Below are 96,510 nucleotides of genomic sequence, written 5' to 3' on the forward strand. Positions count from 1 at the left end.
TCGCCTTTGTTTAGACCCCATAGTACCTCAGCGACGACTTTTGCAAGAGGTCTAACGTAATGCAGTGCAAGCTACTGTGAACTGGCGTTTCAGTGTCACCGAGGCACGGGTCAAACTCAAGGACTTATATTTATATCCCTGTGTTAACCTGTCATAATCTTTGTGGCGCACTACTAAATTGAAGTCTCGCAAACGCCAGTTAAAGTCAAAGCCTCTGGTGGTGAAGCCATAAACAACAGGCTATCACCGCAGGAGGCAAAAATGAATGAATACCCTTAGACACTAAAAATATGCATGCCCTCTCCATTCCTACATGGATTATTCATATCTCCAGCGTCATCGAGTGGATAGCTGCAATTTGGTTAATTTGGACGTATGGCGAAATAAAAGGCGATCGCTCTTGGTGGGCTTTATCCTTCGCTATGTTACCCGCATTGATCAGCGCCATGTGTGCCTGCACCTGGCACTTTTTTGACAATCCAGAAGCCCTAGACTGGATTGTTACACTTCAGGCGGCTATGACTGTTGTTGGAAACGTCACCCTTTGTGCTGCTGCCTGGTGGATTTGGCATTCGGCGCAGTCTGATACTAGTACAACGACCAGAACAATCAAATCGAAGTCAACCACTGATGCTTCTTGACTAAGCCCTTTTGGGATGCAAGTGTATTTGTTGTTGGTTGTTGGTTACTTGTTATTTGTATTCTTTAACAAACAACAAAGAACAAGCTCAAAACGCGATCGCCTTACAAAAATCTTCTTTTAATAGCTTGTAGCCTATCTTGACATGCCTTCTAAAGAAACCTTATTTGCACTTTCCTTATTTCCTTACTTAGGATTTTTGTGGTTTCTTACCCGTTCTGGAAAGATGCCTCGCTTAGCACTAATTGGCTTCTACATGACTCTAGTGTTTGTTGCCGTCACTATCCCGGCAGGGATTTATGCACAGGTAGCTTATGGGGAGCAATTAGCAAATGTAGATTGGTTACATGGTAGTGCCGAGTTTTTCCTAACACTGTCAAATATATTGATCGTGCTGGGCTTTCGGGAAGCGATTATTCAACACAAACGTTCATCGTTCTAAATACTTGTCTTTCCGTGCGGTTTGAGCGCATGAGCCTCTTTTAAAGGTCGGATAAGCCTAAGCTCAGTCAAAATAGAGTATAGAGATAAACGCAAGAGCTGCCTACTATCCAATGAGCTACTGCCTTAATCCCAGCTGTCCATCACCCCAGAACCCCGCAAGCGCCAACTTTTGTCGGACGTGTGGAGCCAAGTTACTGCTCAAAGAGCGTTACAGAACGCTTAAACCCATTGGGCAGGGTGGCTTTGGCAAAACGTTCTTAGCTGTGGATGAGGATAAACCTTCCCAACCGCGCTGTGTCATCAAGCAGTTTTTCCCCCAAGCGCAGGGTACCAACACAGTTCAAAAAGCAGCAGAGTTATTCACTCAGGAAGCAGTACGCTTGGATGAGTTGGGCAAACATCCCCAAATCCCTGAACTACTGGCGTATTTTTCTCAAGATAGCCAACAGTATTTAGTGCAAGAGTTTATCGATGGCAAAGACTTAGCCCATGAACTGACAGAGAAGGGCGTTTTTAATGAAGCACAAGTGCGATCGCTACTTAATGATTTGCTACCCGTACTGCAATTTGTGCATCAACATCAAGTCATTCACCGGGACATCAAGCCAGAAAACATTATTCGCCGTCATCGCGATAGTCAACTGGTTCTCGTTGATTTTGGAGCCTCAAAAGTTGCTAGTGGCACCGCGCTAGCTAGAACGGGAACTGCGATCGGTTCCGCTGGATATTCAGCACCTGAACAAAACATCGGTAGGGCAGTTTTCGCCAGTGATATCTATGGATTGGGTGTTACCTGCATTCATTTGTTGACTGGGAGGCACCCCTTTGATTTGTTTGATGCCAATGAAGGCATTTGGGTGTGGCGAGATGCTTGTAGTCAGCCCGTGAGTGTTGCTCTTGGTCGTATTCTGGACAAGATGCTAGAAAGTGCAATCAATCGCCGGTACCAGTCAGCCGCTGAAGTTCTTCGAGATTTGAATTCTCAAACGCCTCCAACAGTAGTCAAGTCACAGACACCTACACTTCCTCCAACACCTCCGATAAAATCACAACCTCCTGTGCCGAAATCGACTCCGGCGATTGATGCTGAATTAGCGGAACTCAAGTCTCAGTTTCTTGGCACTCCTACGCCCAAAACCCCAAGCCAAAAACCGACATCTCAGGCAGCTTCTTCTCCCAGTCCCCCCAAATCAAAAACTCAAATTGATCTTGAGTTAGAGGAACTCAAGTCCCAGTTTCTTGGCTCTACTAACCCGAATAAACCTCCCACTCAGACATAAAATTAAAAAGACCCCTACAATCTCTATATTGCGCTGTGACCACTACTCCCTTACCTCGTAGTTCCCAACCTGATGCCGACGCTGTAAGCCAACAACCTGATGCCTTAGGTCGTTTTGGTAAATTTGGCGGCAAGTATGTGCCTGAAACACTAATGCCCGCTCTGAGTGAACTAGAGCAGTGTTTTTGGCAATACCGTGACGACCCAGAGTTTCAGCAGGAACTACAACAGTTACAGCGAGACTATGTAGGACGCCCCAGCCCTCTCTACTTTGCCGAACGCCTGACATCCCACTATGGCAAACCTGACGGTAGTGGAGCGCAGATTTATCTGAAACGGGAAGACTTAAACCATACCGGAGCGCACAAAATTAATAATGCTTTGGCTCAGGTGCTGCTAGCCAAGCGGATGGGCAAGCGACGGATTATTGCTGAAACAGGTGCGGGTCAGCATGGTGTGGCAACAGCAACTGTGTGTGCGCGGTTTGGGCTGGAATGCATTGTTTATATGGGCGTTCAGGATATGGAACGCCAAGCCCTAAATGTGTTTCGGATGCGACTAATGGGGGCAACGGTACAACCTGTCTGTGCTGGCACAGGAACCCTCAAGGATGCGACCTCAGAAGCAATTCGAGACTGGGTAACGAATGTGGAAACAACCCACTATATTCTGGGGTCAGTTGCCGGGCCTCATCCTTACCCGATGCTTGTGCGTGATTTCCAGGCAGTAATTGGAGAAGAAACACGCGAACAAGCTCTAGAAAAATGGGGTGGCTTGCCGGATATTCTTTTGGCTTGTGTAGGCGGTGGCTCGAATGCGATGGGACTGTTCCATGAGTTTGTTAAGGAACCCAATGTGCGGCTGATTGGAATTGAGGCAGCAGGGGAAGGAGTGAATACCGAGAAGCACGCGGCAACGCTGACCAAAGGTCGTCCTGGGGTTTTACACGGAGCAATGAGTTATTTGCTGCAAGACGCGGATGGTCAGGTGATAGAACCTCACTCCATTAGTGCTGGACTAGATTATCCAGGTGTTGGTCCTGAACATAGCTATCTAAAGGATATTGGTCGAGCAGAATATTACAGTGTGACTGACAAAGAGGCAGTTGATGCGTTAAGACGGTTATCAGAATTAGAGGGAATCATTCCCGCGTTGGAAACGGCTCATGCGATCGCTTATCTCGAAACCCTCTGCCCACAACTCAATGGCAGTCCAAGGATTGTCATTAACTGTTCAGGTCGTGGTGATAAGGATGTCCAAACCATTGCCAAGTTTTTTGATTTATAAAAAGGGAACTAGGGGCTGAGGTCTGGGGACTAGGAATTAGTAAGAGTGGGAAGTGAGGGTTAGAGAATCAGAAGCTTTAACTCCCACCTCCCAACGCATTCCTTCCTCGTCTCCAATCACTATTCCTTTCCAAGATGCAAAAACGTTTGGCAAAAATTATCCTCGGCGTGTTCACCCTTGCAGGTGGAGTGAGTGGCTGTGCTGCTGCCTATGAGGTTTTTGATAGTCCCAGTCAACCTTTGCCCACCTTGAGCAATCCACCAAATTCAACCGTGTCTCAAAGGTCAACGACGAATGAATTCGCGGCTTTGGAACAGTCTGTGCATCAACAAATCAATAAATATCGCCAGTCCCGCAACTTACCGCCTCTAGCATTGGATGCTCGAATCAGTGAGCAATCAAGACTTCATTCTCAGGCAATGGCAAGTGGTCAGGTACCGTTTAGCCACGATGGATTTGAGGCACGAGTTAAAGCAATTGGTCAGTCAATTCCTTATCGAAGTGCGGCGGAAAATGTTGCTTACAACCAGGGCTACTCTAACCCAGACCAACAAGCGGTTGAAGGCTGGATAAAAAGCCCTGGTCACCGCAAGAATATGGAAGGTCAGTTTGATGTAACGGGTATTGGCATTACCAAAAATGCCAAGGGTGAGTATTACTTCACGCAAGTTTTCATCAAACGCCGCTAAGCCGTTTTGGATGGGCAGGGCAACTCCAGCCCGCCCGATTTCATGAGTTTTGTTAAGCCACTTGGCAGAACTAATCTACTGAGGAATCGAGAATTGGAAGAATTTCAAGTTTGCGATCGCGATTTATCCGACAGTCTGCTTCAGGAGTATCTCACCGTAGATGCACTAGCGGTGGATACAGAAACCATGGGACTCATTTACCAACGCGATCGCTTATGCTTAGTACAGCTATGTGACCCCAAAAACCGAGTTACTGTTGTCCGCATTGCTAAAGATCAGACAGAGGCTCCTAACTTAAAACAGTTGCTGGAAACCCCCAGTATCCTTAAGCTGTTTCACTTTGCTCGCTTCGATCTTGCGATGCTGCGCCAGAATCTTGGTATCCAAACCACGCCCATCTTTTGCACGAAAATCGCCAGTAAGCTCGCCCGTACCTATAGTAGTCGCCATGGGCTTAAAGAGTTAGTACTAGAGCTAGAACAAGTAGAACTAGACAAAAGCGCTCAAAGTTCCGACTGGGGCAATGTCGCCAACCTCTCAGACGAGCAGTTACGCTATGCTGCCAACGATGTTCGCTACCTTGTGAGTGTGCGGCAGAAGCTAACCAATATGCTGCAACGAGAAGGTCGTTGGGAATTGGCTCAACAGTGCTTTGAGGCTTTACCCGTCATGGTAACTCTAGATTTGTTGCTTTACCGAGATATCTTTGAACACTGAGTTAAGTCTGTCTGTAGATTACCTACAATTAATTAGTACTGAATTAAAGAAGATACAGCCGACTGAGTATGGCTAAAACTGTTGCCGATGTCATGAGTCGTAACCCCATCTTGGTGGAACCTCAAACGCCTATCCGGGAGGCAATAAAAATTCTTGCCGAACAACGCATCAGTGGTTTGCCAGTGGTAGATGACACAGGCAAATTGGTCGGTGTAATTTCAGAAACAGACTTGCTCTGGCAGGAGACAGGAGTAGAGCCACCACTTTACATCATGTTTCTGGACAGCGTCATAACTCTAGAAAACCCTGCCCGTCATGACCAAGAACTCCACAAGGCACTGGGGCAAACGGTTGGGGAAGTGATGAGCGGTGACCCTGTTACTGTAGAACCTGACCAACCCTTGCCTAAAGCGGCTAAGCTGATGCGAGAAAAATCCATCCGACGTTTAGCCGTAACTGATGAGACAGGTAAGGTAATTGGTATCCTCACACCTGGAGATATTGTGCGGGCAATGGCAGCTGAATTTGAAGAGTAGCTCAGCCAAGGTTTAAGGTTCCTTGCACTAGGGCAGGAATTCCTGATTCAATTCATGAGGCAGCGTGTTGGAGACTCGGACTGCAACCAAGCAACAACCGCTGCTTTTTTAGGTGCAATAACTAGCAATTGATAATTAATATTTACCAATGAGCGTTACCCGTGAGTCTGTTCAACAACTGCTGAGTTCAGAGGATTTCGGCAAGCGTATTAGTGGAGTCAACCAGTTACGTCAACTGGAACCCTCTGTGGCGTTTGAGTTAATTCAGCCAGTTGTGACTGATAAAAATACTCGTGTTCGATATGCGGCGGTAAGCCAACTTGATACGTTAGGGGGTCAAGATTTACAAACGACGTTGACACTGTTGCGCGATCGCCTTCTCAATGATTCGGAACCTGATGTTCAGGCAGCAGCAGCAGATGCGATCGGGGCACTAAAGCTTACAGAAGCGTTTGAAGATTTGCAGTGGCTTTATCATCAGACTCCCGAATGGCTGGTTCAGTTCAGTATTATTGCAACCTTGGGAGAACTAGGCGATCCGCGTTCTTTTGAACTGTTAGAAGAAGCCTTAAACTCTGATACAGGGCTTGTACAAACAGCAGCTATCAGTTCCCTTGGAGACTTAGGTGATGCGCGTGCGGTACCTCTTTTGACTCCTTATGCCACAAATTCAGATTGGCAGGTTCGCTATCGGTTGGTACAAGCGCTCACTAAACTTGGAGGCGCTGAGGTGCGTTCAGCACTGGAAACCCTAGCCAATGATGAAAAAGAGGAAGTGGCGAAGGAAGCACAAGCCGCTTTGGAGTCAGTGTAACTTTGAACAAGAAGAATTCAGGAGTTCAGGAGTTCAGGAGTTCAGAATTATTCTGAACCCTACATAGGTGTCTAGTCAGTGAATGAGCTTTTAAATAGCAACAAAAATTATACTTTTAGGCAAGGGTAAGAGTGAAGGTCAGTGTTCTTTCACCTTGACCCTTTTCTTTTTATCCGTCCACAGCGAATGCAACTCGGTATCAGCATCAGCCTAACCATTGCAGCTAACCTTTTTTATGGATATGGTAAAAAAATACCCCCCCGATTCATCGAGAGGGTTCGTCAGTGTTCAAAGGCTTATATATAAAGACTACTGAGCAACTGTGAAGAATTTGTGAATGAACAACACTTTTTATCTAATTTCGTTAGGAATTTCGTTAATAGATCTGGCGTTAGGTCTCTTGCCTGCTCTTCTTAACCAATGACAAAAAGCAATAAGTTACAGACGTTAGCTTTTACGTTAGTGTTTACGTTAGTGTTTCCGTTAGCTTCGTGACCCTTTTTGAGAGCCACACTTAAGTAATTGAAATTTTTTACAGCTTTTAGCTCACCCATAACAGGAGAATGTTGATGCGAACCGTTAACGAATTGAAATCTGCTGCTTATGCCCTTGAACCCACCCATCCAGTAGAACGCCGAATGTTGAAGGAGGCACTGAATGGGAATTGGGCATCTGGATTGCATCGCCAAAAGCAAGAGGAACTTGTCCGAATTCACAAAGCCAAGCAGAAAATACTGGAAGCGATCGCACTTTTAGAAGGCACAGAAAGAGCAATTCACGATTCTCAGCATCAAAAAGTGGCTTTTTGGGAGAAAGTCGCTCCTGGAGAGTTGCGTCCGGCTGCGGCTTTGCTAATTTGCCAATATTTCGGCTTAACCAAGCTTTTTCAGAAAGAGGGTTTGTGGTACGCTTTTGCTCTCGAATCCCCAGTACCTCGACGTGTTGGGCAACACCTTTGGCTTGAACTGTGTAAAACAAAATCTACAGAGTGGATTAAGGCAAAACTCCAGGAAATAGAAAGCAAGGGTGTTGCACTACCCGAACAAGCAGATGACACTCTATACAATCGTCTGACTGCATAAGTGGCATCAGTTCCAGAGATACCTTTTACCAGCACTAAGACAACTTGCCTTCACCCCACCAGCAAGAGCGAGTGGGGGTTTATTTTTCTTTGTGTCCATAATTTTAGACTGCCATTTGTCTATTTCCTGGCAGTCTCTTCTGGGAATCATTCATGCTGGTATTTAGAACTCGCTTCACATCCAGCAAAAAAATTGTTGTTGTCACATTTTCCTGGGATAGAACAGCCGCATGAGAGACCATCTCAAGGAGAGCATTACCTTGTATTTGAGACATTGGCAGCCTTTGCATCATCGCTAGCGGTAACTCCACCAAATTCGGCGGTTCATCCACCAGAATTCCACAGAGCTCTCCCCCTGAACCACGGGTAATCACTAAAAAAGGATGGTTAGCGGGTAACTGAGATAAACTACCGACACTGATGTGCTGATGCAAATCCAAAACCCTAATCATATGGCGACCAAGCTGGACAACACCCATTGTTCTCAGCCCACCGCTAGCTACAGACGAATAATTAATTGCCTTGAGCACATCCTCAATGGGAAGGGCAAGGAGATAATCCATGACCTTAAAAACCACGAACTTAGCTACTTTTATCTCGTCGTGCATCGCCCTCTCCTAACTCTCATCTAGAAATAGAATTTTGATTACTGTTCTCAATTGCCTCAGTTAGCGTCGCCAACAGCATTTGTTCCAAATAAGGCTTCGTAATATAGGCTGTTGCCCCTAACTCCGTTGCAATCAAGCGGTGCTTCGACGCACTCCGGGACGTCAACATGACAACCGGAATGTTTGCCAAAACAGAGTCTTGCTGACGGTATTTAAGAAACTCAAATCCATTCATGCGAGGCATCTCAATATCGCAGATTATTAACTGAATCTCCCGGTGCTGTCGGAGTTGATCGATCGCTTCGTAACCATCCTTAGCCTGAAGCACTCGATAACCAGCCTTCTGTAAAGTCAAAGCCAGAGTTTGGCGTAGGGTGATAGAGTCATCCACAAGGAGAATCAGTTTGTCTCGTCTTGCCCTGACATCTGTATTGGGTGCTGCTGGTAATAGCCGTTGCTCTTGACTTGATGATGATATGGAGCGTGTTGAACTTGCGGCTAAAGCGCGTGAAGCCGTTGTGTAAGTTAGTGCGTCAGCCGTATACCTATCCTGTAAAGAATCGCTACTACTACCCGTCTGCTGCTCAGACACGTACTGCATCAATGCAGCCCCATCAAGCACCAATGTCAACCGTCCATCAGCTAAAACACTGCTCCCATAAACATAGTTGGGTGGCACAATCATCGCCCCCAAGGGACGAATCACTAATTCCTGCTCTCCAATCAACTGGTCTACTTCCAGACCCAAAAACCTATCCTGGTAACGGATAAGAATGATCGGCATCATCTGTCCTTCCGGGACATACGGCTGCTGAGGCTGGAAAACCAACGAGTTGGCAACCTCTGAGGAATAATTCAGGACTTTCGAGAGTTGGTATATGGGGATAAGTTGCTCAGAGGTTTGCGCTTCGCGCCTGCTTTGCAAACCTGGATTCGCTAACTCGCTACTAGCATCCTTGTTCCAGCGGAGGACTTTGCCACCTTCCCAACACCGAAGCTGGTGTGCTTGAGGAATCAGAATTTGCTCGATCGCATCCACAAAGAAGGAATAGCTTTGACCACCTGCCTGACACAAAAGCAACTTGGTGATCGTGAGGTTCAAAGGAATTTGGAGTGTGAACGTTGTCCCCCGATAAGGTTCAGAATAAACCATGATCGAACCTTGGAGACCTTGCAACTGCGCCCGCACCACATCTAGACCAACACCCCGTCCGGAGAGTTCACTCACTCCAGATACTGTAGAGAAGCCCGGTTCAAACAGTAAATTGATTAGCTGACCCTCATCCAAATCGATCGCTTGTTCTTCAGAGATGAGTTGACGTTCTACTGCCCGTTGCCGAATCCGTTCAAAATCTAACCCCTTACCATCATCCCGGACTTCAATCAGTAGATGTCTGCCAGATTGAGAAGCACTCAGTTCAATCTGACCAAAATCTGGTTTATTGTGTTGTTGCCGGACTTCAAGGGACTCAATTCCATGGTCAAAGGCATTGCGAACTAGGTGTAGCAAAGGGTCATACAGCTTTTCAGCCACCACTTTATCCACCAGGACTTCAGTTCCACTAAGTTCTAGGGTTACCTGCTTGTTGTGCCTAATTTCTAACGGCTGTAAAACACGGTGGAAGCGCCCGAAGATATCTCCCAGAGGTGACATCCTGGCTTGCATTAGGGCATCACGAGTACTCGTCAACAACCGACGTTGTTTTTCCAAGCTTTGACTGGATGCCGATGTGAATAACTCGATCGCGTCAGTCGCTTCTGTTAATGTAAAAGCGTCTTCCAGAATCGATTGAACAACAATTTGGGCTTCGTCATAACGATCAAGTTCCAGGGAATCGAAAGGCGCATGGGACTGCCAATCGCTACCTGTCTCAGCCCACCTTTGTTGCCCAATGAATTGCCGATCAGACCAATCCTGGAGCTGACCAAGCAGTTGCTGGTGTTTCTGGAGACGGACAAGAAGCGATCGCACTGCTGTTCGCAGTTGCTCGTTCTGGAGTGTCTGGCGGTTTTGGTTTGTTAGCAATTCCCCAATTGAAGAATTCAGGTGTTCTAAATGCTCAACATTCACCCGCACAGTGGGAGAGACAGAACCCTGCTCATTCTGGGAAACGGGGGTGGGAGTACTATCAATACGGAAGCGGGATGGGGATGGTGGAACCGTAACCTCTGGCTCCATAGGCTTCCAACTTGCTGAGTCAGCCGCCGACGCTGGCATTGAAGAAAAAACGTGATGAGGATTATGTGCTGAACTAGATCGGGTTTCCTCTCGGTCAGTCTCAGCAGGGGTTTGGGAATCCAGTACTGCTTCCCCTCCCCAGATCGTCTCTAAGAGCGAGTTGCCTAATTCCTCATGCTCTGATTCCTCATTTTCTGAGTTGTTCAACGACTCTACAGACGGTACTTCACCGACAATCGACTCAGATGTGTGTAAGTCACTCACGCTCGACTCTAAATTCGCCGCACTAGTCACCTCACTAAATTCAGATTCAATTAATGATTCTTGAGGATCGACAGTGACATCTTGAGGTGAGGAAGTGAAAGGGAGATGGGGAGAAATTGTCTCGCCCTTTTCCTCTATGGCATCAAAATTATTGTGGTTGACTACAACCTCTACTACTGGCTCAGCACTATTAATAACAGGTTCAGTTGCACTGGTAGTGAGACCAGCGAATTGCTGTAGAGCTAGAGACGGTTGACCGCCTTGAGTGCGATCGCCCCCTAGTACGGCAGCCTGTGCCGCTCGGAGGTCTGCCAAAGCAATCTCGGCAATCGTCACTGCCTGAGCGGGAGCGGTATCCAAGCCCTTGATTGCCAGTTGAGCAATTGCTCCAAACCCAGGTAAATTCAAAGATTCTGCTAATCCAGTGAAAACCTCTGCCTGAGTCCGAAGAGTCGTAGCAACTTCCTCCGGGTTGGCACGGGTTAGGGCATCGGCAAGTTCGTCTAATCGTTGGTTAACTCCCACTTCAAAGATAGACAGGGTCAAATCAAAGCCCAACTCTACCGAACTGGGGAGGTAAGCTTCCTGACCAAAACAGTCACCCAGCTTTTCTTGCAGTTGGGCAAAAATAGCAGCAGTTCGGTCAAGAATCTCAGCATCATTGACTTGCCCTCCCGTAAATTCAGCAGTTAGGGGTAAGCGAAGACACTCAAACCCCTCAAAGATTAACGCCTCAACTTCGGGGTCAATTGACAAGTCAGGATTGAAAAGGGCTTTGAAAATATCCTCCAAAGAGTGGGCAACCGTTTGAATCGTCTCCAACCCAACACTTGCTGCTGCCCCCTTAAGGGTATGGGTAGCCCGCATTAGAGTATTGACCTTGTTAATACTGTAGTCTTCTCGAAGACTCAGCAATTCTTGTTCTAAAACTTGCAGCAGTTCCGGCGCTTCTTGGAGAAAGTAGCGATAGCTTTGTTCACGAATAGTTGGATCTGTGGTCATAGGGAATTGGGAATTGGGAATGGGAGAATAGGGAATGGGGAACCGGAGATTAAGGGCATTTGGGTGGGAAGACCAGATTTTGAGGAGTTGGAAGTTTATAGATTGGCTGAGAAACTAGCAAATGAGATTTGGCATATCGTCAAGGAATGGGACAGGTTCGCCAAAGACACAATTGGCAAGCAAATTGTGCGCTCTGCTGATAGCGTCTGTGCCAATATTGCAGAGGGACGAGGTCGGTACAATTTCCAAGACAATCGACGTTTTATCAAGATTGCTAGAGGGTCTCTCTATGAAACGATTAGCTGGCTGAGGCTGGCTTATTCTCGACAGCTATTGACTAGTGAACAGGTAGACAAGCTCAAGCCAATTATTGATGAATTGCCACCCAAGCTAAACGCCTACCTGAAATCACGTAGCAACTAGTGCAAGAGGGCTCTTATGCAGGAGGCAGGAGACAGAAGGAAAGAAAACTTGCCAAGTAAGCTTTTTAACCTTTTTCAACTGCATAGTTATTTCCGCCATACTGCACTAGCTGTTCCCAATTCCCAATTCCCGATTCCCGATTCCCAAATCAATCAACCTTAAACTGATCGGCACTCGCTTGCAGGTTCTGCGCCATTGTCAAGAGTTCCTTGAATGAGGTAGAAATCTCGGTGGAATCCTCCGTGGTCTTGTTGGCGATCGCAGCTACTTCTGTCATCGTTTGTGTTACCGATTGGAACTGCTGAGTCTGTACCTGCGTTGCTTGGGTGATACCCGCAACGAGTTGACTGATTTGAGACGTGGCTTCAACGATCGCATTCAGATTCTGGCGGGTATCGTGTACCATCGATGTTCCTGCCGCAACCTGCTGGATGCTCTTTTCCATCACAGTGGAAACCTCAGCTGTGCCTTCCTGGATTTCCTGAACTAACTGCGAGATTTCAGTGGTGGCTTCTGCCGATTGACGCGCTAGAGAACGCACCTCATCTGCAACAACAACGAAACCGCGCCCATACTCACCTGCTCGTGTCGCTTCAATTGCCGCGTTTAGAGCTAGTAGTTGGGTTTGAGTTGTAAAGTTGCTAATCAAGTTCACCACTCTGGACACCTTCTGCGACGATTCGCTCAGGCGCTTGAGCCGCTTGCTGGTTTCCGCCACTGTTTCCCGGATGTCCATAATTCCATCTACAGTGCGGTTCATCGCTGCATCCCCTTCCCGAACAGTCTGGTTAGTCTGTTGGACAGCTACATCTACCTGTTGAGCATTCATTCCTACAGCTTTCGTAGAACTGACCATGGTCTGGATTTGCTCTAAGGCACGACCAAGTGCTTGGAATTGCTCTTGGGCTTGACCAGCAAGACCAGTAATCGACGATGCACTCTCTTGGGATGTCTGGGCGACTTGCCGAGACGCGGTTTGCACCTGTTTGACGATGCCGCGCAGACTTTGCAGAGTGTTGTTGTAGGCATCGGCAATCGTACCGACTTCATCTTCGGTTACGGGAGCGCGAACGGTGAGGTCTCCGTTGAGTGCTGGTCGTACTGCTGTCAGTAATTGGATAACCTCCTGCTGGATTTGTTCTTTAGCTGCTTTTTCCCGTTGGGCGGCTTCTGCCAATTGCTCTGACTGCTGCTGCACTTGCTTCAAGTAGTCCACTTGTCGCATCGCCACGCCGACTTGCACACCGATTTGTTTTAGGGCGCTGACTTCAATCTCTGCCCATGAGCGAACTTCAGTGTTTTGGTAAACACCAAGTAGACCCCAGAGCTTGTCGTCTTTGAAAATTGGCACGACTACATAAGCTTTGACCTCAAACTCCTCCAGCATTTCAATTTCAAAGGGAGAGTGGCCAGCCGCGTAAATGTTCTTCACGACCAAGCTTTCACCGTTGCGATAGGCGCCTCCCTGAGCTTCTTGCAGATTAACTTGGGGCCAGATGGCTCCTATTTCAGAGCCTTCCACAGCATTCCAGCCTTTGGTTACTGATTGGGCGACCAACTCACTACTCCAATCAGGATTGAAGCGATAGATTGCGGCGCAATCGCATTTCAGCAGCAGTCGGACAGCTTGGTTGGTGACACGGAAGATCGTGTCTGTATCCTGAGACTGAAGGATTTTGGGAATGATTTCGGCGACCGAATTGCTGACTTTAGCGGCTTTGGTCATCTGGGTGGATTGTGCCTGCAACTGCGCCAGGTAATCGGTCTGCTGTAAAACCGACCCCAGTTGACGACCAATGTCAGCCAGCAAGGTGACTTCACTTTCTAACCAATGCCGAGGTCCACTGTGTTGAAATGCACTCAGCAAGCCCCAGAGCTTTTCCCCTTGTTTGATGGCAACGATCAGGTACGATTTGACACCAAAGTACTCCAAGGTTTCCACATGGCAATCGCTCAAACCCACTGTGTAAACATCATCCGCAACATAGGGTTCGCTGTTGGCGAACCTTCCGCCCTTGTGTTCCTGTAGATACGTGTCTTCCCAAGCACTACCGACGAGTTTCGGCCATCCTCCAGATTCTGACTCATAGATAAAGTCTCCAAAATAGTCCGGGCGAAACTTGTATATGCACACTCGCTCCACTTCCAGGAGTTGTCGGACGTCTTCGACAGCAGCTTTACAAGCGTTCTCAATGTATGACGTATTGCTAATCTTGTCGATGATTGCGGGGACTTGTTGCTTGTACTTTACGACTTTATCCATTTCATAGACCAACTCCGCCTGCTGTAGAGCGACACCAAGTTGGTTACTAATCTGAGTCAGAAACCTCACTTCATCGTCTTGCCAATGGCGGGAGGCACTGTGCTGATAAGCGCCCAACACGCCCCAGAGTTTCTGCCCTTGAAAAATCGCAACGATCGCACAAGCTTTGATATCAACGCCCTCATAGATTGCTACATGGCAATCACTCAAACCAGAATCGTGACCAATATTATTGATAACAAATGGTTGGTTTTTGCCAAAGCATCCGCCTTGGTTCTCCTTCATATAGGTGTCTTCCCAAGTCATGCCAACCATTTGGGGTAAATCTCCAGCCTGAGACTCAAAGACAAAGTCGCCAGAGTAGTCTGGACGGAACTTGCAAACAGCGACTCGCTCCACACCAAGTAGTTTCCGAACTTCCTGCGTCGTTGTCTTGAAAATACTCTCAATATCGATCGTCTGGCGCATCTTGTCGCTCACACGACCAACTAGGCGAGTGACTGCTCGCTCCCACTCGGCGACTTTAGCAAGTTGAGCCGATTGCTGCCGTAGCTGCTCTTGGTATTCGGCTTGTTGGAGAGCCACCCCCAGTTGAGTGCCGATTTGAGTCATCACCTTGACTTCGCCGTCTTCCCAAGCACGAGGTCCAGAGTTTTGATAAGCCGCTAGCAGTCCCCAGAGCCTTTCTCCTTGGACAATCGGAACGATTACATAGGCTTTCGCCTGATATTGCTCCAGAATGTCAATGTAACAAGGTGAAAAGCCTGCTTGGTATATATCATCGACAACTCGGAAGTTTGCTCCCTTGGCATACATCCCGCCCTGAGTTTGTTGCAAATAGGTATCTGCCACTCTGGCTTTGCCACCGCCAAGAATTTTTGCACTACACTCGCTGATATTTTCTCGCAAGAGTGGGTTATCAATTTGTTCCTGCATCAAAGCAGTCCAGCGACTCCCGACTGACTCAGCAACAAACTCACCGCTCCAATCAGGCTCAAAGCGATAGACTCCCACACGCTCAGCTTGCAGCAATTCTCGAACTTCTTGAGTTACCGTTTTGAAAATCGTGTTGATGTCCAAGCTCTTGCGAATCTTCTCAATCACTTTGACAACGGTTCGCTCTCGTTCTGCGGTCTTGGCAACTTGCTCGGCTTGGGTTTGAACTTTTTCCAAGTACTCTGCCTGCTGGAGAGCCACCCCCAGTTGGCTGGCAATTTGGCTGAGGCTCTTGAGTTCACTGTCTTCCCAGTGGCGTGGTCCACTGTGTTCAAAGGCTGAGAGCAACCCCCACAGCTTCTGTCCTTGGAAGATGGCAACCACCAGGCAGGATTTAACGCCAAAGTCTTCCAAGGCTTCCACATGGCACTCGGTTAAGCCGCCATTGTAGACATCATCTACCACTAGAGGTTCGTTGTTGCGGAATCGACCGCCTTGGTGTTCGTGCAAATAGGGGTCTTCCCAAGCACTGCCCACTAATTTAGGCCAATCCCCAGACTCTGACTCCACTACGAAGTCACCGAAATAGTCTGGACGGAATTTGTAGATGGTCAAGCGCTCCACACCCAGGAGTTTGCGGACTTCTTGCGTCGTGGTCTTGAAAATGGTGTCAATATCCGAACTGTGGCGAATCCTGTCAATTACTTTGGCGACCGCTCGCTCCCGTTCAGCAGTTTTTGCCATTTGGGTGGATTGCTCCTGTAACTGCTGCAAGTACTCTGCTTGCTTTAGTGCCAAGCTAAACTGGGCGGCAATCTGCTTGGCAAAGTCAATCTCATCCTTCTGCCACTCGCGTGGGCTACTGCATTGATGAATGCACAACAATCCCCACAGTTCATTGCCGATCAACAGAGGCACAATCAAGTTAGCTCGAACTTGAAACTGAGAGAGAATCTCGATGTGGCAATCGCTCAACTGAGCATTGTAGATATCAGCAACCGCCTGAATTCTTCCTTGAGCGTAATGGGCGGCATACTGTTGACCAAAGCAGTGGTCGTGAACCTTGGCAGCTATAGCTGAACTGTAGCCTGAGTTTAGATCTTCCGATACAAATTCCCCATCATCAAAGCCGGACTCAGGGTAAAAGCGAAACACTCCCACTCGGTCAGCGCTGAGGAGTTGTCGGACTTCTCTGGCTGTTGTCTTGAAGAGCGTATCTAGATCTTCGGGCTGGCGGATTTTGTCGATCGCTTTGTTGATAACTTTGGCTTGCTCAGCCTGTTTTTGCATTTGGTCAGAAAATTCGACTGACTGTAGAGCGAGAGTCAGTTCGGTGACAATTTGGTGGAGCAAGGTTATTTCAGTTTCCCGCCATGCTCTAGAAGCAGAGCATTGCATTAAGCTGAGCAAACCCCATACTTGTCCTTCTAAGAAAATCGGCAACGTCAAACTGCCTTTGACCTGGAATTTTTGCAGCAGTTGAAGTTGGTAGGGACTCAGAGGCTTGGGTAAGGTTCGATCCAGAATGACGACTTGCTGTTGCTGGTAGTCTAGTCGTTCGGCTACACCAAAAGCGATCGCACTGAGGGACTCTCCTAAACTGGGTGTATAGCCAGCCACCATCGACTCCGCCAGCACCACACCTTGGTTCTCAGTTTGGAACTCGTAAATCAATGTTCGGTCTACTTGTAAATGCTGACGAACCTCAGTTAATGTCGTTTTAAACAAGGTGTCAAGATTCTTCGCAGAGCGCATTTGACTGTTAAGGGCTAATAACCACTGCCGTTCGCGCTTGCGGTGTTCCTCAGTTGCGATCGCTGGTTTGTCACCATTAACCCCGGTTGGCAAACCTTGTACCCACTTCTCCAACTGAAGAACTTTCTCCTGAATTTCCGGTTTGGCAAGTCCCGCCTGTTTGAGGTCGGCTTTGAGGGCATTAACTACGGCCAGAGCTTGCTGTGGCTCAAAATTGCCATTCGATCCGTTAACCACCTCATTACCTTTGCTTTGACTCTTCGATGGCTCAACTCTTGGCTCGGATGACTCAAGCTTCGGCATCGCTGGTGCTAGATTCTCTGGAGACATATTACTGTTGTTATTAACTAGATTTGCTGACTCAGGTTGGTCATGGAGACGGGTAGGGGACTCTCCATGCATCAATTCAGGGTTTTTCCCTACTCCCTGCGTTCAAGGAACTTGGTCTTAGTAGATGACTTCAAGAGATTTCTCCTCGGTGGATCTGCCATAAGGGAGACTGAGTAATGGCAATGGCATCCAAGACAGTGCCCTTACCCTCAGCAAGAGCACCCAGGACAAAAGGCAGGAGTTTGGGAGGAAATAAGCCGTTCGCCGCGTTTGTAAGTTTTTGCAAGTCGTGTAACTCAATGTCATTGACTTGCGACACTACCAGACCCAAAGGCTGGGTATTGGCTTGAACGACGATAGCCATAGGAGTGGCTGCCATTAGATATAGAGGTGGATAGCCTAGAAGCTGGTCTAAGTCCACAAGCCAGAGCATTTCTCCCCGCCAATTGCAAATTCCCAAAACGCAACTGGGCATTTCAGGGACTGGCAGAATGTCCTCCACGTTCACCCTGAAAATTTCCGCAATCTGCGCGAGTGGTAGCAGCGCACTGTCCTCGTGACCTAGGGGAAAGCGGAGCAACCGCTCTCCGATTTCTGGGGGGAGTGGGTCGTCTAATGTGAATAGGTCAAAACTGTTCGCTGTTAGCACAGCGTCAAGTGGGGTCAGCATAAACTCTTTCCTAATACACGGAAGTTAATTGCTGGATTGTTTGAATCAGTTGTTGCTGGTTTACTGGTTTGGGTAGGTAGGCATCAGCCCCCAGCATCGAACCCCAGAGTTTATCCGCCTCAGTACCTTTGGTTGAGCACATGACGACTGGAATTGCTTTAGTACTGGAATTGCTCTTGAGTTGGCGGCAGAGTTCAAAGCCACTTTGCCCTGGTAAAATCACATCAAGAATCACTAAATCTGGTTTGGCACCCTCAAGTTTGAGGTGAGCCTCCTCGCCACTGGTGACACTGACTACTCTTAGACCTGCCTGTCTGAGGTAACCGGTTAACACCTCCGTTTCTGTCAGGCTGTCTTCAACCAAAAGGACTGTAATCATATATACTTCGGTAAATAATCAGATGTTTCTTTCTTCATGACTCTTGGCTTCAAAAGCTTCCTACACAAGGAGATTCCTCCTAAGGCGTGTTCCACCTCTGCGATTGAGCCGTTGTTGAAGTTGGTAAATACCTTTGTAAAGTTGCCAGCACCTTCTCTGAATTAATGGGTTTTGCTAAAAAGCCGGAGGAACCGACGATCTTTGCTCTCACCCGGTCTACAATGCCGTCATTGCTGGTGAGAATAATCACAGGTGTATCTTTGAAGGCTGAAATGCGGCGAATTTGGGCACAGATTTCATAGCCGTTGGCGATCGGCATGACCAAATCTAAGAAAATCAGGCTTGGTTTATGTTCCAGTAAGAGTGGCAGTGCTTTTACGGGGTCTTGAATGTTGAGAAATTGATAGCCAGCTTGGTTGAGGATGTGACTCATTGTCTGGCTGTCGAGACGGCTGTCATCAATATAGGCAACTGTTACCTCCGTTGATTGCGATCGCTCTGGACTTACGGAGTTCCCGCTAGGTGCGGAAAAAGACGTGGTTGCCGTAGCTGGCTTAACGGAATAGCTGGGGAAGTCTTTAACCTCCTCCAGTCCGATCAACCCTTTTTGGACATAGGGCATCAGGGATTGGGCTAGAGGTAACGGATTCTGTTTTAATTTGACCGCTAAATCCCTTAAAGTCTGATTGCCATCAATCAGGGTAGTCAGATTGCGGTAGACAGCGGGTGAAGTTTGCCAATGCAATTCTTCAGCGTTCGAGATTTTAGGAGCGAGGTTTGGGGAATACTTCGCTAAGCCTGCCTGCTGCCAAGCCTCCCAATCCTGCATTGCTTCTAGGCAAAGCGGGTAAACTCGAATCGAAACAACGTTTGCCTCGATGCTGTTTATCGGTATCGGTCTGTAGGAGAGTTGCACCCCTGAACGATGGTGGAGCTGTTCCTCCCGTTGGATAATATCGAACAGGATTTCTATTACGTTGCCTGTAACAATCTCCGCCATCTGCCTTAGCGGGACTTCCCCCTGCCTCACTAGTGTTGCTAAGGAGTCATAATCCCAACACCGAGGCTGCTTCGACTCAGGCGTGGCAATATAGACTGGCAGTTGTGGACAGTGGTGGGACAACTGCCGAAACCAACGACGAATTGGATGCACTCCACCAGTACAGCCAATCAAATCACCCAAGTAAAAATACAGGCTCCACTTCTGGTCTCTGCTATATTCAATACTCAAATCCAACTGACCTGTAAATTGATCTTGGCTACAAGCCTGAATCTTCTCTACCAGCTCGTTGGTGGTTAACACTACCTCCTGTCTTTTTACTGGAGGCTTGATCGAGCTAACAGATGACGGAGTAAGCATTTTGTTAAATCTCAACTTCCCCGAAAAGGAGTTCCTTATCTTAGACAGATAACCTTAAGAAACGCTGCATCTTGTTTTTGCAGACCTACCACAATCTACGAACTTCGGTTCTACTCATCCGGATCTTCCCTAAGATTGTTGCAAATATGAAGGTTGTGTTAAACACACAGAGTGGAGGAACAGCCCGCACTGCGTGCCGATACGCTAACATCCCCAACCCCTTCTCCCATTGGGAGAAGGGGAGTAAGAGTTCAAAGTCCCTCTCCCACGGGGAGAGGGATATAGGGTGAGGGCTTCCCATCGGTGACATGGAATTTGTTGGAGTCGCGCAGAATCTCCGGAAACCTGCCCGTTATCAAGTGTCCCAACAGTTTGGATTTGAATGTGTTTGACCTCTTGCTGCTACCCGCACCGTCAATCCGGTTTGCTGTTTCTTACAAAGGTACTGTTGTCAAGTCCAAAACCTCGTTGATTGTTTTTAATAGATCTCTTGCGGTGTAGGGCTTGGGCAAAAATCTTTGGATGCCAGCATTGGTCGCGTCAGTTAGCTGAGCGCTAGATATCAGCCCACTGACAGCGATAATCTTAACGTTTGGGTTAATCTTATGCAGAGTGCGGATTGTGGTCGGCCCATCCATTGATGGCATCATCATATCGACGATCACCAGGCTGATGTCATCCTTGTGCTGGACGTAAAGTGCGATCGCTTCAATCCCATCACTCGCTGTAACCACCCGATAGTTATAGGCTTCTAGAGATGTCTTATTAATTTCACAAATTGCTGCTTCATCATCGACAACCAAAATTAACTCTCCCTGTCCAGTAGAGAATTCACCGTCTTCAGTTTGTTGAGTTTCAGCTTTCCTAATAGCGGGTAAGTAGATTTTAAACTGTGTGCCTTTCCCTACCCTACTTGTCACATCCACAAAACCACCGTGGCTTTTGATAATGCCCATTACCGTCGAAAGTCCCAACCCAGTTCCTTTACCCTGCTCTTTCGTCGTAAAGAATGGTTCAAAAATCCGATCAATAACTGTTGGTGGAATGCCCATTCCTGTATCAGAAACAGTAATCAAAATATAGGAGCCGACTGTGGCATCAAGATTCATCCGGACAAAGTTTTCATCAATAAATAGATTGGTGGCGCTTAAACTCAATGTTCCACCTTTTGGCATCGCATCACGAGCATTAACACAGAGATTGATCAGAACCTGATGCAGTTGTGTAGCATCCCCGTTGATCATCCAACTATCTTTCTGAATATGGGTTTGAATATCTAAAGATTTTGGGAATGTCTCTTCGACAATTTGCTTAATATCCAAGATTAATTGCTCAGTTTGAAGTATAGTGCGCTTCCCTTCAACACCTCGCGCAAACAGTAAAACTTGCTTGACCAAAGCAGCCCCACGTTTAGTACTCGTTTCAATTGTCTTGAGTAACTGTCGCTTTTTCTCTTCAGAAAGTTTGGTTGGCAATAGTAGTAACTGAGCCGATGCAAGAATGGGTGTCAACTCATTATTTAAATCGTGAGCAATACCACTAGCGAGAGTGCCAATGCTCTCCATACGTTGAGCGCGAAGGAACTGTGCTTCAAGTTGTATCTTTTCAGTAATATCAGTATTGACAACAAGGATTGATTTAGGTTTTTCCTCTTCATCACGCACTAGTGTCCACCGACTTTCGACAATAATTCTTTTGCCGTCTTTAGTGACTTGATGTAGCTCACCCTTCCACAGACCCTCTTCAAAAACAGTCTTTCTGAGTTCTCGAAGGTGAGCTATTTTTTCCTGGTTCAATAGCTGTACTGCCTGCTTGCCAAGGACTTCTTCTGAGTTCCAGCCGTATAGCCGTTCAGCGCCTTTATTCCACAGTAAAATTTTGTCCTCTAGATCTCGAACAAAAATCGCATCGGTTGCAACATCCAACAATGCCGCTTGCTCACAAATTTTTGCTTCGGCTTGCTTGTATTCAGTGATATCTCTTTGGATACCGACGAAGTAGAGTAAGTCACCTTCTTCTGAAAATACTGGGGAGATTTTCAATTCGTTCCAAAACGGCTTGCCATCTTTGCGGTAGTTCAGCACAGTGGCGTTCACCTCTTCTCTTCGGGCAAGGCAAGCATCAATTTGCTCAATCGTCTGTTGATTTGTACCAGAACCTTGTAAAAAGCGGCAATTGCGACCCAGAACTTCCTCCGGTTGATAGCCAGTAATCCGGGAAAAAGCGGGATTAGTGTAGATGATTGGGTTGTCGAATTGGTTCGGGTCGGTGATTAGGACACTATCAGAAACTGAAGCAACAGTACGGGCAAGACGCAGGTTTTCAACACCGAGTTTGCGAAGTGTCTCCTCATTTTGCTTACGCTCATGGATTCGAGCCATCTGTTCTGCCCAACTTTGGTGTTCACGCCTGACTCTATCGCAGTAGTTATTAAAGAACTCACTTAAACCTGGCTCCTTCTTCAGGAGGGTATCAAAATGGTCTTGTACTCGCTTGTCAGCCTGATAGACAACTTCAGGATGAGCTTCCATCCAGACATGACAAGTTTTAACATAAGCAATAAACGAGACTAAGTGCTGGTAAGTAACACCTCCAAGTAAGCGACGGAGTTCACTCCGGTAATACTCGTTGTTTTCTCCTTTTAAGGCAATGAAGATTGAGCAATAGAGTAAGCTTTCTTCAAGGGCTGCGTTCCGCTCGTGTAAAAGCTTTGGCGCATCAGATGCAGCAAGGATACGAAGATGTTTATCGATGTCACTTGGGGTTGGTAGAGGAGATTCAAGGAGTTCCAGCACTTCTCGTGCTTGCATCCCTAAAGCGTGCAAGGAACAACTGTGGCAGATCATGCAGTAGGGAACAGAACAGAAGCGAGACAGGTAAGCGGACAGCTTTTCCTTAAATAGAGGCGACAGAGGATTATCAACATACGCACTAATGGTTTGTTGCCAGAGGTTGTCCAATACCTGTGGAGTCTGTTCACCAGGAGCAAAAAAGGGTGGGAAAAAACCAAATTTTTCCTCAATTTCTGCCTTGATTTGCTCACTTGTTCGCATTAGTATTATCTCCCCTTCCTGATTAGGCAGTAACAATTTTCTTAAGTTTTTCTTAGCTTTTACAGGTTGATGATTTGAATTGCTTCCTTGATGAAGCCGTTGTGCTGCTGAGACAACGTTGCTCAACTAAGTACAACGTTTTGTAACTATCTTGATCATTTAGTTACAACGCCATTAGCCTAAGGCTTTAGAGTCTCTTCTTGAGCTTTTATTCTGGTAAGTAGGCTCTTGCTTCACTTAAACGTTAAGAATTTATTTCAACAAGAGTAGCTAGCAAAATAAGCCTTGAAGGCTTGTATCCATAGTAGTAGTTTTTAGACAGGTGATATCAAAAGATAAACTTTTTTAAACTTTTTGATAAATTAAAAATAATTATCATACTCATCATTGTCTTAAATGATAAGGAAGTTGCAAATTTGACAGTAAATAAAAATTTTAGGATTTTAAAATAAAAAATATTGGAAGATTTCTTGTGGCGTAAGATGAGAAATTTTACCCAATGACAGTAATTCCTGGGATACCTGCCCCACAACGTTGAATAATTCCTTCTTCTTGGAAAAGCTTTTATAGGACGCGATCGCATTTTTTAAATTAAGTCAGCTCATCGCCTTTTCAAGCCATCGAAGGGTCAACATTTCGTAAGGTAGTAAGGGCAGTTTGATAGACTGATAGATTGTAGTTTTCAACCTTATTAATTGCCTTAGGAGGGTCAACTAGGCGATAGTAAAGAACGGCGTTAACTTTAATTGTGGCGTTGTCGGCTGTAATTGTCTGTTGTGGCTCAATATTTACAGCTTTGGTGCGAATATCAACTTGAGCTTTTTGAGCAAAAGTAGGTTTTTGAGATTGGGATGTTGGGGAGGTAGGACGTTAATTTACATTAAATTTTGGGGGTTTTTCACTCATCACCTCACCTCATCACCCAATTATTGATGGCATTTTATTACAAACCTACCCTTGAAATGGGAGGCAGATAGAAGCAGGGGCAGCAGTGGGAGCAGGCGAAGTAAGGGGAGGCGTGAGCAGTTATGGAAAAACTCTCCTTAATTCTTCAGTCTTCGCTAACGTGTTCGTGATGAAGTTGTAGCATCTGCTGCTAGCGTTTCCGGGAATGGTACTACTTGAGTTACATCAGTAGGGCGACTAAACAGCTTAAAGTAGGTTCCGACGCAAAACTCTTTGATGGGGTAAGTAATAAAAGTTAAGGGGTTAATGGTCACGATGATGTTACGTGCATCTCTGGTAGCTAGATTGACGATTTGCTTTGCCACCTTGGGTGCGGACATTACACCAATGGGATTGAGATTGCTTTTAAATGGCCCAAGAATGAGTTTGCGGACTACACACGGAGCATCAAGACGGCGTAGTGTTACTAAGTCTCCTAAGGCTCGTTTGGTTAGTTCGTACAAAGGACTCAATGCCGGACTAACTTCTGCTTCTGAGGTATTGACCCAAACTTCTTTACGGGCGATGTCTTCATTGGTGCGAACGGTGGTGAAGAAGAGTTCTAGCAAGCGCCAACTTGAAAAGGTGTTGATTTCGTAAGATTTTGCGATCGCGTCAGCCGTTCGCTCACCATGTACGTTAATCCCGTGGTTAAGGATGAGGATATCGACCTTTTCCAGATGTGGGGCTAATTCAGACTCCTGTCCAATCTTCCAAGTAATCGTTTTAACTGGTACACTTTCACCCTTCACACTCACCGTAACGGGTTGCTCTTGGGATGTAAGAGCAATTACTTTTGCTCCTCTGCTGTGAAGTTCTAAAAGAAGCGCTTTCCCTAGCGTTCCCGATGCTCCTGTGACTGCAATTGTTTTACCTTTGAGTGAGAGCGCGGTTCCCATGAGCTTGTCCACCAACGTCAACGTACCGCAATAGTAAGCCTTTTGATTATCAAAGTGGTGTCGCCAGTGGTAGGTTCGATTGACACTCCAACAAGACGGTGGGGTAAGGAAAGGGCCTGGGAGATGAGTCAAATCGGTGATTTCATTCGCCCATGTGAATCCACTGCCGCGTGCGATCGCACTTCCTAAAAACGTTAGGGTATAGAGAGAACCAACCAATGCCGACAGTTGGTGTTCAGGTGCAAATGTGTGAGCAACAGCCCATAGCAATAGGCTAAATAGCAGCATCACTAAGCATTCTGGCACATCATTGCGCCACTGGGCTTGGCGGTAAATAGTATCACTAACGGCTGTTAAATCGGGGCGAAAAACGCGATGATGCCAGACGTGTAACCGATATAAAGGAGACCAATGATGGGATAAGACGTGATAGAAGTCTCGCACGAGTTCTACCCATAATACAGAACCCAATCCCCAAGCGGCAGTAGCTATCCAAAACGTCACCATACGCCAATTCCACAAACCTTTAAATTTAATTTGTCAAAAATCAACCACTCGACTATACGGGGTTTTAAGTGTAAAAAATACTCATTAAAGTATAAGAAATTTAATAATGTTAGATACAATGATGCTGCACAGTGTGGTGTTAGCTCACCCTCAGTGGACTAGTGGGTGTTGATAAGTATAGGTGGTTAAACCAAATAACTTATGCCAGAGAATTCCTGGACAGAAAACGATCTTGGTAACGAGCTTGACCCGATTACCTCTCTTTTATCTGATTTGGACGATGAAGATTTTGAAAGTGACTTCTTCTTCCAAGGATTAGAAGGGCGCCGACGCAAAGCCGCTGTGACATTAACAGCGATTTGGGGCGGCACAATCATCCTCCATTTAGTTTCTTGGGGTTCCTGGTTGATTTGGGGCTTCACAGCGCTATTAGGAATTCAGGCGATGCGAGTATTGCTGGCTCGACCTTTAAAGACACCCAAACCACTTGCAGATAACACTCAAGTCGATTTTCCCTATGTTTCTCTGCTTGTAGCGGCGAAAAATGAGGAAGCGGTTATCAGTAACCTAGTCAGGAGATTGTGTGACTTAGATTATCCCAAAATACGGTATGAAGTTTGGGTAATTGATGACCACAGTACCGATCAGACACCCGTGTTGTTAGACCAGTTAGCCATTCAATACAGCCAGTTGAGAGTGCTGCATCGCTCGGCTGATGCGGGCGGTGGCAAATCGGGAGCGCTCAATCAGGTACTACCCTTAACTAGAGGGGAAATTGTTGGCGTGTTTGATGCGGATGCTCAAGTACCAAAGGATTTACTACGGCGAGTTCTGCCGTTATTTGGTAAGGGAGAAACTGGAGCGGTGCAGGTGCGAAAAGCGATCGCAAATGCCTCAGTCAACTTCTGGACACGAGGGCAGATGGCAGAAATGGCTCTCGATACCTACATCCAGCAGCAGCGCATTGCCATTGGTGGCATTGGCGAATTGCGTGGGAATGGTCAATTTGTGCGTCGTGCAGCGCTAGAGAGTTGTGGAGGCTGGAACGAGCAAACCATTACAGATGACTTAGATTTAACCATTCGCTTGCATCTGGACAAATGGGATATTGGCTTTCTCGACTTTCCCCCTGTTGAAGAAGAAGGTGTCACCAATGCCTTTGCACTATGGCATCAGCGTAACCGTTGGGGAGAAGGTGGATACCAACGCTATTTGGATTACTGGCGGTTAATCGCAAGTAACCGCATGGGCACACTAAAAACGCTGGATTTGTTCTCATTTATGATCATCCAGTACCTTTTGCCTGCGGCGGCTGTGCCAGACTGTTTGATGGCGATCGCACGCAAGAGTTTCCCTCTCCTAACTCCTCTCACCGGACTTACCCTTGCCCTACCCTTAATCGGGATGTTCGTTGGGTTATGCCGTACTAAGCGAGACGAACCTCGTACTGCCGCCTCATTGTTGATTACCCTCGTGCAGACACTGCGCGGTACTTTGTATATGCTGCACTGGATGCTGGTGATTGCTGGAATTACCGCTCGAATTTCTGTGCGTCCCAAGCGGTTGAAATGGGTAAAAACGGTTCATCAAGGCAGCGATTCAGACAGCTTTGAGTTTGAATTGGGCAGTGAGAGCAAATCTAGTTGATGAGATCAAGCAACCCATAAAACTTTGTAGAGACGTTCCGGGGAACGTCTCTACGACTTCTTCACGTTGCCTGATTCAGAAGAATAATCCTCTACTACCATGCAACCAAATCCCAGGTTGATTAACCTCAAATTCCCAAGGGTCTTGGAGATTTCTCTCACTAGTTCTCAGGTTAATGGGTCGCGCAAATGGGATATCGTCATCGTCGAAGTCGAAGTCTGGGGGAGGTGTATCAGTTGGTTGAGGTTTGACGCTGTCTGGTGTCATTTGCAAATCAATCCAGCGTTTTGCTAAGTGAAGTGCCTCTTCTTCAGTTTTCGCGTTATGAATGGGAATAACGCATTCACCAGCAGCACTCCAAACCTGAACGCAAAACACTGGTCTAGCCTCAATAATCCAACCTCGATAAATTTCTGCTGAACTCATTGCTGGCACTCGCGCATGTGAGTAAGCCAAAGGCTACCCATCAACCCTAACATGCTGTTCATGTTTGAGGTATAGGTTTCGTGCCAGTTTGTATAGTATTTATTGAACAAGATCATCTTGAGATCAATTCAATGACACAGCTCCTCAATTCGCTATACAACTATCGAACATACCTTCAACGCCTGTTTTTACCGCTATTGTTAGTCCTTCTGGCAAGCGGATTTATTGCTGCACCAGCCAGCGCGACAGGTGTCTATCAAATGCCTAATGTCCGGGCAGGTGAACCAACCTGGATCATCGATAAAGCAGAGGTTCTCAGCCGCCTGAGTGAAGGCAAACTAAGTGGCACTCTGGATGCTTTAGCCAGAAAAACTGGCAAAGAGGTGAGGATGGTTACCATCCACCGCTTAGACTACGGTGAGACAGCAGAAACTTTCACAGATAACCTGTTTAAAAAATGGTTCCCGACACCGGAAGCTCAAGCGAATCAAGCCTTAATCGTGATTGATACGCTCACGAATAATGCAGCAATTCGCACGGGTGAAGCCGTCAAGTCTATTTTGCCTGACGACATTGCCGAGAGTGTAGCGTCTGAAACACTGATTGTGCCAATCCGTGACGGGAACAAATACAATCAGGGCTTACTAGATGCAAGCAATCGCTTAGTCGCTGTTCTTTCTGGTGAACCTGATCCTGGGCCACCTGTTGTGGAAGAAAATGTTCAGGTTGCAGGTACGTTTACAAAAGCGGAAGAAACGGATACTAAAAATTCAACAATTTGGGTTGTTGTCATCTTGGTTATCGCAACGGTTGTTCCGATGGCAACCTACTTCTTCTACCAGGGTTTCTCAGGCTAGTCCTGAACATACTCTTGCCCACTAATTAGAGCATTCTCAGCCCGAACAAATTCTCGTCCCAAATAAGCGGCATGGTCGAACAGTGTGACAGGAGAGGGCTGGGTTTGCTCAAAAATTGCGACACAAAGTTCTTTAGCGGTTCTGCCAGTAAAAAGGGTGCTTTGAGTCCGTTCTACCTTGCCTCGTGCGGGGATAACTTTTCCTGTCTCTGGGTCAATAGCCAAACCGCGATCGTCAATTACATTTGTAAAATGCTTTGCACAAATTAGCCCTACCTCCCGATCCAGATAGATAATGAAATATCCACCTGGGTCAAGGTCAATATGACGCTGCGATAGCTTGTCATCAATGGCATTCAGGCTTAGGGCATCTGCTGTTTGATTCATGGTCTATATAGCAATTTGTCTTTTGTTAAATGTTTCGGTGCCTACAACACCATAAACAGACCTAATCTTAGTTTAGAAGCTAGCTTAAAAGGCGATCGCTCACCGAACCAAGTCTGCACAGATTGAAAACCACCAAGACATGATGGCTAATTCCATCTAATTTCGCTGAAAGCTTTTCGCAATTTAAGAGCTACCTCTTGATGAGATTGCAGATAAGTTCCCCTGGGCTGTTGGGTTCAAATGTTACAACGGCTCCATCTTGGCGAACCCTAACACGCTCACGGCAATTGTACACCTCGATTGGTCGTTTCACCCCATCAACACTAACGGCTGCTCGGTACTCCCAGTAATTCTTAGCGCTTCGCTTGATACTCAGGATGCAAATCAAGTGGTCATTAGAGTTGTGGCAGAAGGACGCTTGAGCCGGAAGGGCAGCAGCCAACGATAACATCAAGAACAGCAGTAGAGCAATATATTTCACTGTCTCCGGATTTGTAAATAAACCAAAGATCAAAAGTTATCTAGTTCAAAAAAAGCCCCCAATTGGAGGCTTTTTAATCAACAGAGCATTGAAAAATTGCTTAAAGCAAATACACTAGCGTGAATAGAACAATCCACACAACATCAACAAAGTGCCAGTAAAGTTCTGCGGCTTCTGGACCAAAGTGTTCTTCACTCGTGTAATGGTCTGCTTTTTGCGATCGCCATAATACCGACAAGATGAGCAAAACGCCAACAGTGACGTGCAAGCCGTGGAAGCCTGTCAGAACATAAAACGCACTAGCAAAGACATTAGTTGTCAGACCAAACTCTAGATGAGAATACTCATAAGCTTGCCCAACCAGAAAAATGATTCCCATCACTGCCGTGAGCAAATACCAAAACCGCAGCCCAGAAACGTCGTTCTTCTTAATTGCTACATCGCCTTGATGCATGACAAAGCTACTAGCAATTAGAATTACCGTGTTAATAGCTGGTAGCAACAGCTCTAAATCTGGCGTTCCTTCTGGAGGCCAAACTGGCATAATTGCGCGGTAGATCATGAAAGCCGTAAATAAGCCGAGAAAGATCATACTCTCAGCAACTAGAAATACAACCACGCCAAACATCCGAAAGTCTGGATGCTCCTCGTGGTGATCTGTCGCCTCAACCTCATGGTGATAATTGAGGGAAGTTTTAGATTCGTCAATTGTTGAACCTTGCATAAACCTCTTGTCTGAGTGGTTAGTTGTTAGTAGTTATTAGTTATTGGTCATTGATTATTAGAAACAAACAACCAACAACTAACAACTAATAACTAATCGCGATTTTGACTTTCCCCTTGACGGTCATCGGGATGAGCGGCAACGGCTGGGTCGGGGTCTGCTCGTAAAGCGGAGTTTGGACCAGCAGCTAAAGCAGGTTCCCGCTCATCAGATGTAGGTACATAGGTCTGATATTCGCGATCGCCCATGCCATAGTCATAAGGACCAGTTGCTAATACAGGCACACCTTCAAAGTTTTCAATCGCTGGCGGTGAAGTCGTCATCCACTCCAGTGTTAAACCTTTCCAAGGATTGTCACCCGCTTTCTTACCACGAGCGATACTCCAAAAGACGTTAATTAGGAAGGGAATAATTGACGTATCCATGATGATCGCGCCAACTGTACAAAGCTCATTAAGCGCTTGAAACTTCGGGTCATAAAGCGCAATTCGTCGGTTCATGCCCAACAAACCCAACTCATGCATTGGCATAAAAGTCAGGTTTAAGCCAATAAAGGTCAGTACAAAGTGAATTTGACCCAGAGTTTCGTTGTACATCCGTCCAGTTGCCTTCGGGAACCAGTGGTAGAACCCAGCAAAAAGCCCAAGAACACTACCACCGAAGAGGACGTAATGGAGGTGAGCAACAACAAAGTAGGTGTCGTGAACATGAATATCAAACGGTACCGATGCCAGCATTACACCTGTAATGCCGCCGATTACAAAGACAGAAACGAAGCCCATACCAAACAGCATTGGGGCATCTAATGTGAGTTTGCCTCCCCAAATCGTTGCTAGCCAGCTAAAGACCTTAATCCCTGTCGGTACGGCAATTACCATACTCGCGATCATGAAAAACATCCGCATCCAGCCTGGGGTACCACTGGTAAACATGTGGTGTGCCCAAACCAAGAGACCGAGGAAGCTAATCGCAATGCTAGAGTATGCGATCGCTCGATAACCAAAAATTGGTTTCCGAGCGTGTACTGGCAACACTTCCGAAATCACCCCAAAGAAGGGCAGGATCATAATGTAGACAGCAGGGTGGGAGTAAAACCAAAACATATGCTGGTAAACAACCGGGTCTCCCCCACCAGTTGGGTTAAAAAACGTTGTCCCAGCAAGCAAGTCAAAAGCAAGCAGAATCAAAGCCGCAGCAAGTACTGGTGTCGCAAGCAACTGAAGGGCTGTCGTTGACAACATTGACCAGCAGAACAAAGGCATCTGATTTAGCCCCATTCCTGGCACCCGCATCTTTAGGATGGTGACACCAATATTCAGACCTCCCAAAATAGAGGAGGTTCCGGCTGTCAGGAGGCTAAGAATCCAAATTGCCTCCCCCGCACGGCTCGCTGTTGTACTCAACGGTGGATAGGAAGTCCAACCCGCCTCGGCTGGACCAACAAAGAAGCTGGAGAGGAGCAACACTCCACCAACAGCATTCATCCAAAAGGCTACGGCATTCAACTTCGGGAATGCCATGTCCTTCGCGCCAATCATTAGGGGAATCAGATAGTTCGCGAAGCCACCCGTTCCCGCCGGGACAACCCACAGGAAGATCATGATCGTCCCGTGCATCGTAAATAGTCGGTTGTAGGTCTCAGGGCTGACCAAATCAGAAGCAGGCGTTGCCAGCTCAATCCGAATCATCGAGGCAAGTATGCCACCGATAAAGAAAAATACGAATGCGGTCACGAGGTATTGAATGCCAATGACCTTGTGATCAGTGTTGAAGGTAAAGTAATCTTGCCATTTCCTCTCCCCATGTTCTGGGGGTCGGGCCGGCCGATTAGCTTGTTCTTGAAGCTCTGCTTGTGTCATAGTTCTTGTCCCTTGTTAGTTGTCGGCTGTTAGCTGTTAGTTGTTAGTTGCCCTTGATTAACAACCAAAAACTACTAACCAACAACCAATAACCAATTACAGATGGTTGCTAATTGCCATAGTTTGAGCAAAATGCTCGTGGTTGGAGTGCAGTTGCTCCAGGGTTTGCGATTCAATCCCCATCTCTTGGGCATAGGGAGCAAGAAACTCACTGCTTGACCTATCGGCAGGATTGGCAGCAACCGCTTTATCCATCGCGTCATTGCTGGCAACAGCTTGCTGCTCTTTAAGCCATGCCTGATACTCTTCTGGTGTCTGAACGAAAAGTTGAGCACCCATTGCGCCGTGGTAGGCACCACAGAGTTCAGCACAGACTATAGGGTACTGACCAACTTTATTCGCTGTGAAGCGTAGCTCGGTTTCCCGACCAGGAATCGCATCTTGTTTGAGGCGAAACTCTGGCAGCCAGAAGGCGTGCAGAACATCTTGGGCGCTGATTCTCAGCTCCACTTCTTCTCCGACTGGGAGATGCAATTCGCCGGATGTGATCCCAGTTTCAGGGTAGGTAAAAATCCAGGCATATTGCAGACCCATGACATTGACGGTCAGTGGTACTGGTTTGCCTATGTTTTCTGGAGAAGCACCAAGCCCTATGGCAATTTGTCGGCTTGGGTCAAGGGCGATGAGACTCTTGTCAGGATTCGCCTGAGCCGGGGACATCTTATGAGCCTGAGCAATCTGTGACCCATGATGGTCATGAGATGCCATGGGATCAAGTCCTCCCATCGCGTTGTAAATCTCAAAGCTATAGACGGAGATGATTAAGACCATCACCGCAGGTATTGCTGTCCAGACAATCTCCAGAGGAATATTTCCATGGATTGGCGGTCCATCGGTTTCGTCATCTTTGCGGCGGCGAAATTTGATTGCTGCTGCAATAATTACGCCCTGTACCAGCAGAAACAGACCCGTGGAAATGGTCATCATCATGTTAAACAGCGCGTCCACTTGGGCAGCTTCATCGGAGGCTGCTAGAGGCAGTAGACCGTGGTTTTGACCATACCACAAGCTGATCAGGGTCAAGGCGATGCCAGCCAGCAGGGTTGTAATTTGACTTGGGATGTTCACGGTGCTTGCTAGTGTAGGACTTTCTGCAAAACTTTAGTTTTTGGCGCGGCTCCCGTCAAAGTTCTCTCGAATCCGGCTCGTCAGTATAATCACTTACCAAGGTCAGCCGTCGAACAAGCCCTTTGACTATAGCTTTTACCTTGTGGTCATTTACCACGGTAAGACACCCTACTGAGAAAAAAAGTAACAACCACTGATTTTTTATAGATTTTTTATTAATTTCCTTGGGATCAAGCGGGGGAGGAAAGAATCTTTATTATTTGATGGCTTGATATTAAGCAAATATAAAGATTTCTGAGAGCGATAGGGCTTAATCGGTGAATTGGCAATTCTGAAAAAATCTCTAAAACTATTCACCTCTGGCGATAGCGTCATTAAAGTGGTAAGTGGAGTTTGGTCATCTTTCAAATCCAGGTGCTAGGTTGAGGATGAGCCGCTACTCTCACGTTCAGTAAACTTTGATTTGCAATTGGTGCTATGGCTGAATCAGTCCTCTATCGGTCGGTTGCTACTCAGGAATCATCCCAACCCAAAGAACGTATCCGTCGCTTGGTATGGAAAATCGCGATCGCAACATTGCTGTTGATGGCAGTCGGTAGTGCGACAAGAGTGATGAATGCGGGTCTAGCTTGTCCTGACTGGCCCTTATGCTACGGTCAGCTAGTACCCAGTCAGCAAATGAATCTTCAAGTATTCTTAGAGTGGTTTCACCGATTGGATGCCGCTTTGATTGGCATTAGTGCGATCGCACTAGCTGGTTTATCTTGGTGGGATCGACGATCTTTACCCAACTGGCTTCCTTGGGCATCCACATTTGCCTTGGGTCTGATTGTTTTCCAAGGTGTACTGGGTGGACTAACGGTTACAGAATTACTTAGGTTTGATATTGTTACCGCCCATCTAGGAACAGCACTGTTATTTTTCACTACCCTACTGGTGATTGGTACAGCACTCCTCCCTTACAAAGGTACGGGTGCTGTTGGTAAGTTACCTTGGGTGAGTTTAACAGCAGCAATTTTGGTTTATTTACAAAGTCTCTTAGGTGGACTGGTTGCTTCCAAATGGGCGTTACATCAATGCTTTGGGGTATCTCAACTATGCCTCGTGATGAATAGTCATATTGCTGGTGTAGTCCCTGCAACCCTAGCAACCTTGACTGTTGTAGTTATCGCTTGGCGGACAGCTGCACTTCATCCTACCCTGCGCCAATTGGCAAAGCTTGCCGCTGGATTAGTGGTTTTACAGATACTCTTGGGCGTTGCAACCTGGCGGCTACACCTGCAAGTTGAACCACTAACTGTTGCCCATCAAGCTGTAGGCGCGGCTTTACTAGGAACGCTAGTTACCTTCACCGTTTTAGCGTTGCGCGATCGGACAGAGGCTGGTGCGCTAAAGGTGTTGTCCCAAGAGGCTGAAGCTACTTAAACATTTCAGGACTTAACCGCGTTACTTCCCACTCCCAGGTAGGGCGCGTATTGTTTCAAAAAAAGGAATAGGTGACTGAATGATTGGGACAAGTGTATCCCGTCAACATGAAAACTTCCTGCAAGTTATTCAAAGCTACTATCAGCTAACGAAGCCCCGAATTATCCCACTGTTGTTAATTACGACAGCAGCAGGGATGTGGATGGCATCCGATGGACAAGTGAATCCCATATTGCTGCTAGTAACCCTGGTGGGTGGTACACTGGCTGCTGCTTCGGCTCAGACGCTGAACTGTATTTATGACCGTGACATCGACTACGATATGATGCGGACGCGCCATCGCCCGATTCCTTCGGGACGAGTGCAGCCTCGTGATGCCTTGTTATTTGCGATCGCATTAGCGTTTCTCTCTTTTACCCTACTCACGGTATTTGCCAACCTGCTAAGTGCGTTGTTGGCAATGTCCGGCATTGTCTTTTATATGCTGATCTACACCCACTTACTAAAACGCCATACAGCGCAAAACATTGTAATTGGCGGTGCGGCTGGGGCAATTCCAGCACTAGTGGGTTGGGCGGCTGTAACAGGTACACTTAGTTGGGCAGCATGGTTGTTATTCGCGATTGTCTTCCTGTGGACACCTCCCCACTTCTGGGCGTTAGCTTTGATGATTCGAGACGACTACGCGAAAGTTGGTATCCCCATGTTGCCCGTTGTGGCGGGTGAAAAGTCTACTACCCGTCAAATCTGGTATTACACATTGCTAGTGGTACCCGCGTCCTTCTTACTGATTTATCCTTTGCATGAGTCGGGTGTTATTTATGGCGTACTTGCCTTGGTATTGGGAAGCCTTTTCTTGAAAAAAGCATGGCAGCTATTACAAGCACCTACTGACAAGCAACTTGCTCGTTCAATGTTTAAATACTCTATCCTCTACATGATGCTTTTATGTACAGGAATAGTAGTAGATAGCTTGCCAGTTACGCACCAACTAACGGCTGCTGTGGCAGATAACCTACAAGATTTGATTAATGTTTTTCCCATCATGTAGGTCGTTGTTTAGGCTAAAAAAGCGATCGTTTTTGCATTCTCTGTTGTAGGGTGGGCAACTCGCCTGCCCTTAACTATAAATACACCTCTAGTGATGCCTCTCAGGTTCGAGTTCCACCGAGAATTAATAGTTTCATTTTCAAGTCCTTTTCAGGCAGCTTCAGTGTTGTCTACTTGAGTAATTGAGTCAAGGACATCAGCGAGTTCAACAGGACGGGATAGTTGAGGGCAATGTCCACTCTGTAATGCGATCGCGTCTACTCCCAAAATCTCACGCGCAGCACGCTTCGACCAAACTGAGGTAAATGTTCGATCCTCCGTACAAACAATATAGGCAGATTCTACCTCTGGCATCGTTTGAAGAGGACTAATTTCAGAAAACACTAAACCAGAAGCTTGATATCGCAGCTTCGGGATCGCCCACTGTGCAACCTCAGGCTTACAATCATGAAAAAGCAATTCCATCGCCAAAGCATTGTCTTCTGAAGCATCTTTGTTAGGTGCCGCTGAATTGAACATATCAGACTCATCGCCATGTGAGATACGTTCAACCACACTCGTTCCCACTTTTGGGATGCCTCCGGCAAGATATACAAGCTTTCGTACTGGATGTTGAGAGGCAACAACTGGGATAACTAAGCCAGACATAGAATGACCAACTAGTATCACGTCATCACTAATGCCTTGCAGCGCTTGAAGCACGACCTCCGCGTAGCGAATAGCACCTGCCTCTGGTTCTTCTATTGGAAGATCCATTGCTACTGCTTTGTGACCACGCGCCTCAAGTTCAGGAATCAGCAAATCCCAACACCAAGCACCACAGTAAGCGCCGTGTACTAAACAAAAAAGACTCATAACTAATCCTCTAATTAGATAGTTTCTAAAAGATTCGTTTCATCTCAAGAGGAATTGGATGATTTCGTTAGCCTATTAAGTGAGATAAGCTCTCATTAAAGCCTTTGCTTGAGGGATTGAAGCATCAATTGCTTCTGGACTAGGTTCAGTTGCCGTCCATGAATCACGTTGCATTAAGTGATCGCACCAAGTACTCAGTTTTGGATAATCATCAAATGGCACACCAATACTAGGTAGCTGAGTCACCAAAGTTCCGGCAGTAATATCAGCTAAAGTTAGGTGATTACTTCCAAAATATGGAGAATCATCCAGTTGACTTTCAAAAAAGTTCAGCACCGTGAATACTTGCTGACGAGCCTTTTCTAGCTTTTCGGTGTCGTTTTTGACAAAGCCCATTACCTCACTCGTCAGTCGAATCATTAGCGACCATAACTCAGTAATGGTGACCATTTGTACCATTCGCACTGTTGCGATCGCATTAGCCCCGTTAGGCATTAATGGCGGATTGGGGTACTTTGCCTCTAGGTAGTCAAGAATTGCCAAGGATTATACTACTCTAAAACCGTCATCAACCAAAACTGGAACATGATGAAACGGGTTAAGTTCTAAAAACTCTGGTTGATATTGATCGCTATCTAGCTTGAGTAAAACTTCTTCAAAGGCAAGCATTTTTTCTAGTAGCGCAATCCACACACGGCGAGAGTTAGCAGAGATTGGAAGGTGATAAAACTTTATCACTGTTAACCTCTTAAAACTTTTTCTTTCTAGCCTCGGTTAAACGATTAACGTTGCTGATTATCTTTTCGTCAATCTCAGAAAGATTTGTAGTCATTTTCGGCTTCTCTATAATTTATGTTCTTGTAGGGAGGACTCTTCTCAAGAAAGAAATAGTCTCACTGTTATTACAAACGCCCTGTCTGAACATTGGATGCTGCTGCAAGGTGACTTTGTTGAGCAATGTCACCCAGCACAGTTTGAAGTTTCCTGTTAAGTGGTGAGTGCCAGCCACCACTGAGATAGAAGTTGAGAGTAATGCTGTCAAAGCTCTCAAACTGTTTGTACCCAAGCGCTGACGGCATTCTTGGACTAACTGGTAGCAGTTGTGTCTCTATTGCTTTGAACATAGAGTTGTCCTGTCTTGCTTGAGCAAGACGCATCGGCTGACTAAATGGTGTCACCTCACTCTCCAAGCCTTTATGCTCAAGCTGGAGTTGTGTACCTCCATCAACAGGCAAGAGTGTCCAAGTAACAATAGTTGGCTTACCCATAAAACCACCTCGCCAGGTATAAGAAAGACTCCTTGGCTCATTGAGTTCAATGACTTCGCAGTGGATGGCTTCTTCCCATCCTTTTTGTGGATCAGGCTGAAAGCGGAATTTGTGTCCGACTCGTGGCTCAAAGTCGTTATCCATCAGCCATGCTGCCAAGGCACGGTGATTAGTAAGTACTTGCCAGAGTCGTTCTGGGGGATAAGGGTAAAAAACTTCAGTCTTTACGTCTCGGAGCATGGATTTTCCTCCAAATAGTTGCCAAGAGCATCTAATCTCTCTTGCCAGAATTGCTCGTAATGGATAAGCCAGTCAGACACTTCCCTTAGAGGTTCAGGGTTCAGGCGATAGAGGCGCTGTCGTCCTGCTTTGCGTTGAGACACCAAGCCAGCTTCACACAGTATTTGCAAGTGCTGAGAGATGGCTGGCAATGACATTTCAAAGGGTTCTGCCAACTGCTTGACAGGTTGTTCACCGTCACGAAGTCGATCTAATAAGGCGCGTCGCGTTGGATCTGCGATCGCTTGAAATATATCAGTACTGGCAGCAGGTCTACTCAACAGTTCAACTCAATATTTAAGCGAATGCTTAACTGTTTTTATAATAGTTAAGCATTTACTTAAATGTCAAGCCAGATCAAGATGAATAATGTTGCCAATAAATGTGTGATTACTGGGTAGCCACGAAAGCGATCGCATTTTTCAACCTTGCGTATCTTGTGACGTGCCTATGTAATTAAGCCAAAAGGGAAAGGTAGATATAGAATTACCTTGCCCCTTCTGCCAGAAGTTGATATTGCCGATTCAATGTGTACCCAATTATTTAGCTTGGGCTTGCCTAGCTGTTTGAGGGGTTTTAGGCGATTGTCGCAATCGCTCAAAACTCAAGGCAGCGACTCCTAGAGTAACCAGTAGCATTCCAAACATTTGTAGTGGCAGCAATGCTCTTTGAATAACCACCAATGCTAAAAGCGCTGTTAACGCGGGTCCAGTTGCCCCTAAAATTGATGCTCTCGCCGCACCAATCAAGCTAATACCAATGTTGTTAAACAGATAGCTAACCAGTGTAATCGCCCCTAAAATCACACTACTAATGATTAGATTCGGCCACATCGCCGGGTCAACTTCAAAACGCCAGGATTCTGGCAACGGTCCTGCCAAGCTAAGACCAGAGAAGCCCAGAATGATCACAAAGTTAATCCAACTAAACGGAATTGGGTGTAGCTTTTTTGCACACATTTGCGTCAGGATGACGTAAATAGCGAAGGCAATCCCAGAACCAGCCGCCGCCGCAACCCCCAACCCAGAAAGCTTCGCCGCTCCAGTTGGAAGCATGATCAGGACAACTCCCAGCAAGACACAGGCAATAATCGTACTGCGAAATGAGCTAGGGCGATCACCAAATAACAGCCAAGCCAACAGCACGGTAACGATTGGATAGATGAAGAAAATTGTAATTGCCACTCCCGGTGAAATCGGTCCCAAAGCCATATAGATGAGTACTTGGGACACAAATAGAAAGAATCCACTGCCTATGACTTTGAGAAATAAAGGCTGGTCATTCGACTGAGCAAACTGCTTGATATCTCGCCACATATTGGGGTAAAGAATAGTCGTCAAACCCGTCATCAGCGGTACCACAACTAGCATTCGTAGCCACAGGATGAGTAGCGAATTTCCCACACTTGGAGAAATAAATCCTCCTTGTTCAAATACCCCAAAAATTCGTGACTTGTTGAGAATTACTGTAATAACAATGTTGAGAAACGAGAGTGCTAGTGAGGAAAGGAGAACGAGCAAAAACCCAAGCTGGACTTTGGAGGCGGGTTGAGTGCGAGGTGGTGGCTTGGGAATAGCGGCAGGCGGCTCTGGCTCTCGTACAAGCGGTACATTTGGCTCTGGTCGTGTTGAAGAGGAAGCAACAGTGGAGTTGTTGTGATTATTGTCTGGATACTCCTGCCTATCGAAACGAGGTAAGGGCGAAGGTGGTGGTACTGTGGGAGGTGCAACCGGAGGATTCTTAGCCACCAACGACTCAGATTGAATTTCTTCTCTGAGCCGACTCACAAGTGCTTCTAAAATCGCCTCTCCTTGCTGCTCTAGGCTGTACATATGACCCAACTGCTGAGAAAGAGAGCTTTGATAGCTGCTGAGGTCTTGTTGCAACGTTTTGAACGTCGTTCTCAGGGTGGAATCTAAAGAGGCAATGAGCCGATAAGCATTTTCGTTGTAATCATTGACAGCCGTATCTCTTGGCAACGGCATAGAGCCTTGTCTTTCCCCTACTCCTCCAGAGCCGTCGAGGGGCGCACTGCCTCTATCAGAGACTGATGGGGGAACTGGTAGTTGATTGAGCCGCTCTCTTAGTAGTTCTTGGAGCTGGTTTGCTAGAGCCGGAGTGATTTGCTGGACTAATTGTTGTTGTTGGACAATTTGCTGCTGACGCTGGGTTTGTAGCCTTTCGATATCGTCAATCAACTGGGCTTTTTCTCTTTGGAGTCGCTCAACATCTTGAGATAGCTGGGCAACAAGATTTTGCCGCAGGTTCTCAATATCCTGAGTCATGGATCTCAAAAGAGCTTCTGCTCCCTGTGGATCACTGGCTCCAAAGTTTTCCGGTTGCAAGTCCCGTTGCCCCATTGCGTTTAACCTCTATTGGCAGAAAATAACCTGGTTGAACTAATTGAGTGTCTTGTCTATCTTTCCAGGTATGTTGCGTTTTTTGTTTTCTCTAAAAGCAGATTCTTTATCTTAAACATCTGCTGTTCCTTGTCTTAAAAGTTTTCAGGCTGGGGAGGTATTGCCGCTATTGTATTCGAGGGAGAAAGTAAACTGCTAGCAATCTGAGTTTTTGGTGAGTGTGGCAGTGCGGGATGAATGTATTGATAGTAATATTCAAGCACTCCAGCGTTTAGTCTTCATTCACTTAAGGCTCTGTCCCAGTTCCTAAACATCCATGCAAGCACCCCAAGAACACTTTAGCTTTCTTAGAAGCCATTTTTCAGAAATATTCACAGGCTTTGGAAGCAGACGTGCGAGCTTTGCAAAAGGCGCATGAGACAGAACGATGTCCAGCTGCCTGAAAGCAAATTTACCGGATTTTTCGCAACTGGGCTGCTGATTGCGCCGCCTGGAATCTTCTCTCAAAGAGGAGGTATCCAAATCGAGGCGATCATCGGGAGGAAATGATGAATTAGGGAGGGAAACTCAGTATCTCCACTTCGCTTTTAATGTCTAGCCGCCTGTAGGGATAAGTATGTCTACTCGTTCACCCGTTAAGCTAAAGGCACGCGCCTGAGTAATTTTGCCGTTGACCAATTTACCCTTTAATTCCTCAATATCTCCCCTAAAGAAGGTGAGGCGGTTGCCTCTTGTGCGTCCCATTACTTGAGTCGGGTCTTTGGGATTTTGGTCTTCAACTAGGACTTCTTCAACACGACCAAGATAACGTTGTGAGGCTTGAGCGGCTTTCGTTGATACTAAATGGTTGAGACGCTGAAGGCGATCGCTTTTTATTTCCTCACTAAGCTGATTGTCCCATACTGCGGCTGGTGTGCCAGGACGGGGCGAATAAGCTGCCGTATTTAGCAAGTCAAAGCCAATATCCTCTACTAGCTTTAGCGTATTCTCAAACTGTTCTTCCGTTTCTCCGGGGAAGCCGACAATCGCATCTGCACTAATCGAAGCATCGGGCATATACTGACGAATCTTGTCGATGATGCGGCGATATTTCTCATGAGTGTATCCCCGTGACATTGCCTTAAGTATCTCGTTATCTCCCGATTGGAAGGGGATGTGGAAATGCTCACATACCTTCGGTAATTCTGCACAAGCACGAATCAGGCGTTCGGTGAAGTAGCGGGGGTGACTGGTCGCAAAGCGGAGGCGTTCTATCCCTGGCACATCGTGGACATAATAAAGCAAATCTGTCAAGGTGTGCTGGTGCCGCCCGGACTCGGTAACACCCGGAAGGTCACGTCCGTAGGCATCAATATTTTGTCCAAGTAGTGTTACTTCCTTATACCCCTGTTGTCCCAGTTGCTCCATTTCAGCACGAATCGCTTCTGGTGATCGCGATTGCTCAACGCCTCGGACATTGGGAACGACACAGTAAGTACAACGCTCATTGCAGCCGTAGATGACATTCACCCAAGCCGTCACTTTGCTATCGCGGCGAGGTTTAGTGATGTCTTCAACAATCTGAATTGGTTCTGTTGCAACAATCTGGTTGCCATCAAATACCTGCTCCAGCAAATCTTGGAGACGATTGGCGTGTTGTGGCCCCATGACCAAGTCAAGTTCTGGCACCCGCCGCAGCAAGGCTTCTCCCTCCTGCTGAGCAACACACCCAGTAACAACAAGCGTGAGGTCGGGTTGTTGGTGCTTGCGATGAGCCTGTCTGCCTAAGTAGGAATAAACCTTTTGCTCAGCGTTATCCCGAATTGTGCAGGTGTTGTAGAGGAGTAGATTTGCCTCGTTAGGGTCTTCTGACCACTCAAAGCCCATATCTTCCAAAATGCCAGCCATGCGTTCGGAGTCGGCTTTGTTCATCTGGCAGCCAAAGGTGGTGATGTGGTAGCGGCGAGGAGAGGTCATAACAAGCTCTGGATAATTTCGCAAGGTCTACTTTCAGCAAACCCTTATCAATTATAGATTTTCCTAGTTGTTGGGCTGTACGGGACGGATTGAATTTTTGAGTTTGTCCTGATGTTGTGTCTTTTCGCTGAATAACGCAGAGGAAACTCTGAAATGGAGATCTACGTATGTGCAACTACATGACCGTATTTTCACTGCAATCCTATTTAGGGAATTTGAGTGAAAGCTTTGTCATGTTCTCTCACCACTTACTCAGCTATATTGCTGCTGAGTTTACTAAAGAAGATGACAATCGCGGCAGTGGGCGCTAGATGATAGAAACCCGAAGAGTGGTTGAAAACCGCTTGATGTGAGGAGACGAAGAAATTGAGGTTAGCAATTGCAGAACAACCCGGTTCATAGGAGCCGGGTTTTCGCTGGAGTTGTGGTTTAACAGCCCTATCAATTAGTATGCTGGCTACTACAGAATGACTTGACTTCAGCCCACTGCAAACTCTGTGTACTGTCTCACATGAGGTGCATGATATGCCAGTACGATATCTTGCTTCGGTACTCTCAACGCCACTAGTTGATCTGCGATAGCGAAGCGCTGCTGCAAGCAGATCGCATTCGGGAGCATCCCACTTTGCTCGTCCTCTAGCAACTTCTCAAGCTCTGTAATGACGTGTCATTTTTAAACCAATTGGTATTAGTAGAAACGAAACGTTCAACAAGAACGTAGGCGAGTGAGTAACAGAACAATTTCATCAATGGCTTCGCGCAGACTAGCGACAGTTTGGTCAGATTGATTCACCATGATGCTGAACACCAAGGGTTGATAGCCAGGAACATCCAGATATCCGGATAACGCTGATGCACCAGTTAATGTACCAGTCTTTGCTTGAAGATTACCTTGTGCCGTGGTATTTAGGAAGCGACGGCGGAGTGTACCACTCACACCAGCAACAGGGAGAGATTCTCGGTATACTGCCGCTTGCGGTGTTTGTGCCATGAGTTTGAGGGTTTGGACGATCGCATCTGGACTCACTAAGTTTCGGCGGGATAGTCCCGAACCATCAACTAAAACATAGCTTTCTGGATTAACTCCTAAAGTTGTTAAGGCTTCCTTGACCTCATTCAGTCCTATTTCAACCGAATCTTTGTTCGCCTGAGTATCATTTGATATCTGAAGTGTACGCAACAGCACTTCTGCGTAAAGATTGTTACTCTGCTGATTTGTCTCTACTAGCAAAACGGATAATGGTGCAGATTCAATAGCGGCTAATTCCTGCTCACCCGTTGTACTTGTCTTGGATACCACAGTGCTTGCTACAGGGATTCCCTCTTCCAGCAGTACGCGCTGGAAATGCTGCAAGAAGTACTTAGCCGGGTCAAGAATCGCTAGATAGAAGGATTCTGGCTCCGCATCAACGGCTAACTGTCCTCTAATCTGCAACAAGGGTTGACCCAAAACACCAGTCACCTCCACTGTGCTTGGTGCAGCGGATGTAGCTGTTACTGACTGATTTTCAATGTGCCATTGCCTTGCTGCGATCGCATCTGTCCACCTTAACTCCAGTGGTTGACCAACCTGTTGAGGGGATAAGGTCAATTCTGCCGCATTTTGATTCAAAATCAGGCTATTTACTGCTGTTCCATAGTCTGCTTGAACATCTTCCCACTCCCAGGTGAGATTAATCGCATCTCCTTGAAAGTAACCATCATCGACAATCAACTGCTGCACGTTACGAACACCCTGTCGTTTTAGCTGTTGTGCCAATTCTCTTAACTGTACATCTGTGAGGCTGGGGTCGCCTCGTCCCACTACCCGCAAGGAACCTACACCAGCCGAATAAATAGATGTCCGAATCCGAAAGTCGGAGCCTAATTGAAGTAAAGCCGCCGCCGTTGTCAGTAACTTAACATTTGAGGCAGGGATAAAGTAGTGTTCTGCCTCACGACGATAGAGGGCATTGTCTTGGTTAACACTTAAACTGTGAGCGATCGCATTTTGCGATAATGGCTCAATCGAAATTCCCCAGCGAGTACGACCTAACTGGGGACGGTTGATTACAGCTTCAATAGCAGATCCTAATTGTGCGGGACACAGAGATCCAGAGGACGGATTCTCTTTGTTAGGGAATGCCGAGAGAACAGATTGGGAACTTGACGGTTCTTCAAATGCGATCGCTGCCAGTCGAGATGTAAATAGGGCATTAAAAAAAATTAATAAAAAGATAGGACTTTTACGAATTGCAGCTAGTAGTAAATAGCGCATTGCGCGACTTAGGAATGAAAACAGTTAATAACTCTATATGTAGAGAGAGCTATCAAATTTGCAAGGTTTGATAAGATTTTATGTATAGAATGATACATCGTAGCAAGCAAGAACTGTCTCGTCTGATGATTTTATCCTGTCAAAGCATTAATGCGACTGCATCAAGGTTAATATCCCATTCATGGCAAAACGCACTCAAAAAAAACGTCAATATTCGCAATCGTGGTCAAATCAAATTGACGACATGATTCGTGGTGCTTCAGGTGGTTTCTTATTTGGCATTCCACTAATCTACACAATGGAAGTTTGGTGGATTGGTTCTCAGACCCCTCCACCTGTGATGCTGGCTATTCTTGCTGCTACCTTTGCCGTTGTTTTCCTACTCAATCGTACGGAAGGCTTTCGCAAAACTCAAAGTATGCACTTCCTCGATACTTGTATGGATAGCGTTGAAGTGCTAGCTATTGGTATTGCTTGTGCTACTTTCATGCTGTTTCTCTTGGGTGAAATTCGAGTGGGAACGCCATTGGAAGAAGCACTGGGTAAGTTAATCCTAGAGAGTGTTCCTTTTGCACTAGGCGCAGCGTTATCCCGTGCATTTCTAAGTGGTGATCGCTGGTCATCTACTAATAGTGCAGACTCCGATAACAAAGCTAAACAGAAGAAAAAAGCAGACAAACAAGAGATAAACGCAACTCTCGCCGACATTGGGGCAACTTTAATTGGTGCAACAATCATTGCCTTCAACATTGCGCCGACTGACGAAATCCCCATGCTTAATGCATCAGCATCGCCCCTGTGGCTTTTGGCGATTATTGTGGCATCACTGATCATTTCCTACGGCATTGTCTTCCAAGCTGGCTTTACCACTCAGAAAAAGCGCCGACAGCAGCAAGGGATCTTTCAGCGTCCAATCAGTGAAACTGTCGCATCTTATCTTGTATCACTTTTTGCGGCGGCATTTATGTTATTTTTTTTCAACCGATTAACGATTGATGACCCGTGGACACTGTGGTTAAGTCACACAGTATTATTGGGATTACCAGCAAGTATTGGCGGCGCAGCAGGACGCATTGCGCTATGAATGACACTGATTCTTCTCCACAAGTTAAACAAAAGCTGGAGCGATCGCCTGCTGAATGGACAACATTTAGTATTGCTTTGCTCATTCTGGCTGCAATTGTTGGATTGATCATTTACAAGTGGGTTACTCAGCAGAATCGACCGCCTGTTCTATCTGTGACACCTAATCCTGAAATTCGTGAAGTACCAGGACAGTATTATGTTCCTTTTTCAATCACCAACACTGGCGGTGAGACAGCAGAGTCAGTCCAGGTAATTGCTGAACTCAGCATTAACGGAGAAGTCGAGGAATCCGGCGAACAGCAAATAGATTTTCTCGCCAGTGGAGAAAAGGAGGAAGGTGCTTTTGTGTTTAGCCGCGATCCACGAGAGGGGGAACTGAATATTCGAGTTGCCAGCTACAAGCTACCTTAATTTTGATTGCAAAATTTGCCTGAAACTGTAGTCAGCGCAATAGAACACGGAGGAGCAATCGGGGTATCGTAACCTAGACAGTGCCGCTATCAAACTAAAGCTAATGCACCGTTGTAGAGTAAGGGAGTCTTGCGTTCACTTCAAAAAGGTTCTCAAGCTATGAAAATCGGCATTATCGGCAGTGGCAATATGGGTCGTTCCCTCGGCATTTTGTGGGCTGAGCAAGGGCATGAGGTGTTTTTTGGTACTCGTGATGCGGAGAAAGGAAAAGCAATAGCTGAAGTTGTAGGACATAGCACAACAGGAGGCACGAATGATGAGGCAGCCGCATTTGGAGACGTACTGCTGTACACCGTCCGGGGCATGAATCCCGCCGAAGTCTTATCCTCAACCGAAGTTCTGTCGGGAAAAATTCTTATTGACTGCAATAATTTTGATGTTCCAGAAGGATTCGCCTACCCACCAATTGTGCAATCCCTAGCGGAGAAGCTAGCCGCAGAAGTTCCCAAGACCCGTGTTGTCAAAGCCTTTAACACAATGGCACAGGAAGTGTTTGAACTTGCACCAACACCGCTCAAAGACTATAGCGTTTCTGTGTTTGTTGCGGGAGACGATGCTCAAGCAAGGCAAGTGGTAATGTCTTTAGCTGAAGATATTGGCTTTGCTCCTGTGGACTGTGGTGGCTTACGCAACGCCCGCTTGATTGAGGGACTTGGGGATTTTATCCGATTAATGATTATCGGTCAGCTTCAGAATCCCTACGCCACGATTTCTGTTAAGACTCTTCCATCAGAGCAACAACAGCGGCTTGGTGGACGGCAGGCTTCTAATCTTAATTAACAGATCCAATGGGGATAAAGTTTCTGTTCTGATGTAGTCTAAAGCAAAGTATCCCGTTGTTGTACGGATGGGTAAGACAGCATCTTTTTCTGCGATTGTACTTGCAGGTGGACAGAGTTCTCGCATGGGTCGGGACAAAGCGATGATTATGCTTCAAGGCATCCCGTTACTGCGACAGGTCTGTAATGTTGCACTAGATTGCACCACTCAGATTTATGTTGTAACTCCTTGGCCTGAACGATATCAAGACATTTTACCGGAAGGCTGTCGTGTAATACGGGAAGTTCCTTTACCAGGAGAAGCAAGTTCTCATGGGCCGCTGGTAGGATTTGCCCAAGGGTTAGCTCAGGTTGAGACAGATTGGGTACTATTACTTGCCTGTGATTTACCCCAGTTGCAGGTTCAAGTTTTGCAAGATTGGGCAACAGAACTAGAAAAGACGGCTCCAGATGCGATCGCACTGCTACCTCGACAATCTCATCGCTGGGAACCCCTGTGTGGTTTTTACCGATGTCAATGTCTGCCACTGCTAACCCAATTCATCAACGAGGGAGGACGATCGTTTCAGCGCTGGCTAGCCCAACATCCAGTAAAGGAACTGCCAGTCAGTGACACGCAAGTACTATTCAACTGCAACACGCCAGCCGACTTAGAACGCCTGATTTATTAACAAGCTGGTGACAAGATTTGAACTTGCGACCGGCGGTTTACAAAACCGCTGCTCTACCACTGAGCTACACCAGCAACTAAAAACAATATAGCAAAGTCTGGAACACTACTGCCCAAAAACTCACCATCGCTTAGTTTAGCAAATTTTGTTGTTATTCATCTTCTGAGTTTAGGTTTTACACTGACAAATTGGCGATCGCAAGTTCCTGGCGGAGTGGCGACACTGATGCGATCGCTAAAACCCCTAACTGCAAGTTGCTTTTATTGAAAAATTATTGATAACCAACACAAATTTTTTTATCTGTTGTACTATCTATTGTCATATCTGTTATTATCGGTAACCCTACCGAATAACCGTAGATTTAAAGGAGAACGTTCGTATGCGATTGTGGCAAGAAACCCATAAGCTTAAGGTACCTCAATTGTCAAGTCAACAGATAACTAGATGGCTCAGACCTTCTTCGCTCAAAAAGGTTGTGTCGTTCTTTCTCATAGGAGTGAGCTTAAGTGTAGCGATCGCCTCCTGCTCTGGTCCTGGCGCAGATACCAGTTCTAGTGGCAGTGGCGGTTCTAGCGCAGCAGGTGCCAAAGGTGATGTTGAGTTGACCCTTGTTTCTTTTGCGGTCACAAGAGCCGCCCATGAGAAAATTATTCCCCAGTTTGTCGAACAATGGAAGAAAGAGCATAACCAAAACGTCTCCTTCAACCAGAGTTATGGTGGATCGGGTTCTCAAACTCGTGCAGTGATTGATGGCTTAGAAGCTGACGTTGTACACCTAGCACTCGCTCTTGACACCAAGAAGATTGAAAAAGCAGGACTCATCCAACCAGGTTGGGAGCAAGAATCACCTGAGGATGGGATTGTCAGCAAATCTGTTGCCGCAATTGTCACCCGTGACGGTAATCCGAAAGGCATCAAAACCTGGGCAGACTTGGCAAAACCGGGAGTGAGTGTGATTACGGCTAACCCCAAAACCTCTGGTGGCGCACGTTGGAATTTCTTAGCTTTGTGGGGTTCTGTAACTAAAACAGGTGCAGATGAGACAAAAGCACTTGACTTAACCACGAAGGTTATCAAGAACGCACCCATACTCCCCAGAGATGCTCGTGAAGCGAGTGATGTATTCTTCAAGCAAGGTCAGGGAGATGCCTTAATTAACTACGAAAACGAGATGATTTTGGCAGGACAAAACGGAGAGAAACTTCCCTATGTTGTGCCTGATGTCAACATCTCCATTGACAACCCAATCGCCGTTGTAGACAAAAATGTTGATAAACATGGCACTCGTGAAGTTGCTGAAGCCTTTGTTAAGTTTTTGTACACTCCAGAAGCCCAACGAGAATTTGCCAACGTAGGATTCCGTCCAGTTGACCCGACTGTAGCCAAAGAAGTGGAAAGCAAGTTCCCCAAAGTTAAAACCCTCTTCACTGTTAAAGATTTAGGGGGATGGGACGAGATTCAGAGCAAGTTCTTTGAGGACGGTGCTGTTTTCGACAAAATTCAAGCCAAAGCGTAGACAAGAGATGCTAGCAGAACCCCCAGCTAGCAATAGTTACCAAGTAATTAGCGGTTAGTTGTTCTTGACCAATAACCAATAACTAATCACCAATAACTACCTAAACAATGACCACATCTTCTCCTTCCAAGCCAACTCCTGCTTGGCAAAATCCAGTTCGCCAGCTTTTTGGGCTGTCCTGGCCTTGGCGAATCACACTAGGCTATCTCACGATCATGCTGCTACTACCTGTAGCAGCACTAGCGTTAAAAGCTAGCACCGAATCACCAGCGGAATTTTGGAGAATTGCAACTAGTCCTATTGCTCTGTCTACCTATGAAGTGACCTTCGTCACTGCCTTAGTTGCGGCACTGATTAATGGTGTCTTTGGGATTTTAATCACCTGGGTTTTGGTTCGGTATGATTTCCCGTTCAAGCGGATTATTGATGCAGCAATTGATTTACCATTTGCTCTACCCACCTCGGTTGCTGGTTTAACCATAGCAACGGTTTACAGTGATAACGGTTGGATCGGTTCGCTGCTAGCACCGTTCGGGATTAAGATAGCCTTCACCCGTTTGGGGGTAGGCATTGCGATGATATTCATTTCCTTGCCTTTCGTTGTACGGACGTTGCAGCCAGTGTTACAGGAAATGGAACATGAGGTAGAAGAAGCCGCTTGGTGCTTGGGAGCGTCGCAATGGCAAACGTTTTGGCGTGTAGTTTTGCCTCCATTGTTTCCAGCGATTTTGACGGGTGTTGCACTGGGATTTTCTCGTGCCGTTGGCGAATACGGTTCAGTAGTGATTGTGGCTTCTAACATTCCGTTTAAGGACTTAATCGCCTCGGTACTGATTATCCAACGCCTAGAACAATACGACTATAGCGGCGCAACCGTAATTGGTACTGTTCTATTGTTACTTTCGCTGTTAATTCTGCTAGCGATTAACGTGTTACAAGCTTGGGGACGACGCTATGAACTCTAATGTAGTAGGAAAATCGTTTAATCCAGAGTCACTGGATACTCCGCCAGCTTCCCAAAAACGTGAAGGTAGTTGGGTAAAGATTGCTTTGATTCTTGTGGCGATCGCATATTTAGCGCTAGTCTTATTCATTCCTGCCCTCAACGTCTTTGTCCAAGCTTTTAAACAAGGTTTTGGCCCCTTCTTCGGTAACTTGACGGAATCGGCTTTCGCCCACGCTGTTTGGCTTACCGTAATTATTGCTCTGATTGTCGTACCCATAAATACCGTATTTGGACTTTGTGCCGCTTGGGTAATTGCGCGGAATCAATTTCGGGGTCGAACCTTTCTGATTAGCCTCTTAGACATCCCCTTTGCCGTATCTCCTGTTGTGGCTGGTCTAATGATAGTGCTGCTCTATGGGCGCAATGGTTGGTTTGGTCCTTGGTTAGAGGCACATAACATCAAGATTATTTTCGCGATGCCTGCAATGGTACTGGCAAGTTCGTTTATCACTCTCCCCTTTGTCGCCCGTGAAGTCATTCCTGTTCTAGAAGATGCTGGTGCTGAGCAAGAAGAAGCCGCTAAAACCTTAGGCGCTCAGGATTGGCAAATCTTCTGGCGTGTGACTCTCCCTAACATCCGCTGGGGTCTGTTATATGGTGTTCTCCTAACCAACGCCAGAACCATGGGTGAATTTGGGGCAGTATCCGTTGTCTCTGGCAACCTTGCCCGCAAAACTCAAACCCTACCCCTGTTTGTTGAAGAAGCTTACAAGCAGTATGCCACTCAATCTGCCTACTCAGCTGCTGTTCTGCTTGCAGGACTTGCCTTAGTTACTCTCGTACTCAAAGAAATTCTAGAGCGTAGAACCCGTATTAAGGACACTTAAAAAGGAGGCAACCATGACCACGCATGGCATTGATAACTTTCAAGAGAAGCTACTGGAACCGCTTCAACTAACTGAAGAAAACGAGACTCCAGGTTCTAGTAGACCCACTCACACTCGCATCCGTGTTCGCATTCCCAAAGAGTACAACGATGAACCTGTCATCTCGCGGCTGGTTTCTCACCATGGCGTAACGGTGAATATTGCCGCTGCTCTCTTGGGCGCGAATGCGCGAGATGATGGCTGGTTTGACCTGGAACTGCGAGGTACAAGTCCCCAAATACAAAGCGCTTTAATCTACTTAGATGAAATGGATTTGGAAATTTGGGGGGAATTAGATACAGAAAAAGATGGTTGGTAAGTGGTTGTTAGTTGTTAGTTTTTAGTTTTTAGTAGATGAGTTTTGCAAACAACCAACAACCACTTCAAGCCATACTAGTTTCAATCGCCCAGCGTGCCAACTCGGTGCGGTTGTGGAGACCTGTTTTGCCCAGCATATTGGAAACATGACTCTCTATGGTTCGCTGGCTTACATTCATTTGCTCAGCAATTTCTCGATTCGCCATCCCCCGTGCGACGAATTGAACAACCTTTAGTTCTGTTGGTGTCAGCTCTACATCAAAAGGCACCTGAATTCTAGGTGCAGCGTCTGCGGTAGCGTTAGAGTGATGAATCAAGCGAGTGGCTTGCTTGAGTGATGATTCCACCTGCGCTACGAGTTCTTCTGGCTCAAATGGCTTCACCATATAGACATCAGCACCTGTGTTAAGTCCTCTTACTCGGTCTTGGCTTTGACCTTTTGCCGAGAGGAATAGTACTGGAATCCAACTGGTACGGGGGTCTTGTCTGACATGCTCGACTAATGCATAGCCATCCATCTCTGGCATCATGACATCACAGATGATCATGTCAGGAATGTCTTGCTCTAGAACCTCTAGTGCCTCTCGACCATTCTCAGCCGTGACGACTTCATATCCCCGAAACTCTAGGTAATCCTTAACTAGCAAGATAAGGTTGGGGTCATCATCAATCAGCAGCAGTCGCTTGTTATCTCTAACACCATTTTCTTTCATAACTTGTGATACTTGTTATGCTTTGCTTGCTGAGATTAATTAGTTTTTTGTTTTGTCATTATCCGCAAGACTGTTTAAACGCTACGAAATTCGCTACAGCCGAAGTTATACAAGTCGAGAATCTCTGCCATCACTTGCTTAGGAGCAAGATTTATTTGGATGCGATCTGCGCTTCGCTTTACTCGCTTCGCTATCGCAAGAAAGGCAGTAGAGGAATGAATGGAATTATACACAGTAAGTACTATGTTAATTTATCAGGAACGATGATAATAAGGTGCCTGTTCTATCTATTCAGAAAGAATTTCGTCGGTTTGTTTTATCTTCTCTAAGGCATGAGTTGGGGATTGGACAATTTGTGGTAATGGATGAATTGCGATCGCATAGTCTTCCACAATCTGGTTCCCAATCAAATGCTCCTGAATAATCCGTTCAATCACATCCGGTGTCGCATTGCGATACCATACACCATCTGGGTAAATTACCATGAGTGGACCAGAGGCACAAACTCGTAGACAATTTGCTTTTGTGCGGAAGACACCGCTTGGTTGAGAGTCAGTTGGTTGATCGAGGTTTAACTCTTTGAGGCGCTTTTTTAAGTAGTCCCAGGCTTCTAGACCAGCTTCTTTTGAGCAGCATTTGGGTTTAGTTTGATCAGCACAAATAAAAATATGTCGCTGAATTTGATTGATTCCCAAGCTTTTAATACAAGCTGTCAATGCGCTTTTGTCTGAAGCACTATTTGTGTTTAAGGCTTCACAGCTGCATGATTCCGCTAGATTATCGTCAGTTTTGTTGGCTTGCATAGCTACTGAATAGTTGACTTAAATTTTTCCCCACAGACGCTTAAGCGCCCCGGCTAATACTATATCTACCCCCGGATTGAGGTAGTTGGATACTAGCTGTGAGTCAACCACCTCTAAGTTTTAAGTATTCTTACTTAGTTCTGGAGCAAAGGTGTCTGGTCTTTCTATACAAATAAAATTCCTTCAATGGCTATCTAAGTGCCTCCCTACATGAATTGTAGGTATAACTGAGCTGTTAGTTCGGGAACCCGTACAGGAAAATTTGTTGCAATTACCTGCTCAGGTTGAGTAAATTAGCACTCAGGAGCTGAGAGTGCTAACTCAGCCGAAAGAAGTAGACAGGAGAGATTTGTATGGCCGCTGTATCTCTGAGTGTTTCCACCGTTAAACCGTTGGGCGATCGCGTCTTCGTGAAGGTGAGCGCTGCTGAAGAGAAAACTGCCGGGGGCATTTTGTTACCCGACAACGCAAAAGAGAAGCCCCAAATTGGGGAAATCGTCGCAACTGGCCCTGGGAAGCGCAACGACGATGGCTCCCGCGCTGAACCTGAAGTCAAAGTTGGCGACAAGGTTCTTTATTCCAAGTACGCTGGTACCGATATCAAGCTAGGTACCGACGAGTACGTCTTGCTATCGGAAAAAGATATTCTCGCCATCGTTTCTTAAGTAGGCAAGCGATTAGCTTTTTTGTCAGTTGCAAGCGACTAATAGCAACTGAACCCTAACCACTGACCCTTTCACAAATAGTTCTTTTACTGACTGAACTAAACATATATGGCTAAACGCATCATTTACAACGAAAACGCTCGTCGCGCCCTGGAAAAGGGAATGGATATTCTGGCAGAAGCCGTCGCTGTTACCCTAGGTCCAAAGGGTCGTAACGTAGTCCTAGAGAAGAAGTTTGGTGCTCCTCAGATCGTTAATGACGGTGTCACCATTGCTAAAGAGATTGAACTGGAAGACCACGTTGAGAACACTGGCGTTGCTTTGATTCGCCAAGCGGCTTCCAAAACCAATGATGCGGCTGGTGACGGTACCACAACAGCAACCGTACTGGCTCACGCGATGGTCAAAGAAGGCTTGCGTAACGTTGCGGCTGGTGCAAATGCGATCGCCCTAAAGCGTGGGATTGATAAGGCAACTGTCTACCTAGTAGAAAAGATTGCTGAACACGCTAAGCAAGTTGAAGACTCAAAAGCGATCGCGCAAGTTGCTGCAATCTCTGCGGGTAACGACGATGAAGTCGGTCAGATGATTGCTCAAGCGATGGACAAAGTGGGCAAAGAAGGTGTGATTTCCTTGGAAGAAGGGAAGTCGATGACCACCGAATTGGAAATCACCGAAGGGATGCGCTTTGACAAAGGCTACATCTCCCCTTACTTCGCCACCGACATGGAGCGGATGGAAGCGGTTCTCGAAGAGCCTTTCATCCTGCTAACCGATAAGAAAATCACCTTGGTACAAGACTTGGTACCTGTTCTGGAGCAAGTGGCTCGTTCCGGTCGTCCTTTGGTGATTATCGCTGAAGATATTGAGAAAGAAGCCCTCGCCACTCTGGTTGTCAACCGTCTGCGGGGTGTACTGAACGTTGCCGCAATCAAGGCTCCTGGATTTGGCGATCGCCGCAAAGCGATGCTCGAAGACATCGCCGTTCTCACTGGTGGTCAAGTTATCACCGAAGATGCTGGTCTGAAGCTAGACAACACCAAGTTGGATATGCTAGGCAAAGCCCGTCGTATCACCATTACCAAAGACAACACCACCATCGTTGCTGAAGGTAACGATGTGGCGGTTAAAACCCGTTGCGAGCTGCTTCGTCGTCAAATCGATGAAACTGAGTCTTCCTACGACAAGGAAAAACTGCAAGAGCGCTTAGCGAAGCTTGCTGGTGGTGTCGCAGTTGTGAAAGTCGGCGCGGCTACTGAAACCGAAATGAAAGACCGCAAGCTGCGTCTGGAAGATGCGATCAACGCAACAAAAGCGGCTGTGGAAGAAGGTATTGTTCCTGGTGGTGGTACAACCCTGGCTCACCTCTCTCCTCATCTAGAAGCTTGGGCAAACGAAACATTGACAGGGGAAGCCCTAACTGGTGCTTTGATTGTTGCCCGTGCGCTTGCTGCACCTCTAAAGCGGATTGCTGAGAACGCTGGTCAAAACGGTGCAGTTATTGCTGAGCGTGTGAAAGAGAAGGACTTTAACGTTGGCTTCAACGCGGCAACCAATGAGTTCGTCGATATGTTTGAAGCTGGTATCGTTGACCCTGCTAAAGTTACTCGTTCTGCTCTGCAAAATGCCGCCTCGATCGCCGGTATGGTGTTGACGACTGAGTGCATTGTCGTTGACAAGCCTGAGCCGAAGGATAACGCTGCTGCTGGTGCTGGTGCTGGCATGGGTGGCGACTTCGACTACTAAGAGTTAGTCGGTAAAAGCAATCGAGATATTGCTTCTACTAGAGGTCACGTATCTTAAGCTAAATCAGCAATAAATCAAGCCGTCTCTGTATGGAGGCGGCTTTTGCTTTTTATAAAGCTAACTATTAACCTAAAGAAACTCTTTTGCTCTCTCTTCTTCCAAAAGTACTGTACCTCATCGAATGTTAAGTTCTATCTTTTGGAATAGAGGTAAAAACTACTGTATCCCTGATTACAAAATTTTCCTACAGCTACTGCACCGCTCATTTGAAGTAAGCCTGAATTACCAGTGGTTTGAAAAATAATCAGTAATAGTACTCTCCTATTGAAGGTAGAGTTCTCATAATTTGTCTATTTCCTCAGGAGTAATCAAACATAGTCACTTTTCCAGCCAAAGATTGATTCTGCTTCTACTTAGAGTAGATAACCTTGCGGATGTTAAGAGTCTCTATTGAGACAAGCAAGGAGGATATTATGCCAACAGAGCAACAGCTACAACCGCCACAACATCAGGAACAACAACCTGGTAGCGAAGAGCAAATGACTCCGAAGCCTAAGGCAGATGATTCTAAGTATCAAGGTAGTAACAAACTATTAGGGAAAGTTGCACTGATTACTGGGGGTGATAGTGGTATTGGTCGAGCCGTTGCGATCGCATTTGCCAAAGAAGGAGCCAATATGGCGATCGTGTACTTAAATGAACACGAAGATGCCGAAAAGACGAAGCAAATGGTTAAAGAATTAGGGCGCAACTGCCTACCGATTGCCGGAGATCTTGGAGATGAATCATTCTGCCAGCAAGTTGTGCAACAGACCATTGATCAGTTCGGTCGTCTGGATATTCTGATCAACAATGCCGCTGAACAGCATCCCCAGAATAGCATTGAGGACATTACCTCAGAACAGCTAGAACACACCTTCCGTACCAACATCTTCTCGATGTTTTATCTAACTAAAGCGGCACTACCCCACCTCAAAGAGGGAAGCGCCATCATTAACACGACCTCGGTAACAGCATACAAGGGCAGCCCTGAACTGCTTGATTACTCTGCCACTAAAGGTGCAATTGTTGCCTTTACCCGCTCACTGTCACAGAGCTTAATTGAAAAGGGAATTCGTGTTAATGGTGTTGCTCCCGGACCAATTTGGACACCACTAATTCCTGCTACTTTCCCCGAAGACAAAGTTGAGAAATTCGGTAAGCAAGTACCTATGTCACGCGCTGGTCAACCGGAAGAAGTTGCCCCCAGCTATGTGTTTTTGGCTTCCGATGACTCCTCTTATATGTCGGGTCAAATCTTGCATCCCAACGGCGGTACAGTCGTCAACGGCTAATCCTTAGGTTGAACTCTCATCGCTTGAGGACTCCACGATTTGTCAAGAACATCGAAATACACTTTAGGAATTTAAATAGATGAAAGCAGTTTGCTGGGAAGGTACTCACAATGTGCAAGTCGAAACCGTACCCGACCCAAAAATTATTAATCCGCGTGATGCGATTGTTAAAATCACGTCAACAGCAATCTGTGGTTCTGATTTACATCTTTATGACGGCTACAACCCAACCATGAAACCGGGCGACATTCTGGGTCATGAATTCATGGGAGAAGTCGTTGAGCTAGGCAGTAGCGTTAAGAATGTGAAAGTAGGCGATCGCGTAGTTGTCCCCTTTACCATTTCCTGCGGATCGTGTTTCTTCTGCAACCGCAGTTTATGGTCACTGTGCGATAACTCCAACCCCAATGCTTGGATGGCAGAACAAATGATGGGTCATTCCCCATCGGGACTTTTCGGCTACTCCCATCTGACAGGGGGCTACGCGGGAGGTCAAGCGGAGTATGCCCGTGTTCCCTTTGCTGATGTTGGTTTGTTCAAGATTCCCGATGGACTAACAGACGAACAAGTCCTATTTTTCACCGATATCTTTCCTACCGGATATATGGCAGCAGAAAACTGTGACATTGAGCCAGGAGATACTGTTGCGATTTGGGGTTGTGGACCGGTTGGGCAGTTTGCTATTAGAAGTGCCTTTATGCTGGGTGCTGGGCGTGTCATTGCGATTGATCGCGTTCCCGAACGTCTCCAGATGGCGAAAGAAGGTGGGGCAGAAGTCTTGAACTATGAGGAAATCGAGGTGGGTGAAGCCCTGAAGGAGATGACAGGTGGGCGTGGTCCCGACTCGGTAATGGATGCGGTAGGAATGGAAGCTCACGGACTGGGTTTGGAAGGCTTCTATGACAAAGCCAAGCAAGCGGTGCGTTTAGAAACTGACCGACCCAATGTGTTGCGTCAAGCGATCGTTGCCTGTCGCAAAGGGGGTACGGTATCGGTTCCCGGTGTTTACACAGGCTTTGTAGACAAAATGCCGATGGGTGCTTTTATGAACAAAGGCTTAACCATGAAAACAGGGCAAACACACGTTCATCGATACTTGCAGCCGTTACTAGATCATGTTCAAAATGGCGATATCGATCCATCGTTCGTGATCACCCACCGTCTACCACTAGAGCAAGCCCCGCACGGCTACGAGATTTTCAAGGACAAAAAAGACAACTGCATCAAAATTGTCCTCAAACCCTAAGCAGTCAGAGACGTAATAGAGTATTCATGCGAATTCATCATCTCAACTGCGGCTGCATGTGTCCGATAGGCGGGGCACTCTTCGATGGGTTCAGCCCTGGGCTAACGGCTCGCCTTGTCTGCCACTGCCTGCTCGTTGAAACAAATCAGGGACTGGTTCTCATTGATACTGGTTTTGGACTGCGTGATGTTCAGTCGCCTTACTCACGGCTTAGTCCATTTTTCATCCACTTTAATAACATCCAGTTTGAGCGCAAGTACACGGCGATCCATCAGGTTGAGCAACTCGGATTTTCTGCAAGTGATGTGCGGCACATTGTGCTAACCCATCTCGATTTCGATCATGCAGGCGGTCTAGAGGATTTCCCTGAAGCAACGGTACACATTATGCAGGTTGAAATGGATGCCGCACAGGATCGGGGCGGTTTCATCGCCAGTCGGCGCTATCGGCCAGGACAGTGGGATGAAGTCAAACACTGGCAGTACTATTCAGCAGGGGGTGAACCCTGGTTCGGTTTTGAGGCAGTCCGTAACCTTGATGGACTGCCTCCGGAGATTCTCCTAATTCCGCTTGCTGGTCACACGCGAGGTCATGCTGGTATTGCCATTGAGACATCAGAGGGTTGGCTCTTGAATGCAGGCGATGCCTACTTTTATCGGCACGAGATGAATCCCAAGCGCCACTGCACACCGGGACTACGTGCTTACCAGTGGATGATGGAGGTGGATCGCAAGGCGCGGCTCCTTAATCAAGATCGGCTACGCGAGTTATCACTTGATCATAGTAGGGGTGTGCGCCTCTTCTGTAGTCATGACGCTGTTGAGTTCAAAGCGTTCGCTGACCCTACGAGTAAATCTCAAAACTAGAAATTTCCTCAGTTTAACTGGCGATTATCGGCGTGTATCCGCCGACTATCGCTTCTTCCTCATCGGTATGGCGATGAATAAGTAACCAAACAGAATTAATTACATACTGATTCTTTACCAGGCAAGAATTTCACCTAGATTTTGTGTAATTAATTTTGTGCAACTACTTAAGAACCTCTCGTCTCAATCAACATGGGCAACTGTAACGATTAAAAGTTTTATGCATAATTCAGCAATCTTTGCCGAGACTTCACACGTCAAGGCAAACTTTTTTTATTTGTAAACACTTAACGACTTCTTACAGCCAAAGGCTTTTGCGTCTGCTCTACTCCAATTTAAGGAAAAACGCAATATTTCTTTATATAGTTTTGATAAAGTTTTACAGATAGCTCTATCCAATTCCAGGGGATCGTGTAATTATTTTCGACAACGCTTAAGAGTGATTCAAAAATAACTTTCAGTTCTGAACGAGAGAGCTATTTACAACTATTGTTCCCAGTCTTTTAGAAGAAGATAGTTGTGGATATCTCGCCGTGTATCTGCTTTATTTTGGAGGTCACAAAGATGACTCTTTCCCTTACAACTCTTCCAGGTGTTGGTCTAGAAACCCAAAGCCTTCGCGTTCGTTTTGGTCAGAATCAGACGGCTTGCATCACTACCGGGAATACCGTTGACTTATCGGTAAAAATCCCTATCTTAGGTCAACACGATACAGAGTACATAATTTCTCAGCCGGGACGAATCTACCAAAAGTTAGGGTTTCATATCGTTGAAACAGCCGATAGATTCGCTGGAGCATTGGTCAAAGAAGTAGACTTTCCTTTAGAACAGTCAGCCTATGAGATTTATCTCAACTTCTTAGAGTTGACCAAAGACTGGAACTTATACCGTGTCTGGAACTATGTTCCCTACATTAACGAAGAAGCCTTTGACTTAGAAAACTACCGTTCTTTTTGCAAGGGTCGTTCTTTGGCATTTGAAGCCTTCTATGGTGAAGATTTCAATGTTAAAATGCCTGCTGCCTCAGCCGTTGGTATCAACGACAACAAATTGGTTCTTTATTTCATCGCAGGTAAAGAAACAGCGACTAATACGGAAAATCCTGAACAAGTCCCAGCTTTCCACTATCCCAAACAGTATGGGCCAAGAGCGCCGAGTTTTGCACGAGGTACGGTAGTGTATCAGGATGGCAAACAAGTTGGCTATTTATCGGGAACCGCTAGTATTAAGAGTCACGAATCAGTAACTCTCAGGAATATTAGTGAACAGTTGCATACCACTCTTGACAACATGAGTCTGGTATTTGAACGGATGGGTTTATTACATGAACGGCTGAGTTATCACGGAACTATGCCCGATCCGGCAAAATATGACCGAACTTTTAAGGTCTATATCAGACATCTAGAAGATGTAGAATACGTCCGCAACCTGTTTTCTCAAAGCATTTTTGCGTCTGAAGACGACCATATCCTCTATCTTCGCTCGGATATCTGCCGTTCAGAGTTAGATCTAGAAATCGAAGCGATCATTACAGAACGGTAACTTGCGATCGCTCAAACTATCGATTTACCCTCCAGTGTAAAAATTCCCGCAAAATTTGCGTTTCTTGCATAAAAAGGAAGGACCGGAGTGATAAGTACTATAGCTACGCCGCTAGCTTTGACTTTTGCAAGAATTTTACTCTGTAATACCTAGACTCTGATTAACCTGAACTTTCCCGAATTCCAATTGGGAAAACTCTAATAGTTCAAATCAGCGAGGCTCTACCATGCTGCATCAAACTTTGCTCAAGACGGTTGAACGCTATCCTGAAAAAACGGCTCTTGTCTACGACAAACTGAGGCTAAACTACCAAGAGCTTTATACAAAAGTCGTTGGATTAAGCAACGGACTACGTTCAATAGGTGTCGAGAAATCTGACTCCATTGCCATAATTTTACCAAACTGCCCAGAGTTTGTCATCAGCTTCTATGCGGCAGCTACGTTGAAGGCGATCGCACTTCCTTTAAACCCCATGTTTAAAGAAGCTGAAATCAACTTTTACATCAGTGATACTGGCGCGAGTGTCATCATTACCGACATGGCACGGGCTGAACTTTGCCAGAAGGTTATCTCAAAATTCGACAGAAAAATCGAGCTGGTTGTGATTGATGGAGTTTATCCATCAAGTGCTTCCTTTAATGACCTCATTCAAAAAGACACGGCTAATTTTGAAGAGACAGCACCCTATGAAGGAGATGTCATTTATCAGTACTCGTCTGGTTCTACAGGAAGACCGAAACGAGTATCGAGAACTCAAAAGAACCTCTTTCACCAAGCGAACAATTGTGTAACTACCCTAAACGTCACAGCGTCCGACAATATCTTGTGCATAGTACCGCTGTTTCACGCTTATGGGTTTGGAGAATGCTTACTAGCAGCTACCTTTACAGGAGCAACCCTAGTAATACTAGAGCAATTTATTCAGAATGGCGTTGCTGTTGAGATGCCATTCGTTTTCCGCTGTCCGCGAGTCTTAAATCTCATAGAAACCGAGGAGATTACGATTCTGCCAGCCGTACCTTACATCTATAGTATTCTGGCAGCAACGCCCTATCAGACTCAAGTAGATTTCGCGAGTTTGAGAGCCTGTATCTCAGCAGGGAACTTCTTATCCAAAGATACTTTTGATAAATTCCTGCACCGATTTGGTATTCCTCTCAGACAACTTTATGGTTGTACAGAGGCAGGGGCTGTTGCGATCAACTTAGAGGATGAAGCTGACCTTCAGTACGATTCCATCGGTTTACCGATGAAGAATGTAGAAATCAAGGTGATGGATGACGAGGGTAATGAATTGCCTACTGGTGACATTGGGGAGTTCGTCATCAAAAGCGAAACCCTAACAACAGGGTATTACAACTTACCAGAAGTGAATAAAGAGGCGTTCCAAGATGGTCACTTCTTTACAGGTGACTTAGGGAAAAAAGATGAACAAGGGCGTCTTTACCTAACTGGACGGAAGAAAATCTTTATTGACACTGGCGGACACAAAGTAGACCCTCTAGAAGTAGAGGATGTCTTGATGACTCATCCCAAGGTAGCGGAAGCTGTTGTTGTCGGAACTAAAGCTCCCCTAGGCGGCGAGATGGTTAAGGCAGTTCTTGTCTTGAATGGGGAATGTAAAGAGCAAGATATCTTGGCGTTCTGTAAAGACAAGCTAGCCGACTACAAAACTCCAAAATTCATCGAGTTCCGCCAAGAATTACCGAAAAATCCCCTAGGTAAGGTTTTGAGGAAAAAGGTTTAGGTTGAGAGCATACAACAGGCGAATGAGTATCTAACCTAAATCAGTGGTGCATTTACAATCACTTAAGTTAAAGCCCCTGCCACAAGTTTGACCCGCTCTGGCAGAGGCAGCCCTAAAAACCACATAGATCATTAAGGACTGTAAACATTATGACACTGCAAACGTTGGATACTCATCTCTCAGTAGTTGTATAGGTTCTTTGACGATTCAGGCAATCCGTAAAAGCATTTTTCAACTGCCACAACAGGAGTATCTTATGGAATTCGGACTACAGTTTTTCCCTGACGTTGCACCTAACCAGAAATCTGGACAACAGTATTTTAATGAGGCTTTACACCTCGTCAGCCTCTGTGATGAGTTAGGTTATACCAACGTCCGTATTGTCGAACATTACTTTCACCCCTACGGTGGCTACAGCCCTAACCCGATTGTCTTTCTGACAGCCGCTTCCCAGCGTACCCGGAATGCCCGTTTGATTACTGGCGCGGTTCTACCGGCATTCAATCACTCGTTGAAACTGGCGGGAGAAATTGGGATGCTAGACGCGATTTCCAATGGGCGTCTGGAAGTCGGTTTTGCGCGTGCTTTCCTGCCTCATGAGTTCGTCCGGTTTGGCGTTAGCTTGAGTGAGAGTCGTGCGCGCTTTGAGGAAGGGGTAGAACAGGTGCGCCGTCTGCTTGAGGAAGAAGACGTGACGATGGAAGGGCAGTTCCACAGCTTCAAGAACGTTACCTCGTTACCCCGCCCAACTCAGAAGTCACGTCCACCGTTCTGGATAGCGGCGCTGGCGACTCCTGAATCGTTTGTTGCTGCGGGGAAAAAAGGCTACGGGTTGATGGCGATTCCCCTCGCTGGTGGCAAGATGGCAGAATTGATTGGGCTGTATCGCGATGCTTGGAAGTCAGCAGGGCATCCAGGGCAGGGGCGAGTGATGTTGGCGTTTCATATGTTTTGCTCGTTGAGTAATGCAGAAGCAGTTGCGATCGCACGTCAGCCACTTAACGACTATCTAGAGTCTCTGGTTGATGCCGCCTCAGACTGGACTTCGGGTTCGAGTTCTGCTGATTACCCAGGTTACGACAAGATTATTGCGGGACTTAAGGAAGAAACGTTTGAGTCTCAGGTTGCTAAGGGTGCAGCTTGGGTTGGGACACCGAAGGATATACGAGAAGCGATCGCAGATTATCACCAGCAAGTCGGTGGCTTTGAAATCGCCTCACTACAGGTGAACTTCAACACGCTACCAGTTGAAGCCGCAGAATCCTCAATACGCCTATTTTCTAGGGAAGTCATGCCCTACTTCACCAATCAGGTAAAGGCAGCCTCAGCCCTTGCTTCAGTTGTTTGATAGTACTGAAATGCAACTGAAATAACAGGGTAACTGCCCTAAACAGAGGCAGATTAAGCCTCGTATCCAGGAATAAAAATCTAGCTTGTCAAGAGAAGGGTGGGAATTATGGAAAGCTTTGAAGATATCAAGCAGAAAAGCCACAGTGTTGTTCTAGAGATTATGCCAAATGTCAGTAGTGAAGAACTACTAGACGATGTAGATCTTTTCAGCCTCGGTTTAGATTCTATCAACGCCATGATGCTTGTGATGAACTTGCAAGATGCCTTTGGTGTAACCTTTGAAACTTGTGAAATCGACGTTGATAACTTTCGCACCTTGGCTAATATCACTGAATTGATCAAAAACAAGCAAGAGGTTATCCCTACCTCTGTCAAAGTGTAAATAGCCGAAGCATCAGAAGTTAAAGGACGTTCAGCACAAGGCTATTCATTAACAAAGACTAAAGGGTGGAAGCCAGTCAAAAAACAGCTAAAGTCTGAAAAATCTAACGTGTTACAAAAATAAACTCACGACAAAGATTAGACGGTCATCTTTCTCCGGCATCTCCACAAAAACAGCCTCAGCAAAATCCTGATAAGCCCTTAAACAGTTATCGAGCTACAGGATTAGGCTCCACCCTTATAGTTTACTTAAACTACGCAATTGAGACTTGTCTCTCTTGTGTTTAGGAACGGCTGTCTTCTTTAACTAGTTAACGCAGAAAGTTAACATCTCTCTAGTAATCAATAAAAAGGAGCAAGGTCAAATCATGAGTACTACTCATCAGCAAGTTCTGACTTGTATTCCTAAGCAACAAGACCAAATTATAAAAGTTACTCAGCAACAAGTCATAACTAGCATCTCTAAGAAACAAGACCAAATTATGAGAACCGATCTACAGCAATCATTAACTCGTCATCATATCAATCCATCGGAATTGAGTACTTTCCAAAGACTTATTTTAACAACTGATGGAACACTCACAGATATTCTAGAAGCTTATATGTTAGAGGAGGTTCAAGTTATTAAGCTATCGGAAGAATTAGTTTCGATAACACACGATATATTACCCATGAAGTTGAATAAAGGGACTGAGGTAATTGCTAGAAATATCTTGTTGCGAGGAAGGATAAGCCGAAAAAACCTTGTTTATGCCGAGTCAATTATTGTACCTGAGCGACTAGATGAAACATATAGAGATGAATTGCTAAAGACTAAAACACCCCTCAGTCAAATTTGGCTTGAACAAAGAATAGAGACATTCAAAGAAATTCTGGATTCAGGAAAGGAGCCAGCTAAGGGTTTATCTAGTTACTTTAATATTGAGCCAGATGAAAATATGCTATTCCGCACCTACGCTGTGTTCTCCAATCGGAAATCTACCATGATGATTACTGAAAAATTCCCTGAGAGTTATTTTACCAAAGGCTTATAAGAAACAAATATTAAGTTGTAGGAATAATCAATACTGGAACACAAGGGAAAGAGGAAAAGTATGGACACCAAGAAAATACTTGATACTAACATTGACTCGTCACAAGTTTTAATGAGTCCGCTTCAAATCAAAGAAAAGTTGCCCATAAGTGAGGATGCAGTAAAAACAGTTTGGCAAGGAAGACAAGATATACAAAATATCCTTGATGGGAAAGACTCCAGGAAATTTATTATCGTTGGTCCCTGTTCTATCCACGATATCGAAGCGGCTAAAGAGTATGCAGCAAAAGTCAAAACTCTTGCCGATCAAGTCAAAGATAAACTACTGGTTGTTATGAGGGTTTACTTTGAAAAGCCTCGAACAACTGTAGGCTGGAAAGGATTGATTAATGACCCCGATCTCAATGATTCTTTTAACATCGAGAAGGGTTTATTAACAGCACGTAACTTACTGATAAAAATAGCAGAATTAGGATTACCTGCTGCCACAGAAACCCTAGACCCAATAACGCCCCGTTACCTAGCTGAACTAATTTCTTGGTCTGCCATTGGCGCACGTACTACTGAATCACAGACTCACCGCGAAATGGCTAGTGGATTGTCTATGCCAGTTGGGTTTAAGAATGGCACTGATGGCAATATTCAAGTGGCTTTAGATGCTATTCAATCATCCAGGATGCCTCACCATTTTCTTGGAATTAATGAAATGGGGGAGACAAGCATTTTTAAAACTAGAGGTAATCTGTATGGTCATATTATTTTACGAGGCGGGGGAGGTCATCTAAATTTTGATGCTGCAACTGTAACAAAGGTGGAAGAAAAATTGAAGAATTTAAATTTGCCTCAAAAAATTGTGATCGACTGTAGCCACGGAAATTCAAACAAGAACCACAAATCACAGGCTTTGGTGTTGGAAAATATTATCCAACAAATTGTAGAGGGTAATCAATCAATAGTCGGGATGATGCTCGAATCTAATTTACACGAAGGTAATCAACGTATCCCTAACAATTTGGAGGACTTAAAATATGGTATTTCTGTCACAGATAAATGTCTCGGCTGGGAGGAAACCGAAAAAATTGTTTTAGCGGCTTATGAAAAACTTGGAGCAAAAAGAGATATTACATTCCAAAGCTGTGGAATGGTGCTGTCTGGAATACCTATCCGCAATTTACTGACCACGAAAGGATAGATATAGTGTTCCATCGTGGAGCAAGAGTGACGAGATGAGCATTGGTTTGAACTGGCAAATTTAAGGCATGGTGCTGAGTTTGCCAACTATTAAGTAAAGAATTTGTTAGTAGGAGAAAATGATGAAATCATTAGAAACTGAACAGTTTAGCACCTCATCAGTAGCCTTGAATTACAAGGGGAAAATTGACCCTGCTTCGGAGACAATTCCACAAGAGCAGTCTAAATTAGAAAAAGCTCCACAAGAGTTCTGGCAAGCCATTAAAACCGTCATCGCGTTACAGAATCAGGCTCCACCCTTACAGCAAATATCACGGGATACAGACTTACCTCTCTCTTTTTCTCAGGAACGGCTATGGTCGCTCCACCAGTTGAAGCCTGATAGTTCCTCCCACAACATACCCTTAGCCTTACGCATTACAGGATTGCTCAATATTCCGGCGCTGGAGCAAAGCCTCAACCAAATTCTGCGGCGTCACGAAACCCTACGAACGACCTTTACTACAGTGAATGGGCAGCCAGTTCAGGTCGTTGCTCCAGAGCGAACATTGACACTGCCGATAGTAAACCTCCAAGAACTCTCGTCAGACCAACGGGAAACCGAGAGCTTACGCTTAGCTACCGAAGAAGCCCAGCGCCTCTTCAACCTGGACTCTGGACCGCTCTTACGGGCGACTTTACTACAACTGGGTGAGCAGGAGTATGTGCTGCTTGTAACCATACACCAAGTTGTTTTTGACGGATGGTCAGAGGGTGTGTTGTTTCGAGAACTAGAAGCACTTTACGAAACCTTCTCTACTGGGAAACCCTCTATGCTTCCTCAACTACCTATTCAGTACGCCGACTTTGCTGTCTGGCAACGGCAGTGGCTGCAAGATGAGTTCTTAGATGCTTTGCTTTCCTATTGGAAGCAGCAGTTTAGTGATGGTCTTCCTGTGCAACAACTACCGACTGATCATCCGCAACCGATAGTTCCAACCCGTCGTAGCGCTCACCAAACTCTAGTTTTCCCGAAGGAACTCACTGAAGCAATCAAATCCTTGAGTCGTCAGGAGGGGGCAACCCTGTTCACAACCCTACTGGCAGCTTTCAAGGTATTGCTGTACCGCTACACAGATCAGGATGATCTTTTTGTCTGTAGTCCCACCGCTAACCGCAATCGAACCCAGACCAAGGGGCTAATTGGATACTTTGTCAATCTGCTAGTTCTACGCACCGACCTCTCTGGAAACCCCGGTTTTCGGGAGTTGTTGAGTCGGGTACGCTCCTGTGCATCGGGAGCCTTTGCTCACCAAGATCTACCCGTTCAGCAGTTGGTAAATTCTCTCAATCTGGTGCAAACGCCACTGTCTCAAGTAATGTTTGCTCTCCAGAATGTCCCGAAGCAGCCTCTCAAGCTATCGGGTTTAACTGTAAGTTCGCTGGATATTGAAAACGGTACGGCTGACTTTGATTTGTCGCTGTCGATGGTGGAAGGGGCACAAGAACTAACTGGGGTGTTCAAGTACAACACTGACCTGTTTGATGATGCTACTATCACCCAGATGTTGGGTCATTTCCAAACCCTACTAGAAGAGATCGTCGCTAACCCTGAGCAGCCTATCTCATCACTACTGCCACTTTTGGTAAGTCGCTCTCTTACTTCCAACCAGGAACACCGTGAACTGGAAAGAGAATTCGTGGCTGCCCGGAATATGTTAGAAGTGCAGCTAACGCAGATTTGGCAAGAGGTTTTAGGCGTCCAGTCTATCAGCGTGACGGACAACTTCTTCGATCTAGGAGGTCACTCTCTACTAGCCGCACGCTTATTTGAGCGAATCGAGAAAACCTTCAACAAGAATATTCCTTCGGCTACCATTTTCCAGGCTCCAACCATTGAGCAATTGGCTAACATTCTTAGTCAGGAAGGATGGGCAGCATCAAATTCCTCCTTAGTTGTCATTAAAGCTGGTGGAAGTAAGCCGCCCTTGTTCTTTCTCCATGTGCTAGGCGAGGGGCTTGAATTCTGCAAGCCGTTGGCTCGTCATCTAGATCCTGAACGACCAATTTATGGACTAGCCGTAGGGATTATGGATGAAGATTCTGCCAACAAGGTTAAGGATGCCTCAACTCATTACATCAAAGAGATGCGAATGATCCAGCCGAATGGTCCTTATTTTCTGGCAGGTATCTATTGCGGGGGTCGAGTCGCCTATGACATGGCTGAGAAACTCCAGGCGCAAGGTGAAGAGGTAGCGGTTCTCGCCTTGTTAAATTCCTTAAGAGATGCAAAAGCCCAAAAAATATTGTCAGTCCGGGAACGGGTCTTTGCACACTCGAATAACTTTTTACGATTGGGTTTTCCCTACTTGTACAGAAAGATGGGGCTAGAACACACCAAGAATCAGCTAATGAATATGTACTGCCAGTTGTACGATCGCTTTGGACTTCCTGCGCCTCAAGCCTGCCGCAACTTCACGTATCGAGAGAAGAAAAAGGCGGGAAATCCAGAGTGGGTGTTCGCACCGCAACAGGTTTATCACGGGTCTGTGACTCTCTTCCGAGCCATTGATGAGGTTGCCTTCTATGACGCTGATTTGGGATGGGGCAAGATGGCTCCTGGTGGATTGGATATCCATGATATTCCTGGCAATAACGAAAGCTTATTTCAAGAACCCTGCGTCCAAGTGATGGCTAAAAAATTGAGGGCTTGCATAGATAAGGTTCAGACGGATGAAGGTAGTGTTAACCTTGAACACACAACCTAAGTTCTGGATTGGTTATTAGTTGTTGGTTGTTAGTTGTTAGTAATAAAGGATAGCAGCAAGTTAGCTATTAACGGGGTTTCAGAGGAATTCTAATAACTAACACCTTTCTCAAGCGTAGTCACATAAAGACAGGTGATGTAAAGCGATCGCCTTTTCAGATGAAGTGTCTTCGATGCCTCTATAGCCAATTTCCAACTAATACAAAAGGTGCCCAATAATAAGGTTGCTGCCTGTACTTAAAGTCTTGCAAGATTGAGAGTTGAGCGCGACGGAGAGCTTCAGCTTTTGTAACCGTATCATTGCCCAGCTCTTGATAGAATCGAACCATTAGAGCCGTAGTCACTGTATCATTGACTGACCAGAGTGTTGCAAGTGTACTACGTGCGCCTGCTCGCATTGCCATACCAGCGATTCCCAAAGCAGCTCTTTTATCTCCTTTTGCCGTTTCGCAAGCACTGAAAACTAGCAATTCAATCGGTCTAGAGCGACGCTGACTTGTGGTTTGAAGTAGGTTATTTAGTTCATTGACATTAATCGGACCATCCCAAGTTAGGATGAATGTTTCCTCTGCTTTAGAGCTAAATTGGCCATGAGTGGCTATGTGGACTACGGGAACGGCAAGATCATCAATTGCGTTTTGAATGTTTAGTGTGTTGAACTCCTCATTGAGAAGCACTTCACCTGGTATTTGAGATTGAATTTCCTTTACTTCAACTTCTACTGCCGGAAGTGCAGAAAATCCGGGACGAGCTTCAGAGAGTCCAGCCGTCAGAACCTTGAGCTTGCCTCTAGCTAGAGGTTGAGACTCAACCAGCTCTAAACCTGGAGCTAAAGCAATGCCACACTTTTCCACCAAGTATTGCTGACCATCATGAAGAGCTGCCATTGGAATATTCCGTAGAACACCATCTAGAACAAACACTAATGTTTTGATTTCATTGGTTTGCAAGTCCGCTTCAGCAGGCCGGATTAACCAGTCATACACTTGCTGGGAAAGGGGTAGGAAACTCCAACCAAAAGGCTTGGTTAGAGCGACACGTAACTGTGCCACGATGCTTTCAACTTGGTTAGAGGAAAGGGATGTTGCATAGTGGCGCAGCGGTTTATGAGGTACGCTGAGGATGACTTCAAGGCGATCGCGTAGAATAATCGGATAAATGACGGCGGCATTCTGATCGATACCGTCGATTTTCACAGGCTTTGCCGTTAAACAAGCCACTCGAAAAAAGTTATCGAGTTCAGCTACCTGTAACGACTCAATCACTTGACGCGCATTTTCCAGGCGGCTGGAATCAGTCTCGGTTTCATCCGCGTTGAGCAGCAACTCCACTAACTCTCGATAGACAGGTTCCACACCCTCACGGAAAGAAAACTGTACCTCTGAGTTGATGGCAACGAGGTCACTCCGCAGAGACTGGAGGGTGTTGACAGCTTCCGTGTAAGCCGCAATGCTGGCTTTGTGGTAGTCCAGCGACTTTGATATCCCACCTTTTTCATCACCTTGGGCTTTGAGTAGTCGTCCCAGTTGCCACTGCAAGCGGTAGGTAATATCTGGCGCATTAATCGATTGAGCCAAAATCAAGGCTTGTTCGGTAAGATCTTGAGCCTCTGACCACTGCTGATTCTTTTCATACAATCCGCCAAGACTACCAAGGGCATACGCTTGTGCGTGTTGGTCTCCTAGTGTTGAGGCTTGCTGAACGGCTGTGGCTAAGATTTTGGCAATCTTCTGGCGATTGGGGATTAATTCCTGCTTCCCCACATCACCAGTACTCAATTTCATCAGGCTCTGGGCAAAGTTAATTTGAGCTAAGACAGCAATACGACTAAGGGGTAAGTCAGCTAGCTGTGCCTCAATCTGGGGTAACAAAGGCTCAGTGCGTGAAAAGGAACCGCTTTCAACCAAGAGACTCAACTGGTTGACTTGCGCTTGAATTCGAGTAGTTTGTGAGCTTGCGAGAGTAGCTGACCTTTGATAGAACGTCAGTGCAGCTTCTGTATCAGCTTGAGTACGAGCCGTATTGCCTAAACTCAGTAAAGCAGCGGCAATATCTGGCGACGAAGCTAATTTTTCCGCCACTTCTAGGCTTTGCTGCAAGACTTCGTTAGATTTATTGAACTCAGCCACTAACTTGAGGGTATTACCTAAGTGACGCAAAGCCGCTGCTTTAAGGGAAGAATCGGGCTGCCCTTGCAGGGTTTGATTGACTTGATCGAGAATCGAGAGCGAACGGCGGTAAAGTCCTTGCACCCGCAGAATCTGTGCCTGGTTGATTGCACAACGAATTACCCCGATTTCATCACCAACCTGTTTATAAGCATCTGCCGCCTGTTGTAAAGTAGTCAAAGCTTGCTGGGTCTGTCCCTGAGACATTTCCAAGCTTCCTTGAGTATTCAAAGCCTGAGCAAGGATACGGCGGCGCTCAATGGTGTCTGGCTCTGAGTGAAGTAGTTCTAAGCTCGTTGCGATCGCTTTTTTTGCTTCCGCCCAGTGTCCTAGCTGCTGATGCGCTAAAGCAAGATTGCTCGATACCATGGCTTGCTTTAGGCTGTCTCCTTGAGACTGATAAGCTTGATCTGCCTGTTGCCAAACCTGAGCCGCCGCAACAAATTGTCCTGCTTCATAATGTTCTCGTCCCTGTTGCACTAACTGGTTAGGTGCCACTATGGTTTGGGTAACCGGAACTTCGCTGGAGATATACGCAAAAACAGGTGGGCTAACAATCACTAACAATGCACTGAGACAAGCTAGCAAAAGATACACCAACCACCTACTACCGAAACCAACAAATTTTGGCAGGGGCTGATAACTACCCAATAGTAAACGCCGTTTGCTTGCCATCTTAGTGAGCGGTGCCAGTGAGGTTAGCTGTATTAGGAATATTTTGGCAGGAAGCCGAGACTTGCCAAGTCTGCTGAGACGTAGGCGTGACAGGAGTAGGAGCGGGAACTTGAACAGTAAGAGTCACCTTTCCATCTGCATCAATCATCCAGCCTTGAGCTTCAACAATTTGGTTAGCTGAGGATGCAGATGCATTTCCTAATACAGGAGACACTATCTCCCTTGCTTCCCCTACTTCTCCTACCTGCATAGGACTACCTAAATCTTCTAGCCAATTTTCCTCACCCAGAGATTCATTGGGATTGGGCGGTAAGCCTCCCCGCCCCGTCATTGTAAATTTATTTCCGGCTGAACTCCTGCCAACTTGACATTGATAGTCAATCATTCCAGTGGTGTCAATTATATCGGTGGGCAGGGATGTTAATCCTTGGCTGGGGTCAACCTCCGGTCTGCTAATCTCCACTACACCACTTAAGCCAAAGTCAGAACTGGCTGTGATGTCACTCAGGGAAGTCAAGCCTTCTCGGTAGTCAATCCCAAAAATCCCTTGGGTTGTAATGTTAATCTTCCCGCCTCTCCCCTGGTAAGCATTCGCGGTAATATCGCTATTTTCTTGAGGAACGGCAACGATAAATCCAGCATTGATTGTAATGTTGCCACCATCTCCACTCGTGCCATCAAAGCCAGCATTGGTCGATATTGCACTATTGTTTCGTAATAGCAATACATCCTGTATTTGCAGTGTAATATTTCCACCATTACCGGATGCTGTTCTTGCACTGAGCCTACCTTCGTTGTCTAAAAGAATCGATTGGGCTGTAAGCTGAAGGTTGCCCGCACTCCTTTCCTGTCCAACACTCGTTGTACTTAGGATAGCGCCGTTGGTTACCGACAGATAGTGCGCTGTGATGTTGATGTTACCGCCATTGCCTTCCAAAGAATTTACACGACTGGATGCCAAACTAGAGTTTCCATTTCTGCCTACGCCATCAAAGGAAACGGTATCTGTGGCAGTAAGGTTGATATTTCCCGCATCTCCCTTGCCCGAAGTCGTAGTACTTAGTTGAGCACCACTTGTTACATACAGGGAGCCTGTTGTGATGTTAAGGTTACCTCCATCACCCTCTGCATTCTTTTCAACACGACTAGCGATCGCACTTGGATATCCATGGCTGCCTAACCCGTCCAAGAAAATCGCCTCACTGGCAGTAATGTTTACAGTGCCAGCATCCCCATAACCAAAAGTACTAGCACTGAGTACAGCACCATTCGTCACATACAGAGAACCCGTTGTGATGTTGAGGTTGCCACCATTCCCATTGTCTTGTCCTCCAAAGTTCACTCGACTGGTTGCCCTGCTCGATAATCCATTGCTGCCGACACCATCAAAGGAAACTGTATCTGTGGCAGTAATATTCACATCGCCTGCATCTCCTTCTCCACGAGTACTGGCACTGAGTACAGCACCATTTGTCACATATAGAGAACCCGTTGTGATATTGAGGTTGCCGCCATTACCTTCTGCTCCATTTTTCACCAAGCTGAGTGCGCCACTAAACTCCTTAGAGCTAAGTGCACCATCAAAGGAGACAGTATCCGTTGCCGTAATGGTCACACTGCCTGCATCCCCAGCGCGATGAGTACTTGTACTCAGAAAAGCATTATCGAATAGGGAAAGCGACCTCGCTGTAACAACGATGTCGCCACCTTTGTGGAAACCAAAAGTCTCACTTTGAATCGAACTATGAGCAGCAGAAACTCTGCCATTACTGATGAGCGTGATATCGCCGCCACCACCCAACTTGCCGCCCGAAGAGTTGATGTTCCCTGTCGTGATATCACGATTAGCACTCAGAGTAATTTGTCCACCATTTCTGCCAGAAGAACCTGCTAAGGAAGTGAGAGAACCTGCACTTGTGTCAATTGCTCCATGGCGGCTTGTAAGACTGATTTGCCCACCATCTAAGAAGCTGGAATCAGACTGAATATTAGTTGTTGTGATGTCGTCGTTAGCGATAAGAGTGACAGCGCCACCACTACTAGCTGCTGCCGTAGATTGGGAGTTGACGTTGCCACTAAGGACAATTCCACCTCTTGAGTCAATGACAACATCGCCGCCATTCCCTAGAGAACTACTGCTATTTATCTGTGCAACCTGAATCGTTCCGGCAGGTAAAGCGGGATTGGGACTGTACTGATTGGTGAGCAAAACCAAGCCGTCTGCCGCACTAAGTGTGATGCTATCAATCGCGATTTCAGCACTGGTGGCTGTGTTCAGAATACTTAGATTACTAGGAGTAGGTAATCCCTGTAATCCAACAGTGCTATCAAATGCGGTAGTTCCCGCTCGAATATCAAGGGTAGGTCTTGCACCTCCATTGACCTCCAAAAGAGTACCCTCCGAGAGGGTAACTGTTTGATTGATGTAGTTCGTTACATCTGTACCTGTAATGGTGACGCTACCAATGTTGACTGAACCACCTGCTAAGACGTGGAGGGAAGCACCCGTATAACTGCTAAAGCTAACATCACCACTTGCTTGGATAACTGGATCGAAGGGACTCACTAAAGTTCCGAGACTGCCATCCAGCTTCTCTATACGAAAATCGCTACCGCTTGTGTAATGAGCATCGCCTCTAATGGGGTTGGCAGAACGTAACACTATATCTCCACCAGAGAAAAAGCCGCTTTCTGGATGATTCAAAGCCATGAGATTCACCTCTCGATTGCCCTGTATCATCAACCTTCTACCAGATGAAGCAATAAACGGATTTGTGGTGTTGTCTCGCACCTTCACGGTATCTAATGCTCGTAGGGTTAAGTTTCTCCCTGCATACAGCTCACCTTGTAAGTTGAGATTGTTCGCCGCTAAGGTTAGGTTCTGTCCAACAGATAACTTCCCAGAATTGCTAATTGTTCCTCCTTGATTCGACCCATACTGCAAGCCAATCGGAGCAGTGATTGTTAGCAGTGGTGGTACGTCTGGATTAGCTGTGCTGAACGCAAAGCCATCCTCAAAAACAAGGCTATTTGCTGTACTCGCTAAAAACGACCCAGCAATGTCGAGTTGGGCATTGAGTCCAAAGATGATGCCATTCGGGTTGATTAAAAACAAATTGGCTGAACCAGTCACTCCTAGGGTTCCCAGGAGGTTTGAGGCGTTTGAGCCACTTACCCGCGTCAGGATATTCTCGATTCCACTTGGGTTGGCAAAGTAAACTCGCTGTCCATCGCCAATGTTGAATTCTAAAAAACTGTGGAACAGGTTAGAGCCTCGAAGCGCCCCACCCTCGATTTTGTCAGCGTAATGGTCATCAATCATGACATTCGGACGAACAACAGACTGTTCAGCTCCCAATGTCACATCCGGTGTAATTTGCGCTACCGCTTGAGTATTTGTACTTGCGTGCAGCAAAGCTATCCCGAAGGGTATCGTTCCACTAATTCCCAAGGTAATAAGTTTAACAGCACACTTTCCTAGTGCTATCCCTGCCTGATAATTGGTAGGCTGTGCTAAGTTTTTTGCGATCGCTCTCTCAGGAGTTTTGCCAGATGAGATAGAAACTGTACCTCTCACCTTCACGCAGTTAAGGAACTGTTTCATATCCATCTTTAGGAAGATTTAAAAGAGTTTTATATAGAACTCAGTATAGTTACTAAGATAGAGGTTGCGTAGCTCAAAATATTACAACTGCTTTACTAATTTCCAGGACTTTGAAAAGTGGGGGGAAATAATTTTTGCGTTTATTTGATGATTAGTTTAAATTCCCCGGCTTTTTTGTCCTTAAACCAATCTTGTCAAAGTGATATTGGGATTCAACATCCTACTGTTGATTTCTCTAGCCATCAACAATGGAATCCTCAAAGAGGATGGAAAAATGCTTTGAATAATTTGCAGTTAATTATCCAACCCAAAGTAGGACAAAGCCGCTCCATCTCTCTAGTAGGATTAGCTCTACACGCACTGGAGGATATATATCGATGCGTTTTTTGGCATTGGCTTGTGACTATGACGGGACATTGGCTTGTGATGGTCAAGTAAACGAGGAAACCCTAGTAGCACTTGAGCGTCTGCTGGATTCTGGTCGAAAATTAATCCTAGTTACAGGGCGACAGTTGGATGACCTTCACAAAGTTTTCCCTCACCTCAACCTCTTCGAGTGGGTTGTGGCTGTGAATGGAGCCTTACTCTACCAACCTGCAACACGCAAGGAGAAGCCTTTAGGTGAGCCTCCACCCCAAGCGTTTGTTAAGGCGCTGCAAGAGCAAGGGGTTGATTCCCTTGGTGTAGGACGGGTGATTGTTGCTACTTGGCATCCTCATGAGAAAACGGTTTTAGCGGTGATTCGTAAGTTAGGACTGGAACATCAAGTAATTCTGAACAAGGATGCCGTGATGGTGCTTCCTCCAAGTGTTGACAAAGCTTCTGGTTTGAATGCTGCTCTCAGTGAGATGAGGTTATCGCCACACAAAACGGTTGGGATAGGAGATGCAGAGAATGACCAGGCTTTACTTGGTTTGTGTGGGTGTGGGGTTGCCGTTGCCAATGCCCTGCCCGTACTCAAAGAGCGTGCAGATTTTGTGACGAAAGGCGATCGCGGTGCTGGAGTTGTTGAACTTATTGACAAGTTGATTGCCTCTGATCTAGAAGAACTTGACTCTCTAAGGAAACAGCACTACATTTCATTAGGCAAGCTTGAAAATGGCGAATGATGGGGCTGTAACCTAAGTTTTCACAGATCAATCCTAAAAAGCCGACAGCTAAAAGCTTTCATGATGTTGGTGGGTTATCGCGCTTGACTAAATCAGACGGTGGCCGATCGCTACTCCACGCCCACCAGACATTACCACACTGACATTGATAAAACTCTTGCCACTTCTTGCGATACTCTTCTGTCATTACAGGCGATCGGCGATTAATCCAAACTCCTTGGGACTCTATCGAAGAAGAGCGGCAGTTGGGGCAGCAAAACTCTAATGCATGAGTCGCTGATTTTGTCCAGTCAGGCGGGATTGCGCTAAATGCGTCCATTCTGAATAGTTATCCTTTGAGTTACTTGCTAATAAATGCTGCTAGTAGCTGGCTACCGACTCTCGTACTTGAGTGTTTAACGTTATGTAAACCAATAGTTGAGATTCTTAACACTCCTCTGTGCTTATTTTAGGCTTCCTCTCATGCCGAAGACCGCCCTGATCGGCTATTGTTTTGGATGAATCACGCCATCCTTCTCAAGACAGGAAGAAGCTGAGAGTGATGAGTATTCATCAAGTATTCGAGGTGAGATGTCTCCCGCCTCATCAAGAGGACTAAGCCCATGTCGTTTCTCAACCTCATTTCCTTTTTTGGTATCTTTGGACTGTGTGCGATCGCGTGGCTATTTTCAGAACACAAGCGAGTCATCCCTTGGCGAGTAATTATCTTCGGCATTGGCTTGCAGTTAATTCTGGGATTTTTGGTATTTCAGTTTCCAGTTACTCGGTTCATCTTGGATGCCTTTAGCCGTCTACTCGATGCTGTTTTTGTTGCCGCTGATTTTGGAGCGCGCTTTGTCTTTGGCCCAGCTTTGATTCCTAGAGTTGGTGAAGCCCCCACACCAGGTATCGGCACGATTTTTGCTTTCCGAGTTTTGCCTCCAGTCATTTTCTTCTCTGGACTGATGGCGTTACTCTACAACATCGGTGTGATTCAACCTGTAATTAATTTCTTTGCCAAAGTGTTTTACGCCACAATGCGCTTAAGTGGTGCTGAGGCATTAAGTGGATCGGCAAATATTTTTGTAGGAATTGAGGCGGCAATTGTTGTTAAGCCATTCTTGGCAAAAATGACCCGCAGTGAACTGTGTGCCATTCTCTCTTGTTGTTTTGGAACGGCAGCCTCCTCAACTCTGATTATCTATGTTAAAGCCCTGGAAAATGTTTTTCCCAATATTCTTGTGCATTTAGTCTCGGCATCGATTATTGCAATTCCAGCTTGTTTTGTTTTATCGAAAATTTTAGTTCCAGAGACAGAAGTTCCCCTAACAGCAGGCGGGATTCCTGAAGAAGAGAAAATTCAAGACAAGAAGGATGAAGAGGTTGTAGAGTCTGATTTTCAGGATGCCCCGACCGAAACTGTGGCTGGAGAACCCATAGAGCGTGTTAGCCCAGTCGATGCAGCAATTGTGGGTGCATTAGATGGAGTGAAAATGGCAGTTGCGATCGCGGCTGTGTTGATTTTAATCCTGGGCTTGGTTTCCTTAATCAATCAACTCTTCGGTGGGTTAGCCAGCTTACAAAACTCAGACATCTTCGTGTTCCAGCTTATTGGTAAATTCTTTAGCGTCGTCACCTTACAGAATATATTGGGAGCTTTGTTTTTACCGCTTACTGCTCTAACAGGAGTTTCTTTGGAGTGGAACGAACTCTGGCGTTCTTCTGTAATTATTGGACGCCGATTATTCGAGACAGCAATTCCCCCCTATCAAACATTAGGACAGGACGCGGCACAAGGGCTTTTAAGCGATCGCGCAGTTTTGATTATCAGTTATGCTCTTTCTGGCTTTGCTCACATAGCTTCAGTAGGCATCTTTGTGGGTGGCACGATTGCTCTGATTCCTTCTCGGCGTAAAGATATCTCTGAACTTGGTTGGAAAGCTTTATTTGTTGGCACCTTAGCAACGATGATGATTGCTTGTATTGCTGGCGTTTATGACACTGGTGATCCCAGTATCTTAGGGGAAAAGACAGCACCTACCGCTCCAATTACTGCCCCAACTCCTACAACATCTCCGACAGTACCCGTTGTAACGCCCTCTCCTACCCTTACCCCAATTGCTCCTGTAGTACCGCTACCCATCCCGGTAACTCCCCAACCTTCACCTCAAACGACAGTTTCGCCCATCCCCACAACGCCCAGCCCAACGGCTTCACCCCTCCAATCAACTCCTCGTCCGACACCTCCAACCACACCTCGTCCAACGCCTCAAGCAACAGCCTCACCAACACCAACAACTTTCAATCCCACACCTCAAGCAACGACTTCACCGACTCCAACAACTCCCCGTCCAACGCCTCAAGCAACAGCCTCACCAACACCAACAACTCCCAATCCCACACCTCAAGCAACGACTTCACCGACTCCAGCCACACCTCGCCCCACGCCCCAAACTACAGCTACCCCGTCTCCCAGTCCACAATAATTTAGTTGTGAGTTGTGAGTTGTGAATGGGATAGTTAGATTACAAGGCATAAAGGTTGAAACCTTTTCCACTCGTTATGCTGACGATCTAGTCTTTTCTAATCCCTAGTCTGATGAATCCAGAGCCTGAAATTCGCCGCTTAATTGAGCTAATGCCTGCTTCTGGGCGGATGCTGACGAAAATTGTTAGCAAACCGCAACAGACAGCGGTCATTGAAAGCCCGTTTCCCCCGCCTTGGTCTCAAGAGCGACCAATCTTTATTAACTTTGATTTATGGCGACGCTTGCCGAAGCCCCAACGGGATTTGCTGTTGTTACGGACAGTGAGTTGGTTGGTTGGCATCAAGTGGTTTAAGCCAGACTTGTACCAAGGCGTTGTCTTGGCGGGGATGCTAGGAGGGATCGTAGAACTCGTGCAGGGTGACGCTGTGGGCGTTGTGGTGGCAACGGGATTGGGGGCACTTGCTGCTACCCAAATCTTACGCAGCACCCGCAGTACTGAGTCCCAACTGGATGCCGATGCAGGGGCGATTAAAGTTGCGACTCGACGCGGCTATACAGAGACAGAAGCGGCGAAGCATCTGTTGGCTGGGATTGAATCCGTTTCCCAGGTTGAAGGGCGTTCTGGTCTAAATTTTACAGAGTTGATTCGTAGTCAAAACTTACGTGCGATCGCAGGGCTCTCACCCGTAGGTGTCCCAGGTACTATTAAGCAAGAATAGAAAGCTAAAATTGCCTTTGGAGGAACGGATTTAGAAGATTATAAAGATTATGCGAAAACAATTTGTGTTTGTTGGAAGTAGCTTGTCTATAAAAAATTAGTGTGAAAATTCTTCATGCTATCTTCATGCTTATTTTCTACAACTTCATTAATAACTGATAGTTTATGTTTATCTAAGGTATTACCCTGTTATTAACGCTTTGGGTAAAACGGTTATGAAAAAAGCATTATGGATTTTTCTGTTAATAGTAATAGGCTTTACTCTAGCATTAGGGCTAAGTAACTTTCGTTCTAGTGAAAATCCATCCTCTAATGTTCCGAATTTAGTTCCCAGCGTGACTGCTACTTCAAAAGACGGTCGTCCTACAAATGTGTCATTGGGGAGCGGACTTAATGGTCTAGCTGACTGGTCGAGTCAGACACCTTTTCTCAATCTCTTCAAGCAAGCAAGAGACTGGATTCCTCAGTGTGGAGACGGTTCACCTGCGGGTTGTCCTGGTTTTGATACTAAAGAAAACAACCGCCTAAATTTGGATGCCAACGGATATCCTAAGTCTTTACCTGCCACAAATGACAACAGCGTTAAGTACAGACGGGTAGAAACTGTACTCTTTGCCGATGGAAATCCAGAGAGTGTCGGCAGATATATCGTTATGTATGACGGCGAAGGAACTCTCACCTATTCTGGAGCAAAGAAGGATGAAGCCGTCTCCAAGCCAGGTACGGAAGTAATCGACATCTCAAAGGAAGCTGGTTATGTTTTTCTTGGTATCAGTGCGACCAATCCTAATAATCATGTCCGAAACATACGAGTAATCAGAGAGTCGCAACTAGATACATATAAAGCTGGCGAGATATTCAATCCTGTTTGGTTGGAGAAAATAAAAGCTTTCAAAACTGTCCGATTTATGGATTGGATGGAAACTAATAATTCGGCTCAAAAAGAATGGTCTGATCGTCCTAAACCTGAAGATTATTCTTGGGCTTTAGAGGGAGCGCCTATAGAAATCATGGTCGCTTTAGCCAATAAGCTTAAAGCCAATCCCTGGTTTAATATCCCTCATCAGGCTACCGACGAATACATCACCAACTTTGCCAAGATAGTCAAAGAGAAATTAGATCCAAGTCTGACCGCTTATGTAGAGCATTCCAACGAAGTGTGGAACTGGCAATTTGGACAAGCTCAATATGCCAACCAGCAGGGTCGAGCCAGATGGGGAGATCATGGTGATGCTTTTATGCAGTGGAATGGCATGAAAGCTGCTCAAATTTGTGATATTTGGAAAAAGGATGTTTTTGGCGACGCTCAAAAACACAGAGTCAATTGTGTAATATCTACCCAAACGCCTTACAAAGGTTTAGAAGAGGGTCTTTTGAATTGTCCTCTCTGGGTAGCCGAAGGAAATGCACCTTGTTACCAACATGGTATTGACTCTTACGCCATTACAGGTTATTGGAGTGGAGACTTAGGAAATCCGGAAAATATAGCCACCGTCAAGTCCTGGCTTAAGGATGCGGATGGTGGTTTTGGAAAAGCATTTGAGCAAATAAAAACAGGTAACTTGCTCAAAGTTGGTGAAGATAGTCTACCCGACACAAAAGCGAACTATCAGTACCAGCTCAAAGTCGCACAAGAAAAAGGTTTATCTTTGGTAGCTTACGAAGGTGGTCAAAGTATTGCAGGAAGTGGCGGTGTAGAAAATGATGAGCAATTGACTCAATTTTTTATTGAACTCAATAGACGCCCAGAGATGTATGAGATATATACTCAAATGCTAAATGACTGGAAAGACTCAGGAGGCACTCTATTTAATCACTTTGTAGATGTAGGGACACCTAGTAAATGGGGAAGCTGGGGCGCATTGGAGTATGTCACGCAAAATGGTTCGCCTAAATACAATGCGTTAATTGACTTTATTAAGAGTAATCCCCAGTAAACCAATAGCTGTAAATGGGTAGACAGAAATCAACTTAAGTTCGTTATTGGTGATTTGGTGCTTAGTGAACAATCATTTCACGAATCGCTTGTGCTGTGGCGGGTGCAAGGAGAACACCGTTACGATAATGACCTGTTGCCAAGAGGACGTTGCTGTAACCAGGAAGTTGACCGATTACAGGGGCAGCACGTCCTTCTGGACGAGGACGTTTGCCTGACCAAGTGCGAAGAATCGTCGCTTGGGCTAAATCTGGGCAAAAGGCTACGGCTTCCTGCTTTACCTTCTCCAGTAATACCGATTCTGCTACTACATCACCAGCCTCATCAGCAAACTCAACCGTTGCGCCTACCCAATACTCCCCGTTACCGACTGGCACAATATGAACATCATCACCAGTAATCACTGGCTGGAAGTCTGGATTGCCTAAAGGACGCTCTAGGCGTAGGTGCAAGGCTTGCCCTAAAACAGGTTTAATATCAACAGGTTGCTTGAGTGCTGCGGTTAGAGGTGTTGACCCTAAGCCTGCTGCTACTACTAGCCAGTCAACATCCAATGGCACATCAGCGTGAATCTGGGAACAACGATGCATCTCAGAGCTATCCGTGGTTACCGATGTGACATCTTTAACCGTCACACCAAATTTGAAAGTGACACCATTGTGTTCGGCAGCTGCCACGAGAGCTTTTGTAAGGGCAGATGGGTCAACTTGCCGATCTTGTGGAGAATAAATCGCGCCCAGAATCCTTTCGTTTCGCAGTTGCGGACAGTTGGACTGGACTTGAGGGGGATTCCAGATTTCCAACTGCCAGCCTTGCGACTGGCGAGTTTTAAGAAGTTGTTCCCATGAGACAAAGTCTTCCTCAGCAAAACAGAGCATGAGGATGCCCTGTTGATTGAAAGGAATCTGATATCCAGTAAGGGCAACTAATTCGGGTATGAGTGTCTCATAGCGTTGCAGACTCATTTGTCGCAGTTGCCATGCCCTGCCCTTGACTTTTTTACTTATGGCACCCATGAGAACACCTAAAGCAGCCCCGGTTGCGGCTTGTGCTGGGGGTTGCTGATCGAGGACGGTAATTTTTAACCCATTCACTCGACTGAGTTCATAAGCGATCGCTGCCCCAACAATGCCGCAGCCAATGACTACAACATGACTCATTTAGCGACTCACCGCTGAACCCCTTTGTTTAGGAAGCAGTTGCAAAATATCATCAAAGTCTTTCATCGCCGCTTGGTAGTTTTGGACAGCTACCTGATAGTTGCCTTTTGTCGCAGCTACGTCAATGTTCTGTAGACTGCTGAACAAGTCTGTTGCTGACGAACTCACCGCCTTTTGGTCTTGGGGAAGAAGTTCGCGAGTCAGATAGCTTACATTCCGCCGCAGTTCTCCCATTGGCCCATGGATATACGTGCCAACATCTGTCCAATTCTGATTTTGAATTTTATCTGCAAGAACTGGCATCTTATCCCGCAGAGCCTCAACAGTAGAAGCCAATTTCTGAATCTGGACGATCTGCTCAGCAGAATAGGAAGGTGGCGCTTTTACAGTCGGGCTACCACAGCTAACCAAAACTGTTGCTACCATTGCCAGAATCAGAGCCAAAATAGACCGATAACTTCTCATAACCATTTGTTTCGTAGCTAACTAACCAACTCAGAAGAATTACTGAGTTTTGTAGGAAATATATCTCAAAATCGCCCCTAACGTTTATTCCCAGCGTGGGATTTGCGCTAGCTACGGACTGTTTGGTTCACTGCCACTAACGTTAAACCTTGCCACGTAATGCCTCTAATTCTTCCCGTAGAGACAAAGGTTGATATCCTAAAGCAAAGGCTTTTGAACTATCTAAAGAAACATCAGCTGATCTTGGTGCTGCCATTGGAACATCTTTTTGTCGGCAACTTTTCAGCTTTTCTTGGGGAAGTTCTAGGACATCTGCCATTAAGCGACCAAACTCATAGCGCGAAATCCGCTCTTTCCCGCCTAAGTGGAGTACTCCCTCAACACGTCTCAAGGCGAGTAAGAGTCCACTAGCTGCTGTTTTGCCACTGGTAGGCGTTCTAAATTCATCGGTGAATAAATTTAGCTCTTGTCCCTCTCTGAGCGTTTTGATAAACGGTTGAATAAAGCTAGTAGCGCCTTCTGCGATGCCAAACATTAAAGGCATCCGGCAAACGGCGACTCTGGGATAACGCTCTAACATCCCTTGCTCTGCCATCACTTTTTGTTCACCATATTGGTTTACAGGACATACCGTATCGGTTTCCCGGTAGGGAGGATTAAGCCCATCAAAAACTAGGTCAGTTGAAGTAAAAGCGCAAGGAATGGCAGAATCAGCACATAATCCGGCTAGATCGCAAGATGCCGTGACATTGATTTGGTAGGATTCATCAGGGTGAGTTTGACAAAAATTCGGGCTAGACTGAGCAGCAGTATGGATGACGGCAGTTGGTTCAATCTCACTGAATAGGCGTTTGATTTCCTGAAAATTCCTTATGTCAGCTTTTACAAGGGTTACTCCTGAAATCTCAACGCTTTTGGAAAAGTAAGTTCCATAAACCTCCCATCCTTGTTTGGCTAGCTGGCAAAGGTTCCATCCTAAAAAACCGCTAGCGCCTGTAACTAAAAGTTTTTTCATCTGCATTGCAATAGCTAAGCTGAGTTCTAATGCCATTTACCCTACTATCAAAATCCCTCAAAACCATCACTGTTGTTCTCCTTATCCTTAGTTTGTTTGGATGTGAGGCAATATCGAAGCTATTTGGAGAAACGACCCACTCAGTTAAAAAAGTCAGTGACGGCGACACGATGAAAGTGATAGATGCCAATGGTACTGAGATAGATGTGCGCTTTGCTTGTGTGGATGCCCCAGAAGTGCCTCACTCCAATAAGGAGAAAAAAAGCAGAAAAGCTGTAGACAAAAGCCAATTTAAATGGGGAGTACAAGCGCAACAACGAGTGCAAGAGTTAGTAAAACAAGGAGGCGATCGCGTTCAATTAACCACCACAGATATAGATCAGTATGGGCGCAGCGTCAGTGAAGTCCGCTTACCGGATGGCACGTTTATTCAACAAGTGTTAGTTCAAGAAGGACTGGCACAAGTTTACCGACAATACCTGAAAGATTGTCCCAGTGCTGAGATTGTGGAGGCAGCAGAGGCAGATGCCAAGAAGCGCCGTGTGGGACTTTGGCGAGATGATAAGTATGTTTCAGCTTGGGAATGGCGGAGTCTGAAGAAGTAGAGATGGGAAGTTGAGGGAATCGGGTGACTATCAGATACCAACGATTCAGATATCCGGCTTTTAAAGAAGTTGGCTATCTCGACTTCACGAATCATTAAGAACTATAGCGGTTCTTAATCCTCATCTTCATATTGCACTTGTTGTCCAGCAAGCTGCCACAACGCAGGGACAAGTGCGCCTCCAATTAACCCAATACCAACACTAAAAGCTAGTACAATACCGACTGGCAACTGAATCGACTCAAAAGCGAGGAACTTTACTGTTATTGGCGTAAAGTTTTGGATGGCTAAAATTGCGATCGCTCCGATCCAGCCAGCTAAGATTAGGGAGGTGAGCAAGTTGGCAATAGTTTTCATAGTTGTTAGTTGTTAGTTATTAGTTGTTGGAAAATCAACTAATAACTAACAGTGCGGTTAAACTCCAACAGGCTGCATCTTGTTAATCATCTGCTCCATTGTTTCAGCAATTGTGTTTTGCTTTTCTACGGAGCTAGTTTCCATGTAGACGCGCATCAGAGGCTCGGTTCCTGATGGACGCAAAAGCACCCAGCCTCCATCTTCTAAGTAGAGTTTGATGCCGTCTTTGCGACCAATTTCTTTAACCTTAATCCCAGCAATATCGGCGGGTGGATTGTTGGTGAAGGATTCTAGAACAGCGGCTTTGTGGGCATCCTCCAAGTGTAAATCAAGACGCTTGTTGTACAGAGGACCATTGGCTTCTTTTGTCACTTCTTCCACAAGCTGACTCAAGGGTTTTCCTTCGTATGCGATCACTTCAGCAACCAGCATATCTGCCAAAATCCCATCTTTTTCTGGGATATGTCCAATAATGCTCAAGCCGCCAGATTCTTCTCCCCCAATGAGTACATCCGTTTCGCGCATTTTCTCACCGATGTACTTAAAGCCTACGGCTGTCTCGTAGATGTCTAAGCCATACTTGAGTGCAAAGTTGTCCAACAAATGGGTTGTGGCAACAGTACGAACAATTGCGCCTGTCTTGCCCTTATTTTTAATCAAGTGACGCGCTAGCAATAGCAGCACCGTGTTGGGGGTGAGGACGTTTCCTTGTTCATCAACAATCCCAAAGCGATCGCTATCGCCATCAGTCGCTAAACCTAAATCCGCCTTATCTTGTTTAACCGCCTCTACCAGCTCTACTAGCTGTTCTCCTTTCGGTTCTGGCATTCCCCCACCAAACAAGACATCACGACTGGTGTGGAAGGCTTCTGTCTCACAGCCACAGTGTTCTAGAACCGTATCTAGGTAACCGCGAGAGGTTGAGTAGAGGGCATCATACTTCACCTTCAGTTGGGCGCTACGAATCCGCTCAACATCCAGCAAGGTGTAGATAAACTGCAAATAGGCGGGTTTTGGGTCAAAGGTAGAAATTTTATTCCCGTTCTTCCCGGTTGGCAATGCCTCATCCGCCCCTTCAAGATTGGCAACAATCGTATCTGTAATCTCCGGTGTCGCTGGACCTGCATAATCAGGGATGTACTTAATACCGCAGTATGGTGCAGGGTTGTGACTAGCGGTAAACATCAACGCCCCAGCTGAGTTGAGTAGACGCGCATTATAAGCAATGACTGGCGTTGGGCAATCCCGTTCAACAATTTTCACTGTCCAACCCAAGTCTGCCAGCACTTCAGCCGCAGTACGAGCGAACTGATCGGCAAGAAATCGGGTATCGTAAGCAACCAAAACGGGTCGGTCTTTGGAATAGGCTGATTCTAGATAACTGGCGATCGCTCTTGTTACCTTACACACATTTGTAAAGGTAAAATCATCGGCGATAATCCCCCGCCATCCATCAGTGCCAAACTTAATCTTTTTCGCGCTACTTGCTGGACTCATTTGGGCTACTATCTCTCAATTCACCTCAATATTAATCGAAGCGCTTCTGATTGGCAGGGAGTTGGGGTTCCCCACCTTCCCCATCTTCTCCACCCGCCTATCCCCACCACTAAGGGCATTTATTAGGAACCTACCCTTGAAAGAGGTGCCATTTGCTTGCTCAAATGGTACATTAGCTTGCAACAGGATTTAATGAGCGATAAGCCTAAAGGCGTGCTAGGCTAACGCTTTGCTCTAGCACCTTGCTTTGAGCAAACGCTAAATTTAGTAACGCTGCCCATCGCCCTCTGCCACTGGGAGTACCATATTATCGGAGCTGTAAGCCATCGTGATCCAGACTGAAACCCCAACTCTACATACGGTTCAAGCTGAAGTTTCTCGTCTGCGAGAGGAGTTGCAACTGAGAGATCAGCTTGTACAGCAGCTATCTCAAGAGCTATTCCGCCTTGTCAAAGGCAATGCTAACTTCATGCCTCAACCAGAGGTTTCTGAGCGTCATCAAGCGCAGATGCGAGTCTTACGAGAACAGCTGCAAGATGTTGAACAACAGGTGACGTTCTACCAAGAGCAGATTTCGGGCCGTGATGGAGAAATTTATCAGCTACGGCAATCGGTTCAGGAATTAACTGACCGTTCGCGTATGCTAGAGCAGGTTGTACAGGAACTGCCGCATATCTATCGCCAAAAGTTTGCTGAGCGCATGGCACCTGTGAGAGAAAAGGTGGCGATGCTACAACGGGAAAATCGTCAGCTTCACGCGGAACTACAAAGCGTCAGCTACCGCTTAGCCGTAAGAAGCCGTAACGTCACACGGATTGATTTGCCTAGCTTCTCTCGTCCTCGCGGTGGCCCAATTCCAACCTTTGGCAATGTCTAGGGTTGTCATTGTTGTAGACGATTACACCTGTGGGGATGACGAGATTGTAGAAGCATCTCAAAGAGCCGTTGGGGAACAGATAGTGTCTGCTCTTAAGGATGCGATCGCTCTATATTCTCCCGCGCTGGCAACAGTGGATGTGGTAGAAACTTCTCAGCTTAAAAAAGCTTTAGCAAATCTCAGTCAAGATGAGGTGATAGATAAGGACATCATTTGGTGTCCTTTAACGCTCAATGTACCAAACACTCTTGAGTTTATCGGTCAAAACATCTTTCAGGCTTGCAAGCAGGAGAGAGAGTTACGCCAATGGGTGGAGCAAAAATTAGGCTATACAACGGGTGAAAGTCAGCCATTCGGTACTTTCATTTTGCCCGTGGTTTGTACGGCGAAAGGACTACTGTATGCAGAAGTGATTGGTCAGGGAGAAAGGCTAAATGAGTATTATCAACCTGTAGATTTGCCTGACAAACAACGTCAACCGCTTTATCATTTGGCTTATGAACTGCTGCAATTTTTATTAGCACCACCAGCAGTTTATCTATTAGAGTTCGGATACAACGAACAAGATATCGTATTTGATAAGCTCTTACCTTTTCCCGCAGCACCTGTGATCGCAAGTTTAGGTGTACAGAAACCTGATTTGTTCACCTGCCACTGGCACTGCTTAACGCATCAACCGATCATAGACTTGACAATTATTCCAAAGGCTTTTTCTTAGAATTTGTATCCGGGTTGTGAATACAGCCCTTTTTAACGTTCATCCCTGGCGCAGGTGATCGCTTAATCTTACGCAATCCCTCTGCCTTTTCTTGTTCAAGCGTTCCTAAAAATCTTCTAAGAAAATTACCGTTGCTATATAAGTGGAGTAGAAATCCACTCAAACGCAATGGACATCATTCAGATTCTCAAAGAAGACTATCAACGCTTCCCGGTTAACCAAACCTACAGCATCTACGCCAAAGATGTTTTCTTTAAAGACCCGCTTAACCAGTTCCGTGGTGTTGATCGCTATAAGCAGATGATCAACTTTATAAATAACTGGTTTCGTGCTCCCAAGATGGATCTGCATGAGATTCAGCAAATAGAAGACCTCATCAAGACTCGTTGGACACTTAGCTGGACTACCCCTTTACCTTGGCAGCCTCGAATTGCCATTTCAGGCTGGAGTGAGTTGAAGCTCAATGCCGAGGAGCTAATTATCTCTCATATTGACTACTGGGATTGCGATCGCCTAGATGTCCTGAAGCAGCACTTTTTCTTTAAAAAAGGTTAAATAGATAATAAATAATATAAAACCTTTTGAGGCAGACGCAAGCAACTGTGTCTTAATTAACTCCCATGCGTGTAATTCTCATGACCGGCAAAGGTGGAGTCGGCAAGACCTCCGTTGCTGCTGCTACAGGTCTCCGTTGTGCTGAACTGGGCTATCGAACACTTGTCCTAAGTACTGACCCTGCTCACTCTTTAGCCGATAGTTTCGACATCGAACTCAGCCACGAACCCCGATTAATCCGCTCCAACCTCTGGGGAGCCGAACTTGATGCTCTCATGGAACTAGAAGGGAACTGGGGGGCTGTCAAGCGCTACATTACCCAAGTTTTGCAAGCACGGGGATTGGATGCTGTTCAGGCAGAAGAATTAGCAATTCTTCCAGGGATGGATGAAATCTTCGGTCTGGTAAGAATGAAACGGCACTACGACGAAAAAGAGTATGACGTTTTGATCATTGACTCGGCTCCCACAGGCACAGCATTGCGATTACTCAGCTTACCAGAAGTCAGTGGTTGGTATATGCGCCGCTTTTACAAACCACTACAGAAAATGTCGGTAGCGCTTAGACCGCTAGTTGAACCTCTATTCAAGCCAATTGCTGGCTTTTCCTTGCCGGATAAAGAGGTAATGGATGCTCCTTACGAATTTTATGAGCAGATTGAAGCGCTGGAAAAAGTCTTAACTGACAATACACAGACCTCTGTGCGTCTAGTCACCAATCCTGAGAAAATGGTGATCAAAGAATCTTTACGCGCTCATGCTTACTTAAGCCTGTACAACGTCGCTACAGATTTAGTAGTCGCTAATCGGATTATTCCTGACCAAGTCACTGACCCCTTCTTTCAGCGCTGGAAGGAAAATCAGCAGCAGTATCGGCAAGAAATTCACGAAAATTTCCATCCTCTGCCAGTCAAAGAAGTTCCTCTTTTCTCTGAAGAGATGTGTGGTCTAGAAGCTCTAGAGCGACTCAAAGAAACACTATACGCTTCAGAAGACCCGACCCAGGTCTACTATAAGGAAAACACAATTAGAGTTGTACAAGACCAGAATCAGTACAGCTTGGAACTCTATCTTCCAGGCATACCGAAAGACCACATCCAGCTAAATAAAACGGGTGATGAACTAAATGTTCGGATTGGGAATCATCGACGCAACTTAGTACTCCCGCAAGCCTTAGCCGCTCTGCAACCTACAGGAGCCAAGATGGAGGAAGACTACCTCAAGATTCGGTTTGCTGATGCAGTTAGTAGATAATCAACCCTATTTGCCCATCCTTATTAAGTAACTAAAACCGACTTATATTCTAGAGGCTCTCTTTGGCATATAAGTCGGTTAATTTTTTTCAATCACAGCAATAGAGATTGAGTAGGAGCCATCATGCCCTAATTTGGACTGGCATGATTAAATAGGTCATTTTTAGTCCACCTAGTGGTGTCAGAATTACAGGACTATTCGCTGCATTCATCTGCATCTGAATGTGAGAGGTAGAAAGCGCCTTCAATCCATCAATTAAATACTTGACATTAAACGCAATTTCTATGCTCTCACCAGATACCTCTACTGGCATTGATTCTTGACCACTACCAACATCTTGAGCTTCCACAGATATAGAAAGCTGTTGGTTAACGCTGTCAATACTAAACTTGACAATATTATTCTTCTGGTCAGCTAGTACAGCAATTCGTTCTACCGCACTCAGCAGTTGACGCCGTTCAATTGTAATCTGGCGCTGGAACTGGCGCGGAATGAGTTGACGGTAGGCTGGGTACTGCCCTTCGAGAGTGCGGCTAGTTAAGCGATGGTCTCCCGCCTGGAAAACAATCTGACCCTGCTCAACGTGAAGCGCAACCCCCTCAGTCGATTGACGCATCCCCAACATTCGTTCTAGCTCTCGTAACGCTCTTGCTGGTAACGTAAACTCTAACTCAGAGCTATCAGATACTCCTGATGTTGCTACTGCTGGCTTTTCTGATGTCTCCACAGTATCGTCATCCACAGGACTTTGATTCACAGTTTGTACAACTGCCAATCGATGACCATCCGTAGCAGCAAATTCTAGACTATCTTGCTGCATGATCAAGTGAACTCCTGTGAGTACCTGCTTGGTTTCATCAGAACTGGTAGCAAATAATGAACCCCTTAAGCCCTCTATCAGGGCTTCTACTGGAAGATTAACAGCAACGCCTGCCTCAACATTAGGAAGTTCTGGAAACTCTCCTGCACCCATTCCTCGCATTTGATAGCGTCCTGAAACAGAAGTCAATGTCACAATCATGCTATCGCTGTCCACTTCGCCATTGGAAGCTGCTGCACTAAAGTTTGTCGCTTCTCCTGCTTTTTCCTCTAGAGTAATTTCTCCCTCTGGTAGACGCGAGACAATATCGTTCAAAAGCTTAGCAGGTATAGTGATTTCACCATCTGCCTCTACCCGGGCAGCAAAGCTTGTTTGAATGCCAAGGCTGAGATCAAAAGCGGTCAAACGTACCCGTTGAGTTTTTGTGTCTGCTGCTAATAAGACATTACCCAACACAGGATGAGTAGGACGAGAGGGAACTGCACGACTTACTAATGAGAGATTAGTATTGAGGTCACTTTGGGTACAAATCAGTTTCATAGAAGTTTTAATATCTAACTTGTTGTTGCTCAACTAGCACGACTGCATAGCAGAGCTTTATCAGGATAGTGCTGCGATTGGTTCTGGTCAATGCTCAGTTCTTTCTCCGGCTTGACCCAGTCTTTACTCAACTGTGTTTCGAGAAAGTAGGCAATTACTGAAACTTTGTTACTTGCCTTCTCTATCAAACGCAAAAAATACTCATGGATGTTTAGGCTGTGGAAAATGTGGAAAAAGTGTGTTCATGCCTTGATAGTTAATAGTTTAAGAACTAAAAAGTTGTGGAAAAGCTGTGGAAAAATTAAACATTTTTTATCAAGTATTTATACTTAGCAAACCTCATGGTCACATTGATAAGGCTTTATACAGCTTTTTTCTAAGGATTCTGTAAGCAACAGTCTGTTTAATTAGCCTTGTGCTTTTTAGTAACAAGCTTCGGTTTAGTAGTATAACGGCTTCAGGAAAGTAGTGTTTAGCAAAGCCCTGAAGCTTTCAGCCTTGGCTTTGGGTTCTGCTAGTTAGGTTAATGCGATCGCTTAGTTGACGCAGTGTTTGAGCCAATGTGGCATCACTTTCCCGTAACTGTGCAATTTTGTCGCAACTGTACATTACAGTAGTGTGGTCTTTTCCGCCAAATTCCTCACCAATTCGCGGTAAGCTCAAGTCCGTGTGTTGCCGCATCAAATACATCCCAATTTGCCTAGCCCAACTAATTTCTCGGCGCCGAGAGTTACCCTTCAAGTCTTCAGCAGAAATATTGAAGGCATCTGATACAGTCATCAATATTGTTTCCGGAGAAGCCTGCACCCTCTGTGCTGGTGGATTTAAAATCGGTGCAATGTTCTCAACGTTCATCGGTAATCCGGAAATTGAGATATAAGCTACAGCTCGAATCAGTGCCCCCTCTAGTTCTCGAATATTTGAGGTGTAGTTAGTCGCAATGTATTCAATTACTGAGCGTGGCAGACGCATATTTTCGTATTCCGCCTTCTTTTGTAAAATTGCCATGCGTGTCTCCAAATCTGGCGGCTGAATATCAGCAATCAAACCCATAGAAAAGCGAGACGAAAGGCGATCTTGCAAGCGATTAATCTGGTTAGGAGGACGATCTGAGGCTAAGACAACTTGCTTACCCGCTTCATGCAAGGTATTGAACGTATGAAAAAACTCCTCTTGGGTGTACTCCTTACCCTCAATGAACTGAATATCGTCTACCAACAGCACATCAGCGGCTCGATAATGCTCCCGAAAACTTTGCATACTATCTTTACGAATTGCTGCAATTAGGTCATTAGTGAACTGCTCTGTAGAAACGTAAAAGATTTTAGAATCAGGGCAATGCTCCAAACGGTAATGACCAATTGCTTGCATCAAGTGAGTTTTGCCTAAACCAACACCACCGCAGAGAAACAAAGGATTAAACTCACGTCCTGGAGATTCCGCTACCGCCAGAGAGGCAGCATGAGCCATCCGATTATTTGAACCGACGACAAAGCGGGAGAAAATGTACTTATGATTTAATTCCGGTAGTTTAGGCTGGTGGTTTGATGTACTCTCTGAAACGTTTGGAGTGATTGGAAATGACCAAGAAAGATCTGAATCGGCTGTAGTCGCGTTATCATCCCCCACTGTAACTGTAAGGTGAATTTCCACCGACTGACCCAAAATATCTTGGACGACATCTGCGATCGCTTTGATGTAGTACTTTTGTAACCAATTTCTAGCAAAAGGATTGGGAGTACGAATCACTAAGCAGTTATTTTCTAGCTGCTCAGCGGTTGCTGTCTTAATCCAGGTTTCAAATGTTGGTCGGCTTAGCTGTAACTGTAGACGCTCCAGTACCTGGCTCCAAAGCTGATCTGGGGAAGTTTCCACGGGCTTTTCTCCACCGTAATCTGAACATTGTCTCCGAGGCGAGAGGCGTGCTGTTTAGGGCAGTTGCTCCTCAAGCTTTACAGTATGGGCATCTTGATCGTGCGACTATCTGCCTGACGTACTTTGAGGCTTTGATTAGGATATAGCCTCATTTTGCAAGAATAGTATTATGTACCAGTTGTTGCTGATCTAGATGAGCCAATGGTCAATAACATAACTGCCTTCTCAAAGAAGTAAGTGAATGGTGCAAGGGTTTTGACTTTCCTAGACAACCACGGGAAACTATTGGGCTTTAAACTGTAGACATATTCATAACAACTAGCGATCGCGTCCTTGAACTTGACTTGATCATGGCTGAATCACTACAAATTGCACAGTTAGGCAACCCAGTCTTGCGGCAACAAGTCCAGAGGGTTGACAACATTCGAGATGAGCGCATCCAACAACTGATTGACCAACTCATTGCAAGTGTTCTGGCAGCAAACGGTGTTGGCATTGCTGCTCCTCAAGTATCTGAATCTTATCGTTTATTTATCGTAGCGTCTCGACCAAATCCTCGGTATCCTCACGCCCCCCTGATGGAACCGACAGCGATGATTAATCCTCGAATTATTGCTCACTCAACTGAAGTTATCCAAGGCTGGGAAGGTTGTTTAAGCATTCCTGGCATTCGAGGGCTAGTTCCCAGATATCAGGCAGTTGAGGTCGAGTACACCAGTCGGGATGGTCTACTGCATCGGCAAGAACTCACAGATTTTGTTGCAAGGATATTTCAACATGAGCATGACCACCTCGACGGCATTGTTTTTTTGGATCGAGTGGAGAGTATGCAAGATCTGATGACTGAGCAAGAATATCAGCATCGCATTGTCAAACAGAATCATGGAAGCCCTTGATACTTCTACTGACTCAGAAAATTAGCTCTGTGTACAACAAGGATCGCCCAAACCTGCTGGCTTTGCCATAGTCGCTTACATCCGTTCCAATACAGAGATTCCTAGCAAGGATAGTCCTAGCTTCAGAGTTTGAGCTGTAAGATCGCAAAGCACAAGCCTTGATGTTCGCAAGGGTTCCTCTGCTTTAAGTACAGGACACTGGTCGTAGAATTGATTGAACTTCTGGCTCAGTTCATATAAATACTGACAAATGCGATTGGGTAACAAGTCAGCCTCCACTAGAGTGAGAACTTCACTCAGTTGTAATAAATGCTTCCCCAATGCAAGTTCTGTTTCTTCTTGCAAAAAGACTTTTGCCTCTGCTCCCAATTGCTCAAAATCAATGTTGCCTTTGCGACTAATTCCCTGAACCCGAACGTAGGCATAAAGCATGTAAACTGCCGTATTACCCTGAAAAGATAGCATCTTATCAAAGCTGAAAATATAGTTGCTGGTTCGGTTTTGGCTCAAGTCAGCATACTTAACTGCACTGATGCCTATGATTTGAGCAACGTTAGCTTTGAAAGCTTCAGTTTCCTCACGACCTTCTTGTTGGAGTCTTGCTTCAAAATCTGTACGAGCGCGTGCGATCGCTTCATCCAGTAACTCCCGCAACCGCACTGTCTCTCCAGAGCGAGTTTTCAGCTTCTTTCCATCTTCTCCCTGTACTAAACCGAAGGGAACATGTACCATCTGGACTTCATCGGTAAGCCAGCCAGCCCGACGTGCGACTTGAAAGATTTGAGCAAAGTGATTCGCTTGTCCAGCATCGGTGACGTAGATAATTCGCTCTGCCCCATCTTGCCCAATCCGATAGCGTATAGCCGCTAGGTCAGTTGTGGCGTAGTTATAGCCTCCATCAGATTTTTTGATGATTAAAGGTAAAGGTTCACCTGTTTTGTTAGTAAACCCTTCGAGGAAAACGCACTTAGCACCAGCGTCTTCCACTAACAAGCACAGTTGCTCCAAGTCCTCTACTACGGATGGTAGCAAAGGGTTGTAGAACGATTCACCTCGCTCTATCAGTTTGACATCCAGTAAGTCATAAATAACTTGAAATTCTCGTCGGGATTGTTCACACAATAACTGCCAAGCTTGTCGGCTGTCTTCTTCTCCCGTTTGCAGTTTCACTACTTCTTGTCGGGCTGTTTCTTGGAACTCCTCATCAGCATCAAATCGCTGCTTAGCTTTCCGATAAAGCGCAACCAAATCTCCTAAATCTAGAGCGTTGGATGTTGTTAACGCCTCTGGATAAGCTTCCCTAAGATAGGCGATTAACATCCCAAACTGGGTACCCCAATCACCTACATGATTTAGCCGTAAGACCTCGTGACCCCGAAATTCTAGAATGCGGGCAATACAGTCACCAATGATTGTTGACCGTAAGTGTCCCACATGCATCTCTTTAGCAATATTAGGAGAGGAAAAATCAACAATTATATGTTGAGGCGTTTTTGCTAGTTGGACTCCTAGGCGTGGGTCGGTTTGAATATCACTTAGCTGTGCTTCTAAGTAAGCTGGTTCCAAAGTTAAGTTGATAAAGCCAGGACCAGCAATAGTAGGAGGCTGGCAAATACCTGTGACATCTAAATGTTGCAACAGTTTTTCTGCGATCGCTCGTGGGGGTTGTCCCAACTGCTTACTTAACGACAATGAGATATTAGACTGGTAGTCGCCAAATTTAGGATTGCTAGCGGGTACCACCATCGGCTCGACTGCCTGAAAATCTGCTCCGAACCCTACAGTTAAGGATTCAGTAAGTCTACTTCTTAGTTGTTCAATTATCGAGTTCATAGCACCAAATAACAGGCTCTGGACAAGCGTTAGTTTTCTTTGCTGTTAAGAAGAAGTGTATTTATAACATAACGTGAACCCGTAAGTTATCTTACTGTGACTTACTGATTTCTCACTGATTAGTTCTTCAAGGGATTCAGTTTGGTTTTGAAGTTTTTCTGTTTTAAGCGTTTTTCAATTTTGTTAACCAATCACGAGTCCTACTTTGATTGTCTTATAAAGCTATTGTCGAGATTCATGCTCAAATCCAGCCAGGTTGAGTGAGTTATCGGTGCACTACTAGAGATATAGTCAACACCAGTTTCTGCAACAGCACGAATGGTTTCGAGGGTGATGTTGCCTGATGCCTCGATTTTGATTGGATGGGGATAAGAGCGAATCAGTTGTACAGCTTGGCTGACTAAATCAATCGACATATTGTCCAGCATGATGATATCAGCACCGTGTGTTAGCGCTGCTTCCACTTCGCTAAGTGTTGTTGTCTCAACTTCAATGCTCAGGGGGTAAGGAATCTTTGACCGAATTCGAGCGATCGCTTCAGCAATACCTCCAGCAGCAGCAATGTGATTGTCCTTAATCATTACCGCATCATCTAGCCCTAGGCGATGATTCATAGCTCCTCCTACCTGTGAAGCGTACTTTTCTATGAGTCTTAAACCGGGGGTTGTTTTTCGCGTGTCTACCAGTTGTGCTGGCAAATCGGCAATTATCTCAACATACTTATGTGTGAGCGTTGCAACTCCACTAAGACGCATGGCTAGATTTAATGCCACTCGCTCTCCTATCAGTAGCGCATCAAGGGGACCATGAATATGAGCGACTACTTGCCCCAGATCACAATGGTCACCTTCCTCAACGGTTGGGACAAAGCTAACACGATCATTCAATATCTGGAAGACACGTGCTGCTATTGGTAAGCCAGCCATTACTCCGGCTTGTTTTGCCGTCCACTCCGCTTGTCCGTCGCCTACGCCTGAGCTTAACAAGCTTTGTGTAGTGCGATCGCCTCGACCAATATCTTCTATTAACCAGCCTTGCACAAGTTGGTCTAGAACGAGAAGGGGCGGTAAAACAGCGCTTATGCTCACAATACTGGCTCTCCTGAGTTTTCTACTCTATTAAGTCTCTAGAGATAACTTAGCCCAGACATGATGCTGGTAGTAAACTTCAGCCTATCTCAAAAAAAATCATCCAAGGGGTTGACACTTGAAGAATGAGAATATATATTGGTAAATGCGCTTGAGACAGACAACTGCTCCCAAAGCGCCCCGAAC

At 46.0% G+C, this 96,510-nt stretch carries 83 protein-coding genes, 1 tRNA gene and 2 pseudogenes; 46 read left to right on the plus strand and 40 right to left on the minus strand.

From position 1 onward, the window contains the following. Nucleotides 1–290: 290 nt before the first annotated feature. The 9 genes from AC5JL3_RS05110 to AC5JL3_RS05150 all read left to right on the plus strand — a co-directional run bounded on the left by AC5JL3_RS05110 (nt 291) and on the right by AC5JL3_RS05150 (nt 7,488). Entirely contained in the window at nt 291–641 is a 351-nt protein-coding gene (locus AC5JL3_RS05110) for a DUF2499 domain-containing protein (protein ID WP_496073448.1), read from the plus strand. 144 nt (nt 642–785) lie between these two features. Then, nucleotides 786–1,082, plus strand: coding sequence for a DUF3593 domain-containing protein (locus AC5JL3_RS05115; RefSeq protein WP_192219791.1), 297 nt, complete (start codon nt 786–788; stop codon nt 1,080–1,082). A gap of 112 nt (nt 1,083–1,194) precedes the next feature. Then, the gene (locus tag AC5JL3_RS05120) at nt 1,195–2,364 is read left to right on the plus strand and encodes a protein kinase domain-containing protein (RefSeq protein WP_496073449.1); all 1,170 of its coding nucleotides are present in this window, start codon (nt 1,195–1,197) and stop codon (nt 2,362–2,364) included. Nucleotides 2,365–2,399: 35 nt separating this feature from the next. Continuing rightward, nucleotides 2,400–3,650, plus strand: a complete 1,251-nt coding sequence (gene trpB / locus AC5JL3_RS05125; RefSeq protein WP_496073450.1) for a tryptophan synthase subunit beta — start codon at nt 2,400–2,402, stop codon at nt 3,648–3,650. Between the two features lie 134 nt (nt 3,651–3,784). Further along, a complete protein-coding gene (locus tag AC5JL3_RS05130) occupies nt 3,785–4,339 on the plus strand; it encodes a CAP domain-containing protein (protein ID WP_496073451.1) in 555 nt (184 codons plus the stop codon). A gap of 93 nt (nt 4,340–4,432) precedes the next feature. Next, nucleotides 4,433–5,056, plus strand: coding sequence for a ribonuclease H-like domain-containing protein (locus tag AC5JL3_RS05135; RefSeq protein ID WP_496073518.1), 624 nt, complete (start codon nt 4,433–4,435; stop codon nt 5,054–5,056). Between the two features lie 68 nt (nt 5,057–5,124). Continuing rightward, nucleotides 5,125–5,592, plus strand: coding sequence for a CBS domain-containing protein (locus tag AC5JL3_RS05140; protein ID WP_192219786.1), 468 nt, complete (start codon nt 5,125–5,127; stop codon nt 5,590–5,592). 148 nt (nt 5,593–5,740) lie between these two features. After that, nucleotides 5,741–6,406, plus strand: coding sequence for a phycobilisome degradation protein NblB (nblB, locus tag AC5JL3_RS05145; protein ID WP_496073452.1), 666 nt, complete (start codon nt 5,741–5,743; stop codon nt 6,404–6,406). A gap of 569 nt (nt 6,407–6,975) precedes the next feature. Further along, entirely contained in the window at nt 6,976–7,488 is a 513-nt protein-coding gene (locus AC5JL3_RS05150; protein ID WP_496073453.1) for a hypothetical protein, read from the plus strand. A 103-nt stretch (nt 7,489–7,591) separates the two neighbouring features. Here the strand turns inward: AC5JL3_RS05150 and AC5JL3_RS05155 are convergent, their stop codons facing one another. Both AC5JL3_RS05155 and AC5JL3_RS05160 read right to left on the minus strand, forming a co-directional pair. After that, a complete protein-coding gene (locus AC5JL3_RS05155; protein WP_496073454.1) occupies nt 7,592–8,095 on the minus strand; it encodes a chemotaxis protein CheW in 504 nt (167 codons plus the stop codon). A gap of 16 nt (nt 8,096–8,111) precedes the next feature. Beyond that, nucleotides 8,112–11,540, minus strand: coding sequence for a hybrid sensor histidine kinase/response regulator (locus AC5JL3_RS05160; protein WP_496073455.1), 3,429 nt, complete (start codon nt 11,538–11,540; stop codon nt 8,112–8,114). A 63-nt stretch (nt 11,541–11,603) separates the two neighbouring features. On the opposite strand from AC5JL3_RS05160, the gene AC5JL3_RS05165 reads away from it, so the two are divergent. Then, nucleotides 11,604–11,963, plus strand: coding sequence for a four helix bundle protein (locus tag AC5JL3_RS05165; protein ID WP_496073519.1), 360 nt, complete (start codon nt 11,604–11,606; stop codon nt 11,961–11,963). Nucleotides 11,964–12,111: 148 nt separating this feature from the next. Here the strand turns inward: AC5JL3_RS05165 and AC5JL3_RS05170 are convergent, their stop codons facing one another. The 7 genes and pseudogenes from AC5JL3_RS05170 to AC5JL3_RS05200 all read right to left on the minus strand — a co-directional run bounded on the left by AC5JL3_RS05170 (nt 12,112) and on the right by AC5JL3_RS05200 (nt 25,060). Continuing rightward, the gene (locus tag AC5JL3_RS05170; protein ID WP_496073456.1) at nt 12,112–17,319 is read right to left on the minus strand and encodes a GAF domain-containing protein; all 5,208 of its coding nucleotides are present in this window, start codon (nt 17,317–17,319) and stop codon (nt 12,112–12,114) included. Nucleotides 17,320–17,377: 58 nt separating this feature from the next. Beyond that, nucleotides 17,378–17,917 (minus strand): chemotaxis protein CheW, encoded by a 540-nt coding sequence (locus tag AC5JL3_RS05175; protein WP_192219779.1) that lies wholly within the window; start codon nt 17,915–17,917, stop codon nt 17,378–17,380. Between the two features lie 10 nt (nt 17,918–17,927). Beyond that, nucleotides 17,928–18,296: a response regulator transcription factor gene (locus AC5JL3_RS05180; protein WP_192219778.1), complete on the minus strand. Its 369-nt coding sequence runs from the start codon at nt 18,294–18,296 to the stop codon at nt 17,928–17,930. A 79-nt stretch (nt 18,297–18,375) separates the two neighbouring features. Further along, nucleotides 18,376–19,656: a response regulator gene (locus AC5JL3_RS05185; RefSeq protein ID WP_496073457.1), complete on the minus strand. Its 1,281-nt coding sequence runs from the start codon at nt 19,654–19,656 to the stop codon at nt 18,376–18,378. A 434-nt stretch (nt 19,657–20,090) separates the two neighbouring features. Next, nucleotides 20,091–22,709 (minus strand): hybrid sensor histidine kinase/response regulator, encoded by a 2,619-nt coding sequence (locus tag AC5JL3_RS05190; RefSeq protein WP_496073458.1) that lies wholly within the window; start codon nt 22,707–22,709, stop codon nt 20,091–20,093. A 612-nt stretch (nt 22,710–23,321) separates the two neighbouring features. Further along, nucleotides 23,322–23,534: pseudogene (locus tag AC5JL3_RS05195) on the minus strand (SPFH domain-containing protein); the annotation flags it as partial. 236 nt (nt 23,535–23,770) lie between these two features. Then, nucleotides 23,771–25,060, minus strand: a complete 1,290-nt coding sequence (locus AC5JL3_RS05200; protein ID WP_496073459.1) for a bifunctional sterol desaturase/short chain dehydrogenase — start codon at nt 25,058–25,060, stop codon at nt 23,771–23,773. 201 nt (nt 25,061–25,261) lie between these two features. On the opposite strand from AC5JL3_RS05200, the gene AC5JL3_RS05205 reads away from it, so the two are divergent. After that, nucleotides 25,262–26,707: a glycosyltransferase family 2 protein gene (locus AC5JL3_RS05205; protein WP_496073460.1), complete on the plus strand. Its 1,446-nt coding sequence runs from the start codon at nt 25,262–25,264 to the stop codon at nt 26,705–26,707. A gap of 75 nt (nt 26,708–26,782) precedes the next feature. Here AC5JL3_RS05205 and AC5JL3_RS05210 read toward each other — a convergent pair whose 3' ends face one another. After that, nucleotides 26,783–27,133 carry a hypothetical protein gene (locus AC5JL3_RS05210; RefSeq protein ID WP_496073461.1) on the minus strand — a complete coding sequence of 117 codons (351 nt, stop codon included), beginning with the start codon at nt 27,131–27,133 and terminating at the stop codon, nt 26,783–26,785. A gap of 131 nt (nt 27,134–27,264) precedes the next feature. On the opposite strand from AC5JL3_RS05210, the gene psb32 reads away from it, so the two are divergent. Next, a complete protein-coding gene (gene psb32, locus AC5JL3_RS05215; RefSeq protein ID WP_496073462.1) occupies nt 27,265–27,990 on the plus strand; it encodes a photosystem II repair protein Psb32 in 726 nt (241 codons plus the stop codon). On the opposite strand, the gene AC5JL3_RS05220 is transcribed toward psb32, so the two are convergent. The 5 genes from AC5JL3_RS05220 to AC5JL3_RS05240 form a co-directional block, all read right to left on the minus strand. Then, entirely contained in the window at nt 27,987–28,376 is a 390-nt protein-coding gene (locus AC5JL3_RS05220; RefSeq protein ID WP_496073463.1) for a DUF4346 domain-containing protein, read from the minus strand. The two genes, psb32 and AC5JL3_RS05220, sit on opposite strands and share 4 nt — an antisense overlap. A 190-nt stretch (nt 28,377–28,566) precedes the next feature. After that, on the minus strand, nt 28,567–28,857 hold the full coding sequence (locus AC5JL3_RS05225) for a hypothetical protein (protein ID WP_496073464.1): 291 nt from the start codon (nt 28,855–28,857) through the stop codon (nt 28,567–28,569). Between the two features lie 100 nt (nt 28,858–28,957). Continuing rightward, nucleotides 28,958–29,581, minus strand: coding sequence for a cytochrome c oxidase subunit 3 (locus AC5JL3_RS05230; protein ID WP_496073465.1), 624 nt, complete (start codon nt 29,579–29,581; stop codon nt 28,958–28,960). 92 nt (nt 29,582–29,673) lie between these two features. Next, on the minus strand, nt 29,674–31,440 hold the full coding sequence (ctaD, locus tag AC5JL3_RS05235) for a cytochrome c oxidase subunit I (RefSeq protein ID WP_496073466.1): 1,767 nt from the start codon (nt 31,438–31,440) through the stop codon (nt 29,674–29,676). Between the two features lie 96 nt (nt 31,441–31,536). Further along, nucleotides 31,537–32,568: a cytochrome c oxidase subunit II gene (locus tag AC5JL3_RS05240; RefSeq protein WP_496073467.1), complete on the minus strand. Its 1,032-nt coding sequence runs from the start codon at nt 32,566–32,568 to the stop codon at nt 31,537–31,539. Between the two features lie 477 nt (nt 32,569–33,045). Here AC5JL3_RS05240 and AC5JL3_RS05245 point away from each other — a divergent pair, with 477 nt between their 5' ends. Both AC5JL3_RS05245 and AC5JL3_RS05250 read left to right on the plus strand, forming a co-directional pair. Then, nucleotides 33,046–33,993, plus strand: coding sequence for a COX15/CtaA family protein (locus tag AC5JL3_RS05245; protein WP_496073468.1), 948 nt, complete (start codon nt 33,046–33,048; stop codon nt 33,991–33,993). A 79-nt stretch (nt 33,994–34,072) separates the two neighbouring features. Continuing rightward, entirely contained in the window at nt 34,073–35,044 is a 972-nt protein-coding gene (locus AC5JL3_RS05250) for a heme o synthase (RefSeq protein WP_496073469.1), read from the plus strand. Nucleotides 35,045–35,193: 149 nt separating this feature from the next. Here AC5JL3_RS05250 and AC5JL3_RS05255 read toward each other — a convergent pair whose 3' ends face one another. The 7 genes from AC5JL3_RS05255 to miaB all read right to left on the minus strand — a co-directional run bounded on the left by AC5JL3_RS05255 (nt 35,194) and on the right by miaB (nt 41,761). Beyond that, on the minus strand, nt 35,194–35,898 hold the full coding sequence (locus AC5JL3_RS05255) for an alpha/beta fold hydrolase (protein WP_496073470.1): 705 nt from the start codon (nt 35,896–35,898) through the stop codon (nt 35,194–35,196). Between the two features lie 75 nt (nt 35,899–35,973). Continuing rightward, nucleotides 35,974–36,441 (minus strand): glutathione S-transferase family protein, encoded by a 468-nt coding sequence (locus AC5JL3_RS05260; RefSeq protein ID WP_496073471.1) that lies wholly within the window; start codon nt 36,439–36,441, stop codon nt 35,974–35,976. A 3-nt stretch (nt 36,442–36,444) separates the two neighbouring features. After that, nucleotides 36,445–36,636, minus strand: coding sequence for a glutathione S-transferase family protein (locus AC5JL3_RS05265; RefSeq protein WP_496073472.1), 192 nt, complete (start codon nt 36,634–36,636; stop codon nt 36,445–36,447). 164 nt (nt 36,637–36,800) lie between these two features. Next, entirely contained in the window at nt 36,801–37,406 is a 606-nt protein-coding gene (locus tag AC5JL3_RS05270; protein ID WP_496073473.1) for an SRPBCC family protein, read from the minus strand. After that, the gene (locus tag AC5JL3_RS05275) at nt 37,391–37,726 is read right to left on the minus strand and encodes an ArsR/SmtB family transcription factor (RefSeq protein ID WP_192219757.1); all 336 of its coding nucleotides are present in this window, start codon (nt 37,724–37,726) and stop codon (nt 37,391–37,393) included. The genes AC5JL3_RS05270 and AC5JL3_RS05275 overlap by 16 nt, the downstream gene beginning before the upstream one ends. Nucleotides 37,727–37,984: 258 nt before the next feature. After that, complete coding sequence (locus AC5JL3_RS05280) at nt 37,985–39,805, minus strand: DMT family transporter (protein WP_496073474.1); 1,821 nt, start codon at nt 39,803–39,805, stop codon at nt 37,985–37,987. Nucleotides 39,806–40,399: 594 nt separating this feature from the next. Further along, the gene (miaB, locus tag AC5JL3_RS05285) at nt 40,400–41,761 is read right to left on the minus strand and encodes a tRNA (N6-isopentenyl adenosine(37)-C2)-methylthiotransferase MiaB (RefSeq protein ID WP_496073475.1); all 1,362 of its coding nucleotides are present in this window, start codon (nt 41,759–41,761) and stop codon (nt 40,400–40,402) included. A 167-nt stretch (nt 41,762–41,928) separates the two neighbouring features. Between miaB and AC5JL3_RS05290 the strand changes: the two genes are divergently transcribed. After that, complete coding sequence (locus AC5JL3_RS05290; RefSeq protein ID WP_496073476.1) at nt 41,929–42,072, plus strand: hypothetical protein; 144 nt, start codon at nt 41,929–41,931, stop codon at nt 42,070–42,072. Between the two features lie 167 nt (nt 42,073–42,239). Here AC5JL3_RS05290 and AC5JL3_RS05295 read toward each other — a convergent pair whose 3' ends face one another. Both AC5JL3_RS05295 and dacB read right to left on the minus strand, forming a co-directional pair. Next, entirely contained in the window at nt 42,240–42,404 is a 165-nt protein-coding gene (locus AC5JL3_RS05295) for an element excision factor XisI family protein (RefSeq protein ID WP_496073477.1), read from the minus strand. Between the two features lie 63 nt (nt 42,405–42,467). Beyond that, on the minus strand, nt 42,468–44,018 hold the full coding sequence (gene dacB / locus AC5JL3_RS05300) for a D-alanyl-D-alanine carboxypeptidase/D-alanyl-D-alanine endopeptidase (protein WP_496073478.1): 1,551 nt from the start codon (nt 44,016–44,018) through the stop codon (nt 42,468–42,470). A 181-nt stretch (nt 44,019–44,199) separates the two neighbouring features. On the opposite strand from dacB, the gene AC5JL3_RS05305 reads away from it, so the two are divergent. The 4 genes from AC5JL3_RS05305 (at nt 44,200) to AC5JL3_RS05320 (ending at nt 47,025) form a co-directional block, all read left to right on the plus strand. Next, nucleotides 44,200–45,102, plus strand: coding sequence for a TIGR02587 family membrane protein (locus AC5JL3_RS05305; RefSeq protein ID WP_496073479.1), 903 nt, complete (start codon nt 44,200–44,202; stop codon nt 45,100–45,102). Further along, nucleotides 45,099–45,515: a TIGR02588 family protein gene (locus AC5JL3_RS05310; protein ID WP_496073480.1), complete on the plus strand. Its 417-nt coding sequence runs from the start codon at nt 45,099–45,101 to the stop codon at nt 45,513–45,515. Before AC5JL3_RS05305 ends, AC5JL3_RS05310 begins: the two co-directional genes overlap by 4 nt. A gap of 159 nt (nt 45,516–45,674) precedes the next feature. Continuing rightward, entirely contained in the window at nt 45,675–46,355 is a 681-nt protein-coding gene (locus AC5JL3_RS05315) for an NADPH-dependent F420 reductase (RefSeq protein ID WP_496073481.1), read from the plus strand. A 67-nt stretch (nt 46,356–46,422) separates the two neighbouring features. Further along, nucleotides 46,423–47,025 (plus strand): molybdenum cofactor guanylyltransferase, encoded by a 603-nt coding sequence (locus AC5JL3_RS05320; protein WP_496073482.1) that lies wholly within the window; start codon nt 46,423–46,425, stop codon nt 47,023–47,025. Between the two features lie 2 nt (nt 47,026–47,027). Here AC5JL3_RS05320 and AC5JL3_RS05325 read toward each other — a convergent pair. Next, nucleotides 47,028–47,099: transfer RNA gene (locus AC5JL3_RS05325), tRNA-Thr, on the minus strand. Nucleotides 47,100–47,404: 305 nt separating this feature from the next. Here AC5JL3_RS05325 and AC5JL3_RS05330 point away from each other — a divergent pair. The 4 genes from AC5JL3_RS05330 to AC5JL3_RS05345 all read left to right on the plus strand — a co-directional run bounded on the left by AC5JL3_RS05330 (nt 47,405) and on the right by AC5JL3_RS05345 (nt 50,732). After that, nucleotides 47,405–48,541 (plus strand): sulfate ABC transporter substrate-binding protein, encoded by a 1,137-nt coding sequence (locus AC5JL3_RS05330; RefSeq protein ID WP_496073483.1) that lies wholly within the window; start codon nt 47,405–47,407, stop codon nt 48,539–48,541. 107 nt (nt 48,542–48,648) lie between these two features. Further along, nucleotides 48,649–49,506, plus strand: coding sequence for a sulfate ABC transporter permease subunit CysT (cysT, locus tag AC5JL3_RS05335; protein WP_496073484.1), 858 nt, complete (start codon nt 48,649–48,651; stop codon nt 49,504–49,506). After that, nucleotides 49,496–50,374: a sulfate ABC transporter permease subunit CysW gene (gene cysW, locus AC5JL3_RS05340; RefSeq protein WP_496073485.1), complete on the plus strand. Its 879-nt coding sequence runs from the start codon at nt 49,496–49,498 to the stop codon at nt 50,372–50,374. Before cysT ends, cysW begins: the two co-directional genes overlap by 11 nt. A 13-nt stretch (nt 50,375–50,387) precedes the next feature. Beyond that, the gene (locus AC5JL3_RS05345) at nt 50,388–50,732 is read left to right on the plus strand and encodes an NIL domain-containing protein (RefSeq protein ID WP_496073486.1); all 345 of its coding nucleotides are present in this window, start codon (nt 50,388–50,390) and stop codon (nt 50,730–50,732) included. A gap of 64 nt (nt 50,733–50,796) precedes the next feature. Here the strand turns inward: AC5JL3_RS05345 and AC5JL3_RS05350 are convergent, their stop codons facing one another. The 3 genes from AC5JL3_RS05350 to AC5JL3_RS05360 form a co-directional block, all read right to left on the minus strand. Beyond that, on the minus strand, nt 50,797–51,444 hold the full coding sequence (locus AC5JL3_RS05350) for a response regulator transcription factor (protein ID WP_192219742.1): 648 nt from the start codon (nt 51,442–51,444) through the stop codon (nt 50,797–50,799). Between the two features lie 74 nt (nt 51,445–51,518). Next, complete coding sequence (locus tag AC5JL3_RS05355) at nt 51,519–51,677, minus strand: hypothetical protein (RefSeq protein WP_496073487.1); 159 nt, start codon at nt 51,675–51,677, stop codon at nt 51,519–51,521. A 54-nt stretch (nt 51,678–51,731) separates the two neighbouring features. After that, the gene (locus AC5JL3_RS05360) at nt 51,732–52,247 is read right to left on the minus strand and encodes a (2Fe-2S) ferredoxin domain-containing protein (protein ID WP_496073488.1); all 516 of its coding nucleotides are present in this window, start codon (nt 52,245–52,247) and stop codon (nt 51,732–51,734) included. A 353-nt stretch (nt 52,248–52,600) separates the two neighbouring features. On the opposite strand from AC5JL3_RS05360, the gene groES reads away from it, so the two are divergent. The 12 genes from groES to AC5JL3_RS05420 all read left to right on the plus strand — a co-directional run bounded on the left by groES (nt 52,601) and on the right by AC5JL3_RS05420 (nt 68,095). Continuing rightward, nucleotides 52,601–52,912 (plus strand): co-chaperone GroES, encoded by a 312-nt coding sequence (gene groES / locus AC5JL3_RS05365; RefSeq protein WP_496073489.1) that lies wholly within the window; start codon nt 52,601–52,603, stop codon nt 52,910–52,912. A gap of 108 nt (nt 52,913–53,020) precedes the next feature. Beyond that, nucleotides 53,021–54,658: a chaperonin GroEL gene (gene groL / locus AC5JL3_RS05370; RefSeq protein WP_496073490.1), complete on the plus strand. Its 1,638-nt coding sequence runs from the start codon at nt 53,021–53,023 to the stop codon at nt 54,656–54,658. Between the two features lie 473 nt (nt 54,659–55,131). Further along, nucleotides 55,132–55,992, plus strand: coding sequence for an SDR family oxidoreductase (locus AC5JL3_RS05375; RefSeq protein WP_496073491.1), 861 nt, complete (start codon nt 55,132–55,134; stop codon nt 55,990–55,992). A gap of 79 nt (nt 55,993–56,071) precedes the next feature. Next, complete coding sequence (locus AC5JL3_RS05380) at nt 56,072–57,238, plus strand: zinc-dependent alcohol dehydrogenase (RefSeq protein ID WP_496073492.1); 1,167 nt, start codon at nt 56,072–56,074, stop codon at nt 57,236–57,238. A 26-nt stretch (nt 57,239–57,264) separates the two neighbouring features. Beyond that, nucleotides 57,265–58,104: an MBL fold metallo-hydrolase gene (locus tag AC5JL3_RS05385; protein WP_496073493.1), complete on the plus strand. Its 840-nt coding sequence runs from the start codon at nt 57,265–57,267 to the stop codon at nt 58,102–58,104. Nucleotides 58,105–58,668: 564 nt separating this feature from the next. Then, nucleotides 58,669–59,646 carry a chorismate transformation FkbO/Hyg5 family protein gene (locus tag AC5JL3_RS05390; RefSeq protein ID WP_496073494.1) on the plus strand — a complete coding sequence of 326 codons (978 nt, stop codon included), beginning with the start codon at nt 58,669–58,671 and terminating at the stop codon, nt 59,644–59,646. A gap of 226 nt (nt 59,647–59,872) precedes the next feature. Further along, nucleotides 59,873–61,393, plus strand: coding sequence for a class I adenylate-forming enzyme family protein (locus tag AC5JL3_RS05395; RefSeq protein ID WP_496073495.1), 1,521 nt, complete (start codon nt 59,873–59,875; stop codon nt 61,391–61,393). Between the two features lie 256 nt (nt 61,394–61,649). Beyond that, nucleotides 61,650–62,741 carry an LLM class flavin-dependent oxidoreductase gene (locus tag AC5JL3_RS05400; RefSeq protein WP_496073496.1) on the plus strand — a complete coding sequence of 364 codons (1,092 nt, stop codon included), beginning with the start codon at nt 61,650–61,652 and terminating at the stop codon, nt 62,739–62,741. Between the two features lie 108 nt (nt 62,742–62,849). Beyond that, entirely contained in the window at nt 62,850–63,125 is a 276-nt protein-coding gene (locus tag AC5JL3_RS05405) for a phosphopantetheine-binding protein (protein ID WP_496073497.1), read from the plus strand. A 367-nt stretch (nt 63,126–63,492) separates the two neighbouring features. Then, the gene (locus AC5JL3_RS05410) at nt 63,493–64,158 is read left to right on the plus strand and encodes a chorismate--pyruvate lyase family protein (RefSeq protein WP_496073498.1); all 666 of its coding nucleotides are present in this window, start codon (nt 63,493–63,495) and stop codon (nt 64,156–64,158) included. A 60-nt stretch (nt 64,159–64,218) separates the two neighbouring features. Then, entirely contained in the window at nt 64,219–65,349 is a 1,131-nt protein-coding gene (locus tag AC5JL3_RS05415; RefSeq protein WP_496073499.1) for a 3-deoxy-7-phosphoheptulonate synthase, read from the plus strand. A gap of 118 nt (nt 65,350–65,467) precedes the next feature. After that, nucleotides 65,468–68,095, plus strand: coding sequence for a condensation domain-containing protein (locus AC5JL3_RS05420; protein ID WP_496073500.1), 2,628 nt, complete (start codon nt 65,468–65,470; stop codon nt 68,093–68,095). Between the two features lie 178 nt (nt 68,096–68,273). Here the strand turns inward: AC5JL3_RS05420 and AC5JL3_RS05425 are convergent, their stop codons facing one another. After that, on the minus strand, nt 68,274–70,937 hold the full coding sequence (locus AC5JL3_RS05425) for a CHAT domain-containing protein (RefSeq protein WP_496073501.1): 2,664 nt from the start codon (nt 70,935–70,937) through the stop codon (nt 68,274–68,276). A gap of 1 nt (nt 70,938) precedes the next feature. Then, nucleotides 70,939–74,541, minus strand: coding sequence for a two-partner secretion domain-containing protein (locus AC5JL3_RS05430; RefSeq protein WP_496073502.1), 3,603 nt, complete (start codon nt 74,539–74,541; stop codon nt 70,939–70,941). Nucleotides 74,542–74,632: 91 nt separating this feature from the next. Here AC5JL3_RS05430 and AC5JL3_RS05435 point away from each other — a divergent pair. Together AC5JL3_RS05435 and AC5JL3_RS05440 are read left to right on the plus strand one after the other, a co-directional pair. After that, nucleotides 74,633–74,850: pseudogene (locus tag AC5JL3_RS05435) on the plus strand (IS701 family transposase); the annotation flags it as partial. Nucleotides 74,851–74,918: 68 nt separating this feature from the next. Further along, nucleotides 74,919–75,650 carry an HAD family hydrolase gene (locus AC5JL3_RS05440; protein ID WP_496073503.1) on the plus strand — a complete coding sequence of 244 codons (732 nt, stop codon included), beginning with the start codon at nt 74,919–74,921 and terminating at the stop codon, nt 75,648–75,650. Nucleotides 75,651–75,708: 58 nt separating this feature from the next. Here AC5JL3_RS05440 and AC5JL3_RS05445 read toward each other — a convergent pair whose 3' ends face one another. Further along, a complete protein-coding gene (locus tag AC5JL3_RS05445) occupies nt 75,709–75,969 on the minus strand; it encodes a hypothetical protein (protein ID WP_192219725.1) in 261 nt (86 codons plus the stop codon). 283 nt (nt 75,970–76,252) lie between these two features. Here AC5JL3_RS05445 and AC5JL3_RS05450 point away from each other — a divergent pair, with 283 nt between their 5' ends. The 3 genes from AC5JL3_RS05450 (at nt 76,253) to AC5JL3_RS05460 (ending at nt 80,772) form a co-directional block, all read left to right on the plus strand. Further along, a complete protein-coding gene (locus tag AC5JL3_RS05450; RefSeq protein WP_496073504.1) occupies nt 76,253–78,115 on the plus strand; it encodes a NupC/NupG family nucleoside CNT transporter in 1,863 nt (620 codons plus the stop codon). Nucleotides 78,116–78,227: 112 nt separating this feature from the next. Continuing rightward, nucleotides 78,228–78,836 (plus strand): DUF3318 domain-containing protein, encoded by a 609-nt coding sequence (locus AC5JL3_RS05455; protein WP_496073505.1) that lies wholly within the window; start codon nt 78,228–78,230, stop codon nt 78,834–78,836. Nucleotides 78,837–79,050: 214 nt separating this feature from the next. Next, nucleotides 79,051–80,772, plus strand: coding sequence for a cellulose-binding protein (locus AC5JL3_RS05460; RefSeq protein ID WP_496073506.1), 1,722 nt, complete (start codon nt 79,051–79,053; stop codon nt 80,770–80,772). Between the two features lie 61 nt (nt 80,773–80,833). On the opposite strand, the gene AC5JL3_RS05465 is transcribed toward AC5JL3_RS05460, so the two are convergent. The 3 genes from AC5JL3_RS05465 to AC5JL3_RS05475 all read right to left on the minus strand — a co-directional run bounded on the left by AC5JL3_RS05465 (nt 80,834) and on the right by AC5JL3_RS05475 (nt 83,411). Continuing rightward, nucleotides 80,834–81,931, minus strand: coding sequence for an NAD(P)/FAD-dependent oxidoreductase (locus AC5JL3_RS05465; RefSeq protein ID WP_496073507.1), 1,098 nt, complete (start codon nt 81,929–81,931; stop codon nt 80,834–80,836). After that, a complete protein-coding gene (gene psbQ, locus AC5JL3_RS05470) occupies nt 81,932–82,396 on the minus strand; it encodes a photosystem II protein PsbQ (protein ID WP_496073508.1) in 465 nt (154 codons plus the stop codon). Nucleotides 82,397–82,538: 142 nt separating this feature from the next. After that, on the minus strand, nt 82,539–83,411 hold the full coding sequence (locus AC5JL3_RS05475; protein WP_496073520.1) for an SDR family oxidoreductase: 873 nt from the start codon (nt 83,409–83,411) through the stop codon (nt 82,539–82,541). Between the two features lie 29 nt (nt 83,412–83,440). On the opposite strand from AC5JL3_RS05475, the gene AC5JL3_RS05480 reads away from it, so the two are divergent. Next, a complete protein-coding gene (locus tag AC5JL3_RS05480; protein ID WP_192219719.1) occupies nt 83,441–84,016 on the plus strand; it encodes a thermonuclease family protein in 576 nt (191 codons plus the stop codon). 113 nt (nt 84,017–84,129) lie between these two features. Here the strand turns inward: AC5JL3_RS05480 and AC5JL3_RS05485 are convergent, their stop codons facing one another. Both AC5JL3_RS05485 and AC5JL3_RS05490 read right to left on the minus strand, forming a co-directional pair. Continuing rightward, the gene (locus AC5JL3_RS05485) at nt 84,130–84,372 is read right to left on the minus strand and encodes a LapA family protein (RefSeq protein ID WP_496073509.1); all 243 of its coding nucleotides are present in this window, start codon (nt 84,370–84,372) and stop codon (nt 84,130–84,132) included. Nucleotides 84,373–84,429: 57 nt separating this feature from the next. After that, a complete protein-coding gene (locus AC5JL3_RS05490; RefSeq protein WP_496073510.1) occupies nt 84,430–85,869 on the minus strand; it encodes a phosphoglucomutase/phosphomannomutase family protein in 1,440 nt (479 codons plus the stop codon). Nucleotides 85,870–86,197: 328 nt separating this feature from the next. Here AC5JL3_RS05490 and AC5JL3_RS05495 point away from each other — a divergent pair, with 328 nt between their 5' ends. The 4 genes from AC5JL3_RS05495 to AC5JL3_RS05510 all read left to right on the plus strand — a co-directional run bounded on the left by AC5JL3_RS05495 (nt 86,198) and on the right by AC5JL3_RS05510 (nt 89,272). Next, the gene (locus AC5JL3_RS05495) at nt 86,198–86,746 is read left to right on the plus strand and encodes an Npun_F5560 family protein (RefSeq protein WP_496073511.1); all 549 of its coding nucleotides are present in this window, start codon (nt 86,198–86,200) and stop codon (nt 86,744–86,746) included. Then, nucleotides 86,739–87,464, plus strand: a complete 726-nt coding sequence (locus AC5JL3_RS05500) for a hypothetical protein (protein WP_496073512.1) — start codon at nt 86,739–86,741, stop codon at nt 87,462–87,464. The genes AC5JL3_RS05495 and AC5JL3_RS05500 overlap by 8 nt, the downstream gene beginning before the upstream one ends. 168 nt (nt 87,465–87,632) lie before the next feature. Further along, nucleotides 87,633–88,019: a C6orf136 family protein gene (locus tag AC5JL3_RS05505; RefSeq protein WP_496073513.1), complete on the plus strand. Its 387-nt coding sequence runs from the start codon at nt 87,633–87,635 to the stop codon at nt 88,017–88,019. 65 nt (nt 88,020–88,084) lie between these two features. After that, nucleotides 88,085–89,272: a TRC40/GET3/ArsA family transport-energizing ATPase gene (locus tag AC5JL3_RS05510; RefSeq protein WP_496073514.1), complete on the plus strand. Its 1,188-nt coding sequence runs from the start codon at nt 88,085–88,087 to the stop codon at nt 89,270–89,272. Nucleotides 89,273–89,393: 121 nt separating this feature from the next. Here AC5JL3_RS05510 and dnaN read toward each other — a convergent pair whose 3' ends face one another. Both dnaN and dnaA read right to left on the minus strand, forming a co-directional pair. Continuing rightward, nucleotides 89,394–90,632, minus strand: coding sequence for a DNA polymerase III subunit beta (gene dnaN / locus AC5JL3_RS05515; protein ID WP_192219712.1), 1,239 nt, complete (start codon nt 90,630–90,632; stop codon nt 89,394–89,396). Nucleotides 90,633–91,124: 492 nt separating this feature from the next. After that, nucleotides 91,125–92,507: a chromosomal replication initiator protein DnaA gene (gene dnaA, locus AC5JL3_RS05520; protein ID WP_496073515.1), complete on the minus strand. Its 1,383-nt coding sequence runs from the start codon at nt 92,505–92,507 to the stop codon at nt 91,125–91,127. A 350-nt stretch (nt 92,508–92,857) separates the two neighbouring features. Here dnaA and def point away from each other — a divergent pair, with 350 nt between their 5' ends. Further along, a complete protein-coding gene (gene def, locus AC5JL3_RS05525) occupies nt 92,858–93,403 on the plus strand; it encodes a peptide deformylase (RefSeq protein ID WP_496073516.1) in 546 nt (181 codons plus the stop codon). 75 nt (nt 93,404–93,478) lie between these two features. Here the strand turns inward: def and argS are convergent, their stop codons facing one another. Then, nucleotides 93,479–95,236 carry an arginine--tRNA ligase gene (gene argS, locus AC5JL3_RS05530; protein ID WP_496073517.1) on the minus strand — a complete coding sequence of 586 codons (1,758 nt, stop codon included), beginning with the start codon at nt 95,234–95,236 and terminating at the stop codon, nt 93,479–93,481. 200 nt (nt 95,237–95,436) lie between these two features. Beyond that, the gene (nadC, locus tag AC5JL3_RS05535; RefSeq protein ID WP_496073521.1) at nt 95,437–96,318 is read right to left on the minus strand and encodes a carboxylating nicotinate-nucleotide diphosphorylase; all 882 of its coding nucleotides are present in this window, start codon (nt 96,316–96,318) and stop codon (nt 95,437–95,439) included. Nucleotides 96,319–96,510: the final 192 nt, after the last annotated feature.

The sequence above is a fragment of the Symplocastrum torsivum genome (assembly GCF_059505465.1).

Coding starts and splice junctions, on each gene's coding strand:
- AC5JL3_RS05110 (WP_496073448.1), top strand. CDS start 291: ATGCATGCCCTCTCCATTCCTACATGGATTATTCATATCTCCAGCGTC.
- AC5JL3_RS05115 (WP_192219791.1), top strand. CDS start 786: ATGCCTTCTAAAGAAACCTTATTTGCACTTTCCTTATTTCCTTACTTA.
- AC5JL3_RS05120 (WP_496073449.1), top strand. CDS start 1,195: ATGAGCTACTGCCTTAATCCCAGCTGTCCATCACCCCAGAACCCCGCA.
- AC5JL3_RS05130 (WP_496073451.1), top strand. CDS start 3,785: ATGCAAAAACGTTTGGCAAAAATTATCCTCGGCGTGTTCACCCTTGCA.
- AC5JL3_RS05140 (WP_192219786.1), top strand. CDS start 5,125: ATGGCTAAAACTGTTGCCGATGTCATGAGTCGTAACCCCATCTTGGTG.
- nblB (WP_496073452.1), top strand. CDS start 5,741: ATGAGCGTTACCCGTGAGTCTGTTCAACAACTGCTGAGTTCAGAGGAT.
- AC5JL3_RS05150 (WP_496073453.1), top strand. CDS start 6,976: ATGCGAACCGTTAACGAATTGAAATCTGCTGCTTATGCCCTTGAACCC.
- AC5JL3_RS05155 (WP_496073454.1), bottom strand. CDS start 8,095: ATGCACGACGAGATAAAAGTAGCTAAGTTCGTGGTTTTTAAGGTCATG.
- AC5JL3_RS05160 (WP_496073455.1), bottom strand. CDS start 11,540: ATGACCACAGATCCAACTATTCGTGAACAAAGCTATCGCTACTTTCTC.
- AC5JL3_RS05170 (WP_496073456.1), bottom strand. CDS start 17,319: ATGCATGGAGAGTCCCCTACCCGTCTCCATGACCAACCTGAGTCAGCA.
- AC5JL3_RS05175 (WP_192219779.1), bottom strand. CDS start 17,917: ATGCTGACCCCACTTGACGCTGTGCTAACAGCGAACAGTTTTGACCTA.
- AC5JL3_RS05180 (WP_192219778.1), bottom strand. CDS start 18,296: ATGATTACAGTCCTTTTGGTTGAAGACAGCCTGACAGAAACGGAGGTG.
- AC5JL3_RS05185 (WP_496073457.1), bottom strand. CDS start 19,656: ATGCTTACTCCGTCATCTGTTAGCTCGATCAAGCCTCCAGTAAAAAGA.
- AC5JL3_RS05190 (WP_496073458.1), bottom strand. CDS start 22,709: ATGCGAACAAGTGAGCAAATCAAGGCAGAAATTGAGGAAAAATTTGGT.
- AC5JL3_RS05200 (WP_496073459.1), bottom strand. CDS start 25,060: ATGGTGACGTTTTGGATAGCTACTGCCGCTTGGGGATTGGGTTCTGTA.
- AC5JL3_RS05205 (WP_496073460.1), top strand. CDS start 25,262: ATGCCAGAGAATTCCTGGACAGAAAACGATCTTGGTAACGAGCTTGAC.
- AC5JL3_RS05210 (WP_496073461.1), bottom strand. CDS start 27,133: ATGAGTTCAGCAGAAATTTATCGAGGTTGGATTATTGAGGCTAGACCA.
- psb32 (WP_496073462.1), top strand. CDS start 27,265: ATGACACAGCTCCTCAATTCGCTATACAACTATCGAACATACCTTCAA.
- AC5JL3_RS05220 (WP_496073463.1), bottom strand. CDS start 28,376: ATGAATCAAACAGCAGATGCCCTAAGCCTGAATGCCATTGATGACAAG.
- AC5JL3_RS05230 (WP_496073465.1), bottom strand. CDS start 29,581: ATGCAAGGTTCAACAATTGACGAATCTAAAACTTCCCTCAATTATCAC.
- ctaD (WP_496073466.1), bottom strand. CDS start 31,440: ATGACACAAGCAGAGCTTCAAGAACAAGCTAATCGGCCGGCCCGACCC.
- AC5JL3_RS05245 (WP_496073468.1), top strand. CDS start 33,046: ATGGCTGAATCAGTCCTCTATCGGTCGGTTGCTACTCAGGAATCATCC.
- AC5JL3_RS05250 (WP_496073469.1), top strand. CDS start 34,073: ATGATTGGGACAAGTGTATCCCGTCAACATGAAAACTTCCTGCAAGTT.
- AC5JL3_RS05255 (WP_496073470.1), bottom strand. CDS start 35,898: ATGAGTCTTTTTTGTTTAGTACACGGCGCTTACTGTGGTGCTTGGTGT.
- AC5JL3_RS05270 (WP_496073473.1), bottom strand. CDS start 37,406: ATGCTCCGAGACGTAAAGACTGAAGTTTTTTACCCTTATCCCCCAGAA.
- AC5JL3_RS05280 (WP_496073474.1), bottom strand. CDS start 39,805: ATGGGGCAACGGGACTTGCAACCGGAAAACTTTGGAGCCAGTGATCCA.
- miaB (WP_496073475.1), bottom strand. CDS start 41,761: ATGACCTCTCCTCGCCGCTACCACATCACCACCTTTGGCTGCCAGATG.
- AC5JL3_RS05290 (WP_496073476.1), top strand. CDS start 41,929: ATGTGCAACTACATGACCGTATTTTCACTGCAATCCTATTTAGGGAAT.
- dacB (WP_496073478.1), bottom strand. CDS start 44,018: ATGCGCTATTTACTACTAGCTGCAATTCGTAAAAGTCCTATCTTTTTA.
- AC5JL3_RS05305 (WP_496073479.1), top strand. CDS start 44,200: ATGGCAAAACGCACTCAAAAAAAACGTCAATATTCGCAATCGTGGTCA.
- AC5JL3_RS05310 (WP_496073480.1), top strand. CDS start 45,099: ATGAATGACACTGATTCTTCTCCACAAGTTAAACAAAAGCTGGAGCGA.
- AC5JL3_RS05315 (WP_496073481.1), top strand. CDS start 45,675: ATGAAAATCGGCATTATCGGCAGTGGCAATATGGGTCGTTCCCTCGGC.
- AC5JL3_RS05320 (WP_496073482.1), top strand. CDS start 46,423: ATGGGTAAGACAGCATCTTTTTCTGCGATTGTACTTGCAGGTGGACAG.
- AC5JL3_RS05330 (WP_496073483.1), top strand. CDS start 47,405: ATGCGATTGTGGCAAGAAACCCATAAGCTTAAGGTACCTCAATTGTCA.
- cysT (WP_496073484.1), top strand. CDS start 48,649: ATGACCACATCTTCTCCTTCCAAGCCAACTCCTGCTTGGCAAAATCCA.
- cysW (WP_496073485.1), top strand. CDS start 49,496: ATGAACTCTAATGTAGTAGGAAAATCGTTTAATCCAGAGTCACTGGAT.
- AC5JL3_RS05345 (WP_496073486.1), top strand. CDS start 50,388: ATGACCACGCATGGCATTGATAACTTTCAAGAGAAGCTACTGGAACCG.
- AC5JL3_RS05350 (WP_192219742.1), bottom strand. CDS start 51,444: ATGAAAGAAAATGGTGTTAGAGATAACAAGCGACTGCTGCTGATTGAT.
- AC5JL3_RS05360 (WP_496073488.1), bottom strand. CDS start 52,247: ATGCAAGCCAACAAAACTGACGATAATCTAGCGGAATCATGCAGCTGT.
- groES (WP_496073489.1), top strand. CDS start 52,601: ATGGCCGCTGTATCTCTGAGTGTTTCCACCGTTAAACCGTTGGGCGAT.
- groL (WP_496073490.1), top strand. CDS start 53,021: ATGGCTAAACGCATCATTTACAACGAAAACGCTCGTCGCGCCCTGGAA.
- AC5JL3_RS05375 (WP_496073491.1), top strand. CDS start 55,132: ATGCCAACAGAGCAACAGCTACAACCGCCACAACATCAGGAACAACAA.
- AC5JL3_RS05380 (WP_496073492.1), top strand. CDS start 56,072: ATGAAAGCAGTTTGCTGGGAAGGTACTCACAATGTGCAAGTCGAAACC.
- AC5JL3_RS05385 (WP_496073493.1), top strand. CDS start 57,265: ATGCGAATTCATCATCTCAACTGCGGCTGCATGTGTCCGATAGGCGGG.
- AC5JL3_RS05390 (WP_496073494.1), top strand. CDS start 58,669: ATGACTCTTTCCCTTACAACTCTTCCAGGTGTTGGTCTAGAAACCCAA.
- AC5JL3_RS05395 (WP_496073495.1), top strand. CDS start 59,873: ATGCTGCATCAAACTTTGCTCAAGACGGTTGAACGCTATCCTGAAAAA.
- AC5JL3_RS05400 (WP_496073496.1), top strand. CDS start 61,650: ATGGAATTCGGACTACAGTTTTTCCCTGACGTTGCACCTAACCAGAAA.
- AC5JL3_RS05405 (WP_496073497.1), top strand. CDS start 62,850: ATGGAAAGCTTTGAAGATATCAAGCAGAAAAGCCACAGTGTTGTTCTA.
- AC5JL3_RS05410 (WP_496073498.1), top strand. CDS start 63,493: ATGAGTACTACTCATCAGCAAGTTCTGACTTGTATTCCTAAGCAACAA.
- AC5JL3_RS05415 (WP_496073499.1), top strand. CDS start 64,219: ATGGACACCAAGAAAATACTTGATACTAACATTGACTCGTCACAAGTT.
- AC5JL3_RS05420 (WP_496073500.1), top strand. CDS start 65,468: ATGATGAAATCATTAGAAACTGAACAGTTTAGCACCTCATCAGTAGCC.
- AC5JL3_RS05425 (WP_496073501.1), bottom strand. CDS start 70,937: ATGGCAAGCAAACGGCGTTTACTATTGGGTAGTTATCAGCCCCTGCCA.
- AC5JL3_RS05430 (WP_496073502.1), bottom strand. CDS start 74,541: ATGAAACAGTTCCTTAACTGCGTGAAGGTGAGAGGTACAGTTTCTATC.
- AC5JL3_RS05440 (WP_496073503.1), top strand. CDS start 74,919: ATGCGTTTTTTGGCATTGGCTTGTGACTATGACGGGACATTGGCTTGT.
- AC5JL3_RS05445 (WP_192219725.1), bottom strand. CDS start 75,969: ATGGACGCATTTAGCGCAATCCCGCCTGACTGGACAAAATCAGCGACT.
- AC5JL3_RS05450 (WP_496073504.1), top strand. CDS start 76,253: ATGTCGTTTCTCAACCTCATTTCCTTTTTTGGTATCTTTGGACTGTGT.
- AC5JL3_RS05455 (WP_496073505.1), top strand. CDS start 78,228: ATGAATCCAGAGCCTGAAATTCGCCGCTTAATTGAGCTAATGCCTGCT.
- AC5JL3_RS05460 (WP_496073506.1), top strand. CDS start 79,051: ATGAAAAAAGCATTATGGATTTTTCTGTTAATAGTAATAGGCTTTACT.
- AC5JL3_RS05465 (WP_496073507.1), bottom strand. CDS start 81,931: ATGAGTCATGTTGTAGTCATTGGCTGCGGCATTGTTGGGGCAGCGATC.
- psbQ (WP_496073508.1), bottom strand. CDS start 82,396: ATGAGAAGTTATCGGTCTATTTTGGCTCTGATTCTGGCAATGGTAGCA.
- AC5JL3_RS05475 (WP_496073520.1), bottom strand. CDS start 83,411: ATGAAAAAACTTTTAGTTACAGGCGCTAGCGGTTTTTTAGGATGGAAC.
- AC5JL3_RS05480 (WP_192219719.1), top strand. CDS start 83,441: ATGCCATTTACCCTACTATCAAAATCCCTCAAAACCATCACTGTTGTT.
- AC5JL3_RS05485 (WP_496073509.1), bottom strand. CDS start 84,372: ATGAAAACTATTGCCAACTTGCTCACCTCCCTAATCTTAGCTGGCTGG.
- AC5JL3_RS05490 (WP_496073510.1), bottom strand. CDS start 85,869: ATGAGTCCAGCAAGTAGCGCGAAAAAGATTAAGTTTGGCACTGATGGA.
- AC5JL3_RS05500 (WP_496073512.1), top strand. CDS start 86,739: ATGTCTAGGGTTGTCATTGTTGTAGACGATTACACCTGTGGGGATGAC.
- AC5JL3_RS05505 (WP_496073513.1), top strand. CDS start 87,633: ATGGACATCATTCAGATTCTCAAAGAAGACTATCAACGCTTCCCGGTT.
- AC5JL3_RS05510 (WP_496073514.1), top strand. CDS start 88,085: ATGCGTGTAATTCTCATGACCGGCAAAGGTGGAGTCGGCAAGACCTCC.
- dnaN (WP_192219712.1), bottom strand. CDS start 90,632: ATGAAACTGATTTGTACCCAAAGTGACCTCAATACTAATCTCTCATTA.
- def (WP_496073516.1), top strand. CDS start 92,858: ATGGCTGAATCACTACAAATTGCACAGTTAGGCAACCCAGTCTTGCGG.
- argS (WP_496073517.1), bottom strand. CDS start 95,236: ATGAACTCGATAATTGAACAACTAAGAAGTAGACTTACTGAATCCTTA.